The following is a 115,343-nucleotide window of genomic DNA, read 5'->3' as shown; positions in this document are numbered from 1 at the left end:
TAGCAACGAACCACCCATCAATAACAGTTGATTAGCAGGTTTAGATCACCCCCATTTCAACAAAGGGCGGAAACTTGTCATTGACCAGATTTAGCTGCGCTCCATATTCCAGATAAGCTTTGCAGCCATCCAGCACAGTGGTGAAACCGCCTGTTTGCTCAATCACAAAAGCAATTAAGTCTGAGCCTTCCAGAGAAATGTCATAATTGCGAATGCGCAGATAAGTTTCTTGTTCCGTGATTTTCTCAAAAATAAAATCTACCGTGCTCTTGGGCTCGCCCCAGATAATCTGGATCAGTTCATTATTAATCAGCTGCTCTACATAAACACTGGTTGTGACTTCATACTTTTCCCAATACCAGTCTACCGTTGAATTTTCAATCAAGTGTCCGGTAGATGAAGTAAACCAGAACTTGCTGGTAATTTCAGGCTCAACAAAGGCATTGAATACCTCTGCAACCGGTTTTCGAATTAACATTTGGGTTTCTATGACAACGCTCATTTTTATTCCCCTCAGCTTGTTGTTTTAGTGATAGCCATCGTTACTTACTTATTGAATATTATTTCGCGGAGAATAAACAGTGCTGGTTAATAAGATCACACAATAAAGCAACTACAGACAAAAACAGGGGTTTGGCTCAAATTAAAAAGCCCAACCGAAGTTGGGCTTTTGGAACATTGATTTCGATTACATTTCAACTGCATCACAAATGAAGCACAGCTTCATCTCTTGCGCTCGGGCAAAACAGTGTTTTGCTTATCCTTGCTTAGGCTTAAAGCTGTCTTTTAAGTCCAGAATACGGTTAAACACTGGTTTCGCTGCTGTGTGATCATATTGATCTGCCACGAAATAACCTTCGCGTTCAAACTGGAAACGATCTTCAGGCTTCGCTTCAGCCAGTGCAGGTTCAATCACCGCTTGAACTGTTTGTAATGAGTCAGGATTCAAGTTGGCAAGGAAGTCATCACCCACTTCTGGATCAGATTCAGTAAACAGACGGTCATAAACTCGAACTTCAGCAGGAACACCCTTAGTTGCAGAAACCCAATGTACTACGCCTTTTACTTTACGGCCTTCAGGGTTCTTGCCTAAAGTTTCAGGGTCAATTGAACATTTCAGTTCAACCACTTCGCCGTTGGCATCTTTAATCACTTCATCACATTTAATCACGTAGGCATGACGTAAACGCACTTCACCTTGTGGAATTAAACGTTTAAAGCCTTTAGGTGGTACTTCTTCAAAGTCTTTACGGTCAATGTAGATTTCAGACGTTAATGGAATAATACGGTCGCCCATGTCAACATTTGGATGACGTGCATGAGTCAAGTCCATATCTGCAGGCAAGTTGGTTAAAGTCACTTTCAGTGGATTTAACACCGCCATACCACGTGCAGCAGTATTTTCCAAAGACTGACGGATGCAGTATTCCAGCATTGCCACATCAACAATACCATCAGACTTAGACACACCCACACGTTTACAGAAATCACGCAGGCCTTCAGGCGTGAAACCACGACGGCGCATACCCACTACTGTTGGCATACGTGGGTCATCCCAGCCTTGTACAAAGCCACCTTCTACCAGTTTTCGTAATTTACGTTTAGAGGTAATGGTGTAGTCCACATTTAAACGGCTTGATTCGTACTGATGCGGAACTGCAGGAGATTTCACTTTCTCCACAATCCAGTCATAGAATGGGCGGTGATCCTGGAATTCCAGGGTACATAAAGAGTGAGTCACACCTTCAATGGCATCGGATAATGGATGCGCATAGTCATACATCGGGTACATTTTCCATTTATCACCCGTCTGATGATGTTCAGAGTGCAATACCCGGTACATGATTGGATCACGCATATGTACGTTTGGAGATGCCATATCAATTTTGGCACGCAGTACTGCCTGACCTTCGCCCAGCTCGCCATTACGCATTTGTTCAAAACGCGCCAGGTTTTCTTCTACAGTCGCGTCACGGAATGGAGAATTTTTGCCCGGTTCTACAAATGAACCGCGGTTTAACTTGATTTCTTCCGGTGTTTGCAAATCTACATAGGCATCGCCCTGTTCAATCAGTTGCACTGCCCATGTGTACAGTTGATCGAAATAGCTTGATGCATAGCGAGGTTCACCATTCCAGTTAAAACCGAGCCATTTTACGTCGTTGGCAATACCATCCACATATTCTTGTTCTTCTGCGTCCGGGTTGGTATCGTCAAAACGCAAGTTACATAAACCGTCAAATTCTTGCGCAATACCGAAGTTCAAACAAATCGCTTTCACATGACCAATATGCAGATAACCATTCGGTTCCGGCGGGAAACGCGTGATCACTTGCTGGGTACGGCCTGCTGCCAAATCATCAGTAATGACCTGGCGTACAAAATCTAAGCCAGGCTGTTGTTCTTGCTGCGCAGCATCGACAGGTTGAGTACTTGTTGTCGGGTTATTTGGCAGGGATGAAACAACATCATTCGGCTTCATAGTTGATAAATCACTTCTATAAGATAAAATAGGATAATTAAAACGCTTTTCTCCATTTTTAACAAAGAAAATAACGTTTTTGCTTGCCTTGTAGTTTACAGTTTGCTTATGCTTCTCTCAACCAAAAACCCATGGCTTTTTTGTCCATGATCAGGAGATTATAGAATGAGTTTTCCTCAAGTCGAATTAAACACCAATAAAGGACGTATTGTTCTTGAACTTAACTCAGAAAAAGCACCTAAAACTGTTGCTAACTTTTTGGAATATGTTCGTGATGGTTTTTATGATGGCGTAATTTTCCACCGTGTTATTGACGGTTTCATGATCCAGGGCGGTGGCATGGATGAAAATTTCAAAGAAAAAGCAACGCGTGATTCAATTGAAAACGAAGCAGACAACGGTCTAAGCAATGACGAAGGTACAATCGCTATGGCGCGTACCCAAGCTCCTCACTCTGCTTCTGCGCAGTTCTTCATTAACGTGAAAAACAACGCTTTCCTTAACCACACGGGTAAAACAGCTCAAGGTTGGGGTTATGCCGTATTTGGTAAAGTGGTTGAAGGTATGGATGTCGTGAATGAAATCAAAAGCGTTCGCACAGGTAACCGTGGTTACCACGCTGACGTTCCTCTAGAGAACGTTGTGATTGAATCTGCAAAAATCATTGCTGAATAAAATCTCCCTAAATCCCTCTTTATAAAAGAGGGACTTTTTACCCTAAAAAGTTGGAATAAAACCTAATTTTTGAAATGGGTACTCCTCCCTTTTGTAAAGGGACTTGCGGAACGTTGTTCCTCAGGAGGGATTCTATAAAAAGGAAAATAAGTGACCTATCTGTTTATCTCTGATTTACATTTGTCACCTGAACACCCTCGACTCGTTCGGGGGTTTTTGGATTTATTGGACAGTTATAAAGATAAAAATACCCAGCTCTATATTTTGGGTGACTGGTTTAATGCCTGGATTGGCGATGACTACACTGCGCCCTGGCTGGATGACATTGTCCATGCCCTGCAAAAGTTTCATCAGGCCGGCAATCAGGTATATTTTCAGGCTGGCAACCGTGATTTTGCTTTAGGCAAAAAATTCTTAAAACAATTCCATGGCAGATTGCTGTCTGAGCCCGCCATTTTAAAAATATCCGACACCACATACCGTTTAGAACATGGCGACCTGCTCTGCACCGATGATGTGTCTTACCAAAAATTCCGCAAGATCATTCGCAATCCATTGCTGTTAGGTTTTTTAAAACGTATGCCTTTAAGTTTTCGGCAAAAACTGGCCAATGGTTTCCGTAAAAAAAGTGCTGAAACCAAGCAAGTCAAATCTTATGACATTATGGATGTAAATCAGTTCGCGGTGAACGTTGCCTTAGAGCATGTTGACGTATTAATTCATGGTCATACACATCGTCCTGCAATACATGATATTCATGGTAAAAAACGGATTGTGCTGGGAGACTGGCATGAACATTCAACACAGATTTTAGAGATCAATCCTGAACAAAAAAATGTAAAATTAGAATTAAAGACTTGGGCTTATTAGATATAAATTTCCATTATCAGCTTTTATCCCTCGACTATGTCATTCACAATCTGTCGGGAACTACGCTGTGATGTTTCTGCGATGAAAAAATTTAGCTGACCAAAAGTAAAACCGGTTTTGTGAATGACAAATGCCTTGGGTCTCAAAAGGCAATACTTTTCAAGGCAAAACCAAAAAAGCACCCAGAGAACTCCTGACCTTACAATTACCGCTGATAGGAGTCCCTCAGGTACAATTTAGAAGCCGATATAAAATATTAAAAATTAATAGCCACCTTCAGATTTAACCACTTCAGTACCATCTTTGTATTTGGCTAAAAGTTCACGCAGAGAGTTCATCAAGACACTGGTATCTACACCCACCGCAACAAACTCGGTACCCAAATCAATATATTTTTGCGTCACTTCATGCGCAGTCGATAGAATTCCCGCTGCTTTACCTGATGCCCGAATGCATTGAATGGCATCTATTACGGCTTTTTGTACTTCCGGATGATTCGGATTACCCTGATATCCCATGGTCGCAGACAAATCTACAGCGCCAATAAACACGCCATCAATGCCATCCACTTTTAAAATATCATCCAGATTTTCTAAGCCTGTTACCGATTCAATCTGAATCAGCAGGCAAATATTTTCATGTGCTTTGGCATAATAGTCAGGAATGCTGTTCCAGCGCGTCGCACGTGCCAGTGCCGCTCCCACGCCACGAATTCCTTCTGGCGGATAACGTACCGCTTTGACCATCAGTTCAGCCTGCTCAACCGTTTCCACCATAGGAATGAGTAAGGTCTGCGCACCGATATCCAAAAGCTGCTTAATCAGCTGTACGCTGCCAATGGGTGGACGCACCACGGCTTGTGAAGAATAAGCCGCAATACTTTGCAATTGAGAGAGTGTGGTTCTTAAATCGCTCGGTGCATGTTCACCGTCAATCAGCAACCAGTCATAGCCCGCATTGGCCGCAATTTCAGTTCCATAAGCATCTGCCAAACCCACCCATAAGCCAATCTGCTGTTGGGTTTTTAATCTTCTTTTAAAATGGTTTGTATCATCTATCATTGTCTGACTCGGTCTACAGGCGATGTAATTATTCGATTAAACGTGATTTAACAAAAAGTACCAATATAGATTTCGTATTTTATCATTGTATATAGCTATTAATAATTCATTTTATTAAGTTTTTATTCTATGTCACCATCAATACCGGCATTCTTTATCTTAGGATACTTTATCTCAGGATATAAATTATCTAAAAATTCTTCCAAGCCATTTCAGCCAGGAATCAGGTAAAATCATTAAAAATTTAATAGTGGAAATGTCACTCATGGATTTATTAAACATTTCAAAAACACGTTACACCACCAAAGCATATGATGCTTCCAAAAAAATTCCACAGGAACAATTTGAACGTTTACTGGAAATTCTGCGTCTCACGCCATCCTCCATCAATATTCAACCCTGGCATTTTTTTATTGCCGATCATCAAGCTGCCAAAGAGCGCATTGCCAAGGCTTTAGTGGGTAAATATGCTTATAATGCACCTAAAGTCTTAGATTCTTCTCACACCATTCTGTTCTGTACCAAAGCAGATATCAGTGAACAGCATTTAGATACCCTGCTTACTCAGGATGATGTCAGTGGCCGTTTTAAAGATGAAAAAGCCAAACAGGGACAAAAAGACAGCCGCAGCGGATATGTGGATTATTACCGTAATGAAAAAGGTGATATTCAGCGCTGGGCAGAGAATCAGACCTTTATTGCGCTAGGTCAACTACTGCTGGCCGCAGGTATTGAAGGGGTTGATGCCACGCCTATTGGCGGATTTGATGAACAGATCATCCGCCAGGAATTGGAATTAGATGAAAAAGGTTTAATTCCGTCGGTGATTATGACCCTGGGTTACCGTAGCGAAAATGATTTCAACGCTCAATTACCCAAGTCACGTCTGAGCCGTGAAGAAATTTTCACCAAGCTGTGATTAAAAAAAATTACAATAAAAGGGGCTTATAAGCCCCTTCCATGTCATTTCGGGACTTATTTTTGCAACAGGACTCAGGTATATTGGCAAAAAAATAAACGGTAGTCCCTACTATGCTTCCAGCTATCAAAATGCCGATAAAATTTGAATGTCCCTCTTGCCAAACGGTTTACATGCAGAAATACAGCCCAAATGCCATTTTGACCTCTTATCCTAAATGCCCGCATTGTCAGCAACCCGGTCAACTTCAGGGCACAATTGAAATGCAAGATCTATTCAAACATCCTGTTGTTCTGGCCAACTACTATTGGAAAGATACCTTACAGCGCTTTCAACACTCGTGATTGATTCGATGTCCTTATTTTATAAATATTAAAACCCTGAAAATACAGCGCATTGAAATGTGCTGTATATTTTGATTTTCATTTTTTTGCTGACGATTTTATGGTCTGCTTTTTGCTTTAAACCTATTTATAACGATTAAAATTTTTAAGAGGTTCCGCATGTCTTTATTTATCTCCATGCCAATGAAATTTGAGTGTCCTCATTGCCAGCAATATTATCTTCAGCTTTATCAGCAAGAAAATCATCACTATCCTGCCTGCCCTGTCTGTCATCAAAATGGCTTATTATTGGGTCTGGCAGAAAAGCAAGATTTTCTGCAGCATCCTTTCATTTTTGTATCGAGTTATATCAGACAGACATGGCATAAGCTAAGCAAATAACACTTACCAAACCTAAAGCCAGACCGAATGCTGTTGCAAGTTTCAATTTTTCTTTAAATAGCATTAAGCCACTGAAAGCACCCAAGATCACTACCAGAATATTCATGCCTGCAAACACAATTGCAGGCGTGTCTTTTAATAACATGTGTGCCTTGACATACAGGGCTATATTGGCAAAATTTAAGATTCCCAGCCCCAATCCAGCCAGAATATTTTGACTACTGCCTGCTGTTTTCGTGGTCATGGCAATATAAGCCAATGACAGAATAAAGGCACAGATAAACATCAAGTTTAGTGCCACGGCAAACTGCACCCCCAGACCCGTGGTGTACTTGAGCAGCACATCAATCAGTGCATAACCACACCAGACCAAGGTCAGATAGAGCAAGCCTTGCTTTGAAAATGGCTGCCCTTGCGCTGCCGTTTGATGTGAAAATAAAATACTGAGTACGGCCGAAACTCCCAATCCGATCCCGAGGATTTTCAAGCCATTAAACTGTTCCTGAAAAATAAAGAATGCTGCCAGCAGGGATAACACCACCGATAAACGCTGGGCAATTTCCGTTTTGATAATACCGGCATATTGCAGTGATTTCGCCAAGCACAGGAAAATACTCGGCAATAGCATACCCAGCACCACAATCAGCCACCACGGCGTATCAATGACTGATATATGCTGTAAATCGGGCTTAAACCATAAAAAACAGAGTACACTTGCGGACGCATAGTTCCAGACAATCATCTGCAAGACATCAAAACCTTTGGCCTTGCATAATTTCAACAAAATTGAGATGACCACACTACAGCATGCTGCAGCCAATATAAGTTCCATCTTTTGCCTTATTTCCCCTATTTATCATGCTTTAGCAATTAGATACAGAAAAGCCCACAATTGATGTGGGCTTTTGATTATAGATAATCTTTATGGATTATTTATAACGACTGACCATTTTCTCTAAAGAAATTGGACGAATCTTGTCTGCATGACCTGCAGTACCAAACGCTGTATAACGATCTACACAGATTTGTTTCATTGCAACAATAGTTTCTGCAAAGAATTTACGTGGATCGAATTCGCTTGGTTTTTCAGCCATCATACGGCGCATTGCACCAGTCGATGCCAAACGCAAGTCCGTATCGATATTGATTTTACGAACACCGTGTTTGATTGCTTCAACCAGTTGTTCAACAGGCACACCATAAGTTTCTTTGATGTCGCCGCCAAATTCATTGATTACAGCCAACCATTCTTGTGGCACAGAGCTTGAACCGTGCATGACAAGGTGGGTATTTGGTAATGCCGCATGAATTTCTTTAATACGGTCAATCGCCAGGATGTCGCCTGTAGGTGGACGCGTGAATTTGTAAGCACCGTGTGAAGTACCTACCGCAATCGCCAAGGCATCTACATCGGTATCGGCAACAAAAGAACGTGCTTCTTCTACAGAAGTCAGCAGTTGAGAATGGTCAAGTACGCCTTCTGCGCCTACGCCATCTTCTTCACCCGCCATACCGGTTTCAAGGCTACCCAGGCAGCCAATTTCACCTTCAACCGAAACGCCACAGGCATGTGCCATTTGAACAGTACGGCGAGTCACGTCTACGTTGTATTCGTATGAAGTTGGGGTTTTGCCATCTTCACCCAAAGAACCGTCCATCATGACAGATGAGAAGCCCAATTGGATAGAACGTTGACATACGTCAGGACTTGTACCGTGGTCTTGATGCATTACCACTGGAATGTGTGGCCATTCTTCAATCGCAGCTAAAATCAGGTGACGTAAGAATGGAGCACCTGCATATTTACGGGCACCCGCGGATGCCTGCACAATGACAGGTGAATTTGTTTCGTCTGCGGCCAACATAATTGCACGCATTTGTTCTAAATTGTTTACGTTGAACGCTGGTACGCCGTAGTTGTGTTCTGCAGCGTGATCCAAGAGCTGGCGCATTGAGATTAGAGCCATAATATCCTCCCAGGTAATGCGCCATATTCTACATGGACTCAGGTTTCAATTCAGCAACTAAACACACTATTTCAAAAAAAATCCCTGCTTATGCAGGGACTTTTAGATCAAAAAACACAAACTTACTGTGCAGTTGCTGTAGAAGCAGCTTCATCGGTAGCGGCAGTCGCTTCATCTGCTGGTGCATTTGCCACTTCAGCAGGTACATCGGTATTTTTTTCATCCAGGACAGGCTTATCCAGTGCATCAATCGCTTTTTGCTGTTCTGGTGTGATTTGCTCATCCGCTGCTGCAGAAGCGGCAGTTTCAGTTTTAGGTGCTTCATCTTTTTTGGCACAGGCAGTCAAAGCCAAAGGTAAAATCACAAGTGCTGCAAGTGTTAATTTTAAATTCATCAGATTTTCCTACCACAGGAGATTTAATGAAAGGAATTTTATTGCAGTTATATTGCATTTTTATGACTAAAAAATGAATCACTGAAGTGAAAGAGGAATGAAAAAAGGCTGACCGAAGCCAACCTTTTCTATTTTTAAAAGAATGTATTAAGCACGTTCTAAAAGCACAGCAACCGCCGGAAGTGTTTTACCTTCAACAAATTCAAGGAATGCACCACCACCAGTAGAGATATAGCCAATCTGGTCTGCAACGTTGTATTTATCGATCGCCGCTAAAGTATCGCCACCACCTGCAATTGAGAAACCGTCAGATTCTGCAATTGCTGAAGAGAGTGCCTTAGTGCCTTCACCAAACTGATCTACTTCAAATACGCCAACAGGACCATTCCAGAGAATCGTTTTAGAGGTTTTCAGAATTTCAGCAAATGCTTTTGCAGTTTCCGGACCCACGTCTAAAATCATGTCGTTGTCTGCAACATCTTCAACTTTTTTCACAACGGCTTTAGCCGCAGCCAATGAACCCAGGAAGTCGTCGAAGTTGATTTCAGAAGCATCTGCAACCACAACGTCAGTTGGAAGCGGTACAGAAACTTTTGCTGCAATGGCTTTTGCAGTATCAATCAAATCATTTTCGCACAGTGATTTACCCACGTTATAACCAGCCGCAGCCAGGAAAGTATTGGCAATACCGCCACCTACGATAATTTGATCGCAAATGTCTGAAAGTGAAGTGAGTACGTCAAGCTTAGTTGACACTTTAGAACCCGCAACAATAGCAACCATTGGTTTTTCAGGGGTTTTAAGTGCACGGCCTAAAGCATCCAGTTCTGCTGCAAGTAAAGGACCCGCTGCTGCGACTTTTGCAAAACGTGCCACGCCTTCAGTTGAAGCTTCTGCACGGTGTGCAGTACCGAACGCATCCATCACAAATACATCGCAAAGTGCTGCATATTTTTGTGCAAGTTCAGGGTTGTTTTTCTTTTCACCTACATTGAAACGGCAGTTTTCAAGCAATACCACTTGACCTGCTGCAACTTCAACACCATCTAAATAATCAGTGAAAAGTTTGACTTCCTGGCCCAAAGCTTCAGTTAAGTACGCTGCAACTGGCGCCAAAGACTGTTCAGGTTTTGGTTCACCTTCAACTGGACGACCAAGGTGTGAATAAACCATCACTGCTGCACCTTTTTCCACAGCCGCTTTAATGGTTGGTAATGCTGCGCGTAAACGTGCATCACTGGTAATTACACCGTTTTTAACAGGAACGTTTAAATCTTCACGAATTAGTACACGCTTACCTGCCAAATCCAGGTCAGTCATACGCTGAAAGTTCATGTATAGCTCACTTTATAGATATAAAAAACGCCCCGATTTTAAATGATTATGTAGAAAAAGGTTAGCATCTTTTGCAGAAAAGCTGTCGAAAGACAAAGTTTTGATTATCATAGTCAAAAGCCACATAATGATTTAGAACTTATGTCTATTCACCCAGATCCAAATATCAATCGCTTGAACGTGTTAGGCGAACCCTTGGCAAGCTGTTGCTACTCTCCTATTACCGGCTATTTTCGTAACGGCTTTTGTCATACGTCCACCACAGATCTCGGTCAGCATACAATGTGTGCACAAATGACCGCTGAGTTTCTGAATTTTTCGCAAAAAGTAGGTAATGACCTGATCACACCTCTTCCGGAGGTTGATTTTCCAGGTCTAGAACCGGGGGATTTCTGGTGCATTTGTGTGACCCGTTGGGTTGAAGCGTATCAGGCTGGTATTGCTCCGCCTATTAAAATACAAGCTTGCCATCAGGCTGTGCTCTCATATGTTCCGCTTGATGTGCTTATGGAATATGCAGTGTAATGAGTACTCCCAAAATTATTTTGGCTTCAAGCAGTCAAACCCGTAAAGATCTGATGAATCGTCTTCGTATTGATTATCAATGTATGGTGCCAGATATCGATGAATCCCCTCGTGGTGAAGACCATGCAGATGAACTGGCCAAACGACTGGCTTTTGAAAAGGCCAACATTATTGCCGAACAATATCCCGATGCTATTGTGATTGGTTCCGATCAGGTGGCCTGGCGTGAAGGTGCACCCGATATCTTTATTGGCAAACCGTTGACCGTAGAAAAAGCGATCAAGCAGTTACAGGCCAATTCGGACAAAATCGTTTATTTCAGTACCGCATTAAGTGTGCAACAGCAGTCCACTGGCTTTGAAAAAACGCTGGTTGAACACTACAAGGTCAAGTTCCGTAAACTCGGTCATGCTGAAATTGAGCGTTATATTGAAGTCGATCAACCTTTAATGTGTGCAGGCAGTTTTAAGTGTGAAAGCCTCGGCATTAGTCTGTTCGAACAAATGACCGGACAAGATCAAACCACTTTGATGGGTATGCCGATGATTCAGCTTTGTCATATCCTGCGTCAGTTGAATGTGCTGGTGCCTTAACCCTAATTCTGCTTAGGCCAATCTTTCCATGACTTGAAAGGTTGGCTTATTTGAGGGTTCCACCCTCCTTGTTCAAACTTTTCCTGTCCAGGATTCATAGCTAGCATTGCGCTATTATCAACAAAAACTTCTCCCATGATTTCACTCCCGTAACACAGTACAAGAAGTCTTGCCAACTGATTTACAACTTGCTCTCACCTGCAACTCCATAGACAATAAGCATAAATTTATAGGTGCTTTTATCTTATGTCCCAGCCTCTAGATGTACTCGGCGGCATCACTGCCGAACAATTCCTTGCCGAATATTGGCAAAAAAAACCTCTCCTTGTTCGTAACGCACTTCCTGAAATTGAAAATATTTTAGTCCCTGATGATGTCATGGAACTGGCGTTAGATGAAAACATTACCGCACGCCTCATCAAGCAAAAAGATAAAGATCCAAACCAATGGTCAGTCAAATCTTCACCTTTGATTAAGGCAGACTTCCAGAAGATGCCAAAACTCTGGACCCTACTGGTTCAGGCGGTAGATCATTATTCATTTGATCTGGCAGAACTGTGGAAGAAATTTCCTTTTATCCCGCAGTGGCGTCGCGATGACATCATGGTGTCATATGCACAAAAAGGAGGTTCTGTCGGTAAACACTTCGATTTTTATGATGTGTTCCTTGTACAGGGTTACGGCCACCGTCGTTGGCAACTGGGACAAATGTGTGATGCCGAAACTGAATTCGTTGAAGGGCAACCTTTAAAGTTACTCCCGGACATGGACGTCAATTTTGATGAGGTGCTTGCCCCGGGTGATTTGCTATACGTACCACCGGGTTTATCGCACTACGGCGTAGCGGAAGATGACTGCCTGACCTTCTCTTTCGGTTTCCGCATGCCGAACGTGGCAGAAATGATGGATCGTGTCAGTGATAAATTTGCTGCTGATCAATTGCTCAAGAACCCGTTAAAAGACATTCTGCGTGACAAAATCAGCCCGATTGGTCAAATCACACAGAATGAACTTGAGTACTTAAAAACTGAACTTTTGGCGCAATTGCAAAATCCGGCCGTGCTTGAAGATGCCCTGATGAGCCTGATGTCAGAACCAAAATATCCTGAAAATATTCCAGAGGCGGAAGCCATTGGTACAGGTGACCTGGAAGAAGCGTTGGATCAGGGCTATTCACTCATGCTCGAGCCGGCATCTCGCCTGCTCTATACTGAAGCTGAAGGTGAACTGCTGTTCTGGGCCAATGGTGAAGGCATTTGTATTTCTGAAGCTTTTTCCCCAATTTTAAAACAGTTGGCGGATGGCGGTTCAGTATTGCTGGATGAAAATCTGTATGATCCAGACATGCTGGAAGACATTGTGAATTTGCTCAATGAATCCATTCTGATGCTGTTACCTGCCGCAGAAGAAGAGTAAACAGCACATAAGGGGGGAAATTCATTTCCCCCCTTATTTTATATTGCAGCATTTCAGATATACAGATTAAAATTTCTCACCGTTCCCAAAAGAAAAATCATTATTCATATTCCCGTTTTTTAATTTAATTTGGGAAAAATCAAAAGTAAAAGCGCTGAAAAAATTCTAATTTTTTGCCGATTTTATAAAATGATGGCATAGCGAATGCTATCTAAAAATCAAGGAAAATTGAATTGCTTATTTCAGCTGAACAATCGCCTGAATGATGGTGCAACCCGGCTCAGAAGATAACTTCAATTCCGCCCCTATGCGCTCCAAACGCATTTTCATACTGCGCATGCCAATACTTAATCCCTGTTGCGCTACACTATCCGCATCAAAACCGACACCGTCATCTTCTATACTCAAAATAAACTGGTTTTCCCGAATATAGACCATCACTATTTTTACCTGCTTGGCCTGACTATGTTTAATAATATTGGTCAGGCTTTCTTCCAGTACCCGTATTAAAGTGAGACACTGCAAAGCACTCGGCACGGCTTGCCATTCATGCGGGAAAATCCATTTAGAACGGATATCCAGCTCATCCATAAGCTGACTAAAACGATGCCTAACGGGTGCCACCCACAATACCGGACTGACTGGAATTTTATTATCCGCAGATGAACCACTATCGATAATTTGTCGGAGATCATCCCTTAATAATTTAAGCATCGATAAAAATTGCTTGTTAGAAATATTATGCGTACTTTGATCCACTAAAATCATCGAGCGAACCAATGATGCACCCAAACCATCATGCAAATCATGGGATAAATTGATTCTTTCTTGCAGCTTGACATTTTTAAGCTCTAATTGATGTTTTTCATTTAAACTGGAGCTTAAATCATTACTGACCTGCTGAACTTTCATTTCCAACTGGGCATTAAAAGTTTCAATTTTTTTAACATTACGGGCCAATCTTGAACCTAATATAATCACCATAAAAAAGGTAATCACCGGTCCAGTATAGGGAGATAATGGTCGAATATCCGTTACAATCTCACCGGATAATAATAAAAGGTCAAAAATCATAAAAATGACAATAGCGCTTAGGCAAATGGCCAAAAAGATATAATCTGTTCTTTTCGATTGAATGGCTTGGTAACAGACATATAAATAACCACTCAGAAGTACGCCAACATAGATTAAAAATATCAGTCCAAAAACCCAGGAAACGGACTGCTGTGGGGTGAGGAAAATACCTGCAATAATCAGTCCCGTCATTCCCCCAAAAAACGTCTCAACTTTAATAAAGCACTTCTGGATAAACCTGAATAAATAAATACAGAAACTTAAGACATAAAGAACAAAAAAAGCCAAATTGGCCTGTGCTGCAATTAATACATTGGGATAGGGAAATGTTTCTGTGCTTAGTATATTGGAAATAAAGAGCACCCATAAAAAGGAACTTAAGGCAAACCACCCAAAAGTGCTCTCTTTTCGACGCAAGAGCCAAATCACAAAACAGATCACGCCAAAGGTAATGGATAAAATGAGATTAATTAAAAATAAAGTTCGACGATTCCATACCTGACTTTGATATGACTCGTAAATGTTTTGTACATTATTAAAAGAAATCTGGCCAATACCCGGAGACTGGAAAGCCAAGCCATTCACATAAATTAAAATTTCATTTTCGCCGCTGTTTAATCCTGCTATCGGTAAAACCCAGTAACGCGGCATATTCCAGCTTTTTGACAGCGGCTCCTGTAAATGCTTATCTTTCCAGAGTAAATCACCGTTTAAATAAACTGCACCCGCAGAATTAATATAATGAATGAGAAAAGCAATCGGATCGGCAAGTCTGGCCTGATTCTGACATGACCAGCTCCATTGAATCTTATACCAGACTCCGCCATTATAATTTGGCCACCGCTTATTCCATTGATCGGGTAAATCCACAGACTCCCAGCCTTGCTTGGGTAAAATGCTGACAGAACTGGTTTTAACGGTATCAATAGAATGAATGTGCACTGCACATTGTGCATTGATATTTTCAGTTCTTTCCGCATGACTGACTTGACTCAGCAGGCTAAGAACAAAAATTAAAAAATAATGCACAATCAATCGTTTCATAAAATCCCTAAGGATCGTGCTGCACTGACGGCTTTTGTTCTTTTGCTCACCGACAATTTCCGGTAAATATGCTTGATATGACTTTCAACCGTATATTTAGAAACAAAGAGCTGTTCGGCAATTTCCCGGTTACTCATACCTAGAGCCACCAGATTCAAAATCTCCGTTTCCCGGCCGGTTAACAGTTCCATATCGGCATCTATGATTTTCTGATCTTCCGCTGGGGGTATGATCGCAGCCGATATCTGTTTTAAAATTTCTTGGGCAATAAAAGGGTCAATTGGTGCACCGCCGCGTAAGATACTGCGAATAGACAACAGTACTTCTGCATCATCACGTTCTTTCAGGACATAACCTGTCGCACCTGCCTTGATTGCTGAAAATAAGCTTTCCTGAGTACTCCAGGCCGATATCACCAAGATCATGGCATTGCTATCCAGTGCACGCAGCTTTTCAATCAGCTCTATGCCATTGCCGTCAGGAAGCCCCAGATCTACCAAAGCCAGGGAAACAGGTTGCTGCTCTATTTCGGTAAACGCCTGCTGCAAGTTTTTGGCAAAAATGAGCATCTCTTTGCTATAGCCCAGTTCTGTCAATATATTTTTTAACCGTTCTTGAATCAGTCCTTCATCTTCAACAATTAAAACTGGAACGGGTAAAATCGTTTCTAATTCTGACACACACCACCCCCCTGTTATAACCGCTGACTATAACGAAAAAAACAATCTCAACGATATCCCTAAAACTAGGTAATTTAATGACTTTTATATTAATAATTCATCAATTTTATTTACAATGCTACTGTCTAGCGGTTTAAATAAACACCATAAAATAAAAACTTTAAAGTTTCAATCAATGATTGATCCATCATTGATTCATTCAATATTCTGACTATGTTACAGGGTATAACTTACTTTAAATTTAGCTTAACTTAATCAGCTGTAGGGCAAAAATAAACCGCTGCTTGAGCGGTTTATTATTTCGGGCTGGATTAGTGACCATATTGCTGGTTTAAGTATTTCACAATTTGTGCCGACTCAAACATTTTCACCCCGGTATTCGGATCAATCAAATAAGGAACCTGAATATCTCGCCCCATAATTTCAACAGTCTTTTCACGTTTACCACCGGCTAAGGGTTGATATTTTCCGGGTTTTAAACGCAGTACTGCCGGTCCCATATCCTGCCAGCGCTCTTTAGCCACATTATGGTAAACATACGGCAGCTCGAGCTCGGTTAATACCGCTCGTACCACACGGGTAAAAGGACTGGCTTCAAAGCCCCATAACTCCAACAATTGCTCAGGTGCTGCACGATCTTTAATTTTCCGGTTAATCCAGACGCCGCGTGCACCATTAATAATGGTTCCAGCTAAAGCTACGACAGGAATTTTAGGATAATGGGCAAATTTTTTCGGTGTGGTTCCCGTTCGGCCATAATGCTTAAACAGATAATGGATAATGTCCTGAGATTCATACATCTGAACCCCGGTATTTTCATCGATAAAAAATGGAAACCGGTTTTTTCCACCTTTTTCTTTGACAATTTTCCGGTATTTCTGTCCACCCTTCGGGCAAGGATAAACCTCATAATCCAGATTTAACAAAGTTAAAACTTCACGCACACGACGGCAAAATGGCGAACCTTCAAACTCATAAAGTTTCAGCGATTTTTCTGGCTGCTTGGGAAAAGCAGTACCGCTCACGCCACGTCCACCTTCAGTCAAAGATGAAGCTAAAGCCTGTATCACTTTCATTTGATGATTCACCATTTTTTATCCTTGTATCTCTATCTTTATAAATCGACTAATTTTTCTTTTGCCACCACAATGCCATTGTTGTCAGCATAGATGTAATCGCCAGAACTGATGCTTACACCACCAAAATACAAAGTTAAATCCACTTCGCCTATGCCTTTGCGATTGCTTTTTTGTGGAATTGCAGCCAATGCATGCACACCCAGATCCAGTTCGGCAATGGCATCCACATCCCGTACACAGCCATAGATCACCACCCCATTCCAGTGATTCTTAACCGCTGATTCAGCAATCATATCGCCCATCAAGGCACAGCGCATGGATGCTCCACCGTCTACCACAAGCACTTTACCGGTACCATCGGTTGCGAGGAGTTCTTTGACACGTGAATTATCTTCAAAACATTTTACGGTGACTGCCTGACCACCAAAGCTTTTACGTGCGCCATAACTTTTAAAGAATTTTCCATCCATTGATGGGGCGACTACCTGAATTTCTTTTTCTGGATTGTCATCAAGTAAATCACAGGTTACGAATGCTGGATTAGACACTTTTTATTTCCCTCGTTTGGAATTTTGTATGCATAAATTATCATAAATTTCAAACTTTTCAGTTTGAGTTTGTGCAGCCTCGACCATAGTATGAGCCACTTGCGCTGCTGTCACTGGCTTATATTTAAATGTATCAGGAACCCAATGCGAGAGTTTTTGATACAACTTTTGCGTCATATCTTCCAATAGGCGTCGTTCTGGTCGTTCACCCAGTAATAATGACGGGCGCAGAATGGACACATATTCCAGATTTAAGCCCTGGATATGCTGTTCCAGCTCACCTTTGACTTTATTGTAAAAAATTCTGGATTTTGCATTTGCGCCTAGCGCACTAATCAATAAATAGTGGGTCTGGGCCGATTCAAATAAATCGGCAAAATGTGCATTGATTTCATAATCAATAATATAAAAATTCTGTTTTGAACCGGCCTTTTTTAGTGTCGTGCCTAAACAACTGAAGGCATGGCTATAGCCATTTACATCTTCATCGTTCAGTAACAGAAAATCTTCCAGTATAAACTGCTGTACTTTTTTCAGGCTGTTAAGCTTTGGATCTTCATGCCGAACCACAGCGGTAATTTTTTCACAGTCTTGTATCTGGTTAAGCTGCTGCAAAAGTTCCCGTCCCACCAAACCTGTTGCACCAATCACAATTGCACTTTTAATCGATTTAGTCATTTTTTAAGCAATCTCTTTAGGTTATTACTAATGTAACGGTTTCTTTATACTTTTTATGCATCTAAAATGTTGCCGAATCAAGTCAAGACTTGACTTAACGCCATAGTTTAATCACAATATGGCACTTGTTTACGGGCTGGTGATAATTCTTCTGATGAAGGTTTTCAGTTGCAATTTCAGCCCGCCCAGACCAATCTAATTCAAGGAGTGCACGAGTGGCAAACTCTGCTCAAGCTAAAAAACGTGCTCGTCAAAACGTTAAAGCACGTAAACACAACGCAAGCTTACGTTCTATGGTTCGTACTTATCTTAAACGCACAGTAGCTGCAATCGCTGCTGGTGATTATGCTGCTGCTACAGAAGCGTACAAAACTGCGGTTCCTGTAATTGACCGTATGGCTGATAAAGGTATCATCCATAAAAACAAAGCTGCTCGTCATAAGAGCCGTTTGAATGCACAAGTTAAAGCTTTAGCTAACTAAGTTGTTGCATTGAAAAAAGCCCGTTTAGGGCTTTTTTTACGCCCATAAAAAGTTATTCAGTCTAAAAATAGCGCATTATAAAAATATAAAGTGCTTCAAAACTCTTATTAAAAACTGTTTTTTTAAGGTTACTTTTTCAGGAAGAGAATCCAGATGGCATTTCTTTAAAGCCAATGCTGTTTTATTTTATTTTTTCCAGGTTCTGGAACTCCCGAATCGACAGCTCATTCACTTGGCCACGCCAAATCCATTTCAGTTTGGATTCTAGAAATACATCACCTTCAAACCAGACAAACAGGCCTTCCATCATTTTTGGCCAGTCTTCCCGGCTAACAGTATTACGACCGGAAATCACCGCAATAATGGCTGCCAAAATAGTATCGTGACTCACGGCCAGACTTAAACCAAAATGATCTTGCGGATGGGTGTTATAAATCAGCTCCAACACATCGACCACACCGGTAATCGGATGTTTCATTCCAGGCAATGCATTATTGACAAAACTGTTAATAAAGCCCAAAGCACCCTGTTTCTGAAAATAAGGCCCCGCCTGTTTAATATCCAGCACAAAACTTCCCGGCTCGACCAGCAAGCCTTGCTGGACAATTTCAATATGATGGGTATTTTGTGCCAGCGTACTCGTATCGGCACCCTGAATCATTAAGGCAGCAGTATCGACACAGCGCTGGATCGGACTTGAAATGCAGTGCTGGATGCTACGGTCCGTATTATCAATTAAATAGCTTCCCCACGCCTGTGCCAAGTCACGGCCTTGTTCGGTTAACTGCAAATCATAGCCAGCCAGACCCTGCCCTGTAACGACCTCACGAATAGAATGACGGGTAAACAGGGTAACAGGGGTTTTGGCATCAGGCAGCAAATCGAGTGCCTTCAGCATACTTGTAGGGAGTAGATTTAACGCCATGAAGCAGCCAAAATTAAACATGGGTACATAGCACACTATAGCATGTTAATGCATCAGCTCAATGTATGTTCGCCATAAGTCCTAGGGTCTGGAATGCCAATTTTTTCATCTCGACATTACGAAATGCGATAAAACCACCGTTCAGCAAACTTTCCCGTTGATTATATACAAAGGGTCTGCCCTTAAAATCGACCAGACCGCCCCCGATACGCTCAATCAGACATTGCCCTGCACTGGTATCCCACTCGCTGGTCGGATGGAAACGCGGATACATATCGACTTTCCCCTCCAGCATCATGCAAAACTTATAGGCGCTTCCCGCCCTGAACTCTACAATATCGACCTGCTGTTTCAGGATGTCCAGATATTCGGCATATCTGGGCTTGTTCTGGCTACTTTGACTCAAACCCACCTGAACAGTTTTAGATGGCAAATCATCGACATAGTGCAGCCATTGCCGGGTTTGGATTTCAAATTTTAAAGGTACGCCCTGTTTGGGACAAAAATATATGCTTTGCTCACCCGGTATAGCCAATAGCGCAAAGGTGGTATTGGCACCTTCTACCAGGCTCAGGTTGATGGTAAATTCAGGACGTTTATGCAGAAATTCTTTGGTGCCATCCAGGGGATCGAGCAACCAGAAGTTTTGCCATTGCTTGCGCTGACTATTGTCGCCTTCTTCCGACAATAAAGGGATGAGCGGAAAAGTCTGTTTTAATGCACGGGTGATAAATTCATTGACCCGATAATCCGCCTGGGTGACTGGCGACTGGTCCTGCTTATGCTCCACATCAAAATTTTTACCCGCACAATAGGCCTGATATTCTGCTCGCAAAATTTCACATGCCTGTGTCACAATGGGAACCAACTGTAAAATCAAGGCATCTTGCGGTGCCGTGGTCGCTTTAAACATAGATTACCTTCATATGCCGAATTATTCAGAAAAACCCACCATCATCTTTGATATGGATGGTACCCTTCTTGATCTTGCTTACGATGATTTTATCTGGAATCATCAGCTTCCTATTCGCTATGCAGAACAGCATAACTGTACACTCGAACAGAGTACCCAAGCGTTATTTCAGTTTTACCAGCAACACAATCATACCTTAAATTGGTATTCCACACGCTTCTGGAGTGCAAAGGTAGGGGTGGATACATTGGCCCTGCAACAGGAATTTAAGCACAAGGTGGCTTTACGTCCAGGTTGCATTGAACTGCTGGAATATCTTAAAGCCCACGGCTATGCCTGCTGGATAGCGACCAATGCCGATTGTGAAGGTTTAAAATTTAAACTCGAACAGACCCAAATCGCGCATTATTTCGATGTCATTATCAGCAGTGAAACCATCGGTTATGCCAAAGAGTGCGTCGAGTTCTGGCAAAAACTCCATTCACTGCACCCCTTTCAGGTCGAACACGCCTATTTTATTGATGACACTGAAAAAGTGCTCAAAGGTGCAGAAAAATTTGGTATCCAGCATTTAATTACCATTGCCCAGCCCTCATCTCAAAAAGAAATAAGGACTGAAAGTTCCTATCCCATTTTACAAGAGCTGACCGATTTAATGGTGATCTTAAAACAAGCTGAGGATCTGAAAAAATATGCCTAATTCTTCTCAACAGAACCATGTTGAAAGTATGCGTGTTGACAAATGGCTATGGGCAGCACGTTTTTTTAAAACACGTTCAATATCCAAAGCTGCCATTGAAGGCGGCAAGGTGCATCATAATGGCGAACGGGTTAAAGTCTCCAAAGATGTACGTGTTGGAATGGAGCTCACCATTCAGCAGGGTTTTGACCGTAAAACCGTCGTCATCAAGGCCTTATCCGCTGTTCGTGGTGCCGCACCGATTGCCCAGCAGCTTTACGAAGAAACCGAAGTGAGCGTTGCAAGACGAGAGTTGATTGCCACCCAAAGAAAGTTGCATAATCTAGCGCGACCTGAACATCGGCCGAGCAAAAAAGATCGAAGACAAATCAGTAAATTCAAACAAGATAATGATCAGCAGTTCGATCAGCACTGGTCATATCATGATTAGAAGCTGTTGATATTTAAGCGTCACATTCTGTCGCATTCGACTGAATTGATATAGTACATAAGGAATGAATCTGTCACTATACTTGGGTGGAACACGTTTGAAAGCAACACATCCACTTAAGTGAATATTTTGGTGACATCGTTTTGAGGTTGTGAGATGGATGATAATAAAAGCAAGGCGCTGAATGCTGCCCTAAGCCAGATTGAAAAACAGTTTGGTAAAAATACAGTAATGCGCCTTGGTGACAATACTGTACAAGCCGTTGAAGCGGTCTCTACAGGTTCTTTAACCCTGGATATCGCACTGGGTATTGGCGGTCTACCTAAAGGCCGTATCGTTGAGATCTACGGTCCTGAATCTTCAGGTAAAACTACCATGACGTTACAGGCGATTGCAGAATGTCAAAAAGCGGGCGGTACATGTGCCTTCATCGATGCCGAACATGCGCTTGATCCGCAATATGCCCGCAAGTTAGGGGTAGATATCGACAATCTGTTGGTATCACAGCCTGACAATGGTGAACAGGCACTGGAAATTGCCGACATGCTGGTACGCTCTGGCGCGATTGACCTGATTGTGGTCGACTCCGTTGCAGCCTTAACGCCACGCGCGGAAATTGAAGGTGAAATGGGTGACTCGCACATGGGTCTGCAAGCCCGTTTAATGAGCCAGGCACTGCGTAAAATCACCGGTAATGCAAAACGTTCTAACTGCATGGTAATCTTCATTAACCAGATCCGTATGAAGATTGGCGTGATGTTTGGTAGCCCTGAAACCACTACGGGTGGTAATGCGCTTAAATTCTACGCTTCTGTACGTCTGGATATCCGCCGTATTGGCCAGGTGAAAGAAGGTGATGAAATCATCGGTTCCGAAACCCGCGTAAAAGTCGTGAAGAACAAGATGGCTCCTCCATTTAAAGAAGCCGTGTTCCAGATTTTGTATGGTAAAGGCGTGAACCATTTAGGCGAATTGATCGACCTGGCTGTACAGCAAGAGATCATCCAGAAAGCGGGTGCATGGTATTCTTATCAGGGCGATAAAATCGGCCAAGGTAAAAACAACGTCATTCGCCATCTGGAAGAAAATCCACAAATTGCAGTGGAAGTTGAAAAACTGATCCGTGAACAGCTCCTCACTACCGGTACAGCACCGGCAGAAGACCATGACGAAGCTGAACCAGACTTTTTAGATGCTTAATTTCCAGCACAATAAAAGTTAAACTGTAAAACGCCCTACGGGGCGTTTTATATTTGATGCGATAGACCACCTTATGAGCAATCCCAAATTTCCCAACATGCTGGATTACGCAGCACTCAAGCAACAATTTGATGAGTCGCCTGGCGAATTGCCCGTCTGTTCGAATCCATCTCAAGACTCAGATGCTTTGCACTTTGAAACTGAAACCCAGCCCAAACCTCAAGGCCTGACGGGCACACGCTTACGCTCCTACGCTTTTGCCGTATTGACCCGTAAGGAATACTCAAAGGCAGATTTGATCGAGAAACTTGCACTTTATGCCCTGGATCGCGGTGAAGTGCTAAAACTGGTGGATGAACTGGCAAAAGAAAATTACCAGAGTGACCAACGTGTCGCTGAAACGCTGCTGTCGAGCCAGAAACGTAAAGGTAAAGGTCCAAACCGCATCAAGATGGCGTTAAAATCAAAAAAAATTGATAGCAGTCTGATTCAGGATGAATTGAAAGAAACCGACTGGAATGAACAGGCCTATCAACTGAAAGTGAAAAAATTCGGTCTGGAGGTTGAAAAAGAGCCAAAACTGAAAGCCAAGCAAATACGCTTTTTGATGTATCGCGGGTTTGAAATGGATGCGATTATGCAAGCGATTAGCCGCAAAGCTGAGGATTAATCCTCTGCATTCGTAAAATTCGAAATTTGGGTCAATCCCGCTCACGAGATGAATAGTTCGTTAGAAAATAACGACGAAGCTCATCATATTACTCCAAATATTCATAAAGTCTGATTTTAGGACTGTTTTGTCTTTTTAAATAAAGATTGATGTGACTAAATCCATTTACTATGCGTTCATCAATTGCCTCGATTTGCGCTGAGTCAATGATTATCGTTTTTAAACCACGAATCGTTAAATGTTGATCATCTCAAAGAATTCTATAACCCCATAAATGAATGATATAAAAGCAGGATAAAAAGCAAATAGTAGTGCTAAACAATGAAAATCTTAATCCAAAGGGTTTGCAATCGAATAAGTAACAGCGCAATCAAAATAGAAATAAGCATCACTATCACATAGAAAATTCGATGTGTAATTTTAAAATATAGAATAATAGATCAGACAAAAGGAAGGCAGGTTAAATTATTTTTTAATTATAAATATGGTGGCAACCCTACCAGCAAAGCTTCGGCACATTATAGTTCTACTACCGTTGCTACCTTCCGGTCCTGGCGGGGTTCGTAGAGTACAATTGCGAAGTAACCGGCAGGGCTACCATTGCAAGAACAGAGTATAGAGATTTTTAGTTAACTTGCAAGTACTCCAAGCTGTTTTCCAGCAACATTGCTTTTATTTGATTATTAAAAAAACAATATTGATTAAAAACAGCATTTTTAGATGTTTTTTATCTGCACAATCAATTACTTTAAAACTATGACAAGATTGTAAACACATATTGCATTTCATGGGCCGGACGTTTTTAATGTCGTCATGTCTTTTAAATGGTCACGCTCTAAAATCTTGCGTTTAGAAAGTACCGAAAAATACAAAATGGATGTTTTTATGATGCTCAAACAGCATGCTTTATGTGTACTCACCCTGTTGGGTTCCGCTTCACTTTATGCCAATGTCCCGATTGAATCACGCGGCTTGAGTCAAAACAACAGCATTGACCTCAGCGCCAATAATGTCGCCATCAATTCAGGTGCAGCAGTTGCCAATGTACCCACCAATCTGAATTGGCAACTCATGCAGAAAAACCAGCAATTAGAAAATGACCTTCGCACATTGCGAGGAAAAATTGAAGAACAGGACAACGAAATTGAACAGCTGAAACACGAGCTGACCAATCGCTATACCGATCTGGATCAGCGGCTCGAGCTGCTGCAACAAAAAGTGGATCCAGAAAGTGCAGCTCCAGAGGAGGATAACCAACAGGATACTTCTCCCAGCAGCACAAACAGCCCAGCCCCAGTAGCCTCGAATACCACCGCCAAGCAAGCGGCTTCTGTCCCAGCAAAACAGGCCTCTCCTGCCAGTGCTCAACCCTCTTCAGCTGAACTGGATAAAGCAGCCTATACTGTAGCGCTGGATGCTTATAAACAAGGCGGTGCCAAAAAAGCCATTGCTCCAATGCAAAACTTTATCAAGAATAATCCTAATAGTGTCTACATCAGTAATGCTTATTTCTGGCTCGCTGAATTTAATCTGGCCATTGAACCGACCAATTATGCAGAAGCGAAAAAGAACTACAATATTGTGGTCAATCAATATCCCAATTCTGCAAAGGCATCACGCTCTTTATATCAACTCTACAATATAGCCAAAGATGTCGATCACAATACAACGCTTGCCAACCAGCTTAAAACCAAACTGCAAAAAAATTATCCCAAATCTGAAGAAGTGGGATATTTAAAACAATAAAAAAAAGACACCTTAACAGGTGTCTTTTTTATAACAATAGATTCGATTAACGAACAATACCGCGTTTGGATTGCTCTAAAGAATCAATCAATAGCTGTGCTTCTGGCGCTTCTGGCAAAATATCTTCACGAATCTGCTGAATTGCCTGTTCAGTGGTTAAACCTTCTTTATAAATCAATTTAAAGGCTTGACGTAATGCCTGGATGACATTTTTAGACCAGCCTTTACGACGCATGCCTTCAACATTCATTGCAAAAGCATGCGCTGGATTACCAGATACCATGACATAAGCAGGCACATCTTTTAAAATTAACGAAGCACCACCAATCATGCTATAAGAATCGATTTTGCAGAATTGATGAATACCCGAGTTTCCACCAACAACCACATAATCGCCAATATGTACATGCCCAGCAATACCGACATTATTGGCAAAAATATTATGATCGCCCACCACACAGTCATGTGCAATGTGAGTATTGACCATCAATAAATTATGGCTACCAATTTTGGTAAGTCCTTGATCTTGAACAGTACCACGATGCAAGCTGCTATGCTCGCGAATTGAGTTATGATCGCCGATTTCAAGCCAGGTTTCTTCGCCAGCATATTTTAAATCCTGACAAACTTCACCCACACTCGCAAACTGGAATATTTCGTTGTTCTTCCCAATACGAGTATAGCCACCAACCACTACATGTGAATGCAGCTTGGTGCCCTCACCAATGGTGACCTGTGGCCCAATAATACAATAAGGACCAATTTGTACATCTGCAGCAATGACTGCAGATGAGTCAATAATGGCGGTTGGGTGAATTAAATCGTTTTTACTCATGCCTGCTCTATTTTCTGATGCGAAACCATAATTTCCGCGGTTGTTGCTACAACGCCATCCACTGTGGCTATACAATTATATTTGTAAATGCCACGTTTGTGCATAACCAATTCTGCTTTTAATACCAATTGGTCACCAGCAACGACCTGTTTTTTAAAACGGACTTTTTCAGCGCCCGCAAAAAGAAACAATGAACCTGGACCCGGTTTTTCATTATTCATGATAAAGCCAAGTATACCAGAGACTTGAGCTAATGCTTCAACAATCAAAACACCTGGCATAATCGGATAATCCGGAAAATGTCCCTGTAAAAACTCTTCGTTGATTGAAACATTCTTATAGCCCACAATGCCATTATCAGTCACTTCAACAATACGGTCGACCAATAAGAAAGGATAGCGGTGAGGTAAATATTCACGAATTTGTTGAATATACATTGGCAATTCAGGCTTCGTAAATGCAGCAGTATTCGACTCAGTCATCATAATCTATTTACGCTTAAAAGTTGATTCAAGGGACTCGATTTGAGCCTGTATATGATCAAGCCGTTTGAGTAATTGGGTCAATGGCACATCTGCTAATTGTTTAAAGCGTACCGCAGCCCGTTTCCAGTGCAAACTTTCCAGCATTGGTGTACCTGAAGAATAGCTTCCCGCCTCAGAAATACTTTTTGTGACCATTGACATCCCGGTAATCGTCACGTTATCGGCGATATTAATATGGCCTACTACCCCAACTGCCCCAGCCAATACACAGTTTTTGCCAATTGTGGTACTTCCGGCAATACCACATTTTGCAGCCAGGGCTGTATTTGCACCAATTTTTACGTTGTGGGCAATTTGCACAAGATTATCAATAATAACCCCATCTTCCAGAATAGTGTCATCGAGTGCACCGCGGTCTATGCTGCAATTTGACCCAATTCGGACATCATTACCGATTTTAACTGAACCCAATTGTGCAATACGATGCCATTTACCTTGGTAAGGCGCAAAACCGAAGCCTTCTCCGCCAATCACGGTATTGGCATGAATACGGACACGGTCACCGATTTTTGTCTCACCGGTTAAAGTGACATGTGAATCAATAAAGCAGTGCTGACCAATTTCAACATCATCATCAATTTTAACGTGTGACTGAATAATGGTATGATCACCCACTACGCAATGCTCACCAATAACAACATAATGCCCGATATAGGCACTATCGGCGATCATGGCTGAAGGATGAATTTGTGCTGTACTTTCTATTCCCTGATGCTGATTTTTCTTTTCAAATACATGGGTCAGGATGGCAAAAGCAAGATAAGGATTATCCACTACAATAAAATTATTGTGCGTATCTAACTGATTTTTTAGAGTTGAAGTAACAATCAAGGCACCTGCTTTTGAAGCACGTGCCTGATCCAGATATTTATCAGCGTTTACAAATGCAATATGTTTCGCTTGAGCCGCATCTAAGCTGGCCAATCCTTCCAAGATTAAATCAGATTGACCTACGTGCTCGCCTTGTACTAAACGGGCGAGATCTTCTAAGCGAAATTGTTTAGGATTCATTGATTACTTAATAACGTTAACCTTTTGAATCATTTTATCAGTTAAATCATATTTAGGGTCATAAGCAAGCGCGGAATTTTTATTCAAAACAATATCCAAGTTGTTTTCTTTACGCAATTGTTCTGCTACTTGCTTGACTCGATCCCCTAAAGTCTTGTTCATCAGCTGAATCGTAGATTGAACGGTTGTCTGTACGCTTTGTTGCAGCGTATTAAACTCTTTTAGCTGCGCCTGAAATTGTGCAGACATTTTCTGCTTTTCAGCATCGGATAAATTAGGCGTTTGCTGAGCACGTTGCTGTAGAGCTTCCAGCTCTTTAGCCAACTGTTCCAGCTTGGTGGTTTGCGGCTTGACCTTTTGCTGTAAAGAAACGTTCTGCTGTTTTAAATACATGCTGTTTTCGACCACTCTTTCCAGATCAACCACGCCATAACCCGCAGCATGTACCACTGAGGTACTCGCCAAACCAGCAAAAACCAGGCTCATTAATATTTTTTTCATGCAAATATCCTTTTTTAAACCCATTGAAGGTCGCACTTAGAAAGTACGACCAATCTCAAACTGGATATTTTTAGTATTATCGCCGTCTTTTTCATTTAACGGATAAGCATAGCTGAGAGATAATGGCCCAATCATGGTAATCCAGGTAAAACCTGCACCTACGCTATAACGCATATTGCCTGCATCAAAGCCGAAGTTATCTTCACAATACTGTTTCGCATTGACTTGAGTATTACTCGAATTCAGGTATAAGTTTCCTTTTGGAATATCACACTGAGTATCAAATACCTGTGCACCTTCAGCAAACAGCACTGGACGAACCTGACGTGTCCAATCCCCTTTAAATGGTAAAGGTAATGCAAGCTCGGCACCAAATTGAACTAGAGCATTACCACCCACTTCTTCAGGATCATAATCTTGGGTTTGAGTTTCATTAAAGGTCACGCCAGGATATTTAGGACCTAATGTACTGTTGTCATAACCACGAACCGAGCCAAAACCACCAGCATAGAAGTTTTTATAGAATGGCAGGTCATTACCATAGCCCAGCTTACCATAACCACGCAGTACAAAGCCCTTACCTAAAGGCTGGAAGGCTTGGGCATCATAAGTGATTTTTTGATATTCCACATCACTGCCTGGCAATGCAATTTCACCATTCACACGATGTGACATACCTGATGTCGGGAAGACAGGTCGGTTTAAAGTATTGTAAGACCAACCTAAATTGAGATTATAGGTTAAGAAATCACCATTAAACTTATTGTCAAATGGAAGTTCTGATCCTGCAGGACAAGAAAATAGCCCTGTTGCCGGATCTTGAACTAGAGCAACACTGCATCCAGTACCTGTACCAGTCGCTTTACCGCCATTCGCTAACAAATAATCGCGAACGTAAGTCGAAACGTATGGACCAGTCGTTACTTCTGTCTGGTCGATATTTAAACCTGCACTGACACTCTGGTTTTCATCAATTGGATAACCAAAGTTGATACCGCCACCAAAACTGTCCGTCACATAGTTATTGACGTTATAGTCATTATCCAGCTTGGTTTTACGGTAGTACATGTTATAACCGCGACGCACCCCATCAATGGTGAAGTACGGATCGGTTACACTTAAATTATAATAATCTTGTGTTTCTGAACGGGATAAATCAATCGAAACGCTATTACCCGTACCCAGGAAGTTGGTTTGACTTAAGCCCGCCTGGAAGGTTACACCACCACTTTGCGAGAAACCGACTGCCAGTGTACTGGTACCTGAATGCTGCTCTTCAACATTGACGTTCAGATCTACCTGATCAGGAACATTCGGAATACGTGCCGGTTTAATATCAACCGTTTTAAAGAAACCTGTACGCTCCAGACGGACTTTAGACAAATCAATTTTTTCATTGCTCGCCAATGCACCTTCCATCTGGCGCATTTCACGACGCAATACTTCATCGGCAGTTTTGGTATTACCGGTAAAATTGATACGACGCACCGTAACTTGTTGACCCGGATTAATATAATAATTCAAATCAACCAGTTTGGTTTCTTTATTAATTTCAGGAACAATATTGACTTCAGCATAGTAATAACCGGCATTACCATACTTGCGCAGTAACAGCTGTTTGACTGCATTGACTTTTTCTTGCGAATAAATCTCGCCATCTTTATAGATTTGCAGCGTTTTTAATTCTTCAGGCTGGTAAAGAGCATCACCCAAGAACTTGCTTTGGCCAAATTTGAATTGCTCGCCTTCATCTACAGACACTTCGACAAAGATATTCTTTTTATCTTCACTCAAGTTCAAACTTGAGTTGGTGATATTGAAATTGATATAACCCTTGTTTAAATACAAGGCACGCAAAGCTTCAAGGCTGGCTGCCATCTTTTCACGCGCATAACGGTCATTTCGGGTAACAATTGAACTCCAGCCGCTTTCTTTAACCGCAAAAGCCTGCTTGATTTCGCTTTCTTTAAAAACAGTATTGCCAATAATGTTGATATCAACAACTTTGGCTGCCTTACCTTCAACAAAATCAATGGTTAAATCAACACGGTTATTCGGTCTGGCAGTCGTGATTACCTTAACATCGGCATCGTAACGACCTTGCTGCATATACTGCTGTTCAAGTTCAGTTTCGATGGTTTGCAAAGCAGATTTTTTCAAAACCTCGCCTTCTGCAATCCCCATCTTTTTAAGCCCTTCTTCCAGGGCTTCTTTAGGAATAAGTTTATTTCCCTTAAACTCGACCTTGGAAATAACCGGACGTTCTACCACGGTAAAAACAAGCGTATCTGCTTGTTGTGATGCCTTGATATCATCAAACAGGCCTGTGGCATACAAAGCACGAATGGCATTTGCAATGGTCGCATCATTGACACGATCGCCAGCATTGACAGGCAACATCCCATAAACATTTTCTGGCGTTAAGCGAACAAGTCCGTCAATTTTGATATCGCGGACAATGAATTCATCTGCTGCATATACTTGTTGTACTGCTGCCATTGCACTAACGAGTGCCAAAGGCATAAATAAATGTGTGTGCTGCATGCCAGTCTTTTCCGATGTTAATTTATTACATATCTACGTTGTTATAAACGCATGAAGTCATTGAATAATGCAAGGAGCATCATGCTACCGAGCAGTACCATACCAATTTTTAAACCAACCAATTGTATTTGTTCAGAAACAGGTTTACCACGAATTAACTCAATCACATAGTAAACCAAATGTCCACCATCCAGCATTGGTATAGGCAATAAATTTAAAATACCCAAACTCACGCTCATTAAAGCCATAAATGAGATAAAGGTTTGCCAACCCATTTCCGCACTTTGCCCTGCGACTTTAGCAATAGTGATTGGTCCAGATAAATTGTCCAGCCCAATTAAACCACGTACCATTTTGACGATCGAATTCAAGATCATACCTGAAATTTGACCCGTTTTATCAACAGCCATCACCAGTGCTTCAGTCGGGCTGTATTGAATGGTTTGCTTATATTCTTCCGGAATGGTTATTTTTCCAGGGGCATTTTGTACACCAAGCATACCTGAAACATTACCCATGCTGTCACGTTTGGCTTGTGGCATCACCTGTAAATGTACCAGTTGATTTTGACGTAATACATCTATTTTTAATAATTTTTCTGGGGAAGCCTGGACAATATTCACCACATCGAACCAGTCATTCATTTTCACGCCATCAATGGCCACAATTTTATCACCTTCTTTCATTCCTTGACGAATGGCCGCACCATCTTCACTTAACTTACTGACCACGGGAGCAATATGTGGACGGTATGGCAAAAAGCCCAAACTGTCTAATGCAGACTGGTTCTGATTTTTGAGGAAGTTCTGGATAGGCAAGTGAAAGGTTTGCAACTGACCGTGACGGTCTGCCTGAATTTCAATTGAACCGGTTTCACCAACACGGTCCACCAAGGCAAAATTTAACTTTTCCCAGGTTGTGACTGGCGTTCCGTCAACTGTTGTAATTTTGTCACCAACCTGCATTTGAACTGTCGCAGCTGGTGTATCTGGTAACACTTTACCTACACGGGTGTTCAATTGTTCTTGCGATGGAATAAACAAAACCCAGAACAACAACACTGCAAAAACCAGATTGATTAACGGCCCTGCAGCAACAATCGCAATCCGTTTCCAGGGATGCTGACGGTTAAATGCTTTAGGTAAATCTTCCTCGGCAACCTGACCTTCCCGTTCATCCAGCATTTTTACATAGCCACCTAATGGCAAGGCTGAAAGCTGATATTGAATGCCCGATTTTTTTGAGGTCCACTTGAGTAATGTGGGACCAAAGCCAATCGAATAAACTAAAACTTTAACACCCAGTTTACGGGCAACAATATAATGTCCAAACTCGTGAATCGCAATGAGCGGTCCCAGGAGTAAAATTGCTGCCACAATAATAAACAAGGCACTCATATTTTAGCTTCCTTTATTGATGACAATTTGCTGGGCAGCAGAACGGGCCATTTGATCGACCTGTAAAATACGTTCAATCGATTCTGCAGCACCACCTTCAACCTGATTTAGAGTCTGTTCCACCACTTGAGAAATTTCTGTAAAGCCAATATCGTTTTTCAAGAAGGCAGCCACAGCAATCTCATTGGCAGCATTTAGAATTGCAGGAGCCAAGCCACCCGTTTGCATGGCTTGACGCGCAAGCTTTAATGCCGGAAAACGCAGTGTATCAGGCTCCTGAAAATCCAGTTGCTGATTGGCAAACAGGTTGAGTGCAGGCACATGGGTTTGAATACGCTCTGGCCATGCAAGTGCATGCGCAATTGGCGTACACATATCAGGATTGCCCATTTGTGCCAAAGTCGACCCATCCACATATTGAACCATAGAATGAATGATACTCTGTGGATGTACCACCACTGTTACAAACTGTTCTGAAATTGCAAAAAGATGACAGGCTTCAATCAGCTCCAAGCCTTTATTCATTAAAGTTGCTGAATCAACAGAAATTTTCTGCCCCATAGACCAGTTCGGATGCTTGCAGGCCTGTGCAGGCGTTACGCTTTGCAGTTGCTCCAGACTATGGTTTAAAAATGGCCCGCCAGATGCAGTCAACAGAATGCGCGACACACCCTGTTTCGGCTGTCCATTGCGCTCTGCCTGAAAATAACCCGCAGGCAAGCACTGGAAAATAGCATTGTGTTCAGAATCAACAGGTAACAATTCAGCCTGATAATCGTGTGCTGCCTGCATCATGATGTCACCCGACATTACCAGGGCTTCTTTATTGGCCAGCAAGACACGCTTACCGGCTTTAACCGCAGCCAAGGTCGGCAATAAGCCCGCAGCACCGACGATTGCCGCCATCACTACATCCACATCTGCATGTTCGGCAACAGCAATCAAGCCTGCTTCATCAGTTAAAATTTCAATATCAGTTAAGCACTGATCATGAAAATATTGCTGTAATTCCTTAACCCGACTGGAAGGAACAACCACGACTTTTGGTCGGTACTGTTTGCATATTTCAACAAGCTCTAAAATTCGGCTATGCGCCGTGACTGCAAAAACAGAATACTTTTCAGGATGCTGTTGCAGAACTTTTAAGGTACTTTGACCAATTGAACCCGTTACACCTAATATACAAACAGATTGTGACATCTATAGATCTACACCAATAAATTTTAAAATATACATGCCTGCGGCAAAAATTGGAGCAGCAGCAAGCAATGAATCAATACGGTCAAGCACCCCGCCATGCCCTGGCAGAATACGACCTGAATCTTTAATTCCAGCACGACGTTTGATCATGGATTCAAACAGGTCGCCCAGAACCGAACTGAATACCGTAACCACAGATAAAATTAAAAATAAAATATGTTGTGCCAGGGTTAAATCCAAATATAGGATTTCTACTGCCACAACAATCAGCATGGCGGTAAAAATACCCCCGTACAAACCTTCTACCGATTTATTGGGACTGACATCCGGAGCAAGTTTTTTCCTGCCTAGTTTACGTCCAACAAAATAGGCACCGCTGTCTGCCCCCCATACCAGTAAAAACAGGTACATGAGCCACCATGGCGAGCTATGCCATACAGAGAAAATTGCAGTGACTGCAGCAGAAACCAGAATAAATCCAATAATCTTTAAGCTGGGATTGTACCACCCATCATAGTCTGGATATGATTTAACCCAAAAGATACTGCAGATCCAGCAAAGAATGGAAGCAGCCCAAAGCAGCAGAGCGATATCATTAAAATACAATGCTAAAGTTGCTAAAGCAGCAGTGGCAAGTCCATAAACCCACGCTAGCGGTTTAACAAGATTTTTATTTTTTCTTGGCATAAGCTTAAACCACTCATACCCTGCAACCCCTGCTGCAACAATCATCAGCATAAACATTGGATACTGAGACTGTGTAGCAAACATACAACTCAGTACGACTGCTACCAATACCAATGCGGTTATAATCCGCTCTAACATTTATTAATTCTCAAGTTTCTCTTGTTGGATTTGCTCTGAAGTTTTACCAAAACGACGTTCACGCCCAGCAAAGACCGCGAATGCATCATCTAATTCTTCTACGGTAAATTCAGGCCACAAGGTTGGGGTAAAATATAGTTCAGCATATGCCGCTTGCCACAGCAAGAAATTCGACAAGCGATAATCACCCCCTGTACGGATCAGTAAATCCACAGCAGGTAAATCGGCCATGCAGACATGCTGCCCAAACAGTTCAGCATCAATATCTTCAAGCGCAATTTTTTTCGCCAACACGTCTGCCGCAATCTGTTTTGCAGCCTGAGCCATATCCCACATACCACCATAACTGATGGCAATGGTTAAAGTCATGCTGTCGAACTTAGCAGTCCTTTGTTCAGCTTGCAACATTAACTCGCGTAAACGATCAGACAAACGTGAACGGTCGCCAATAAAACGTAAGGCGATATTGAATTTTTCCATCCGTGGCAATTGCTCATGTATGGTTTCTTCCAACAATGCCATGAGTAAATCGACCTCAAACTGAGGACGATTCCAGTTTTCACTGGAAAATGCAAAAACGGTTAATGCTTGAATGTGATTTTTTCTACAGTGCTCAACAATCGGATCCAGGACATTCTTCCCTTCACGATGGCCTGCACCTTTTTGCATTTGCTTTTTTTTTGCAAAACGATTGTTGCCATCCATGATGATGGCAACATGTTTTGGAAGAAGCATACTGTCTTCTGATACGGTCATTAAATCTTAGACCTTCATCAATTCAGCTTCTTTAGCAGCCAAGCGCTTTTCAACTTCAGCAACAAATTTATCGGTGATTTTTTGGATGTCATCACCTGCACGGCGCTCATCATCTTCAGAAATTTCTTTTTCTTTCAACAATGCCTTGATGTCACCCAATACGTCACGACGAATGTTACGGATAGCGACTTTGGCATTTTCCGCTTCATTACGTGCCACTTTCTGCATATCACGACGTGTTTCTTCAGTCAGTGCCGCCATTGGTACACGAATCGCGTCAGCCGTAATCGGGTTAAGACCCAAGTCCGATTCACGAATCGCTTTATCAATTGCAGAGACCATTGAACGCTCAAATGGCTGAACAAGCAATGTACGCGAGTCTTCAACACCCACGTTCGCCACCTGGTTTAATGGCACATCCGAGCCATAGTAAGGAACCATAACACCGTTTAAGATTGATGGATGCGCGCGTCCTGTACGAACCTTGGCAAAACCATGCTCCAAAGACTCAAGCGTCTTGTTCATACGGTCTTCAGCGTCTTTTTTAAGATCGTTAATCATGTGATCTTCCTTACTTAATTCTAAGAGATGTAATAACTAAATAGCGTGTAGTATAAAGAGCTTTCAGGCTCACGTACATTAATTCGTAACGTGAGTCCCTTCTTTTTCACCCATAACGACTGAAAGCAATGAACCTGCTTTGTTCATGTCGAAAACTTGAAGTGGCACATTATGGTCACGGCACAGGCAGATTGCAGTCAAGTCCATCACACCCAATTTTTCATCAAGTACCTGATCGAAAGTCAGGGTTTCATATTTCACCGCATCATCGTATTTGCTTGGGTCTTTATTATAAACACCATCCACTTTGGTTGCTTTCAAGATCAGGTTGGCTTCAATTTCAATACCACGCAAGCAGGCTGCTGTATCTGTAGTAAAGAACGGATTACCTGTACCAGCAACAAATACGCAGACTTCACCTTGAGTCAGATGACGAATCGCATCACGGCTAGAATAAGACTCAACCACAGCACCAATTGGAAGTGCTGACATTAAACGGGTTTTAATGTTACGGCGCACCAAGGCATCACGTAATGCCAGACCATTCATTACCGTAGCCAGCATACCCATTTGGTCACCGGTTACACGGCCAACCAGACCATCTTTTTGCAATTGGCTACCGCGGTACAGGTTACCGCCACCTACCACAATACCCACCTGAACACCCAAACCGACCAAGTGCGCAATCGCTAGGGACATTTGATCAAGCACGGTTGCATCAATGCCCATATCTTTATTTCCAGCCAGTGCTTCACCAGAAAGTTTCAATAAAATACGTGCATAGCGGGGCTTTTTTGAGTCCAACATCAGGAAATCTCCGAATCTTTCAATATCTAAAATTTTATTCGTGTTGTTAAATTAAAAATCAGGCTGATTTAATCCGAATTAACTTTGCATATAAATCATATTCATCTGCATCGGTAATTTCGACTTCAAGCAAATCACCTGCTTTAATCTGACTTTTATCAATATCTTCAACAAAGACATTGCCATCAATTTCAGGCGCATCGGCATAAGAACGTGCAACGGCTACCGGGAATTCTTCTTCCAGATCATCCACCAGTACAGTCATGGTTTGGCCAATGCGTTTTTGCAGTTTGGCTGCAGAAATTTCCTGCTGAACCTGCATGAAACGTTCATAGCGGTCTTGCTTGATTTCTTCCGGCACATGATCCGGCAAGTCATTTGCTGTCGCGCCCTCAACTGGTGAATAAGTAAAGCATCCGACGCGATCAAGCTGGGCTTCTTTGAGCCACTCCAACAAAATTTGGAAATCTTCTTCGGTTTCCCCCGGAAAACCCACCACGAAGGTTGAACGAATCACCAGATCCGGACATTTTTCACGCCACAATTTTAAACGCTCCAGTGTATTTTCACTGTGCGCCGGACGTTTCATCAGTTTCAAAATTTTAGGGCTGGCATGCTGGAATGGAATATCCAGATAAGGCAAGATTTTACCTTGTGCCATCAAATCAATGACGGCATCCACATGCGGATATGGATAGACATAGTGCAGACGCACCCAGATGCCTAACTGACCCAATGCTTCACACATGTCATAGAATTTGGTTTTTACCGGCTGGCCGTTCCAGAAATCCAACTTGTATTTTGTATCTACACCATAAGCGGAAGTATCCTGAGAAATAACCAGGACTTCTTTCACACCTGCACGCTTGAGCGCTGCTGCTTCTTCAAGTACAGAACCGACTGGACGTGATACCAGGTCACCGCGCATGCTTGGAATAATACAGAAAGTACAACGATGGTTGCAGCCTTCGGATATTTTCAGATAAGCATAATGTTTTGGCGTCAGGCGGATGCCTTGTTCTGGAACCAGATCAATAAACGGATTATGTTTTGGTGGTTCAGGCACGTACTGGTGTACGGCTTCCATCACTTCCTGATATGCCGCAGCACCTGTCACTTTGAGGACATTCGGGTGCATCTGGCGAATTTTGTCTTCATCTTTACCCAAACAGCCAGTCACAATCACACGACCGTTTGCGCTCATGGCTTCGCCAATCGCATCTAAAGATTCTTGTACTGCAGATTCAATAAAACCACAGGTATTCACAACAACTAAATCGGCACCGTCATAATCCGATGCCACATCATAACCTTCAGTCTTTAACTGAGTTAAAATTCGTTCGGAATCTACCAATGCCTTAGGACAACCTAAAGAAACAAAACCGACTTTGGGGGATTTCATGAATCTGCGCTCCACTATAATGCGCGTATTGTATGTCTTTTCGAATCATAAAAACAGGTGGAATCCGGACTCTTTACATTGCGCACCAAAATACGGCTATATTTTTAGCAAATAATTCAAACGCACCATTTTGGTTCACTAATAATTCCATTTCTATTACTATGGAATTGAAATTCTGTTATCAAAAACAAAAAAGCACACTTTTATAGCGACAGAATTTATATTTTTACCCATGCTCAAAGTTGGCGTGCATTTTGCTTTATTTCGACCACGTTTAACTCGTTGAATGTCCCATAACAGGGAGAAATGACAAGAAGTGCAGATGCCATTGCGCTATTTTAACACAGGATGCTTTCGCAAATGGATCAACCCGTCGCTATCGACTACCGCCTTTTAGTGGATAATTTAACCACTGCGATTTTATTGGTCGACAGTCATCTGAACATTTTTTATTTGAATTCTTCTTGTGAATCCTTGTTCGACATCAGTTTACTGCGTGCGGCGGGGCAGCCGGTGTTAAATTTGCTGCATATGCCAGATGATGAGTTCAATACTGAAGAAGCCTTGCTCAATACCTTTAAAACCGGACAACCTTATACGCGTCGTGAAGCCACCATTAGTGTCAATTTTAAAGATATTCATGTTGATTACACCGTATCTCTGATTAATTCGCAGAAACCCTATCATCCGCTGCTCTTGATTGAATTGAACCAGATTGACCGGATGCTGAAAATATCCAAAGAAGAAAACCTGATTCAGCAGCATCAGGTGGCCAGACAGCTGATTCGTGGCGTCGCCCATGAAATTAAAAACCCTTTAGGCGGCATCCGCGGCGCCACCCAGCTCTTGGCACGCAGCCTGAATGATCCGCAATATGAAGAATTTACCGACATTATTATTAGTGAAGTAGACCGTTTACGTAATCTGGCCGATACCATGTTGGGTTCCCGCCAGCTACCAAGTTATGAACTGGTCAATGTGCATGAACCTTTAGAACGTGTGCGTTCACTGATTACCAATCAAACCAAAAAGAAAATCAAAATTACCCGGGATTATGATCTGTCCTTGCCCGAAGTCCTGGCGGATCGTGACCAGCTCATTCAAGTCATGCTCAATATCAGTGTCAATGCCGTACAAGCCATGATGGAAAATAAGGAATTCTTTGTTGATCATCAGCCGGAACTGATTTTAAGAACCCGGATTCAGCGCCTTGTCACCATTAATGGGGTGTTAAAGCGTTCGGCAGTTCGTATTGATATTGAAGACAATGGTCCGGGTGTGCCTGAAGAAATCCTGGAATCGGTATTTTATCCATTAGTCACAGGACGTGCTAAAGGCACCGGGCTCGGTTTGAGCATTGCACAAAACATCATGCACCAACATAGCGGAATGATTGAATGCCAATCCGTTCCAGGAAAAACAGTATTTAGCTTATATTTACCTTGGGAGTCTAACCATGTCGCGAAATAAAATATGGGTCATTGATGATGATCGTGCCATGCGCTGGGTTTTGGAAAAAACCTTCAAAGAAGAAGGCTTTGACGTAACCAGCTTTGAAGAGGCACAGTCTGCACTGGATCAGCTCAGCATAGATGCCCCCGATGTGATTCTCACCGACATTCGCATGCCAGGCATCGATGGCCTGACTTTCCTGGGCAAAGTCAAAGGCACTCATCCTGATTTGCCGGTCATTATCATGACTGCGCATTCAGATCTGGAATCTGCTGTTTCCAGCTACCAAACCGGTGCTTTTGAATATTTACCTAAACCGTTTGATATTGATGAAGCCCTGGCACTGGTCAACCGCGCCATTCTGCATATTGCCAAATTGCAGCAGCAGGAATCTGCCAAAGCCCCCCCTGCCATTCAGTCGACTGAAATTATTGGCGAATCTCCTGCCATGCAGGAAGTATTCCGTGCCATTGGGCGTTTATCCCAGTCGCACATTACGGTACTGATCAACGGTGAATCTGGCACAGGTAAAGAGCTGGTGGCACATGCGCTACACCGTCATTCGCCACGCAGCAGCAAACCTTTTATTGCCCTGAATATGGCAGCCATTCCGAAAGACCTGATTGAAACCGAACTTTTCGGTCATGAAAAAGGTGCATTCACCGGTGCCAACTCGCAGCGTCAAGGCCGTTTTGAACAGGCCAATGGCGGTACATTATTTCTAGATGAAATTGGTGACATGCCCTTTGAAACCCAGACCCGTTTACTGCGTGTTCTGGCAGATGGCGAGTTTTACCGTGTCGGTGGACATATCCCGGTTAAGGTCGATGTGCGTATTGTCGCGGCAACGCATCAGGATCTGGAAAAACTGGTGCATGACGGACGCTTCCGCGAAGACTTGTATCATCGCCTGAATGTGATCCGTATCCATATTCCTAAACTGGCCCATCGCAGTGAAGACATCCCTATGCTGGCGCAGCACTTTCTGGCCCGTGCGGGTAAAGAACTGGGCGTAAATCCTAAAATCTTGCGTCCAGAAACCCAGGAATACATGCAACAGCTACCGTGGCAAGGCAACGTGCGTCAGCTCGAAAATACCTGTCGCTGGCTTACGGTGATGATTACCGGCCGTGAAGTTTATCCTGAAGATTTGCCTTCGGAACTAAAACAGATTCCAATTCAGCGTTCAGGTGAAGATGCACAGTCACACAATACCTTTGACCGCATTTCACTGCATCACTGGGATGAGTTATTGGGTCAATGGGCCATCCAGAAACTGAAAAATGGTGAGATGAAGATTTTGGACATTGCCACACCAATGTTCGAACGCACTTTAATTACCGCAGCTTTACAGCAAACCCGTGGTCGCAAGCGCCATGCTGCGGAATTGCTCGGCTGGGGACGCAACACCCTGACGCGCAAACTGAAAGAACTAGGCATGGATACTGCCGATGATGATGTAGAAGAAGAAATAGAAAGCTAAACTTTTCTGTCCATAAAAAAGCGCCTCAGGGCGCTTTTTCATTATTGGGTTTTCAAGGGGTCAATATACTTATGCGGTAAAACCCACATAGCGGAAATATCCCTCAATCCCCAGATCAGATTTAAAAATCAAATAATCAGGATAAGTGGATTTGACAATTTCGGCAAACATATTTACCTGATCATCATGAGCATGCAAATCATCCACAGAACGTGGCATAGTCTGCTCAAATTCATCAGTCATATATTCAAAGCCAATATCCATAGCAATAAACAATACATGCTCGCAGGGTTGTATATATTGTTCTTCTGCCCAATTGATCACGTGCTGCTGACAGTGTGGACATTGGATATTATCTGTGGCTTGAATATCGAGTTCGATCAGTTGATAGCTCATAACATTATAAATTCAGTCTTCTATCCGACTATATTAACAAACTCAAAAGTGAATCCTTAAAAATAATCAACAAAAAAGGGAATCCTCAAGATTCCCCCTTTTTTAAAGCGTTATGCTTTTATTTATGTGCGGCTTTATAACGCGAGAGTGCAGTTACTGCTACTGCCGAGATAGCCACGGCAGGTAAACTTGCCATTAAAATCCCCGTGGTTCCCAAACCGATGGCCAAGATTTTTCCTGTCAATAATGGTCCTGTCATTGCACCTAATCGGCCCAAAGAAATCGCACTGCCTACGCCTGTGACTTTACCTGTACCCGAATAGAAAATTGGGGAAATGCCATATAGAATTGATTGTCCGCCTGTCGAGAAAATCCCGCCCATAAACCCTGCCAGAATAAGTACTGGAATAGAGGTAGAGGTAAATAACAATACAAGGGCAATAAATAAACCAGTATAGATAATTGCCGCCATCTGCCACAATTTTAAACGGTCCAGCAAATAACCCAAAGCCAGCGTACCAATGACAGCGCCTACCTGGAATACCAGCATCACCATGAAAGCCTGTGGCTTTTCCAAGCCTTGTTCCATCAGCAGATTAGGTAACCAGCTAATCAGAATATAATTGATCATCAGGGTAAAGAAGAAACCCACCCAAAGCGGCATCGTATATTTATATTGCTGATGCTTAAATAATACCTGCACCATAGATGGAACAGCTTCAGTTGCAACTTGCTCAACAGCGATTTTCTTAGGCTTGTCTTTAAGAATAATCGCCATAAATGGCAACAGAACCAAAGGGGTTAAACCACCAATTAAAAACAAGGTATGCCAAGAAATATCTTTAAATAAGATGGCCAAGCCTGCAACAAAGATAGCCCCTACCGGTAATCCGCAATACATCAAGCTGTTCAGCTTGCCGCGGTTGGCTTCTGTCGCCTCATCTCCCACCACGGAAATCATGGTTGGCATTGCCGCCCCCAAACCCAGACCAGTAAAGAAGCGCGCTGCATATAAAATTTCAACACTCGGTGCGATTGCGGTAAGCGACATAAATAGACCGAAAATTGCAATTGAAAGCATTAAAACTTTCTTCTGTCCCAAATAGTCGGCAACACGTCCCCCAAAGAACGCACCAAACAACATCCCAAAAACACCCAAACTAAATACATAGCCCATTTGCACCTGGTCAAGAGCAAATGTTTCAGCAATTCCTTTTGCTGCAATACCCGGGGCTTGAAGATCAAAACCCTCAAAAAATGCAACCCAAAAACACAAGAACACCGTTAAGAATTTTTGCATTTTACCTGTTTGTATTTGTGCCATGATTGAACTCCGTCCATAGTAAGCAAATTAGCCTGCAGCAATTTGCTTCGCTATTTTCAGATCAATCTGTTGAAATAAATACCACTACAATGGTCGGGTTTATTGAGCATCAGCCTAGCAAACAGCGATTGAATTAGACGTAAAAGATTATATAAATAGACTTTTTAAATCTTAATACTATAAATTCAATAATATTTTCAAATACTTATATTTTCGGTAGTTATTTATGATCAAACCATAGCCAAAAGCAATGGTTTAAAACTAAACAATAAAAAGCCCGCATTTAGCGGGCTTTTTACCAACTTAACTCACATTGTATTAAGCAGATTTTTTCGCCTGATTATTCTTACGAATGGTAATCATCACCAGTTGAACTGCCGCTGGTGTCACACCCGGAATACGGCTTGCCTGAGCAAGCGTTTCAGGACGAACATCTTTCAGTTTAAGTGTAATTTCACGCGATAAACCAGAAACCACATCATAATCAAAGTCTGCAGGAATACGGGTTTCTTCCAGACGCTTCATTTGCGCCACGTCTTCTTGCTGACGGTTGATATAACCTTCGTATTTCACCGCAATTTCAATTTGTTCACCAACAAATGCAGAAACTTCTGAACCCGTAAGTTCAGCAATTTGCGCGAAGCTGATGTTAGGACGTTTGAGCAAATCAATAGCAGAACATTCTTTAGACAGATCTGCACCGGTCATTTCAACGAATTTTTTGCCCATTGGATTGTTTGGCGCAGCCCAGAGGTGTTGCAAGCGGCCTTTCTCAGTTTCTACCGCTTCCATTTTTTCACAGTAAGATGCCCAGCGCGCATCATCCACCAGACCCATTTCACGGCCAATTGGAGTTAAACGCTGATCCGCATTGTCTTCACGCAGCATCAAGCGGTATTCGGCACGTGAAGTAAACATGCGGTACGGTTCTTTGGTTCCCAGGGTAATCAGGTCATCCACCAATACACCCATGTACGCTTCATCGCGTTTCGGTGTCCATTGCTCCTGATCCCATGCACGGCGGGCAGCATTCAAGCCCGCCAATAAACCTTGTGCACCTGCTTCTTCATAACCGGTTGTACCGTTAATCTGACCTGCAAAGTACAGGTTATTAATAGCCTTGGTTTCTAAAGAGAATTTCAACGCCTGTGGGTTGAAATAGTCGTATTCAATGGCATAACCCGGACGAAGAATGTGTGCATTCTCCATACCACGGATTGAGCGAACCAGCTCAAACTGCACATCGAAAGGCAATGAAGTCGAAATACCGTTTGGATAAAGCTCATGCGTATCCAGACCTTCTGGCTCAAGGAATACCTGGTGCGAATCTTTATCGGCAAATTTGTGAATTTTATCTTCAATTGACGGGCAGTAACGTGGACCCACACCTTCAATCACACCAGTATACATTGGTGAACGGTCGAGTCCGCCACGGATAATGTCGTGAGTTTTTTCATTGGTATGCGTGATATAGCAGTTGATCTGTTCCGGATGCATGGATGCATCACCCATGAATGACATGGTCGGAGACGGGAAATCACCGGGCTGCGGAGTCATGACAGAAAAATCTACTGAACGTGCATCAATACGCGGCGGTGTACCTGTTTTTAAACGGCCTACAGGAAGTTTCAGTTCACGAAGGCGCGCAGCCAGTGAAATTGAAGGCGGATCACCGGCACGACCACCAGAGGCATTATTCAAGCCAATGTGAATCACACCGCCCAAGAAGGTACCGGTCGTCAACACGACAGTTTTCGCATCAAAGCGGATGCCCATCTGGGTGACTACACCTTTAACCGTATCGCCTTCAACAATCAGGTCGTCTGCCGCCTGCTGGAAAATATCCAGATTCGCCTGGTTTTCCAGGGTATGACGAATTGCTGCCTTAAAGCGTACACGGTCAGCCTGGGCACGTGTTGCACGTACCGCCGCACCTTTACGTGAATTCAGGATACGGAACTGGATACCGCCCTTATCGGCAGCCAATGCCATTGCACCACCCAGGGCATCAATTTCACGGACCAGATGTGATTTCCCAATACCACCAATCGCCGGGTTACAGCTCATCTGCCCTAAAGTCTCAATGTTGTGAGTCAAGAGCAGAGTCTGTCGACCCATACGCGCTGCAGCAAGGGCTGCTTCGGTACCTGCGTGACCGCCACCGATAACAATGACATCGTAAACTTTAGGATAATGCATAATGGTTTGAGAGATAAAAAATGATGACGGAGCATTATATCAAAATTAAGCAAAATAAGTTGACAAAATGAGTCGAATTTCATGAGGAAGATTGAAACGATTTTCAACGTTTTAATGTTGCAATGTAATCCGACTTTTCAGACTCGCTATAGAAATTAAACATTTAAGTAAATTTTTTTACTTGATTAGCATTGTTTAAATTTGATTACTTTTTAAGCTATAGGTTGGGTACATTACGAACAAAGGTATAAAAGATGAATAAGAATATTTTCCTCTCATCCATGCTCTGCGGTTTATGTTTCGCACCATTTGCAGCTTCCGCAAATGATAAGGTCGAAAAAGTATATGATTCTCAAAGGTACCAAAAGGTGTGTAAAGGTAAAAGTCAGGGTGCACCGGTCAGTTTTGCCTATCGAGGCATTATCTGGAATGGTACCTGCGAACCTCAATTCTTTCCTTCAGCAAAAAACTCATCCATTGCCGGAGATGAACCCGAGTTAACCAGTGCATGCAGTGGAGATACTGGCGCGACATCTGTAAACATCAACGGGACTGAAGTTAAAGGTAAATGTGCTTTAGGTTTTATGGCTCCTCGTCCTTCTCAATCACAAATGCAACAATCCCAACCACAAATGCAACCACAAAATCAAATGCAACCACAACATCAAATGCACATGCAGCAGTCTCAACCGGAAATGCAAACCCAGCCTCAAATGCAGCCCCAACCTGAGATGCAGCCACAACAATCTCCATAAAAAGTTAATTTTATTCAAATAATTAACGGGTAAAATACTTGGTTTTTACCCGTTTCATATATTGCTTATTTAAAAATCTTGTTTAAACTCTAAGAATATCAAAGGATAAAAACAATAAAGGATATTCCATGGATTCAGGACTCTTTACCCTTTTTTTACCTCTTATACTTGCTTTTATGATGATTGGTTTAGGGCTTGAACTTACAGTTAAAGATTTTCTTCGTATCCGTCATCATCCTAAAGCCATTTTTTTAGCTTTATTTTCACAACAAGTCATTTTGGTGGGTGTCGCATTTTTTATTTGCATTTTATTTAAGCCTTCTCCACTTTTAGCGGTTGGCTTAATGTTGCTTGCCGCTTCTCCTGGTGGCCCTACAGCAAATTTGATTAGCTATATTTTTAAGGGAGATGTGGTCTTAAACCTTACCCTTACAGCCCTTAATTCTATTATTTGCACTTTTACCCTGCCTTTTATTGTCAATTTATCCATGCTTTATTTTTTAGGCGAGTCGCAAAGCATTACCATGCCTGTTGAAAAAATCATTCAGGTGTTTTTAATTATTTTGGTTCCGGTGGGTTTAGGGATGCTGATTCGTTCGATTGTCCCACAAATAGCATTGCAGCTGAACAGACCTATGCGGTTATTTTCTGTGATTTTTTTAGTTGCGCTTTTCTCGTACGCCCTCTATAGAGAACGATTTAATGTTACCGAATACTTTGCCGAGATTGGCGTTGCCATAGCACTGTTTTGCTTCATCAGTTTTTTAGTGGGTTATCTGGTTCCACATTTATCTGGAATTTCCGATCGGCAGGCTCGTGCATGCACATTTGAAGTCGGCATTCACAATACAGGCATTGCACTGACTATTGCGCTTTCCGTGTTATCGAATACCACAATTGCCATTCCCGCAGGAATTTATACTATTTTTATGTATATTTTTGCCTTTGCATTTGGTTATATCCTGAACAAAAATCCACAACTGCTCCATAAAGACAAGGTACGCACGCTAAATGGCTAAGATACAACTGCCCTGTTGAGAACATACTTATACAAAAACAGGTATATAAAAAGCAGTTATACAAAAAAAATCTCATGCATAAGTCACAAAGTGATCATTAAGTGTCAATAAACTTGGGATTAAAAGCTCCTTCTCTCTTTGAAAGAAGAAAAGGATAAAGGGATTTTCACGATTGATTCACTGTTTAAAAAATGACTGCTGAAAAAAGTCTATTCATACATCTATATTGCCAGTAAAGTTGCATAGAAAAAATCACTAAAAACTCAGCTCAACAAGAATAAATATAGGAGACTTGAAATGAATTCAGGAATCATTACCATTTTACTGCCTTCGGCACTTGCTATTATTATGGTGGGCCTGGGTCTGGAGTTAACCCCCAAAGATTTTGCCAGAGTCACCAAACACCCTAAAGCCGTTTTAATTGCGTTATTTTGCCAATTGGTACTTTTAGTAGGGATTGCATTTATTCTATCTAAGGTTTTAGCCTTATCTCCCTTATTAGCCGTTGGTTTAATGTTACTTGCGGCTTCTCCGGGTGGCAGTACAGCCAACCTGTTTAGCTATCTGTTTAAGGGTGATATTGCACTGAATATCACCCTAACCGCAATTAATTCTGTCATTGCTGCTTTTACGCTACCTTTAATTGCCAACTTTGCCATCCAGCATTTTATCAATGACGGACAACAGATTAGCTTACAGTTCAGTAAGATATTACAAGTCTTTGCCATTATTATTATCCCGGTCTGCATAGGCATGCTGATTCGACACTATGCCCCACAGTTCACAGAAAAGTTAAATAAACCGCTACATATATTCGCGGTTATATTTTTAATACTGATTATTATTGGCGCAATTGTGAGTGAACGTCAGAATATTGCCGAGTACTTGACTCAAGTGGGAGCAGCTACAGCACTGTTCTGTATGTTTAGCCTGTGTATCGGCTATTTCGTGCCTCGGCTACTCGGTATTCCTAGTGCCCAGGCGCGTGCCTGTGCTTTTGAAATTGGCATCCACAACAGCACCTTGGCCATGACCATTGCACTTACCGTGATGGCGAACTCCACCATCGCCATGCCAGCTGCGGTATATTCTATTTTTATGTATATCTTTGCCGCGCTATTTGGCATGCTTTTAAATAAATTCGCCGCTCACCCAGCAGCCATAGCCACCTGATACAGCTTAAATAAATAGAGGACGGGGCTGCACGTCCTTTTTCAAGATAGTTTTTATCAATATGTAGTGGTTTCCACCTGAGTTCCGTTACAATGGCGTTTTTATAAAACAAATTTAGGTTATCTCCGTGAAGTGGTTACAAATTCATATTACTGTCGAGCAGGCTCAAGTCGATTTTACTGAAACACTCTTAAATTCATTAGGTGCAGTGAGCGTAACTTTAGATGATGCTGAAAATCAGGACTTGCTTGAACCACTTCCAGGTGAAACTCCGCTGTGGAATAAAGTCATTGTGACAGGTATCTATGCGCAGGAAGATGAAGAAGAAATTGATGTAGATGCGTTAATTACCTTTATTACTGCACAAATGCCTGAAGCACCATTACGTTATGAATTTCTTGAAGACCAGGAATGGGAACGCACCTGGATGGATGCCTACGAGCCCATTCAAATTGCTGAAAAATATTGGATTGTCCCTGAATGGATGGAGGCTCCCGAAGCCGATGCGGTCAATATCAAGCTTGATCCAGGCCTAGCTTTTGGTACCGGCAACCATGCTTCAACTTTCCTTTGCCTGCAATGGCTCGGCAAAACCGATCTCAAAGATAAAATTGTGATCGACTACGGTTGTGGTTCAGGCATTTTAGGGGTTGCCGCTTTATTGCTGGGCGCAAAAAAAGTTTATGCCACGGATATCGATCCGCAAGCTGTGTTGGCGACCCAACAAAATGCTGAACTGAATGGTGTGCTTGAAAATCTGTACGTAGGTCTACCAGATGAGTTCAATGAAGAGCTGAAAAACCAGAAAGCCGATGTATTTGTCGCAAACATTCTGGCAGGCCCTTTAATGGCACTTGCGCCGGAATTCGCAACTTTGGTCAAATCTGAGGGTGAGTTCGCACTTGCTGGTATTTTAGAAGAGCAAGTTGCTGATGTTTCTAGTGTTTATTCTGAATTTTTTGATATACTGCAAATCGAAAAACGTGACGAACATTGGTGTCGAATTTCGGGTAAACGCCAAACTACCCCCTAAAAATCTTGAATAGACTATGAGCGAAAAACAAACCTACTGCCCTAACTGTTTGACCAAGTACAAAGTCTCTGTGGCTCAACTTACAGTTGCTCGCGGTATGGTTTGTTGTGCAAAATGCTCAACCAATTTTAATGCATTGACCCATCTGGTCGCAGAGAAAGAAGAAACTTTCTCTCCCGCTCAAACAGCTTCTTCTTCAGATCCATCCCAGCAAACTTTTGTATCCAATGCACTGGTTAAAGAGCAGTTGATTACGGAACAGAAACCGGTACAACATTTATTGGAGATTTTCGATCGTAAAGTTGAAAACTCGAATATCGATTTAAAGACCTATCTCAATAACCTGAATTATTTTAGTACAGAACCCATTGGCAACTACCCTGCACTGAACTGGTCAGAAAAAGCTGAACAAGAGAAAACATATGGTACGCGGCATTATGTTTTATGGGGAACCATTAACTTATGTCTGGCCAGCTTGCTGATTTTGCAATTTTTTTGGTTTAACCCGAAAATCTTAAATAACAGTCCGGTATTTAGTGCTTTATTTAATACAGCCTGTCAGGCTTTTAATTGTTCGGTGATGGAAGAAAATTATCGCCTGATCTCCACCAACAAGTTAAAGGTTAAACAGATTTCCAGACAAGAAACCCAGTTTACTGGAGAACTGATTAACTATCATACCGAAAGCCTGGCTCTTCCAATGATCAAGGTAAATCTGAAAGCAAATGGGGAAACCGTATCAACTTATTTATTTAAACCTTCTGAATATTTGATTACCAGTCTCCAAGGAATTCAAAGAATTCCCCAAAATAGTCCTTTTAAATTCAAATTTAGCATTCCTATGCCACGCAAAAGCTTTGACACTTATAGTTTAGAAATAATTCGCCCGTAATATTGAAAAAAACTATTAAAAAATACAAAAAAATGTAAAAAAAATGCAGTTTTCTTGCTCACTTTTTCTTAGACAATGCTATGATACGCGCCACGAAAGCTTAGTGCTGCAAACTCCTCGAAAATTTTTACAACAAAATCGTCTAACTGAAATGCGCTTTATTAAATATAGCGTATAGAGTAGATTTTTTTGTTTTGATTTTGGGTAGTAACAAATATTAATCTATTGTTACGCTTAAATTTCGATCAGAAACGTCGAGTTGTGGCAAGCTAAATGATCAAGTTTTAGAACTTCCGTTTTAGGATCTAAAACGGGGTTCATTGAATTTCTATAGACCACTTTTATATATCTCTTTACCCAAGTGATATTTGATTTTTCGGATTAATTCGCATGAATAGCAAGTCTCCTATTTTTACTGCACAATCTGATGTCGCTCTTCGTATTCACGTAGATCGCGCAGTTCGCCACTACTTTGCACAATTGCAAGGCGAGCAACCCTCTCAGGTGTATGACATGGTGCTGGCAGAAATGGAGAAACCTCTTTTATCTGTTGTTTTAGAATACACTCGTGGCAACCAGACCCGCGCTGCTGAAATTCTAGGCCTTAACCGCGGTACTTTGCGCAAAAAGTTAAAAGCTCACGGTTTAATGAGTGAATAAGTGATAAAATGCTTGCGGTTTCCGCAGGCATTTTTTTTGGCCTGCTATTTAGCTTTTTGATTTAATTCTTGATAACTGTGACGACATCATGACTATTAAACGCGCTTTAATCTCTGTTTCTGACAAAACTGGCATTGTCGAATTTGCACAAGACCTTGCTGCTCTTGGGGTAGAAATTTTATCTACTGGTGGTACTTACAAGTTGTTAAAAGACAACAATATCGCTGTAGTTGAAGTTTCAGAGCACACCGGTTTCCCAGAGATGATGGACGGACGTGTAAAAACACTTCACCCGAAAATCCATGGTGGTATCCTGGCTCGTCGTGGTCTAGACGAAGCTGTCATGGCTGAACACAACATCGATGCAATCGATCTGGTTGTGGTTAACCTTTACCCATTTGCTGCTACTGTTGCAAAACCGAACTGTTCACTTGCTGATGCAATTGAAAATATTGACATTGGTGGTCCGACAATGGTTCGTGCTGCGGCGAAAAACCATGCGTCTGTAGGTATCGTTGTGAATGCTTCTGATTATGCCACTGTAATTGCCGAGCTTAAAGCTGAAGGCGGCTTGTCTTATGCAACACGTTTTGACCTGGCGGTTAAAGCATTTGAACACACTGCACAATACGACGGCATGATCGCATCTTATTTAGGCGCTCGCGTAGGTAAGGAAGAAGGCCAAGCAGACAAATTTGCACGTACCTTCAATACGCAATTGAACAAAGCGCAAGACCTTCGTTACGGTGAAAATCCGCATCAATCTGCTGCATTCTATGTAGAAGCTGATGCAACCGAAGCATCTGTTTCAACTGCTAAACAGCTTCAAGGTAAAGAGCTTTCTTATAACAATATCGCAGATACTGATGCAGCACTTGAATGTGTGAAATCATTTGCGAAGCCTGCTTGTGTCATCGTAAAACATGCCAACCCTTGTGGCGTTGCAGTATCTTTAGACGGCATTAAAGCTGCTTATGACCTTGCTTATGCAACTGACCCTGAATCTGCGTTCGGTGGCATCATTGCATTCAACCGTGAATTGGACGTTGCAACTGCACAAGCGATTGTTGACCGTCAGTTCGTTGAAGTAATCATTGCACCAAGCGTTGCTGAAGGCGTGCTTGAAGTGACTGGCGCGAAGAAAAACGTTCGTGTTCTTGTATGTGGCGAATTGCCAGCAATTGATGAGCGTAAAGCACAGCTTGACTACAAACGTGTAAACGGCGGTTTACTGGTTCAAGATCAAGACTTGGGCATGATCACTAAAGATGACCTTAAAGTTGTGACTAAACGCGCTCCAACTGAACAGGAAATCGACGACATGATCTTTGCCTGGAAAGTTGCGAAATATGTGAAGTCAAATGCGATTGTTTATGCGAAAAACCGTCAAACCATTGGTGTGGGTGCTGGCCAAATGAGCCGTGTAAACTCTGCTCGTATTGCTGTGATCAAAGCTGAACATGCAGGTTTAGTGGTTGAAGGTGCAGTCATGGCATCTGACGCATTCTTCCCATTCCGTGACGGTATTGATAACGCTGCGAAAGCGGGTATCAAGTGCATTATCCAGCCGGGCGGTTCTATGCGCGACGAAGAAACCATTGCTGCTGCTGATGAAGCCGGTATTGCAATGGTGTTCACTGGCATGCGTCACTTCCGTCACTAAGTGATTGGATATTAATGTAATGACAAAGTCATCTACATTTAGACAAATAGATTTCTAATCTTGCATAAAGTCCTCTCCTATTTTTAGGCTGAGGACTTTATGTCATTTTCGATTCATGGAGTATGAACCGATGAATATTTTAGTTTTGGGTAATGGCGGTCGTGAACATGCACTTGCATGGAAAATCGCACAAGATGACAAAGTCGCAAAAGTATTTGTAGCACCGGGTAATGCAGGTACTGCAACAGAAAATAAATGCGAAAATGTTGCCTTAAATATTTTAGACAATGCGGCAATTATCGAGTTTGCAAAAAACAATGCAGTTGACTTGATCGTGGTGGGTCCTGAAGCACCACTGGTTAATGGTGTGGTTGATGCTTGTCGCGCGGCTGATCTTAAAATCTGGGGTCCAACCCAATTTGCTGCACAGCTTGAAGGCTCTAAAGCATTTGCCAAGCACTTCTTGAAACGCCATAACATTCCAACAGCTTTCTATGACGTATTTACTGAAGTCGATGCAGCCAAAGCTTTTGTTGAGAAAAACGGCGCACCGATCGTCATTAAGGCCGATGGTCTTGCTGCAGGTAAAGGCGTTATTGTTGCCATGACCAATCAAGAAGCTTTCGATGCCATTGATGACATGCTTGCAGGCAACAAATTTGGTGATGCCGGTTCTCGCGTGGTGATTGAAGAATTCTTGGCAGGTGAAGAAGCATCATTCATTTGTATGATTGATGGCAACAACATTCTACCAATGGCAACTTCACAAGATCATAAACGTATCTTTGAAGGTGACCAAGGCCCGAATACTGGCGGTATGGGTGCCTACTCTCCTGCTCCAGTGGTAACTGCCGATGTCTTTGACAAAGTCATGAAAGAAGTGATGCGTCCTACCGTTGACGGCATGAAAGCGGATGGTCATGTCTATACAGGTTTCTTGTATGCAGGCCTTATGATTGATGAACAAGGTCAACCTAAAGTGATCGAATTCAACTGCCGTTTTGGTGACCCTGAAACCCAGCCGATCATGATGCGTTTAAAATCATCACTGGTTGATTTAGTTGAAGCGGGTATTGCGGGTAACTTGCCTGCGGAAGCTGAATGGGATGAGCGTAAGACTGTAGGCATCGTGCTTGCTTCACGTGGTTACCCTGAAACGTCTAGCAATGGTGATGTAATTTCTGGCCTAGACACTGAAATGACAGATACCAAAGTATTCCATGCAGGCACAAAAGCCAATGAAAATGGCGAGATTGTGACTGCTGGCGGTCGTGTACTTTGTGTGACTGCACTCGGCAATACCATTGGTGAAGCACAAACCAAAGCTTTGGAACTTTGCCAGAAAGTGACATTCGACGGCGTTCAATACCGTAAGGATATTGGTTACCGCGCGATTGCACGCGAAAATGCTTGATTGATTTAATTCAGCAAAAAACCCGACGAGTGCGTAATGCCAGTCAGTTAAGAAATTGACTGGCATTTTCTTTTTTAAATTCATGCCTGTATTTGATATGTGGGAAAGTCATCCGCAACTGTTTGAGGCCGGACTCCATTAAAAAATGATTGTTTCTGCGATAAATTTGCTAGTTGATAGTGGCTGACGAGTTTTGCGGTGAGGAGCATTGCTCCGCAAGATGCCTTTGGTTACTTTGGGCGAAACCAAAGTAACAAATGAGCTACAAGAGTTTGATTTAAAACGGTAAGCCTCCGCCATGAATCACTAAAAAATTAAGGAGTTTATTTCTAAACTCCTTAACTGATCAGCATTACGCCGAGTGCGGTTTTTTTGCTTGCTATAGGATGCTTGTTTACCAACATTTTTACAGCATATAGAAATAAACGAACGCGCCCACGGAGAAATCAATAAACACCATAAAATGCAAATACGCGAATTTATGCTAATTAATGAACTTTATCTTTTAGAGAATGAATCAATACCAAACAATGAGTATTTTTATCAATATCCCTTTTTCAGCTTTGTATTTTAAAAAAATTTATATAGAAACAAAATTCTTTTAATTATCCGTTTTATTCATTTCAATAAATTTAATCTATTGTTTTATGAGTTAATTTATAAAAACAGCTCACTTTCTTATGCAAAATTAAGCTAAATATCAGATTTATAATCACTATTATGTATAAAAAAAAATTGTTATGATGTGTCCAATTTTTAGGAATAAGTCATCATGAAAATTGTTTGATTACAGTAATTTGCCTTATTCAAACATAAAACATCTTCATGATGCTACCGATCTCTAATTGCATTGATGAGCGGGACATTTTAAAGTCATCTGCATCAATCAGTTGATCTGATTCACACTTGATTTAATCTCTCCAATGACATATTCGTAAATTTATCGCCAAATTAGATTTACTAGGACATATACATGAAAAAGCTCCTTGGTCTTGTTTTAGGTCTTTCAGTTGGCTTGTCTGGCTGTGGTAAACAAGAAGCGCCTGCAAATGATGCAGCTCAAACGAAAGACGCAAACGGTCTTCAGACTGTCACTATGGCCTCAACAGGTTCGGATGCCGAAGTCTGGCGTTATATTGCCACGCTTCCAGAAACCAAAGCTGCCGGCATTAAACTTGAAGTGAAAAACTTCACCGATTATGTGTCCATGAACACAGCGGTAGCGAATAAAGAAATTGATGTGAATGCATTCCAGTCTTATGCCTATCTGGTTGCTTTCAATGAATCCAATAAAGATAAGATTGCTCCGCTTTCTACCACTTACCTGGAACCCATGGGCATTTACTCAAGTAAAGTGAAGAAACTGGATGAGTTCAAAACCGGTGCGACCATTGCCATTCCTAATGATGGCGCAAATGAATCACGTGCGTTATTGCTGCTTCAATCTGCCGGTCTGCTCAAATTAAAACCTAATTTTGACAACGTAAAAGGCACCCCTGCCGATGTTGTTGAAAACAACAAAAAAATTGTAATCAAACCGATTCAGATGGCCACTGCTGTACGTGTTAAAGACGAAGTTGATGCGATTGTCCTAGGCAATACCCTGGCAATGGAAGGCGGCTTGAATGTGCTTAAAGATTCTATTTATTATGAGCCAATCGACCAAAGCACCAAAATGAATGTCAACATTCTAGCAGTTGCCGAGGGTCGCCAAAATGACCCAGTGTTGAAAAAAGTCGGCGCGCTGTACCACACTGAAGCCGTGAACAAATTTGTTCAGGAAAAATTTGGTGGTACTAAAGTTGACGTAAATAAACCGATTAGCTATCTCACTGAAGCAAAATAGTAATATAATTGGTTCATCTAAACAGGCAAAGTCTCTTTGCCTGTTTTTCTTTTTATAGATAGTTTTTGACCATATGATTGAATTTAAAAATATTTCAAAACACTATCAGCTTAAAGGTCAAACAATTCGTGCCCTGGATCAGATTAATTTACAGATTCCGGATGGCAGTATTTTTGGCATTATTGGCTATAGTGGTGCAGGTAAAAGTACCTTAATCCGCCTGATTAATCTGCTCGAACGGCCAAATGATGGTCAAGTCATCATTCATCAAAAAGATTTTACTGCATTGGATGCGCGCTCGTTACGTCAGGAACGTGCCAACATCGGGATGATCTTTCAGCATTTTAATTTGTTGCAGAGCAAAACTGTCGCAGCCAATATCGAAATGCCAATGAAATTATTGGGCTGGAGCAAAGCCGAGCGGGAAAAACGTTTGGCGGAATTGCTCGAGTTTATTGATCTTAAGCATAAAAAAGACGCTTTTCCGGATGAACTGTCTGGTGGGCAAAAACAGCGTGTGGGGATTGCCCGTGCCCTCGCCAATCATCCTAAAATTTTACTCTGTGATGAAGCGACCTCGGCACTGGATCCGCAAACCACCAAGTCTGTGTTAGATTTGCTTAAAAAGATTAATAAAGAACAAGGCATTACCATTGTCATGGTGACCCATGAAATGGACGTGATTGAATCTGTGTGTGATTATGTTGCGGTAATGGAACAGGGTAAAGTGATCGAAACCGGTTCGACGCTGGAAATTTTCAGTCAGCCCCAGCATCCTACCACCAAAAGCTTTATTCAAACCGTGCTGCAACAACAGTTACCGGTGAATATTTTAAATAGCCTGGAAAACAAAAATCATAACAGCATTTATAGTCTGCAATTCCTGGGTACTTCTGCACAAGAGACTGTGGTACAGGCGGCCATTAAGCAGTTTGATATCAGCCTGAATATTCTGTTTGCCAATATGACTGAAATTAATGGCTCTGTGATTGGACAAATGTTTGTCCAGCTTCTCGGTGACCCTGCAGTGATTGAGCAAACCGTTGCGTTTTTCAAGCAAAACGGCGTCAAAGTTGAACAGTCTGGAGTCAGTGCATGAGAGATTTAATTGTTCAGTGGCTAACAGAAATCACCGCACCTTACTGGAAAAGCTCCCTGTCGATTGACCAGTTTGTTACCGCGCTGCAAGAAACCTTCCACATGGTGTTTTTTGCCCTGCTGTTCGGTTGTATCTGGGGCTTTATCCAGGCCATCATTTTATTGGTGACCCGTCCTGAGGGCATTCTGCCAAACCGGGTGATTTATCATGGCTTAAACCCGATTGTAAATGCGCTGCGTTCATTGCCGTTTATTATCTTGCTGATTGCCTTTATTCCCCTGACAAAATTGCTTGTAGGGACATCGATTGGGACATGGGCGGCAATTGTGCCACTAACCATTTATATTGGTCCGTATATGGGCCGATTGATTGAGACTTCATTGCTTGAAGTGAATGAAGGCATTATTGAATCAGCACAAGCGATGGGTGCTTCGCCCATGCAAATCATTTTCAGGTTTATTTTGCCTGAAGCACGCAGTTCTCTCATTTTAAACCTGACCACTGCCACCATTAGCCTGATTGGTGCAACGGCGATGGCGGGTGCAGTGGGTGCAGGCGGTATTGGTGACCTCGCCATTTCTTATGGTTATCAGCGTTTTGACACCAGTGTAGTCATTTTGACCGTGATTGTGCTGTTATTGCTGGTGCAATTTGTTCAGACCTTTGGCGAATGGCTGTCACGATTAAGATAAAATACACTTAAACCCTCTTCGGAGGGTTTTATTTTAGTGAATAAAGAAAAGATTCGAAATTTACGGATTTTTCCAGAAAGCTTCCCATAGAATCCATCTTGTCATGCGCTATACAGAATGACACCTGGATGTCATCCGTTGGCTTGTCTTGCCTTCAGCTGTAACGCTGTGCCTAAAATTTTTTCAGGATCTATCATCAAGCCAATAAAAGATTTTTGTTCCCTTGCACAGCAGTACGGCTCATCTTTTAAAAGTAAAAGACCCTGTCTCCTAACTTATAGCCAAATGATCAGTCCAAAAAATCAAATCCAGAGTTGACCTAAAAGTTAGCCATTTCCCCTCAATTTCAAACTGAAACAATAAATCCCGTGCTAAACTATCCAGTGGTTTTTGCAGGGACTCATTTATGCACTTTGTTCATCTTGGTATACATACAGAATTTTCAATTACAGAATCTATCGTACGTGTATCTGATCTTATTAAAGCTGCTGCAAATGACGAAATGCCAGCATTGGCCATTACCGACTTGTCCAACCTGCATGCTGCGGTAAAATTTTATAAAAAATGTCTGGATAAAGGCATTAAACCGATTTTTGGTTCTACCCTGCGTCTGAATGATGCAGAGCACAAAGTCACTTTGCTTGCCATGAGCAAAAAGGGATGGCGCAGCTTAACCGAACTGGTTTCTGAAGGCTATATCAGCGGGCAACAGCTGGATATTCCCTGTGTGCAAAAAGAATGGATTTTAAATCAGCAGGAAGATTTAATCGTTCTACTCGGCCAGCACAGTGATGTCGGCAAAATGTTGCTGACTTCCAATCCGCAAAAAGCAGAACCGCTATTGCAGGAGTGGATTGAGAAATTCGGCAACCGTGTTTATTTGGCCTTAACCCGTACCAACCGCCCAGGTGAAGAAGATTTCATTCAGGAAGCGGTCAAACTTGCGAAAAAATACAATATAGGCGTGGTGGCGCATAACGACGTGCACTTCATTACACGGGATGATTTTGAAGCGCATGAAGCCCGGGTCTGTATTGCCGATGGTTATGTATTAGGCGATGACCGTCGCCCGAAAAATTACAGTCCTGAACAGTACTTTAAAACTGCCGCGGAAATGACGGAACTATTTTCAGACATTCCGACCGCCATTGAAAATACCTACCATATTGCCAAACGCTGCAACGTCAGCCTGCGTTTAGGCTTTAATGACTTGCCGGACTACCCGATTCCGGAAGGTCATACCATTGATACCTACTTTGCGCATTTGTCCGAACAAGGTCTGGAAGAACGACTCAACTTCCTGTATCCGCCCGAAAAGCGCGGTGAAGACTGGCCTGAAATTCGCAAACCCTATGACGAGCGTTTAGCCTTCGAAGTGAAGATTATTCTCGACATGGGCTTCCCGGGTTACTTCCTGATCGTGATGGACTTTATTCAGTGGTCCAAAGGCAACGGTGTCCCGGTCGGTCCGGGCCGTGGTTCAGGTGCCGGCTCACTGGTGGCGTATAGCTTGAAGATTACCGATCTGGATCCCCTGCGTTACGACCTGCTATTCGAACGTTTCTTGAACCCGGAACGTGTGTCGATGCCCGACTTTGACGTCGATTTCTGTATTGCCGGCCGTGACCGCGTAATTGACTATGTGGCACGGACTTATGGCCGGGATGCGGTATCGCAGATTGCCACTTTCGGGACCATGGCGGCCAAAGGTGCAATTCGGGACGTGGCACGTGTTTTAGGCAAATCTTATGGTCTGGCGGACCGTATTTCCAAAATGATTCCAACCAAGCCCTTGGGTTTGAGCCTGGAAGAATCGCTGGAAGCTGAGCCACAGCTCAAGGATATTGTCACCAATCCGTCCAACCCGGACAATGACGATGCCGCTGAAATCTGGGAAATGGCACTCAAACTTGAAGGCATTACCCGAAATACCGGTAAGCATGCCGGTGGTGTGGTGATTGCACCGACCAAGCTGACCGACTACTCAGCCGTGATGTGTGATGCCGACGGAACGAACCGTGTTGCCCAGTTCGATAAGGACGATGTCGAAGCGGCCGGTCTGGTCAAGTTCGACTTCCTGGGTCTGCGTAACCTGACCGTAATTGAAGATGCAATTAAGCATATCAACGCACGTGCGGATGTGACAGAACCGGTCAATATTTCCTATATTCCGCTGGACGATAAACCAGCCTACGAAATCTTTGCCAACGCCAACACCACTGCGGTATTCCAGTTTGAATCCGTCGGCATGAAAAAGATGCTGAAAGAGGCACGTCCAAGCAAGTTTGAAGAAATTATTGCCTTCGTGTCCCTGTACCGTCCGGGTCCAATGGACCTGATTCCTGACTTTATTCATCGTATGCATGGCGGTGAGTTTGAATACCTGCATCCCTTACTGGAAAAAGTTCTGGAACCGACCTACGGGATTATGGTGTACCAGGAACAGGTGATGCAGGCGGCACAGTTCTGTGCCGGTTATAGTCTGGGCGGTGCGGATTTGCTGCGCCGTGCCATGGGCAAGAAAAAACCTGAGGAAATGGTCAAACAGCGCCAGATCTTTATTAAAGGTGCTGCTGAAAAAGATATTGATGAAGCGACCGCCAACCATATCTTCGACTATATGGAAAAATTTGCCGGTTATGGTTTCAACAAATCGCATGCTGCCGCCTACGCCCTGGTTGCTTATCAGACCGCATGGCTAAAAGCGCATTATCCTGCAGAGTTTATGTCCGCGGTGATGACCTCGGAAATGCAGAACACCGACAATATCGTGTTCCTGATTGATGACTGCCGTATCAATGGTCTGGAAGTTCTTCCCCCATCCATCAATATGTCCTTGTATAACTTCCATGCCAGCAGTCCAAATACGATTGTCTATGGTTTAGGCGCAATTAAAGGCGTAGGTGAAGCAGCAATGCAGTCGGTAATTGATTCACGCATGCAGGATGGTCCTTATAAAGACTTGTTTGATTTCTGCCACCGCGTAGACTTGAAAAAAATCAATAAACGCACCCTTGAAGCACTCATCCGTGCAGGTGCGATGGACTGTTTGGGCATTGAACGTGCCAGCCTAATGGCACAACTGCCTGAAGCGGTTCAAGCCGCAGAACAGGCCCGTTCTAACCGTGAAACCGGCATGATGGACCTGTTTGGTGAAGTTGAGGAAGTTCAGCGCAAACCCGCCAAACCGGTCAAACCGTGGTCAGATGAAGTTCGCCTCAAAGGTGAAAAAGACACCTTGGGACTGTATTTAACCGGACATCCGATTGATGTGTATCGCCCGGAACTCAAGTCTTTTATTCCTGCACGGATTAATGAACTCACGCCTACACGCCGTGGCGTGACTACCGTATTCGCCGGTCTGGTGGTGGATGTCGCCAACTTCCCGAACCGCATGATGGTGACTCTGGATGACGGCACCGCACGTATAGAAGTATCGGCCAATCACGAGCGTTTCCAGCGTTTTAAAGACATCATTCAAAATGAAAAAGTGGTGGTGATTGAAGGGGAAATTTACGAACGTGAAGGTTTTGACCGCCCTATGGGACGACTGACCAAAGCCTTTAGCCTGAATGAAATACGTCAGAAACGTGCCAACAGCATTCAAATCAAGCTGAACGCGGAACACCTGAATGCTTCACTCAGTCAGGATTTACGCAAAATCTTAACGCCATTCTGCAATGTCGATATGTGCAATCATATCCCGATGCAATTACACATCGATTATCCTTATGCCTCTGCCGATATCAACCTGGGCTTAAACTGGAACGTGGCTCCACTGGATGAATTACTGGCGAAATTACGTGACTATTTTGGTAAAGACGTGATTCACATTGAATATCAGGTCAAATCCAAAGCAGCCAAGGCCGTCAGTTACGAGCAGGCCATGCCTGCGAATGTCCCGCCGCCGCCAGCCAATGTGAGCATGGATGAAGCAATGGACCTGTACCAGGCTGAAGCCACCCAATATTCCTAATTTTTAAATATTTAAATTCAAATCGGACACCTTATGAGTCAAGTTGACAATGCTGTGGTTTCCGCACATCTCTCTCATGTGCGTATTGTCATGGTCAATACTACCTTGCCTGCCAATATCGGCAGTGCATTACGCGCGATGAAAACCATGGGCCTATCCAGGCTGGTACTGGTGCAGCCTAAAACCTATCCGCATCCCGATATTGATGCCCTGGCTGCAGGTGCAACCGATCTGATTGAACAGATTGAAATTGTACCGACGTTGCAAGAAGCGATTAAGGATTGCCATCTGGTGTTTGGCACCAGTGCGCGTAGCCGCACCATTCCCTGGCCTTTACTGGATGCCCGTCCGGCTGCGGAAAAATCATTGCAGGCTGTGGTACAAAACCAGCAGGAAGTTGCGGTGATTTTTGGCCGTGAAGATCGTGGCCTGACCAATGAAGAACTGGCAATGGCCAACTATCATGTGACCATTCCGGTCAATAGCGATTATGGCGTACTGAATGTCGCCCAAGCCATTCAGGTGATTTGCTATGAAATGCGCATGGCTGCCATGGCATTGACTGAACAGAAGAAAGATCCGGAAGCCGCCATGCATGTCACCGATGAAATTGACATGCAGTGGGATGAACCTTTGGTCACCCATGAACAGATGGAACAGTTTTACCCGCATATTGAAAAAATGCTGGCCGAAATTGAATTTATGGACCCGAAAAACCCACGTTTATTGCCTTTACGCTTGCGTCGTTTATTTGGACGTATACAATTAGATCGTATGGAATATCATTTACTGCGTGGCATCTTTAGCCGTGTACAAGCATTGAACAATGGTACATGGAAAAAATCTACAGACAAAACAACCGGTTCCTCAGAGGATCAATCTAATGCTTAAACAGCTCAAAGAAGACATCCAAGCTGTATTCGCGCGCGATCCTGCAGCACGAAACACTTTAGAAGTTCTCACCACCTATCCCGGCATTCATGCGCTGATCATGCACCGTATTGCCCATGAACTTTGGCAAAAAGAGTGTAAAGGCTCTGCCCGCCTGCTGTCTTCTTTTAGCCGTTTTGCCACCGGCATTGAAATCCATCCGGGTGCCAAAATCGGTCGCCGTTTCTTTATCGATCATGGCATGGGTGTGGTGATTGGCGAAACGGCTGAAATCGGAGACGATGTTACGCTTTATCACGGCGTCACCCTGGGCGGTACCACCTGGAACAAGGGCAAACGTCATCCTACCCTGGAAGATGGCGTGGTGGTGGGTGCAGGTGCCAAAATTCTGGGTCCTTTTACTGTCGGTAAAAATGCCAAAGTCGGTTCCAATGCTGTTGTCACCAAAGCAGTGCCTCCAAATACAACTGCTGTAGGAAACCCGGCCCGCTTCATTACCAAAGACCAGCCGAAAGATGCTGAAGAAGCCCGCCGTCGTGATTATGCAGAAAGTATTGGCTTCCAGCCGTATGCTGCAACACAGGACCAGTCAGACCCGATTCTGGATGGCATGCGTGTGCTGCTTGACCGGATTCAGCTCAATGAAAAACGCATGAACACCTTATGTCAGCGTTTATCCCTGCTCGATCCGACCTTTAAAAAACAGCAGCAAAAAGAACAGCCTTATAGTGTTGAAGAACTTAAAATTATTGAAGATGTGCGCCGTGAATGCGAAGCGCAAAGCAGTCAATCCAAAGCATAATTGGCTGTTCTGAATATTAACAAGCCCTTACTTGTATGTTCCTGAGAGTTTTTTTAGACTGAGGAACATACCTATTTCCCAATTTTAAAATTAAATGAACGGATGATCTCTATGACCCTTAAGCCTTTGGCATGTACATTGATTGCTGTTGCTTTACTCTCAGCGTGTAGTTCGACACCGACAAAAGATAAAAAATCGAATGCACCGATCGTTTTCACTGAACCTGAATTGACTGCTCCATTTTATGCACTGAATCCATTTAACTATGATGCTCCGCCTCCATTTGAAATTGCATTAAAGCAAGCGGCGGCACAGCCTGTAACCAAAATCGAAGTCACACTTCCGGGTGACCCATCTAAAAAAGTGACCCTGGATGTCAACAAGCTGATTATCCCTACCGTCAACAGCAAGCAGCGTAATGTAAAATATGCAGTCATGGCGGGTGAAAATGAATTTGATGTCACCGAAATTGACGATTTCTTGCAGCTGGTCGAAGGCAAGGCACGCCATTACCCGCCTCGTTTTACTGAACGTCAGGAACGTAAAGGCTTTGAAGCCAAGCTTAAACAAGTGACTCAGCAGCTTGACACCCTGGCTGCTAGAGACAATGCCTCTTTTGATGTATTGATTCGCGCATTTAAAGCCAGTGTTATGGCGCGTAACCTGGACTTGGGTTCAGTCTATACCACCAAGTCTTTAACTTACGCACAGCGCATTTTAAAAATTAACAAAGAAGATGCCGAGGCAAACTTCTGGTTCGGTTTTGGCCTGTCTGAAGGTGGTGGTCAACGTGAAGCCATTCCTTATTTAGACAAAGCCATGAAGGCAGGTGTGCAGGAAGCGTATTTATCTGCGGCAAACAATTACATTGCCATGGAGCAGAAGAAAAATGCGATTCAAGTCTTGAAAAATTACAAGGTGAAATATCCGCAGGAAGCTGAAGTTGCTGACCGTTTAATTGCTGAAATTGAAAAGCAAGGTCGCTGGAATGTATGGCAGGTGCTTAATCCCGCTAAAGCACCTTAATTTTTGCTTTTTTAATGAGCCTTTTAAATAGACCGTTCAGAACGGTCTATTTTTTATGCACGAATTGAAAATTAAAACAAATATCGTATGATGAAGAAAAACTCAAACAAATACTCACGTAGACCATCTTTATGCCAAAACAAATATATAAAGTTTTATTTGCCTCGCTGCTGAGTAGTTACCTGCTCACTGGGTGCCAAATTGTGAGCGTCAAAAGCCAAGGCATTAATGTCACGATTGCCAATGAACGTGAAAGTATTCTTACCCGCAATAAATTGAGTGAAGCCAGTTTAAATGTACTGTCCATGACCGGTCGTGAAGCTAAAATCTGTTCCGACCAACCCGACCAGTGTATTCAGGAACTGCAACAGATTCCGCAAATTCAGGACGAACAGCTGCTCTCTACCTCCAGCGAAATCTACCTGGCCAAAGCCTTGGAATTTGAAAATTCTTCTGAGTGTAAAACCGGTACCTTAACCAGCACCCGATCCGAAGAAAAACAGAAACAGCAACAACTGACCTATGATAAATGTCTGGATCAGCAACTGTATATGCTGGATAAAAGCATCCGCTACAGCTATGCCTACATGTTTAAAACCAAACGTCAGCCCAAAGACCGGATTTTTGACAACCGGCAGGTGCAAATACGTGATTTTTATAATCTGGCACTGGCCAAACTGGTAACTGCTTATGCCTTGCGGCATAAACCTACTGTAGTTGAGCCGCAGGTCAAGGTCGGCAAAAGTATTTATCAGATCAACTTTGATTACTATCCACAGCTCAAAAATCAGAAAATCGAGCAGCTGCTTTCCAGTTATAACCTGAATTTTTCAGGTTTACGCTCCATTAACCGTCGTGATGGTTTTGGTTCAGAATTTGTCCTGGTTCTACCGCAGGTCAAGGATGATATCGGCGAAGGGAAAAATAAATATATTATCGACCCGATGAATTTCAGCTACAAAAACGGCGTCAATCCGAATATTCATCAGGCCCGCTATTTGGCTGCAACCCTGACCGCACAGCCCAAAGCGGCCAGCAGCGTAGAAGACATTTTAAATAATGCAGAATTTGAAATAAAAGCCTTTGATCCGTACAAATATGATCAGGTCAATATGGCCGGCAAGACCTATCCTCTGGCTGGAAACTTTTCTACGCCTTATGGCTTATGGCTGGCACAGAACAATCTCGGTCGGGCAGCCTATTTAACCCTGATTGATCGAGATGACCATCTCACCATGCCGCATTTATACATGCTGGAGCCGTATAATCCGAATAAAAAAGTGATTGTCTTAATCCACGGTCTGGCCAGTAGTCCCGAAGCATGGATTCGTCTGACGAACGACATTATGGGTGACACGGTACTGCGGGAAAATTTTCAGGTCTGGCAGGTGTTCTATTCAACCAATATGCCGATTATGGAAAGCCGCTTCCAGATTTATGCCCTATTGACCCAAGCCTTTGCGCAGGTCGATGCCAATGCCCCGGCCAAAAAAGATGCAGTGCTGGTTGGACATAGCATGGGCGGCATTATTGCCCGGCTTTTGGTCAGTGATGCAGACGTGACCAAAAAAGCGTTATCGATGATGAATAATCGTCAGTTAAACAAGTTTCAGAAATTACCGATTATTTCGCAGCGTCTGGTCATCAAGGACATTCCTAATTTCTCCCGTGCGATTTTTCTGGCCACTCCGCATCGGGGAACCGATTATGCCGATCGCTGGTTTACCAAGGCAGCACGTAAAATCATCCGTATTCCCGGTGCTTTCCTCTCTGCGATTAGCGATAGCATACAAACTCAGGACCTGGACCTCAAAGAACTGTTACAGCAGATCGATCATGGCCTGATTCAAAATGGGCCGAGTGATTTAAGTTATCAGTCCAAGTTTATTGAACTGAGCAAAGACATTAGCCCGCGTCAAGGATTGGCCTTTCATTCCATTATTGGCAATATCACCGATAGTCGCGATATCAATGTGATCACGGATGACGTGGTACGTTATAAGAGTGCCCATCTGGAGGGTGCCGTTTCGGAAAAAATTATTAAGGGGGGGCATTCCATTCAGGAAACACCGGAAGCCGTTTTAGAATTGCGTCGTATCTTGCGTCTGCATCTGACCAAGCTTGGCCTGCATCAGCCTTAATGTCCGCTTGAGTTTTCCAGCCACATCGACCGGCAGCCTCATTTTCATTGCCGGTCGATGCCCCTGCTATGCCCGCATAACACTGTTCTTCTAATTTTTATCCATTTACTGCAAAGCATTTTTCGCAATTCATGCAAATTTGGTAAGATGTCTGAGCGACTGAAACGCCGTTTTTTCATAGCTCGGGTGGGCTTGAAAATAACAATAACACTCAAGCCAGCGTCGAGGATTTTACGATGAGCGTTTCATGCATAAATTTAAAATTGGTGAGACAGCCAAGTTTTTTAACGATTCGATGTATTTAAATATTTAAGGATTTTACCTCAATGAGTTACCCGGAAATCATGGCTGATCTTTCCACTTTAACCCCGATGATGCAGCAGTACATGAGCGTCAAAATGCAGCATCCGCACTCCCTGATGTTCTATCGTATGGGTGACTTTTATGAACTGTTTTTTGACGATGCCCATAAAGCCGCCAAATTATTGGGGATTACCTTAACCCACCGCGGAAAGGCCAATGGTGAACCGATTCCCATGGCAGGCGTTCCCTATCATGCCGCTGAAGGCTATTTGGCCCGCCTGGTGAAAAAAGGCGAAACCGTGGTCATTTGCGAGCAGCTGGGCGAAGTGACCGGTGGTAAAGGTCCGGTTGAACGCGGTGTGGTACGTATCATCACTCCGGGCACCCTGACCGATGATGCATTATTGAACAGTCATCAGTCTTCCAATCTGGTTGCACTGTGCTTACATCAGGGGCAGATTGGTATCGCACTGCTGGATTTGAGTGCCGGTATTTTCAAAGTACAGCAACAGGAGTTTCAACAGGAGCAACTCGCAATTGAGCTTTCACGCTTAATGCCTAGTGAAATTGTGGTAGATGAAGATATTGTCGATCCGAATATTATCGAGCAAATAAAAAAGCAACTCGACTGCCCTGTGACGCGCCGCCCCAATGTCGATTTCAACCTGAACAATGCACAAAAAACCTTATGTGATCAGTTTGCAGTAGCGACCCTTTCCGGTTTTGGAATTGATCATTTACCGCTGGCCAAAGCAGCGGCAGCGGCACTGATCCATTATGCCAAAGAAACCCAGAAGACTGCACTGCCACATATTCGCTCCATTCAGTTGGAACAAAGCAGTGACTTTATTGCTTTAGATCCGGTCACGCGTCGCAATCTGGAACTAGTGGAACCGTTATTCGAACATGGAACCTCCCTGTTCCAACTCATTAATGACTGCCAGACTGCCATGGGCGCTCGACTGCTGAGCCGTACCCTGATGCAGCCCTTGCGTGATACCAAAATACTGGATGCCCGTCTGGATGCCATTGCCGCCATGTTGGGTGGTTATCATGAAGCACCGATTCGCCTAGTCCTTAAAGAGATCAGTGATATTGAACGCGTGCTGAGTCGTGTCGCTTTAGGCAGTGCACGTCCACGTGATCTGGTACAGTTACGTCAGGCCTGTGCGCAAATTCCTTTCTTGCGTCATGCCCTTCAGCCAATGGTACAAGCCAAGCAATCCGGTCTGATTCAGCAACTGACGGATGAACTGGGGGATTTTCATGGCCTGCATCAACGCCTGATGTCTGCGATTGTCGAAAATCCACCAGTATTACTCCGTGATGGCAATGTCATTGCAGAAGGCTTTGACAGTGAACTGGATGAGCTGCGTAAAATCCGCGATCATGCGGGCCAGTTCCTGATTGATCTGGAAGCTCAAGAGCGTGCCAACACCGGCATTTCAACCCTGAAAATTGGCTATAATCGGGTCAGTGGCTACTATATTGAACTGACCCGCGCCCAAGCCGAGCAGGCACCGGATCATTACATCCGTCGTCAGACCTTGAAAAATGCCGAACGCTATATCACGCCCGAACTGAAATCTTTTGAAGATAAAGTCTTGTCGAGTGAATCACGTGCCCTTGCGCGTGAAAAAATGCTGTTTGAAATGCTGCTGGATGAATTACGTCAGGACATCGGCAATTTACAAATGATGAGCAGCGCGATTGCACAGATAGACATGCTGGCCAATTTTGCCCATCAGGCGCGTTTACGCAACTGGTCCCGTCCAGAATTCAGCCCTGAAATTGGGGTCAAAATTGTGGCAGGCCGGCACCCGGTGGTGGAAGCCTTAAGCAAAACCGCCTTTACTCCGAATGACACCAGCTTAGATTACAATCACCGTATGGCCATTGTAACCGGGCCGAATATGGGTGGTAAATCGACCTTTATGCGCCAAACCGCGCTGATCAGTTTACTGGCCTATTGCGGTTCCTATGTACCTGCCAAGTCCGCAGTATTAGGCCCGATTGATCGGGTGTTTACCCGTATCGGTTCAGCAGATGACTTATCCACCGGTAAATCGACCTTTATGGTGGAAATGACCGAAACTTCGCAAATTCTGCATCATGCCACCAATCAGTCTTTGGTGCTAATGGATGAGGTCGGACGCGGAACCAGTACTTACGATGGCCTGTCGTTGGCCTGGGCCTGTGTAATTGACCTGAGCAAACGGATTAAATGCCTGTGCTTGTTTGCCACGCATTATTTTGAACTCACTGAACTGGGCAAGGAATCGGGAATTGATAACTATCATGTCACGGCCAAGGAACTGAACGGTAATTTAATCCTGCTGCACAAGGTTCAGCATGGCCCTGCCAGTCAAAGTCATGGCTTACAGGTGGCAAAACTGGCCGGTATTCCTGCCAGCGTAATCAAAGAGGCGCAAAACCGCTTGAAGATTCTGGAAAAGCAGCAGCAGCAACAGGTCAATAAAGTGATACAGAATGATCTGTTTAGCGCAATCGATGAACCAGCTGTAGAAGTTATTGAACGTGTAGTGGAAATTGAAAAAGATGTGCCTGCACTGAATCTGTTAAGGTCGCTGGATGTGGATAATCTTTCTCCTCGCGAAGCCTTGCAACAGATTTATGCCTTAAAAGATGCCCTGGAAAGCTAATTTAAATCTGTGCCAGAAAAAGACTTCTAAATAGAAGTCTTTTTCATTTACTACATATATTTAAATAAATATTCAATTTTTATTAAAATTAACAGCCTTATATATAATAAATATCAATAAAAGCAATTGTTACTTAGCCGCATTTTTGCCTAAAATACAGCAAGAGTAACTAGAACCATATTTTTTAGGTAGCTGTCGCCATGACCTTTGTTGTCACTGAAAATTGTATTAAATGTAAATACCAAGACTGCGTAGAAGTTTGTCCGGTAGATTGTTTCTACGAAGGTCCAAATTTCCTCGTGATTAATCCAGATGAATGTATTGACTGTGCATTATGCGAACCTGAATGCCCGGCAAATGCTATTTTCTCGGAAGATGAGTTACCTGAAGGTCAGGAAGTCTTTATTGAACTGAATGCTGAACTGTCGCAAAAATGGCCAAATATCACTCAAATTGGTGACCAGCCTGCCGATCGTGAAGAATGGAACGGTAAAACAGACAAGTTACAGTATCTGGAAAAATAAGACTGTTCCTGGACTTGCAAAAAAAGATCAGCAAATGCTGATCTTTTTTTATACTTAAAAAAACATTTGATTGCAATATTTTCAAATTTTATCCTTCAAATTGGATTAAAATAGCTCGTATTTATAAATATTTGATTTCTATAATGAAGCATGTTTTAAAGGGCTTACTGGGCTTAAGCCTAGTCCCACTTGTCATGATTGGATGTAGCACATCTCCTCATAAACAAGGGCAAATACCCGATGGAAAACGGATCTTCATTCCTCAAGAACGCATTAGCCTTGAGCGCCCAATTCCACCTAAAACAGTACCTTATGTTTATAATTCATGGATTGCCATCGGCGATAATTTACATCGTGTCCGTGAATATGAAAGTTTTCTGGAACGCAATGGGGTCGGCAATATTATTCCGAGTTTTGAATTGTTGCGTTCTGCGCGTGACTGGCAAAAATGTGGCCGTGCCCAATACATGATTCCAAATCGTGAATTGTGGAACAATCAAATTGCAACCTTACGCGTCTTTAAATATCTGGTTGCCGCCAAAGTACTTACCGACTTTGAAGTGACCTCCGTTTATCGGGATTTGCCGCTTAACCAGTGTGCCGGTGGAGCAAATTCATCACGTCACTTATTCAATTCGGCAATCGATTTTCGCATTGGGCCTGCAGTTCCCCAAGCTGAAGATTTTGCTTTTATTGAAAACACCAAATTTAAATTATGCCAGTTTTGGGCCCAGTACGGACAAAGCCTGAATATGGGGCTGGGCTTGTATGCTTCTGGTCAAATCCATATTGATACCCAAGGTTACCGTACCTGGGGACCAGACCTGTCACGCCACAGCTCGATGTGTAATTTTTAAAACCGTGTATTGCGGTAAAAAAGAGATCATATAGATCTCTTTTTTATTGTCCTCATTTCAATAAATCAAAACGATAAATTGCACTCTGAATGGAAAGGTTTAAAATGCATGCATCGCAACACAGGTGACCAGACTATGCAACAAATGTGGACAGAGATTGATGCTTACATCGATGCACATTTAATTCCAGAAGACCCCATTCTGCTACAGACATTAAAAAACACTGAAGATAAAGGTTTTCCAGATCACCTCGCCGTCGCGCCCAATCAGGGCATGCTGCTGCAAATGCTGATTCAGATGAACAAATGCAAGCGCGTGCTTGAACTGGGTACTTTTGCTGCCTACAGCACCATGTGGCTGGCTCGTGCCCTGCCAGAAGATGGCTACATCCTGACCATTGAAGGTCGTGATACCCATGCAGCTTTGGGTCAGGAAAACATTGATCGTGCCAAACTTCCGCAGACCATTGATCTTAAAGTCGGTCGTGCTGCAGACGTATTAAAGGCATTACCTGCCGATTTTGAGCCCTTTGACTTTGTGTTTATTGATGCCGACAAACAAAGCTATGCAGAGTATCTAGAACTCAGCTTAAACCTGTCCCATTCAGGGACCATTATTGTGCTGGATAATGTGATTCGCGCTGGTGAGATCATTAATCCTGACAATCACAAACCAAGTATTGAGGGCATTCGCGATATGTTTGCAGCCTTGCAAGACCATCCTCGAATTCTCTCCTGTACCGCATTACAAACCGTTGGCAGCAAAGGCCATGATGGATTTGCCCTGGCCATAGTGAAATAATATGACACAAAGGTTAAAAAACAGTCTTTTTGTTTTTCTATTTTTTTATTAATAACTTACAAATACTGTCCATATAGTTATCCACAAGTTATGCGGATAACTATGTATAATTATTCATCACACCGATCAAGTGCGGATGAACTTATTTCACCACCAGTAAGGGTACGGTTGAATTTCGGAAGATACTGGTTGCCACGCTTCCCAAAAAGAACTGGCGAATTTTACTGTGACTAAATGCACCGAGCAATATCAGTTGTATGCCGTGTTCGCTTTGGTATTCCAGTATATTTTCCGAGACATCGCCATAACGGTATTCAGTCACCACATCCATTCCGGCATCACGTAAATACTGTGAAGGCTCATTCAATATTTCCGGATGATCACCTACATATAGCAGGTGACATTGCAATAATCTGAGTAAATCACTTTGCGCGACACGTTTCATCAGATTGACGCAGGTCGGTGAATATTCATAGGCAAAAATGAATCGTGTGGGTGGCTTAAACTGTTCCCCGACAGTCATGATGGTACATTTTGCGCCACGGATAAAATTTTCCACATTACTGCCTATCGGTTTGTTACGTTCCGCAGAACGCTCTCCGACCCGGCCAATAATGGCAATGTCATCTTCTTTAAGCACATGAAAACTTTGTTCCAGGAAATCCCCTTTTTCCTGAAGATGCGAGGCGCTGATCTGATATTTCTGCTGAATCATGTCAGAAATATGGTTTAAAAGATTATTGCTGTAATCCAGTGCCAGTTCACTTTGTTTCTGTTCAAGTTCTGCCAGTTCTTTCAGTAACATTGCATTACTTTCAAAACCAATCACCCCACTGATTTCACCCAAATGATAACTTGCTGGGTAATAGTCTAAAACCTGTAATAATACCAATTCACGTTGTGTCTGCTTTGCGACCCATGCTGCAGCTTCGGCAACTGCATTTACGCATGGAGAAGAATCAATACAAGCGATTACACGTTTCATTTTCGCCTCGCTTTTCGCCTATACAGGCTTTAAGTCTAATTGTTATTTTTAACTTAGCATAACTCTTCACCACTGTGCATGCTTTTATGTAATTAAACTTACTGGCTGATTCATCTTCATTTTATTGGATTTTTTAATCCCGATGACGAATAAACTTCGCCGGATTCCCGGCAACAATAGTCGCCTTTTCAACATTTTTTGTGACCATGCTATTCATGCCCACAATGGCATGAGCATCAATTTTTACTCCATCTTTGACACCGACATGCGCGCCCAGCCACACATCCTGCCCAATCTCGATACCCTGAGAACGTACCGGTTGCTGGTAAATGGGCTGTGCAAGCTCCATGCCGTGGTCAAAGGCATATAAATGACAGTATGCCGCCATACGCACCTGGTCATGCAGCTTGATGCCCATACGTCCACCATCCAGAATGCAGTGATGGTTGATGGCCACTTCATTGCCAATTTCTAAAGGGCCATGCAAGGTACAGTCTGCGGCAATAAAGGTATTATCGCCAATCGTTATTTTCCGGCCCGGCTCGGCAAAAATATGGGCCAGCGGTGAAATAAAACAATTTTCACCAATTTCGACAGTTTCCATTTCCATCAAATAAGCTTGATATTCTTTTTGCCACTGTTCTGCCCAGCCGCGATTTTTCGGTTTTAATGACCAGTACAGCCAAGGCATGTAATTCAAACGGTGCTTATGCTGTTCACGATATTTTAAAAGCGGGTCTTGCTCAGTCATGTTCAGGCTCTTCTATAATTTTGAGTTGTTCGCGCCCGCGGGTCACATCCTGTATTTTCAGTGCCAAAGGCTGAATCTGGTGGACTTGTAATAGGGCTTCGACCTGTACGCCTGTGGCTGTATATTGTTCCTGAAATTCAATGTGTTGCTGGTTCAGCTCATATTGAAAAATAGCCCACTCATTAAACTGGCAGGCAAAACTGATTTTTTTCTTTTCAATCAGCTCAATTTTTTCCGCCAGTAACAGGCACTGCCCGGCACAACCGCCATAGGCGCGAACCAGACCGCCAGTTCCCAGTTTAATACCACCATACCAGCGGTTGACCAGAACAATGACATTGGTCAATTCATTGCCTTCAATCGTGGCCAGAATCGGTCGGCCTGCTGTGCCGGACGGCTCTCCAGCATCATTAAAACGGACATTGTGGCCAATTTTCCATGCCCAGCACTGATGTGTGGTGGTGATATCTTTATGCAGTTCTAAAAAATCTTTTACTGCCTGTTCATTTTCTACAGGAGCAGCAATCGCCTGAAAGCGACTTTTCTTAATGTCTTCTTCAAAAGTAACGGATGAGGCAATGGTAAATGGCATAAATCTGGAATAAATAACAACACAACGGCAGTATAGCCTGTTTTGAATGGATTGCAGATACAAAAAAACCTTCTATAAAAGAAGGTTTTTAAATTAAAAAAGTATTGTAAGTTAAATGATACTGTAATTTATAAGATTAGATCATTCTGATTAAACTTTAATTAAACGGTAAAGTCTTCACCCAAATAGACTTTACGCACAGTATCATTTGCAAGCACTTCTTGCGGTGTACCCTCTGCAATTACCGCACCTTCACTAACAATATAGGCATGCTCACAAATCGCCAAAGTTTCACGGACGTTATGATCGGTAATCAGCACCCCAATTCCACGGTCTTTAAGATTACGAATAATATCTTTGATGTCCCCGACAGAAATAGGATCGACCCCGGCGAAAGGTTCATCCAGCAGCATAAACTTAGGATCGGCAGCCAAAGCACGGGCAATTTCTGCACGGCGGCGTTCACCACCGGACACACTCATCCCCAGTGAATCTTTAATATGACTGATTTTAAAGTCAGCCAGCAATTCATTTAAACGCTGTTGACGCTGCTGTTTGTTCAAATCCTTACGGGTTTCAAGAATCGCCATAATATTTTCAGAAATCGTCAGTTTTCTAAAAATGGAAGCTTCTTGCGGCAAGTAACCAATACCCTTACGCGCACGCTCATGCATGGCCAAGTCAGACAAATCAAGATCATCCAAGTGAATCTCGCCCTTGTCCATTCGAACCAAACCCACCACCATATAGAAACTTGTGGTTTTACCTGCACCATTTGGACCAAGCAGGCCTACAATCTGCCCACTCTGCATCTGGAAAGAAACATCCTTGACCACCCATCTTTTACTATAGTTTTTTGCCAGATGTTTAATACACAAGGTTTGGGGTTGATTTAGCGATTGATCCATTAATCACGTGCTCCCGGGAATGATTTTGAGCTAGATGGCGGAATAACAATTTGTACGCGACCTGAAGATGAACCGGTACTGTTTGGTGTGCCCGTTGCCTCAACATCGCCCTTATTCATGCTGTATTTCAAAATATTACCGCGGATACTTGCCCCATCCTGCTGTAAAAATGCATTGCCAGACAAGGTGATAATGCCAGTTTGGGCATTATAAACAATTTTCTGCGCCTGACCTTTTGCCAAGCCTTTATTGACATCAATTTGTTGTTGAAAACGTGCCGGACCGCCTGTCGCCGTAATGCTACTGATCTGTTTTTGACTGTTCAGATTGGCAACAATAGAGTTGGCTTGCAATCTCATGGTGCCCTGTTCGATGATGACATTCCCGCTATAGGTCGTCACCCCGGATTTTTCATTATAGGTAGCACGGTCAGCAACCAGTGAAATAGGCTGATTTCGGTCAGATGGAATGGCAAACGCCGCTGCCGACGAGAATACAACCAAACCGGCTAAAGCTGCCTGTTTAAGCAAAGTTTTAGACAATGTAAGCTTAAGATTGTGGTTCATATTTTCCTCGAATATTAAAAAATTCGTATTGACCGTCATTTAGATTGGCTTTCAGACCCTGGCTTACAAATTCAGCTTGCGGAGATTGCACATTGACCTGTTTATCTGTCTCAATTTCCCGGGTTTCGGGATATCCGGTTAATTCCTGGGTCTGAAACTGCATTTTGCCCTGTGGCATCAACTTGGTCGCCACGACATTTCCCGACAGAACCACCCGTTGATTGTCATCATAACTGTTCGCCACTTTGGCATAAAAAGTGGCATCAACTGCGCCATTTTTATACAGCGAGGCATTCAGGTTTTCCAGTTTGGCCGTTTCCTTTTGCATGTCCTGTTCCATGCGGTCGACCTGAGCACGGGCATACAAATTACCGTTGTCATCGGTTTGAGTCAGATTAATTTTTTCAGCGGAATAGGTCATGCTTCTGGCTGAATCAACCTCAAGCTTGTTGCCCTTACCACTGTAATAGTAGTAACCACCACTTATAGCTGCAATTGCTATAGCAGTCAGGTATAAAACTTTTGTATCCATAAGTGTGGCACTTAACTCAAATTCAATGAATTGTTTAACAATTAATGTGGGGCAGCGGTATAGGTTTCAAGCAGCTGTTCATAAGCCCCTTTGGCCGTCAGAATCATGTCGCAGATTTCACGCACTGCACCACGGCCACCCATAGCCTGAGTGACAAGGTCAGCACGGCGTCGAACTTCGACATGACCATTCGGAACAGTCACTTTCATACCGGCAATGGCAAATGCCGAAAGATCAGGCCAGTCATCACCCATATATAAACAGTCTTCTGGCGCAACATTCAATTGGGCACAGGCTTCTCGTAATGCGGTGCCTTTATCTTCACGGCCCTGAAAAACCAGGTCTACACCCAAGTCAGACATGCGCTTTTCCACAATATTGCTTTTACGTCCAGTAATAATAATGACTTTTACACCGGCTTTCTGTACGAGTTTCATACCTAAGCCATCACGGATATCAAAAGACTTGATTTCATCCCCGGTATTGGTCAGGGTGACAAAACCATCACTCAGAATTCCATCGACATCAAGAACCAAAGCTTCAACATGGCGCGCCTGTTCCAATAAAATATAAGATGCCATTTATTAATTTACCCCGGCTTGAATCAGGTCATGCATGCTAATCACGCCAATGACTTTGTTTGCACTATCTACTACAACAAATTGATTAATTTTCTTTTCGTTCATGCGCTCTAGGGCTTCAACGGCACGTGCCGCTTGCGAAATGGTCAATGGATTTTTAGTCATGACCTCAGAAACCGGCAAGTTCACATCAAAGCCTTGTTGTTTATCAATTAAACGACGTAAATCGCCATCAGTAAAAATACCCAATAGAACGTCATTTTGATCGACAATTGTGGTTAAACCTAGGCGTTTGTTTGAAATTTCGTATAAAACCTGATTCATTGGTGTATCTGGAGAGACTTTTGGCAATTCTGTACCTGTGTGCATGAGGTGTTCGACATGTAACAACAAGCGTTTACCTAATGCACCGGCTGGATGAGACAGCGCAAAATCATCAGCAGTAAAACCACGTGCATCCAGCAAGGCAACCGCCAAGGCATCGCCTAAAGCCAGAGTTGCCGTGGTGCTTGAGGTCGGTGCCAGACCCAGTGGACAGGCTTCCTGAATATTCCCCAAAGTTAAGGCCACATCGGCATTTTGCGGCATAGGGCCTTTGTTGTCGCCACTAATGGTAATTAGAGGAATTTCCAGACGCTTGATTAATGGCATAAGCATCATGATTTCATCACTCTTGCCCGAGTTAGAAATGGCAATCAGCACATCGCCAGGAACCAGCATGCCTAAATCGCCATGTCCCGCTTCACCTGGATGCATAAAGAATGACGGTGTACCTGTAGAAGCAAAGGTTGCTGCCATTTTACGGCCGATATGCCCTGACTTCCCCATACCGGTAATGACTAAACGCCCTCGACACTTCAAGATGATTTCACAGGCACGACTAAAACGATCATCAATTTGTGTTGCCAATATTTCCAGTGCTTGTTCTTCTATACGCAAAGTTTCTAATGCAACTTTTTGAAAGTCTATTTGATTTGGCATATTTGGTGGGTTCAAAATAGGTTTACCTTTACTCTATACAGAGTTGATTCAATCAAGCAAAAAATAATTTTCGCAATTTTATCATATCTATGCAAATGTCACGTTTCTAAATTACAAGATTTCAATAATTGTGCAGAAATTATGGTGAGTGAACCTAGGTTTATTGCGAACTTCATCCTTACTCTCTTCAGGTCATGTGTCATGAATCATTCTGCATTTATGTAAAGCTGAGTGTATATTATTAGACTTGGTTGATTATTTAATTCTCATATGAAAAATACGCTTTCTGATCACAAGCAAATTGGTGTGGTTGCCACTTTTCCTGAACTGGTCAATTCCAAGTTTCAAGGAAATATAAATGCCATGTGCTGGTATAGAAATCTGGCTGGTGATTTTAAAGAAATCGTGACTAAACTTGAATTAAAAGAGAATATTACAGAAGTTTCTGTGGAAGATCTTTTAGCGCTGCAACTTTCAGAACAAGGTCATCTGGCTCGGGAAGTGATCTTAAAAGATATCCAGCTATTAACCGATTTCGGAGCCTCCCCATCTCTTAATTTACTTAAAAGTTATGAACGGGATGAAGAGCTGGATTTCATTGCAACAGATGTGTATTCCTATCACGTGGACCGCTCACCCATAGAAACCGATACTTTTTTATGTACTTATGCTGGTTGTGCCAGTGATATTTTGCCAAATGATCAGGTTGAGCAAAAGATTTTGATTCCCGAAATAAGAGCAAAGCTGAAAGACTTACATGATGGTCCAGAAGCCGAGTTCGAAAATTTCCTGGAAGAATATTTCTTTGATTTGCATTATGCACCCAAAGCGGATGCAACACCGATCAATTTAGGCCAGGGACATCTTTGGCGTTTGGCTGTGGTTCATCCAACGCAGCCCGTTTTGCCTTGTGTGCATAGAGCGCCTGCTGAAGCGGGTGAATATAGACTTCTCTTGATCTGTTAAATATTGATGAGATAGAGAGCTCACTTGAGCTATAAAATCTGGATGTCCCATCTGTCTGTTTATTCAATGCTCTGCTCTTGAATGCTCTAAGAAACGGGACAGATCGGTACGTATGAACTCACATTCCCGCTATACAACCGTTTTGATTGCTCAATTGTTATTTTCAGGTGTCGCTGATTATTTTCATGAGCAGTGAGCTTTCTTAAGCCATAAGTAATGACATTAAATTTTCATATCGAGTTTTATATTCCCTAAAAAACTTCTGCATTTTTTCGTTTTAACTTTATGAAAAAAAATGCTTAGGTTAAGATGAGCCATCTTTTGTAAAAGCATCTTAGAAGACCTATGCAGCCATTTGTTCTATATAACTCAGAGCAACGTAAAAAAGTAGAATTCGTACCTCGTAAAGAAGGTCATATCGACATGTACGTCTGCGGTATGACCGTATATGACTACTGTCATATTGGGCATGCTCGAGTGATGGTTGCATTTGACTACATTATCCGTTTCCTGCGCAGTCAGGGCTGGAATGTAAAATACGTACGTAACATTACCGATATTGACGACAAAATTATTAAACGTGCCAATGAAAATGGGGAAAGCATTACAGCTTTAACGGATCGTTTCATTCAAGCGATGAATGAAGATGCTGAAAACTTGGGTTGCCTACATCCAGATGAAGCTCCACGTGCGACAGATTACATTGACCAGATGCAAAGCATGATTGGTAACCTAGTCAATAAAGGCACTGCTTATCCATCATCAAATGGTGATGTGTATTTTGAAGTGGAAAAATTTGCCAAATATGGCCGTCTTTCAGGCCGTAAACTGGAAGATATGCAGGCCGGTGCATCTGAACGCGTTGATGTTGAAGTAGAGAAAAAACATCCATTTGACTTTGTGCTGTGGAAACATGCCAAAGAAAATGAACCGTCTTGGGCTTCACCTTGGGGCAATGGCCGTCCGGGCTGGCATATCGAATGTTCGGCAATGTCAACTTGCTGCCTAGGCAATCATTTTGACATTCACGGTGGCGGTTCAGACTTAATGTTCCCGCACCATGAAAATGAAATTGCACAGTCTGAAGCATCCACAGATGAACAGTATGTGAATTACTGGATGCATGTCGGTTTCATTAATGTTGATGGCGAAAAAATGTCGAAGTCACTTGGCAATTTCTTTACCATCCGTGATGTGATGGAAAAATTCCACCCAGAAGTGATCCGTTACTTTATTGTCTCATCACATTACCGTAGTCCGGTGAACTTCTCGGATGTGGCATTAAAAGAAGCCAAAACAGCCCTTTCTCGTTTCTATCATTCATTTAAGGCTTATCAGCAGGTCTACGGTGAAAAAACCGTAGAAACTCTGGATGATGCATTGGTTGAACGTTTTAATACTGCTATGCGTGATGACTTCAATACAGCAGAAGCCATTGCTGTACTGTTTGAAATCAACAAAGAACTCAACCGTGCAGTGAAAGACGAAAACCAGGAGCAGGCAGCGGTTTATTATTCAACTTTACGTCACCTTACCAATATTCTGGGTCTGGTTCAGCACAATGTTGATGACTTCTTGAAGTCTGATATTGGTCAGGAAGCATTAGGTTTATCTGAAGAACAGATTGAAGATTTGATTCAGCAGCGTAAAGATGCGAAAAAGGCCAAAGAATTTGCCAAGGCTGATGAAATTCGCCAGTCTTTACTGGACCAAGGCGTGGTTCTGGAAGATACACGTCAAGGCACTATTTGGCGTCGTGCTGATTAATTAATCATTTGGAAGCATAAAGAGTTGACAGTTAAAAGAAACTCTCTATAATTCACTTCCATATTGCGGGAATAGCTCAGTTGGTAGAGCATAACCTTGCCAAGGTTGGGGTCGGGAGTTCGAGTCTCCTTTCCCGCTCCAGAATACGAAAAGCCCAGATCAATTGATCTGGGCTTTTTTATTTATTAATCTCATTAAGTTTTAAGCTGAATATACTCCAAACCTATAATGATAGTTCCACTTAAACTTCTTAGTAAAATACACAAGATCGTTTGCCATCGCATAGATGGTTTAGAAAATTAATTAAAATAATTTACAGGCTCGATAATAAATCATAAAGATACATTTTTATCCTTTTTCCTTTCCACATTCCGGCTATGTTAAGCTTTGAACAAATAATAATATTGAAACAAGAGGACAGCATCATGGAGTATTACCAGCACATTCTAGTTTCTGTCGATGACTCGCCCATTGCCGTAGCCGCAGCTGATCAGGCCATGGTGTTAGCCAAAGCTTTTGGCAGTAAAGTGACCATTGTGAGCGTAGTGATTATTGATCCTTTAACCAGTGTCAGTTTTTATAAAAATGTTCCCGGCGTCACTGATTATTTTATGGAAGCTCAAGCTCATGCTAAAAATATATTGGCCGAGCTAGGTGCCAGATTTTCCGAAGCAGGTATTCCAGCAGAAACCAAGCTTTTGGCCAAGCAATCTCCCAGTGAGGCCATTGCTGAACTTGCCGATGAACTAAAGGCCGATTTGATTGTGGTTGGATCGCATGGCCGAACTGGTTTGAAAAAAACCTTCATTGGCAGTATTGCCCAAGATATTCTAACCGCCAGTCATGTTCCTGTACTTGTGGTTAAACATACCCAATAACCCTTTTACTCTGCCTTGTTCTTATGCCATTAACCTATCACTTCTGAGTTAATGGCTTTCACGCAATTGGACTTAAAAACTGTCTTTTAAGGATTTGTGTTCTGCTCAGCTGACCTTATTGCTGTACTCTTTTTTAAACACTTAGATTAGCATTTAAAAACATAGACATGAGCCAAGAAATCATCTTGCAGATCCTATAAAAAACATCAAACTACGACCATAAACCTATACGCATAAACGTGATTAAGACATAAACTTTGTTCACAATTTTTTATAGACATTCAAAGAGCAAAACATGTCACAACAAGATTTTGAAAATGGTTTAAAAGTTCGCACCGAAGTCATGGGCGAAGCTTTCGTAAAACGTGCGCAGGACAATACGGTACCCTTTACCCAGCCTTTACAGGACTGGATTAATGAACATGCCTGGGGTTCAACCTGGCAACGCGAAGGCGTTCTTCCACGTAAATATCGTTCACTGATCACCATTGCTTTTTTAACCGCACAAAAAAGCCCCACAGAACTTAAGGGACATGTTCGTGGTGCACTCAATAACGGTGCAACAGTAGAAGAAATTCAGGAAGTGTTATTACACAGTTTGCCCTACTGTGGCGCTCCTGCCACCCAGGAAGCCTTTCGTGCTGCACTTGAAGTCATCAATGAATATCAAAAAACTGAATAATTTATTTTGATATTTATAGAAATGGTTTAAGCAGTTTAGCATTTAAATTGCTTAGGCTATTTTTTATTGTTGACGCTATGATTCAACCGCAATCAATTGAATTGCGCTGTAATTGGCCTTGACTTAACTGCAAAGTTTCCGCTTCCAGGTATTCCAGTTCTTCGGGATGATGCGTGACATAAATCATTGGCAAATCCAGCTCCTCTTTTATCCGTTTAAAAAACGGTAAAATTTGCTGTTTTAAGCTCCGGTCCAGTCCTGTTAAGGGTTCATCCAGAAGCAATAAATGGGGTGAAGATAACAGTGCCCGCCCAATCGAGACCCGCTGTGCTTCCCCACCAGAAAGCTGATGGGCCTTACGTTGTATCAAGTCAGTCAAATCCAGCAATTCGACAATGTCATCAAACTGGAACTTTCGTTCTGACTTATCTATTAATTTCTCTGCATAGCGTAGATTCTGCTGCACATTCATATGTGGAAACAGCAAGGCATGCTGAAAAATTAAAGCGATTTTGCGCTGATACATCGGGATATAAATATTCTGCCGGGTATCCATTAACAGCTGTTCATTCAACTGGATATAGCCTTGTTGTGGCTTGAGCAAACCCACAATATTTTTTAGCAAGGTACTCTTGCCACTCCCTGATGCTCCGACAATGCCTAACAGTTGCTGCTGCATCTCCAGTTCAACGTTCAGGCTGAAATCACCATGCTGATAGAGAAAATCACATTTCAACATATCAGGCTCCCAATTTCCGTTGATATTTTTGCAAAATAAAATAGTTCACAATCAGGGCTGAAAATGCCAGAAATAAAGATAAGACCACCAGCCGCATGGCAAATTCTTCGCCATTGGGTTGTTGCAGCAAGGAATAAATCGCGATTGGAATGGTGCGAGTTTCATCTGGAATATTACCGACAAAGGTAATGGTGGCACCAAACTCTCCCAGACTTCGGCTAAAACACAGGATGCTCCCGATCAGCATGCCCGGCAGTGCCAAAGGCAGGCTAATACTGCAAAACACCCTGAACGGGCTTGCCCCCAACGAGCCGGCCACCTGTTCTAATTGCCGGTTAATCAATTGAAAAGACAGGCGAATCGGCTGCACCATCAAGGGAAATGCCACAATCATTGATGCCAGTACCGCCCCTTTCCAGTTAAAGGCCAGTTCAATCCCGAGCGCATTCAGATATTGTCCAATCCAGCCTTTATTGCCAAACAGCAGCAACAGTAAATAGCCCAAGACCACAGGCGGCAGCACCATTGGTAATTGCAAACATGCTTCAAGCAAAAATTTCAGCCTGAATTCATGGCGTGCCAATGTCCAGGCCAAAGCCACTGCAAACGGTAAACAGATGACCGTTGCCCAGAAGGCGACTTTTGCCGAAAGATATAAGGCACTCAGTTCTTCGGGACTGAACATTGCGTGGCGATCTCCGTATGGTTGATTTATGGATTAATTCATGCGAAATCCGTATTTTTCAAAGATGCTTTTTGCCTGTGGACTGCTTTTCACAAATTTTTCGAACTGGGTTGCCTCTGAATTTTTCTCGCCCTGTTTGGTCAAGGCAATCGGATAAATAATGGGATGATGCGAATCTGCCGGGAAGGCTCCGATTATTTTCACTTTCTGGCTAATAAATGCATCCGTTTTATAAACAATGCCCACCTCACATTCACCACGTTCGACAAAAGCCAAGGCTGAACGCACATCATCCGTCCCCACAATGCGACCTTTGAGCTGAGCCAGCCAATTCAGCTTGGTCAAACTCTGTTTGGCATATTTACCCGCAGGTACAGACTCCATTTGTCCTGTGCATAAATGCCCTTTAAAGGCTTGGGCAAAATTAAAATTGGGCTGTGGCTTAAATGCAATATTTAAATTTTTCGGGCTAATGACCACCAGCTGATTGAACAATACGGGCTTGGCCCTGTTGTGATGAATGAATTGCTTTTTAATCAGATAATTCATCCAGTCCAGATCTGCAGAGAAAAAGAGGTCACTGCTGGCACCAGCTTCAATCTGTTTGGCCAGCGCTGAGGATGCACCAAATACCGCTACAACATCCGTTTTCGGGTGCTGCTTTGCATACATTTTTTTAATATCGTTAAGGGCATTACTCAGACTGGCTGCTGCGTAGATTTTTACCGTGCCTGCATAGGTAGAGGAAAATGTAACTGACAAACACGCTGCTAAAAACAGGGATTTTTTCATCGGCATTTTCCTTATCAGTGAATAAACAGACCTTGCACGATTTGCCCTTTAGATAAAGCAGCTCCCGCAGGAATCCTGACCAAACAATTGGCCTGCATTAAATTGCTCAGCATATGTGACTGCTGTTTGGACAAGCTCCGGACTTTGAGCAGTCCCTGATCAAAACTGGCCGACATTCTTAAAAAACGTTCTCGGCTATCCATTTTTAGCTCATGGGTCAACACGGCGCTAAACCAGTCCGGTTGCTGTTTCTGTCCTTGCAAAGCCCTTAACAGGGTTGAAGTATAAATTTGCATGCCTACATAAACTGCTGCCGGATTGCCCGGCAGTCCAAGCAGATAACAACGTGTGCGATCAGGGCGTGTTAATTCTGCAAATAACATCGGCTTGCCCGGCTTTTGTTTCACTTTCCAGAACAGCTGTTCAAAACCCAAATCGAGGGCTACCGGTCGAATAAAATCATAATCGCCAACAGATACGCCACCGGTGGTTAAAATCACCTCATGGCTTTCCGATAATTCCTGGATTAAGGCTTTCACGGCATCTTCTGTATCAGCCACATGGAAAATTTCAACCTGCTGTCCTGCATTTTGAAACCAGGCCTGAATCAGGGGAGCATTGGCATCAAAAATTTTTCCTGCTGCAAAATCCTCGATACTGCTCGCGACTTCATCTCCCGTAATGACCACTGCAACTTGGGGATAGCGAAAAACTTCAACCTTTTGAATGCCTGCCATACTTAAGGATGCAATTGCGCCGACTGAAAGGAACTGCCCTTTGTGGGCCAATAATTGTCCAACCGAAATTTCTTCACCCACATTGCGAATATCGGCATGAGCATGCAGGTTTTCGACTATTGCGATTTTGCCTGAATCGATGAGCTTGACGATTTCCTGACGTGCCACCGTGGTGGTTCCATAGGGAATTTTGGCGCCAGTAAAAATCCGTACGGCTTGCCCTGCCTTAAGTTGTAATTCGGACGAATGTCCGGCTTGAACTTCACCGATCAGTTTAAATTCGCTATGCGGCTCAATGGCAGATTGGGCGCAAATTGCATAGCCATCTACAGCGCTTTGCGAAAATAAGGGCAGATTAATAGCAGAATAAACCTCTTGCGCCAAATAGCGGTTTAAAGCCCCATTTAACTCCAGACTTTCCGTGGCCAGTCCCTGAGTATGCTGCAAAATTAAATCCAGGGCCTGATCTACCGTAATCAGGCCATGCTCTGCTCCACATCCAGACATGATGCTATTCATTGGTACCCCCCTGGATGAGGAATATTTTTCTGCACATCAAATAAATGTACCAATGCCGGCAAGACTGCAATCAAAGATTCTTTCGCCCCCTGACGGCTACCCGGCAAAGTCATTACCAGACTGTTATCAATATAACCGGCTACACCGCGACTTAAAGCTGCATAAGGCGTTCGTTTTTGGCCAAAACTGCGCGAGGCTTCCATCAGTCCGGGAATTTCACGTTTTAATAAAGGCTGCAGGGTTTCCACGGTTAAATCTTTTGGTCCCAGACCCGTTCCCCCAACGGTTAAAATTAGCGGATAATCATTTTTTTGCTGTTCAATCAAGGCCAGTAATTGTTCCGGACTGTCAGGAATGACATGGTAAGCAATATCGCTAAAATTGGCTTCCTGCAAAATTTCCCGCACATTCTGTCCGGCCGTATCCGGTTTCTTTCCTGCAGCCACGGTATCGGACAGCACAATGATTGACGCAGGCAGTGCTTCTTTTAATACACGGGTAAAATGGGATTTGCCGCCTTTTTTCTTTTGTAACTTGACCTGATCCAGGCATAAATCTTCCGGTTCACAGTGCGGTTTCAACATGTCATACAAGGTTAAACCGGCCAGACTGACTGCGGTTAAGGCCTCCATTTCCACCCCGGTCGGACCGATGGTTTCTACGGTTGCAATAATCTCGACATGAGCATTAAACAGCTCATATTCCACATCGGCACGGTAAATCGGCAGCGGATGACACAGTGGAATCAGCTCATCGGTGCGTTTCGCAGCTAAAATGCCTGCTATCCGTGCAGTCTTCAAGGCATCGCCTTTTTCAGTATTGCCTTGACGTAATAATTCAATGCAATGTGGCGGCGCATACAGAATCCCTGTGGCTACTGCAGTCCGGTAACTTTCTGCTTTCATCCCGACATTTTTCATTGCATATTTCCTGAATTCATTTTTACTTTAAATATTGCTGTTGACTGACATCTACCTGGGTTCACTCAGTAGATGAAACTGTTTTTAATGATGGCAATGGGCATGATCACCGTGTGCAGGTTGTTTATCTGTATATTGTTTATCTGTATATTGTTTATCTGCATGATGATGGACATTCACCTGCTCCGCTGTATCTTTACGGATACAGCAGCCTTCTACATATTGACTGCTGCCATCCAGATAAAATTCCTCTTTCCATACCGGCACTTCATGTTTGACCCGTTCCACCGCTTCCTCACAGGCAGCAAAGGCTTCGCGTCGATGGGCCGCATAGGCCATGGCAATAATGGCTTTTTCACCAATAGCCAAAGCCCCAATTCGGTGAATCACCCGAACATAGGACACCGCATATTTGGCCTGAATCTCCTGTTCGATCTGACGGATCATTTTTTCCGCCACGGGTGCATAGGAGGTATATTTTAGCGCTTTAACCGCTTTACCTTCATGATGATTACGCACGGTTCCGATGAACACGCCAATTCCCCCACACTCGGGAAAGTGTTCAATCGGGTCAAAACTGTCCAAGCTTAAGGCAGTATCCTGAATTCTGCAAAATGTTTTCAATAATGTCATTTCAGCCTCCTGCCACTGGCGATAACAGCACTAGCCTGCTGTCGATGCTTAATTGCGTCTGGCGTGAAATAATGTCTTCACCGATGGCACAGGCACAGCGTTCAATCATGGCAAACGCTGCCGGATAATCTTGCCCTACTTGAGCCAATACCTGAGCAACCGTGCTGTATGGACTGCACATCATTTCCAGATTTTCCGGTAACTGGCGTTCTACCGCACCAAAGGCCTCAATTTTAATTTTGATCTGTGGCATCTTAACCTCCAAGCATGTGCATGCTGATTTTTCGGCTGCTTTTATTCATGCGCTGATTTTCCAAACGTTGTGCGATGGCGTGATAACCTGATTCTTTGTTCCAGATATATTTGGATAACACGGCATGCAAGCTCAGCTCACTCAAAGGCTCAGAACAACTCAGGGCTTTAATTTCAGTTTTTAGATTCAGGCCTTGAGGAGCAAACAGGCAGTTATAAAATTCACCTTGTGCGGTTAAACGGACGCGATCGCAAGTTCCACAAAATGAATTGGTAATGGTGGATATGATTCCAAGCGGATGGCCATCCATAAAATACTGTCGTGCCGGCTCTGAACTGGAGCGTGACGAGTCACCTGGCTGTTGAATTACAGTAAATTCCGTACTCAGGCTATCTAAAATCTGCTGTTCGCTGACCACATGTTCTGATGACCATTTACGGTCACCATCCAGGGGCATAAATTCGATAAAACGCAGCATAATTTTTTGCTGAACCGACCAGCGTGCCAAAGGCAGAATTTGATTGTCATTGATCCCGTTCATCAATACACAATTGATCTTGATTGGCAGACCTACCGCTTGGGCCGCATGAATTCCTTCAAGTACGGGAGATAACTCTTTTTGTGTCAGCTGTTTAAATTGATGCGTATCCAGACTGTCCAGACTGATATTCAGATCATCTAGTCCGGCTTGTTTTAACGCGGCAGCATACTGTTTTAAATAATGGGCATTGCTGGTCATGGAAATGCGTTTTAGCCCAAGCTTTTTTAAGTTTTGCAGTTGAGCAATAAAGTGCACCACCCCTTGACGCATTAAAGGCTCTCCGCCGGTAATGCGAATAGATTCAATGCCACGACGCACCATAAAATCACAAAATTGATAGAGCTGCTCAAAACTCAGCAAATCATGTTTTTTCATCCATTCAGGATGTTCCGGCATGCAATAGACACACTTGAAATTGCAGCGGTCGGTCACTGAAATTCGCAATTTGCGCTTGCTGCGACCAAACTGATCGACAAATCGCGCATCTGTTTCAAGCTCTGTCATCATATTCATGTTGAACATCCATCTTCAGACATCTGGTGGTAACTGCACACCTATTGTGCGCAAGATTTAAGGTGCCCAATCTTGTGATAATTAGATTTGCAATAAGTGTTCCAACTTTGTGCCAAAGGCGAAATATTCAGGTTTAGTGCAGAAATTTGAGTTGCTGATACTGTTGCAGTTCATCGAGCGAGTTAATACTGTGAAAAAACAGGGCATGATTTTTAAAACGCGCCACTTGAGCGTGCAAATGGCTAAAACAGTGCTTTAAACTGCGCTGTTTTTGTTCAAGCTGGGCAGTCAGGGTCAGCACACTGCTCCGTTTCACCAGACAAAATGGATACAGGGCGACCCCATTCATTTCCACATACGCGACTTCTGACAAACTATTTTTGGCTAGGGCCTGATGCAACTTGAGTAGAACTTTCGAAGGAATATAGGTCACATCACAGGGAACAAACAGCACATAGTCTGCCTCTACATGTGACCAGGCACTTTTCATGCCCATCAGTGGACCTAAAAAGCCACTTTCATCATCCTGATAGCAATGAATACTGGGAATGATTTTCTGATAAATCGAATAATCACGATGGCTGTTGATCCAGACCTGTGCAACATCGGATTTCAGTTGCTGATGTATTTTGATCAGTTGAATCTGGTCATCAAATTGCTGCAACAGTTTATTGATGCCATTCATGCGTCTGGCCTGACCACCGGCCAGAATCACCAGATCAGTGTCGGGATAAGCTGAAAGTTCCAGTTTCTTTCTCATTCCACCGCCTCCATTTGACAGGTTTTGATCAAGCCACGAATTTCAGGCAGACATGAACCGCAATTCCCTCCTGCTTTCAGGCATGCAGTGACCTGTTTTTCATCGGTGATATTTTTTTCTTTAATGGTGTCAATAATCCGGTTTTTACCCACCTTAAAGCAGCTACACACCAGTGGACCTTCATTATTGGCCATCGACATCGGTTGTCCGGCAAGCAGTGCCTTGCGGTGCATGGCACTCAGACGTTCACGTTTAAACAGGCTGGCGACCCAGTCGCGGTCCGGCAGCAAGGCCTTGGGGGCAATATATAAACTGGCAATTAAATGCCCCTCTTTCAGCACCACACTGTGACTGATATGGGCGGTCTGATCTTCAAGATTCAGCCATTCAAAACTCTCATCCTGAAACGGCAGCAGCTCTTTCAACTGCTCAGTGGTCTGGGTAAATGTTTTACGGTCGGCCAGTTCATAGCGCACCGCTTTGGCGGTGGTGATTTTCGTCCACCACACCGTATTTTCAATGGAGGATTGCACGATCTTTTCAAAGCCATGACGTACATAAAACACGCCCTGCCACTGGCTGTAAAAGGGATGGATCATCACCGGCGTATGCTTGAACTCAGGTTCACCGGAAATGGCATCCACCACGGGATTGACCACTTTGCCAATACGGGCATCCGATGCCACCTGGTCATTCCAGTGAATCGGTGCAAAAACCTGCCCACGACGGATATCATCACAGACCGTGGCACGTAAAACGCAGTTACCCCATCGCGATTTGACCTCTACCAGCTCGCCATCTTTGATCCCGTATTTCAGGGCATCATGCGGATGGATTTCACAATACGGTTCTGCGCGGTGGCTTCCTAAATTGGCAGAGAGTCCGGTACGGGTCATGGTATGCCACTGGTCACGAATCCGGCCGGTATTCAGCACAAACGGAAATTCGCTACAGATTTGATTGACCGGATTTACCGCCGTGATGGCCATGAATTTGGCTTTGCGATCTGCATGGCTAAACTGCCCTCGGACATAGATTCGTGCCACAGCACCCTCTTGCTGATCTTTAGTCCAGACCGGCCACTGTAGCGGTTCTAGTTGATCATATTCAGTGGCATTTAAATCGCTCAATGCTTTTAGATTGAAATAGCGGAAATAAGGCGTTTCAGCGCGATGCTCCTGATCTGAATTTTGTTCAGCCGATAACCGGGCATGTTCCACAAAAATGTCATGACTGCTGTTAAAGTCAAAACCGCTAAAACCTAACTTTTTAGCGACCTGGCTGATGGCCCACCAATCGGCTTTGGCCTGTTCTGGCTCATCTAAAAAGGCGCGCTGCCTGGAAATACGGCGTTCAGAATTGGTGACGGTGCCGTCTTTTTCACCCCAGCCCAGTGCAGGTAACAGCACATCGGCATATTGCGTGGTATCGGTATCTAAACAAATATCGGACACCACCACGAACTCACATTTTTCCAGGGCACGTTTGACCTGATCGGCATCGGGCAAACTCACCACAGGATTAGTCGCCATAATCCAGATGGCTTTAATCTTGCCGCTTTCGACTGCATGGAATAGATCGACGGCCTTAAAACCTACCTGCTTGGCGATATAGGGACTTTGCCAGAAGTTCTGCACCAGCTGCTGATGGCTTTCGTTTTCCAGTTCCAGATGGGCTGCCAGCATATTGGCCAATCCCCCCACCTCACGACCGCCCATGGCATTCGGCTGACCGGTCATGGAAAATGGCGCAGCACCTAGTTTGCCAATTTTTCCAGTGAATAAATGGCAGTTGGTTATGCTGTTGGCTTTATTCACCCCTTGCGAAGACTGATTCACCCCCATGGAAAACAGGGTCATCACTTTTTCAGTTTGGGCAAATTTTTCATAAAAAGTTTGCAGTTTTTCAAGTGAAATACCGGTACGTACCGCCACATCTTCAATGGACGATTCAGTTTGGCTGTGTGTTAAAGCTTGCTCTAAGCCTTGGGTATATGCAGCAATAAAATCTTGATCTGCATGACCATTTTGCGCCAGATATTGCAAAAGGCCATTGAATAATACGACATCTTGCCCCGGTAAAATTGGCAAATGCAGGTCTGCCGCTTCACAGGTACTGGTAAAACGCGGGTCAATCACCACCACAAACAGGTCGCGCTGCGCTTTGGCTTTCATGATGCGTTGATATAAAACCGGATGACACCATGCCGTATTGGAACCGACCAGGACCACCATGTCGCTATGTTCAAAATCTGCATAGCTCGCGGGAACAATATCTTCACCGAAAGCACGTTTATGGGCTGCTACAGCTGAAGACATACAGAGTCGTGAATTGGTATCAATATTGGCCGTGCCCAAATAGCCCTTCACGAATTTATTCACCACATAATAGTCTTCCGTCAGCAATTGCCCGGACACATAAAAGGCAATACTGTCACGCCCGTATTGGTCAATACATTGCTGAAACTTATGGGCAATTAAATCAGTCGCGCTATTCCAGTCGGTCTTTTCCCGCTGTTGCTTACGGCCCAGCATGGGATGAAGGACACGGGTTTCAAGTCCCAGGGTATCGGCCAGATTGCTGCCTTTAATGCAGAGTTTTCCGTAGTTGGAGGGATGGTTAACATCCCCTGCAACCGACACTTTTCGACCCAAAGCTGTGTCCTGTATAGTCGCAGTGACACCGCATCCCACCCCACAATAGGGACAGGTGGTATTGGTGATTTTCGTATTTATTTCTGTGGAGCTATGCAGTTCCATCACAGGGATACTATTCATGGATGCTCCTTTCTATCGAATAAATTCACTTGAATAATTTCTTCTATTTTCCAAGCTATCTAAATCTTTAGAGTTCACGTAAGCATATATTCTGTCGAGGTGGCATGGATGCCACCGTTTCCCATCATTACAGGACGTAATGTATGGGAAACAAAGATTTTTGTTACTTTTGATCTTTCAAAAGTAAGATCATGCCTACGCAATTACTCTTTACTCATTAAGACAAAATGTGGCTGTGCAAATATTTAAAATTGAACAAATACCACTTATGTGATTAACCTGCTTTCTTTAATGCAAAATCTTTACCAAACAGCAATTTATTACGAATATTACTGATTGGCGTTTGGTCTGAAATCAGTTCTGCATACCACGCACCATCTTCCGTATCGCCAAACAGCACTGCACCAATGACTTTATCTTTTTGAATAATAATGCGTTTATAGATCTGACGCTTTTCATCATTCAAGATAATGTCTTCGTAATCGTCCTGCGGTTCAAAGTTGCCAGCTGAAAATACATCACAGCCACTGACCTTGAGCTGGGTTGGAACCGTCGGTGCTTTAAAGGTCAGGCTACCATGCTCTGCCAGATGTGAGGCACAAATGAAAGCCTGGCCCCAAAGTGGTTCAACCAGACCGAAGGTTTGGCTACGGTGTTCAATACATTCACCGACCGCATAAATACTCGGGTCAAAGGTCTGCATGGTGTCATTCACCAGCACGCCGCGGTTACAGCGTAAACCTGCACTCTGTGCCAGAGCCATATTCGGACGAATGCCCACAGCAAAAACCACCAGGTCAGCATCTAAAACAGTGCCATCTTTCAGCTGGATTTGCTTCACATGACCGTCTTCGCCAATCAGTTGTTCGGTATTGGCCTGAGTCATGATATTGATACCCTTTGCTTCAATACTCTGCCTTAACAAGCTGCTGGCACGACTGTCCAATTGACGTTCCATAATCCGGTCCATCAGATGCAACACCGTTACATTCATGCCACGTTGTTTCAGGCCATATGCAGCCTCCAAACCTAGCAGACCGCCGCCAATCACCACGGCATTCTGTTTAGACTTGCAATAATCCAGCATGGTATTGACATCGTAAATGTCACGGAAACTGAGCACACCTTTTAAGTCACTTCCCGGAATCGGTGGAACGAAAGGTTTGGAACCGGTCGCCAGAATCAGGCGGTCATAATCTACAATTTCGCCTTTTTCGGTATAAACCTGCTTGCGTGGACGGTCGATTTTCACCGCGGCATCGCCGGCAATAAAGCGGATATTTTTATCGCTATACCAGGCATGCGGGTGCAGCATGATGTCATCAATGGTTTTATCGCCCGACAACACCGGTGAAAGCATGATGCGATTGTAGTTCCCCCAAGGCTCTTCACCGATCACGGTAATTTCATAGCGATCCGGTGCCATATCCAGTAAATCTTCCAGGCAACGCATCCCCGCCAATCCATTGCCGATCAAGACCAGTTTCATCTTTTCCTGAGAGCTGCCGTTATTGGTGATATAGGTTTTTTGCGGTGTTGGACTGATCCAGACTTTGCCGTTTTCAATCTTGCTTGGGAATACCAGCAGTTTCTGGTCTTTATCTTCCAGACAGCGGCCCGTTGCCAGACTGAAATGCTGTTTATAGATTGGAGAGGCCACGACACGCTCGCCTTGCAGATCGCCAATGATGCCGCGCGACATCACAAAAGCCTGACTAAACGGATCCTGGTTACTTAAGGCATAGACCCGTTTTTCATTACCGACACGGAAAATGGCAATTTGCTGATTGTCAATTAATGCACCCACACCGGTATTTGGGGTAATGTCATCCAATGCACAAATTTCCAGCCATTCCAGCTCATGGGTTTTATTCATCTCTTTAAATATTGTCATCTTCTTTCTCCTTTATTCTTTTAAGCTTCAACAACAGGAATACGTGTCACATCACGCTCAGCTTCAGTTTTTGGACGAATTTGCCCGCGAACTTCTGCAAATTGAATGTGCGGATCGTTTTGCTGCTCAACTTTTGCATTGATAAAGGTTTTAAAGCGTTTACGGACTTCAGGGTCTTGCACCGCGGTACGCCATTCATCCTGATAGGTGCCCACCACATGGTTCATACGGCGTTCCAGTTCTGCCGCCAGACCCAGCGAGTCATTCACCACCACATCTTTTAAATAATCCAGGCCGCCTTCCAGGTTGTCACGCCATACCGAAGTACGTTGCAAACGGTCTGCTGTCTGGATATAGAACATGAAGAAACGGTCGATATATTTGATTAAAGTCTGGGTATCCAGATCCGATGCCAGCAGTTCTGCATGACGTGGTTTCATGCCGCCATTACCGCATACATACAGGTTCCAGCCTTTTTCTGTGGCAATCACACCGACATCTTTACTTTGCGCTTCGGCACATTCACGGGTACAGCCAGACACTGCCATTTTCAGCTTGTGTGGAGAGCGCAGACCTTTGTAGCGGTTTTCCAGGAAGATGGCCAAGCCGACCGAATCATCCACCCCGTAACGGCACCAGGTACTCCCCACGCAGGATTTCACGGTACGTAAGGATTTACCATAAGCATGCCCGGACTCGAATCCCGCATTGATCAGTTTTTCCCAGATTTCAGGCAGTTGATGCACTTGTGCACCAAACATGTCGACACGCTGCCCACCCGTGAGTTTGGTATATAAACCATATTCTTTGGCAATCTGACCAATTGCGATCAGACCTTCAGGCGTGACTTCACCACCCGCCATACGTGGCACGACTGAATAAGAACCGTCTTTTTGAATATTGCCCAGATAGTAGTCATTACTGTCTTGCAGTCCTGCATGGCTTGGCTTCAATACAAAGTCATTCCAGCAAGATGCCAGGATATTTGCCGCAGTCGGCTTGCAGATATCGCAACCGAGACCATGACCGTGTTGCTGAATCAGGTCATCGAAGGTCTTGATTTCATTGACCCGTACCAGGTGATACAGCTCCTGGCGTGAATAGGCAAAGTGTTCACAAAGATGGTTATTCACCGTTACGCCTTGGCGTTGCAACTCCGACTTCAATACCTGAGTGACTAAAGGTGCACATCCGCCACACGCTGTTGCGGCTTTGGTACATTTTTTCAGGGCACCCAGCGAAGTTGAACCTTCGGCTATCGCAGAACAGATATCGGCTTTTGAGACGTTATTACATGAACAGATGGTGGCGCTATCTGGAAGCAGATCCACACCGCTACCACCCGCTTTGGCGGTAGATTGCGCATAGCCTGGCATGATCAGGCTTTCAGGATTTTCCGGAATTTCCAGTCCATTCAGCATCATTTGCAGCAGGTCGTTATATTCCTTGGCACAACCCACCAGCACAGCTCCGAGCAGCTTGGTTTTTTCGCTATTTACCACAATCTTTTTATAGATCATGGCATCTTCATCGGCATAGAAATAGCTGAGCGCATTTGGCGTCATGGCATGCGCATCGCCTACAGAGGCTACATCAACACCCATCAGTTTCAGCTTGGTGCTCATGTCTGCACCGGCAAATGAATTACAGGCCTGATCCATGACATGTTTTGCTGCAATACGCGCCATGTCATAGCCTGGTGCCACCAGACCAAAAATCTTGTTTTGCCATAGGGCACATTCACCAATGGCGTAAATGTCCACATCTGAAGTCTGGCAGTAATCATTAATCACAATACCGCCACGCTCACCAATTGCCAGGCCACTTTGACGTGCCAGCTCATCACGCGGGCGAATACCCGCAGAGAACAGAATAATATCGGTTTCCAGCTCTGAACCATCACCAAACTTCATCACATGCTTGGCATTCACGCCGTCTTCAATTGCAGAAGTGGCTTTTTGGGTATGAACTTTCACGCCCAGGTTTTCGATTTTGGAACGTAAAACCTTACCGCCCAGGTCATCAATTTGCACCGCCATCAAGCGTGGGGCAAATTCCACCACATGGGTTTCCAGGTCCAGGTCACGAAGGGCTTTGGCCGCTTCCAGCCCCAGCAAACCACCACCGATCACCACACCGGTCCTGGCATTTAAACTCGCGGCACGAATCGCATCCAGATCTTCAATGGTACGGTAAACAAAACAGTTCTCGCGGTCATTACCTGGAATAGGAGGAACAAAAGCATATGAACCGGTTGCAAGCACCAATTTGTCATAAGTAATCACATCACCATGGCTGGTCGTGACTGTTTTATTTAAACGATCAATGGCAGTTGCCTTGGTATTTAAGCGCAGATCTATTCCATAGGCATCAGCAAAATCTGCACGGCAAAGCGTTAAGTCCTTGGCTGATTTACCAGTGAAATATTCGGTTAAATGTACACGGTCATAGGCTAAACGCGGTTCTTCTGCCAAGATGGTGATTTCAACCTCATCCCCTGCATGTTCAAGCACGGATTCAATAAATTTGTGTCCAACCATGCCATGGCCAATCATTACCAGTTTCATATTGTTTCTCCTATTCTTTTAATCTATTTAAGCCATGTTGTTGCGTTCAAGTACTGCCTGTTCAAACAATTTTTGTTCCTTCTCTTTATGTTCAACCGAGAAACGGATCATCAGAACAAAACTTGCTGCAATCACAACCAGGCCACCCAGCACCATTAACGTGGTTTGAATATCCAGCATGCCTTTGAGCAAGAAACCTGCTGCCACGGCACCAACATTGCCGCCTGCACCAATAATGCCGGCCACACCGCCTAGAGCATCACGGTCAATGAAAGGAACCAGCGCATAGGTGGCGCCACAGGCCATATGAGTGAAGAGTGCAAATACCGTCATGACAAGAATTGCAAGAACTGCGGTATTCATTTGTGAGAACACGATCAGGAACAGGCCTTCCATCAGGATCATGGCAAATAGCACTTTGGTACGGCCATCCAGGCCTTTTTTGGTGGCTACCTTGTCTGAAACGATGCCACCCAAAGCACGGGCAAACAGGGCCAGTAAACCAAAGATCCCCGCCGCCATACCGGCTTCTTTTAAGCCAAAGCTGAAATGTTCAACGTAGTACATCGCCACAATGTTATGAATGAAGATTTCAATACCGAAGCACGCCGCATAAGCACCAAACAGAATCCAGACGCGGTAGTTACGTGCAGCATGCATGAGAATTGCTATGCCACCTTTTTTCTCACTTCCGACTTGAATGCCTTGCGCACGAAGTTCCTTAAAGTTGCCTTGCGGACAGTCTTGGGTAAATTTCCAGTACAGCGCACCGACAATCAGCATCATCAAGCCCGGAACAATCAGTGCAATTCTCCAGCCCATAGCTTGCTCAACACCGAACATCACCAAAGCAGCAAGCATTAATGGCATCAACGCCTGTGTGGCACCACCACCCGCATTCCCCCAACCTGCTGATGCCGCATTGGCCGTACCCACCACATTCGGTGCGAACATAATACTGGTGTGATATTGGGTGATGACGAAGCTGGCACCAATCGCGCCTATCAGCAAGCGGAAAAACAGGAATGATTCATAACTGTTGGCCGATGCCACGCCAAACACCGGAATACTGCCAATGACCAGCAATGCGGTATAGGTTTTGCGTGGACCATACTTGTCACACAAAGGTCCCACAATCAGCCGGACTAAAATGGTAATGGCAACGGCAGCAATATTGATATTGGCAATCTGGTCTTTGGTGAGATGAAATTCACCGGCAATTACCGGCATGAGCGGTGCACAGGCAAACCAGGCAAAGAAGCAGACAAAAAAGGCGAGCCAACTCATGTGGAAGGCTCTCATTGCTGCGCTGTTAAAACTAAAAAGACTTATTTTTGTTGCTTTTTTTTCATATAAATTTGAAGACATGGCCTTCTCCTTCCTGAACTGAACGTATTGGGTTATCTGCCATACGGATAGCTGCATAACAGATTCGATCAGAACGGACGTCGTTGGCCGTCTTACAAATTTTTTTAGAGTCGTCTTTGACTCACCAGAGAATAAGCAATGACTGTGCCAACAATAAAATAAAACGACCAACTTATTATTTTTAATCATTTTTTATTTAATTTTTATCATTATTCAAACTGGTGAAATTCTTCGTCTTCCCTTTTGAATATCCAATTGGCTCGTCTTAGCAACTGCACTTGTGCTTCCTCATGGCGCATTTTTGCATCAAGACGGGGCAGCACCAGATAACATTCAACTTTTATGTCTGATTTTTATATAAAAAAAGAAATTTATTAATTTTGGCATTTAAATTGCTTTCATTTAGGGAGAAATTTTTCTGGCTCTGCTTGATGGTATTTAGCTCAATATGCCAAAACTGAAAATTGCACTGATTGATGACGATCAAGAACGTGCCAACTATATAAAAGCGTCCCTGATCGAACATCATTTCGAGGTGGTGGCTTGCCTGACCATCGACCATTTAAGCCTGTTCCGTTTAGAACAGTTACATGCCGATGTGATTTTGCTGGATATGGATCATCCCCATCGTGACATTATTGAAAGTTGTGTCAGCCAGTTCGATTTACCCACCGTGCTGTTTACTAAAAACAGTCATAAAGACACCATTAAAAGCGCCATTGATGCCGGAGTCACGGCGTATATCGTGGATGGCATTGATCCGGCAAAACTGCAAAACATTCTGGAAATTTCGATTGCACAGTATAAAAAGCATAAAAAATTACTGGATGATCTGGAAGAGACCAAAAATAAACTGGCCGACCGTAAAGTGGTCGATCAAGCCAAAGTGCTGATGATGCAATTGCATTCCCTGACGGAAGAACAGGCATTTCAATTACTCAGAAAAAATGCCATGAGCCACCGTATGACCATTGGCGAAATGGCACGGCGCTTACTGGATGCCCAACAACTGTTACAAAACCAATTCAAGGAATAAGCCATGACAGATTTAGAAAAAACCCAAATCCAGATTGGCTACATTCCTTTGCTTGACTGTGTCGCCGTGCTTTGGGCCAAACAGCGTGGCTTCTTTGCAGAGCGTGGCCTGGAAATAACGCTCGTCAAGGAAGCCTCATGGGCAAGTTTAAGAGACCGGCTGGCCTTTGGCTTTCTGGATGCAGCCCATTGCCTGTCTGCCATGCTTCCTGCCGCAGCACTAGGCGAAGACCAGCTGGGTATTCCCTTGCAAACGGCATTGGTCCTCAGCCATAACCGTGCCTTTATCAGTCTGAGTCAGAAATTGTGTTTTGATCTGCAGATTTCAGAACAAGATCATGCCCGGCAATCGGCCGAGAAAGTTGTTTCAGCCATACAAGCACAGCAACCGATTCAGCTGGCGCATGTATTTAAGCAGTCGATTCATCATTATTGCTTAAGAGAGTGGTTAGCCCTTGCCAATCTTGAAATTGCAGAAAAAATCAAGCTCACGACCCTTCCGCCTCCTTATATGGTCGAAGCCTTGAGGAGTCATGTGATTGACGGTTTCTGTGTCGGAGAACCGTGGAACACACAAGGAGAACTGTTGGGACTCAGCCAGATTGTGGCCAGCAGTCAGGAGATTATTCCCAAGGTGGCCGATAAGGTGCTGGCAGTCACTGCCGACTGGGCAGCACAACATCCGCATACGCATCGTGCTTTAGTGGCGGCGATTGAAAAAGCACAGCAGGAATTACAGGTGCTTGACGACTATACCGAGGTCTGGAAAATGCTGATGGATTTCAATATTGTGCAATTTCAATGCTCTGACAGCATCCATGTAAAAAAATTCCACTCCATTCAGACAATTATCCGTAACTTTGTGAATGAATCATCAGCACCCAAACTGGAAGATTTTCACTGGCTGATTCAGCAAATGCTGAAATGGGACCAGATTCGCCTGAGTGACCAGAGTATTGACCAGATCAGCCAGAACTGTATTTTATCTTTCGATCCTTAAAAAACCATTTCTATTGGACCAATGCCCCCGCTTACTCACCTGAACAGGCAGCTGGGGCTAAATGATTCATTTTGGTTAGATTTCAGTTGAATCCACGTTTGATCTTTTATTTTTATTTGCGCGATTTTCCACAATTTTTCTCCACATTTTTACGTTATCTTACGCGCCAAACGACATCTGGAACATTGAATAATGAAACGCATACAGCCGCGTTGGAAATTAAGTGCATTAAGCTGTGCCTTGTTTGCTTTTATGTCCCCCACTTGGGCTGCCGATAGCACCGCAGATACAACTACAACAGACAGCAGTGCCCCCCAGGCCGCTCCGGTACAAACCCTGGCGACTTTAAAATTTGAAGCTGCACCCGCCCAGGCCAAAGACCCGGATATCAGTGCGGTGGCGAAAACCATTGTCACTCGGGAAGAAATGCTGCAATTTGGCGATCAGTCGGTAAATGATGCCCTACGTCGTGCAGCCGGTTTTCAGATGCCCGTGCCAGGACAAGGTCCGCGTGGAGGTGGCGGTGCTTCAGGTATGCGTTTTCGGGGTGGCGGTGCCCCGGTATTTTTAATCAACGGCGAACCTGTTCAAGGCGGCCCGCGTGGAGGCATGTCGGTGGTGGACAGCATCACCCCGGACATGATTGAACGGATTGAAATTACTAAACAGCCAAGTGTCGCTCAGGCCTCTGTGGCATCTTCCGCCGTCATCAATATTATTCTGAAACAACCCTTGGATGATGCCCGCATCAGCGGAACGATCCGTGCCGGCTATGGTTTGGCGAAATCAGATCAAAAAGAAGAACAACGTAAAAATATCAGTGTTCAGGCCGATGGTCGTGATAATGCCTGGCTATACAGCATGTCTGCCAACCAGATGTGGAATGACACCACTTCGATCACCCAGACTCAAACCAGTAATGAAACACGTGAACAAAAACGCGTTACTGAACGCAAATCACAAATGCTGACACCGCGTGTTGAATATGAACTGGATGACCAGCAAAAACTGGTTGCCGAACTGTTCTATCGCAACAATGAAAGTGACGGTAGCCGCGGTGATCAGATGCAAAACGACAAGAATGACAGCATCCGTTTAAATACCCGTTATGAACGCAAGGACAAGGGCAACTCGGACAAGATTCGTCTTTCTGTAGAACAGCAGAATGAAACCGAATCGACCCGATCGCCACTATTCAGCAGCTATACGGATGAAACCGTGAATGAATATGGGGCGGCTTATGATGGGGTGCGTAAGTTTGATGAAAACAGACAACTGAAGTTTGGTATGGATCTTCGTTCCAGTGAGCTTGAAAGCAATATTGCCGATACACTCGATGAACAGCGTTATGCACTCTATACCGAAGGCAGCTGGAAATTTACCGACCGGCAAACCCTCACCCTGGGGGCACGTCAGGAATGGATCAATCGTTCCGGACTGGTGGATTATAGTGACCAGCACTTCAGCCCTGTTTTGGCTCATCGCTTCGATTTTGATGATCACTGGTCACTGCAAACCAATATCAGCCAGGCATTCCGCAGTCCAAAAACCGACCAGCTGCTGCCTACGGTTTCAATTTCTACCGACAGCGATGCCGGCAGCCTGAATAACCCGGACCGGGGCGGCAATCCAAATTTACGTCCGGAAAAAATTACTGCCTTTGAATCGACCCTGGGTTATAACACCCCGGCAGGCGGTATCAACATCACAGCCTATCAACGTGAAATTGACGACTATATTGAGAAAGTGATTCGTCAGGAAAACGGCCGTTTTGTTGAAAGACCGATTAACCAGGACAATGCCACCACCTACGGGGTTGAAGTTGCTGCTCGCTATGCATTGAAACAAACGGAAAATGGGCATTCATTGATGTTGAATGGTCAACTGTCGACGGTACGCGCAAAAATTGAAGATGCCAATCATCAGGAACGTTTAGCCAGTGATGTGGCCCCTTATACAGCAAGTGCCGGTTTGTCTTATAACTATCAGCCTTGGCGTGTTTCCAGCAGTATCAATCTGAACTATGTTCCTGAATTTACCCGTGCCCTGGATAACCAGCCCTATGACCGTACCAGCAATGAGCGCGTCAATATGGATATCAGTGTGACAAAACGCTTTGATGATGGTTGGGCAACGACCCTGAGTGCACGCAATATCTTGAGTACAGATTATAAAGAGCGTTTAAATAATCAATCTGATGGCAGCCTGTATGAATCACGGGTGAATCAGGCCATTCCCAGTGTACTACTCAGTGTAGAAAAGAAATTCTAAACTGAAAGATAAAAACCGGTGCCAGACATTAATGCCAGTCAGTTAAGAAATTGACTGGCATTTTTCTTTTTTAAATTCATGATTATATTTGATATGTAGGAAAGTCATCCGCAACTGTTTGAGGCCGGACTATAATAAAAAATGATTGTTTCTGCGACAAATTTTCTAGTTGATAGTAGTTGACGAGTTTTGCGGAGGACAAATGCCTTTGGTTACTTTGGGCGAAACCAAAGTAACAAATGAGCTGCAAGGGTTTGATTGAAAATGGTAAGACTCCGCCATGACTTACTAAAAAATTAAAGAGTTTATTTCTAAACTCCTTAACTGATCAGCATTAGTTCCAGACACCGGTTTTTATCACAAGCTATTCGTTGTATTTACGCCTGTTGTGGATGAAGTTGATCGCCCTTTTGCTATGGGCTACTCAATTGTCTCATTCATTTGAGCTTTAAACCGACAGTCCCTTAAGCAAACTCGCTATTCTTAAAGTATGTTGCTTATTTCCTTTTTGCTCTATGACCTTATGTTCAATACGCCAGAGATAGTCAAAAATTTCAGACTCGCTTGCATTTTCATTCAGCATATTAAAAATTTTGGGTAAATAATCCTCATATTCATCCCGCATGGAAGGGTTACAGCAAATCCCCAAGGGATCCCATTCCTGCAGTAAAATTTTATGTATGGCATGTAATAATTTGACATCTTTATTTTGTGTGGCTTCCATACATCCCCCTACACTTCATCATAATATTCATATAAATAAAATATTTTTTTCAATGAAAGATAATCTATTCATAAAAGAAAAATATCTGTATCGCACTTTCAGATTTGTCCTTAACTTTTTCTTGTTCCTAAAAAATGATTTTTAAAATTATCTTTCACTCTAAAAGTTTTATCATTCATTCAAGCTAATTCCAACCCCCTTCCACATTTTAATTTTCTACAATTCCTGCATCAAAAATATCTAAAATTTAAATGGTAGGTTTTTGGTAGGTGGGATTTTTTTACGCTTCATTGAATACTCAAATCACGGTGAGGGTCACCGATAATACAACGAATGGTAGAAGGAATCGCACCATGGCTTTTAAAAATATTGCAGATCAAACCAACGGTTTTTATATTCCCTGTGTTTCACTTTTCGGTCCAGGCTGTGCCAAAGAAATTGGCGCAAAGGCACAAAGTTTAGGCGCAAAAAAAGCCTTAATTGTAACTGATGCCGGTCTGTTCAAATTTGGTGTGGCAGATACCATTGCCGCCTACTTAAAAGATGCTGGTGTAGACAGTCACATTTTCCCGGGCGCAGAGCCTAACCCAACCGATATCAACGTGCATAACGGCGTACAGGCCTATAACGAGCATGCCTGTGATTTTATTGTGTCCTTGGGTGGCGGTTCATCGCATGACTGTGCCAAAGGCATTGGCCTGGTGACAGCGGGTGGCGGTCATATTCGTGACTACGAAGGGATCGATAAAAGTACAGTTCCAATGACGCCGCTGATTGCGATTAACACTACAGCCGGTACGGCATCTGAAATGACGCGTTTCTGTATTATTACCAATACCGAAACCCATGTAAAAATGGCGATTGTGGACTGGCGCTGCACCCCATTGATTGCGATTGATGATCCTAAACTGATGGTGGCAAAACCTGCGGCCTTAACTGCAGCAACCGGTATGGATGCCTTGACGCATGCCGTTGAAGCTTATGTCTCTACAGCTGCCACTCCCATTACCGATGCCTGCGCAGAAAAAGCGATTAGCATGATTAGCGAATGGCTCAGCCCTGCCGTTGCCAATGGTGAAAACCTGGAAGCGCGTGATGCCATGAGCTATGCACAATATCTTGCAGGCATGGCTTTTAACAATGCATCGCTCGGTTATGTGCATGCCATGGCGCATCAGCTCGGCGGTTTCTATAACTTGCCGCACGGTGTATGTAATGCCATTTTGCTGCCGCATGTCTGCGAGTTTAACCTGATTGCCTGCCCTGACCGTTATGCCAAAATTGCCCAGCTCATGGGGGTAAATACAGAGGGCTTAACCATAACTGAAGCGGCATATGAAGCCATCCAGGCAATTCGCCAGCTTTCAGCCTCAATCGGTATTCCATCAGGTTTAGCCGAACTGGGGGTAAAAGAAGCTGATTTAGGCATCATGTCTGAAAATGCACAGAAAGATGCCTGCATGCTGACTAACCCGCGTAAAGCCACACATGCACAAGTGGTCGATATCTTTAAGGCAGCTTTGAAATCCAATGCATCGGTAGTCGATTTTAAAGCAGCCGTATAGACCTCCATGTAAGTCTTCTCTCCTATCTTTTGACTTACATTTTTGGCAACCCACATTCCCGTTCCAGTCTGGAGCGGCTGAGGAAATCGTCTTGAACCGGCTGTTTCCTCAACTGATCCCTTGGACCCTGTATAACACGGGGTCAGGAATGGGGTTGCTTTTTTTTATTAAAATAATTCAATTTGACAAATTACTGCCCATCATGAAGGATAAGAAAAACCGATGTTTCCAAATGAGTATAACAATGACAAATGGTACAATCACAAATGGCACCCTTGAACCGCTTTACCAGCTGGATGTATTAGGTCCAGGCTATGAACAGGCCACGCTGGACTTTCCCGATGATTATGAAGGTCAAGCCACTGCAACTTTAATTCGAAAAAAAGCAGCGCAAACCACCCCTAAAGCTGTTTTATATATTCATGGTTTTATTGATTATTTTTTTCAAACCGAAATGGCAGAACGGTTTAACCAGCATGGTTTTGACTTTTATGCGCTAGATTTACGCAAATATGGCCGCTCACATTTGCCCCATCAAAAATATTATAACGTCCGCGAAATGTCGGAATATGATGCCGAGATTAGCCAAGCCTTAGACATTATAGGTGCAGAAGGACATGATGCGGTGCTGCTCTGTGGACATTCGACTGGCGGCTTGACCACCACACTTTATGCCGCCCATCATCCCGATCATCCATTAATTAAAGCACTTTGGGTCAATAGTCCCTTTTACGACTTTAATATGAACCCGATCAAGAAAAAATTGGGGCTGCCTAATTTAAGTCGCGTCGGCAAAATCTGCCCGGATTTAAAGTTCCCCAGCGAACTGAATAAATGGTATGTGACCAGTCTGCACCACAGCTTGAAGGGAGAATGGGACTTTAATCTGGAATGGAAACAAGTCACTTATCCTATGGTTCGCCTGAGTTTTGTCCGGGCCATTTTTGAAGCACAAAAGGAAATTCATCAAGGCGTGAGCTTAAATGTCCCGACTTTGGTGATGCATTCCCATCAAACCAAAAATCCGAAAAAATGGCATAAATATGCTCAAACCAGTGATGTAATTCTAGATGTCAAGCACATAAAAAAATATGCCCAAAAAATAAAAGGAGATGTCACCATCAGCGAAATAAAAGATGGCTTACATGACTTGGTACTGTCAGAAAAATCGGTGCGCGAAACTGTCTATCAACAACTGTTTGAATGGTTAAAGCAGAAAGGCTTATAAAGACAATTATCCGATATCAGCATTAATTGTCTTTATATTTCAGCAAGGTTTGATGCACGGGGTGAGTTTTTGGCATCAGTTCAATCAAGCGCTCCACCGCATCAATCGCTTCTGGAAAATGTGCCACGTGTTTAAGCAAAACATCGGTTTCATTGGCTTTAAAAATGGCATGACTTAAACGCGATTCCAGACAATCACGCCAGGCACATAAAAATGGGCTTTCCGTTTTTGCCAGAAAAACACCGGTACACAGTTTTAAGGCAGAATCGATATATCCGGCATCAAGAGACTGTTCGGTCAGTAAAAAGTCAGCTTCGACATGTGCCAATAAACGATAAGGCCTGGAACCCAGCATACCGCCTAGAATATCGCGCAACTGTGACATTTCTGCCTTTAAGGTGCCGATGCTGACTTTGCGTTCACCGTATAAGGCCTGATGTAAACTGTCCAGGCTTAAACCTTGCGGACACAAAGCCAGAATGGTCAAAATTTCGATTTGTCTTGGCGTGAGCACCAGGACCTTGCCATTAAACAACACTTGCGGCACGGAAAAAGCCCGGATAAACAGGCGCTGTTTTTGATATTCAAGTAATGCCGACTGAATAATCGAGGCACAGCGTTCAGCTGCAAGCAGGCCCAGACTATTATGCTTTTGCCAGGTGGTCGACAGGTCAATCACCCCTAAAACCTGTTTGGAATAGGGATCAACAATCGGTGCTGCATAACAGACCCAATCATGAATGGAAGACATGTAATGCTCATTGGAAAACACACAGCTCGACTGCTGGGTTTTAAGTGATAAAGCCAAGGCATTGGTTCCGACCAGTTCCTCGCGCCACTGCCCGCCTTCGATAAAATGCACGCTTTCGGCTGCACGCTGCATTTGTGGGCTCGACGCTGTCCAGATGATGGTACTGCCGATATCTCCAACCGCCAGCACCATGGAAGATTGTTCAGCAATATGTTTTAAATCCTGCATACAATGTTGCAGGGCTTGTGCCAGGCCCGAAGGATAGGTTTCTTTTTGTAAATGAACCAAGGGCGCAGCTGCACGATCTTTTGGGATTTCAGCAGAAGTTGAGCGTTGCCAGGAACTGACAATGCTTTGGCCCAATTGTTCCGCGTGCAAGGGAGAAAGACTGCTACTTTGTCTAAATTGCTCAATTTTCTGTCTTTTTTGCATCAAACTTTGCTTATTCATCATTCCTTATTCTCACAACAATTCATGACTTACATCCACTGTAATCTTTATTTTTTAAGACTGTTTGGAAAGATTGTAAACCTTCTTGTCTCCAACCTTTCTCCAACCTTATTCCCTGTATGCTAATCAAATAATGTACAAAAGTACCTTATACCAAAGCTGTAGATACAGCTTCTCCACACGAGAATAAGCAAAGGAAAATACATATGCGTTACGTCGATCCTAATCAACCCGGTTCAAAAGTTCAGTTTAAGGCCCAGTATGAAAACTTCATTGGTGGACAATGGGTCGCTCCTGTAAAAGGAGAATACTTTGACAATATTTCTCCTGTAGATGGCAAAGCCTTCACCAAAGTTCCGCGCTCAAGCGTTGAAGATATCGAACTGGCACTCGATGCAGCGCATAAAGCCAAAGCACAATGGAACAAGTCCTCTCCGACTACCCGTTCCAATATCCTGTTAAAAATTGCCGACCGTTTAGAAGCCAATCTGGAACTGTTGGCGGTTGCAGAAACCTGGGATAATGGTAAGCCGATTCGTGAAACCCTGGCGGCAGACATTCCTTTGGCGATTGACCATTTCCGTTATTTTGCCGGCTGTATCCGTGCACAGGAAGGCGGCATTTCAGAAATCGACGAAGATACCATTGCCTACCATTTCCATGAGCCTTTAGGTGTGGTCGGACAGATCATTCCGTGGAACTTCCCGATTTTAATGGCGACCTGGAAACTGGCACCGGCTCTGGCTGCGGGTAACTGTATTGTTTTAAAACCTGCTGAGCAAACTCCGGCAAGTATTTTGGTCCTGGTTGAACTGATTCAGGACCTGCTACCGGCAGGCGTACTAAACGTTGTGAACGGTTATGGCATTGAAGTGGGCCGCCCACTGGCTACCAACCCGCGTATTGCCAAAATTGCATTTACCGGCTCAACAGCTGTGGGTCAGCAGATCATGCAATATGCAACCGAAAATATTATTCCAGTCACACTAGAGTTGGGCGGTAAATCACCAAACATTTTCTTTGAAGATATCATGGCTCAGCAAGATGACTACCTGGAAAAAGCGCTGGAAGGCTTTACCATGTTTGCGCTGAACCAGGGGGAAATCTGTACCTGTCCATCACGTGCGTTAATTCAGGAAAGTATTGCTGACCAGTTCCTGGAGATGGCAGTAGAGCGGGTAAAACGCATTAAAACCGGTCATCCGCTGGATACCGACACCATGATTGGTGCTCAGGCATCGCAAGAGCAGCAGGATAAAATCTTGGGCTGTATTGCCACAGGCCGTGAAGAAGGTGCTGAATTGCTGACTGGTGGCGGTGAACGCCGTGAAGTGGGCCAAGGCTTCTACATTGAGCCGACCATTTTCAAAGGTACCAATGACATGCGTACATTCCAGGAAGAAATTTTTGGACCGGTACTGGCAGTGACCACCTTTAAAGATTTTGATGATGCCATCCGAATTGCCAATGACACCATTTATGGTTTGGGTGCGGGTGTCTGGTCACGTTCTGCGCATACCTCTTACCGTGCGGGCCGTGCAATTGAAGCTGGTCGTGTATGGACCAACTGTTATCACATCTACCCTGCGCATGCCGCTTTCGGTGGTTATAAAAAATCAGGGATCGGACGTGAAAACCACAAGATGATGCTAGATCATTATCAGCAAACCAAAAACTTGTTGGTCAGCTATGCCACCAAGCCAATGGGCTTCTTCTAACATAACCTTGTATAAAGGATATCAAAAGCGAACTTCGGTTCGCTTTTTTTGCTTTAAATTGCAAACAATCCAAGAGAAATCTTCATTTTTCTGGCTATTCAGGCTAAATTGCACTTATTCCTGCCCTCTTAGAAAAATAGTATATGACTACAGCATCTCCAGACTTTCCCGACACCATTTATGCCATTCAGCATCTTGCTTTTGAAGATCTGGGTGCATTGGAAGATATATTTTATCAACTGGGCTTTCGGGTACGTTATTTTGAAGCCGGCGTAGATGACTTAAGTAAAGCATTTCAGCATAAAGGCTTAACTATTATTTTAGGTGGACCGATTGGGGTTTATGAAACAGAGGACTATCCATTCTTACAACAAGAAATAGACTTACTTAAAGTTCGCTTAAAAGAAAATTTGCCAACTTTAGGCATTTGTCTGGGTGCCCAACTGATTGCGCATGCCTTGGGAGCCAAAGTCTATGCAGGCCATCAAAAGGAAATTGGCTGGAGTCCCTTAAGCCTGTCCAATACTGAACATAACCTGCTTGCCCCCTTAATGGATACCCCGGTATTACACTGGCATGGCGATACTTTCGATTTACCTGAACAGGCTGAATTATTGGCCAGTTCAGCAATTTATCCCAATCAGGCCTTTGCGATGGGTAAAAACATTCTGGCCTTGCAATTCCATATTGAAGTTGAAGCAGACAGTCTGGAAAAATGGCTCATTGGCCATACCTGCGAATTGCGCAAAGCCAATATTTCCATTCCTGCTTTGCGGGCAGACAATCAACGCTATGCCCATGCCTTAGAAGTGCAGGCACAGGCTGTATTGCACACATATCTCCAACAGATTTCAGCAATTTAAAATAAAATTTCAATAAAAAAAAGCACCATCTTAATGGTGCTTTTTTATGAGCCACTTCGAACTTATTTTTTCGCAGGAACAGAGGCTTCAGTGGTAATGTTTACCGTGATTTTATCGCCCACATTTGGAACATAAGCGCCTACGCCAAATGCTGAACGGTTAAAAGAAGTCGTTGCATTGAAACCAATAGACTCTGCTTTAGTCATTGGGTGTACGCCCTGTTTGTTTAAGACTGCATCTAAAACCACCGGTTTGGTTACATCTTTTACGGTCAGGTTACCCGTGATTTTGTATTTGTTTTTACCTAAAGCTTGAACCTTGGTACTTTTAAAAGTGATGTTTGGATATTTGGCTGCATCAAAAAAATCTGCTGTTTTTAAATGCTCATCCAATGCTTTTACGTTGGTATTTAAACTCGATAAAGGAATAGTCACATTCACAGATGAATTTGCAGGTTTTGCATTATCGACGTTAATGGTACCTCGAATGTCGCTAAAGTTTGCAGATGGAGTAGAAAAACCAAAATGGTTCCAGCTAAATACAGTTGCTGTATGGGTTGGATCAATCTGATAGGCAACCGGTTTTGCCAAAGACAATGTTGCTACCGATGCTACCGCCAAACCTAAAGTTATTGCTTTGAAATTCATGTGTCATTATCTCGCTTTGGAATGGTTATTAGTCTATACCTTTCTTATCTTAATTCACCGATATAGATAAAACGATATGTTGCAAGAATAGAACAATTACCGGTTATCTAGCCCTATAAATGAAATGATGCAATCACATAACATTAATATATTGATAATCAATCATAAATTGTTTTAAACCCTGATCCACAAGTTTATTGGTTTTGTCGCTTCTGTCTGTTTTTATTAAGAATTTCATACAAAAATATACAGTTTATAAAAATCATGATGAAGTCATCAAAATTGAGCTATGCCTAACTGATGATTTTTAAATGTCCAAAATAATCAAAGCCCCGACTGGGGCTTTTTAAAGGTCTTTCATCTTTACAACTTTTCAACCAGAATACGGTCGATTTGCTTCAAGCCGGTATGCTTTTCATGATTCTTACGGCGAATCTTAATTACCTTGTCTTCCTGCAAGTCTTGCAGCATCAATTCAACCGCAACCATGGCATCAAGTTCAAGGTCTGCACCAATCCATTTCTGTTCACCAGCATCCATCAGGACAATTTCATCATTAATCTGATCATAAAGGCTCATATTTTCCTCACTTGGGGCAATCATGCACCCCGGGCTGAATACTGTATGAATGAATTAATTTTAAACCTGTAGCTTTAAATCATTCGTTACAAATCGTTATTTTGCAATAAAAAACGCCCCTTCTACTGGGGCGTCTTTTAACCGGCTAATCGAATTGATTAAGCGGTAATTTCTTTCACAGCTGCAACCACTGCTTCAGTGGTAATACCGAAGTATTGGAACAAATCTTTTGCAGGCGCAGATTCACCGTAAGTGGTCATCCCGATCACGCGACCATCCAGACCCACGAATTTCCACCAGTAATCCACATGCGCAGCTTCAACGGCTACACGCGCACGAATATGAGATGGAAGAACCGCTTCACGGTAAGCAGCATCCTGTTTCACAAACTCTTCAGCACATGGCATAGACACTACACGCACACCTTCAAGCTGCGCATAAGCTTCCATTGCCAATGAAACTTCAGAACCTGTGGCAATAATGATGGCTTTTAATTCACCTTTTTCTTCAGCCAGAACATAACCACCTTTAGCAACGTTCTCAATTTGCGCTTGAGTACGGGTCTGGAATGGCAAGTTTTGACGAGAGAAAATTAACGCGGTAGGACCTTCACTACGTAACAATGCAGATTTCCATGAAATAGAAGCTTCTACAGTGTCACATGGACGCCAGGTATTTAAGTTTGGCGTGCCACGTAAAGAGGCGATCTGTTCTACCGGTTGATGCGTAGGACCATCTTCACCCAGACCGATTGAGTCATGGGTATAAACGTGGATGACACGCTGTTTCATTAATGCAGACATACGTACTGCATTACGCGCATATTCCATGAACATCAGGAATGTTGCAACGTAAGGGATGAAACCGCCATGCAGTGCTACACCGTTGGCAATTGCAGTCATACCAAATTCACGTACGCCGTAGTGAACATAGTTACCCGCCGGATTGTCTTGTACGCCTTGCGCACCTTTCCAAAGCGTCAGGTTAGAACCTGCCAGGTCAGCAGAACCGCCCAGAACCTCTGGCAATAATGGTACAAGTGCCTGAAGTGCATTCTGGCTGGCTTTACGGGTTGCAATGGTTTCTGCTTTTGCATTCACTTCAGCAATATAAGCATCTGCTTTAGCGACGAAGTCAGCCGGTAATTCACCGCTTAAACGGCGTTTAAGTTCAGCTGCTTCAGTTGGGTATTTTGCGGCATATGCTGCAAAAGTTTCATTCCATGCAGATTCAGATTGAGCACCCTTGTCTTTGGCATCCCAAGCTGCATAAACGTCAGCAGGAATCACAAATGCTTCTTCTTTCCAGCCCAACGCTTCGCGAGTCAATGCGATTTCGTCGTTACCCAGTGGCGCACCGTGGCAATCTTCTTTACCTTGTTTGTTTGGTGAACCCAGACCAATAATCGTTTTACAGATAATGATGGTTGGCTTAGCCGTTTCAGCTTTTGCTTCTACAGTTGCCTGACGGATCGCATCGCTATCGTGGCCATCCACTTTAATCACTTGCCAGCCATAAGATAAGAAACGTTGTTCTGTATCGTCAGAGAACCAGCCTTCAACTTCACCGTCAATAGAAATGCCGTTGTCGTCATAGTAAGCAATTAACTTACCTAGACCCAAAGTACCCGCCAGTGAACATGCTTCATGTGAAACACCTTCCATCAAGCAGCCATCACCCAGGAAACAGTAAGTGAAATGGTCTACAACCTGGATGTCATCTTTGTTGAATTGAGCAGCCAAGGTTTTTTCAGCTAAAGCAAAACCAACCGCATTGGCAATACCCTGACCCAATGGACCAGTGGTGGTTTCAATCCCTGGTGCATAACCTAATTCTGGGTGACCCGGAGTTTTAGAATGTAACTGGCGGAAAGATTTTAAATCTTCGATAGAAAGATCATAACCGGTCAAATGCAATAGCGCATATTGCAACATAGAACCATGGCCATTAGACAATACAAAACGGTCACGATTTGCCCATTGCGGGTTTTGCGGGTTGTGATTTAAAAATTCACGCCAAACCACGTCAGCGATGTCTGCCATCCCCATCGGAGCACCTGGATGTCCTGAATTTGCTTTTTGCACAGCATCCATTGCCAATACACGAATTGCGTTTGCAATACGACGTTCGTTAAGCGGGGTTGTCATAGGTCAGAGTCCAACTAAATCGTTTAAAGAAGATGATGAATAGGAAAATTCAAAGCTGGCTATATTGTCTTAAAAAAACAGTAAGGGGTAAAGCCTAATAGCCAACATTTCGGCATTTATTCACCTCGGGACATATTTTAATGCAGGCAAAACTCAATTTCACATCATTTGCAGGGACTTGGCACATAGGTAAATGCCTTGACCTATTGAGTTTAAAACTTATATATGACATTTGAACGAACAGTCCGCTGCCTTTTAGCAAGTGGATATATCATTCAAGACCTCTATCATTCATAAAATCATTTTCATTTGCTAATGATTTGATAGATTTCCAATACAGAATCAAAGCAGCTCAATTTTAGTTTCGCGAGAATGATGAATAAATATGCAAAAACCCAAAAAACTGAATTAAATTCAGCTCAAATAAAACTGACTGAAAAATTTAACCCCTGTTCATGGTTTCTTTTTACTGGATGGCTTTTATTCAAACTCTTCCCAGCAAGCTGGATCAAGTCTAAATCCCAGCCAAGGAAATAAATATAAACAACTAATATTTATCATCTTTTTAAATAATAAAGCTCTTTTATTATTCTCCATGAGAGTTTTTCAATTCAAAACAGTCTCACATTTGAATTCCTGATTAAATATTTGCTCAACAAAATTCATGAAGGTTAAATGCCAATTTTCAAACTCAATTTCACTGGCTTATCAGTTTTTTAGATGCCCATATCAATTAAAAAGTCATTGAATTGAAATAAATTCATCCATTTTTATCGTCTAGAACTGGTCCAAAAGTCCAACTCGATGTAACATATTGCGTCTTTTGAATTATTAACTGTGATAGGACTTATGCGCGAGTACGCTGTATTTACCTCGGAATCTGTAAGCGAAGGCCATCCGGATAAAATGGCTGACCAAATCAGTGACGCTATTTTGGATGCAATCTTAAAAGAAGACCCATATGCACGGGTTGCTTGTGAAACGCTTGTAAAAACGGGTGCGGTAGTACTTGCCGGTGAAATCACAACAACAGCGAATGTTGACTTCGAAGCGATTGTACGTCAAACCGTAAATGGCATTGGTTACCACCATTCTGACCTCGGTTTCGATGGTTCAACCTGTGCGGTAATCAACATGATTGGTAAGCAGTCTCCTGAAATTGCTCAGGGTGTAGACCGCCAAAAACCTGAAGATCAGGGTGCCGGCGACCAGGGCTTGATGTTCGGTTATGCCAGCCGTGAAACTGACGTGTTAATGCCAGCTCCAATTTCATATGCACACCGCTTGATGGAAAAACAAGCTGAGTTACGTCGCAATGGTTCTCTACCATGGTTACGTCCGGATGCGAAAAGTCAGGTGACTTTTGCCTATGAAAATGGCCTGCCAGTTCGTCTGGATGCCGTGGTACTTTCTACCCAACATGATCCTGAAATTTCACAAGCCAATCTTAAAGAAGCTGTGATTGAAGAAATCGTGAAAAAAATCATTCCTGCAGAAATGTTCCATGCAGACACCAAATTCCATATAAACCCGACCGGGATGTTTGTGATTGGCGGTCCTGTGGGTGACTGTGGTTTAACTGGCCGTAAAATCATTGTCGATACTTACGGCGGTATGGCTCGTCACGGCGGCGGTGCGTTCTCTGGTAAAGATCCATCAAAAGTTGACCGTTCAGCAGCTTATGCAGGTCGTTATGTAGCAAAAAACATCGTTGCTGCTGGACTTGCTGATAAATGTGAAATCCAGGTGTCTTATGCAATCGGTGTTGCTGAGCCAACTTCTATTTCAATCAATACATTTAATACTGCAAAAGTGCCTGAAGAATTCATTATTCAATTGGTTCGTGAGCACTTTGACTTGCGCCCATATGGCATTACCCGCATGTTGAACCTGATTCAACCGATGTACAAGCAAACTGCTGCTTATGGTCACTTTGGCCGTCAAGGTTCAGACACTGCATTTACCTGGGAAAAAACTGATAAAGTGGAAGCGCTTAAAGCCTCTGCCGGACTGTAATTTTTCCATCAAAAAGCCCACATTTTTGTGGGCTTTTTTATTTCTGCTTTAAAATAATATACAAAAGCTTAAAATGTTATGATCAATCATCTTTTTATGGCATAGGGTAAAAACATGGCCGTTATTCTTCAAGTTGACTTCCCTTCTCAAGGTCCATTTGGGGCAGAAATGAGTCAAGCCTATCAGCAACTTGCCGAAAGTATTAATCAGGAAGATGGCTTGCTATGGAAAATATGGACAGAAAATAGTGCCAATCAGGAAGCAGGCGGCATCTATTTCTTTGACAGCCAAGCCAATGCAGAAAAATACTTACACATGCACACTGCACGTCTGCAAAGTTTTGGCATCGAACATATTCGTGGAAAAATCTTTGAAGTGAACCAGGCTCTATCTGCCATCAATCACGCAGACTTTTTAAATATCTAAAAATTGATCCTCACAAAAATCCTGATCGTCAACAATCAGGATTTTTTTCAATGCTTCAAACCGAAGTCTATGATTGTCTGGAACTAATCACTTCGAGTACTGAGGGTTGCACCGGAACGTCTTGATGATCCTGTAAATAAACATGGACAATCTTAAAAAGAATTACGGCTGCCAGGCAGGTTAAAATACAAAAAATCCAGAAACCATAAGGACTTTTAATATTGTGTGAACCGCAATTTGTGCATTCTTTTTCGGTTGATTCCACAACCTTGTTACAACAAGCACAATGATATTGATATAACATAGGTATGCTCCTATCACTTTCTACTGTTTTTGTTTTTATTTTTTCCACTCTTGGCACTGATGGACTGGAGTCTCAATAAAATATTAAGCCAGTCTTTTGGGTAATACAAGCCTATTGAGTCACATGTAAAGCCCTCTAAGCAAAAACATCATCAAAATCAAAATAAATTATTAATTTTTATATAAAATTTTAAAAATTCAAAATAAAGAGTGATGATTTATCATACTCATACATCACCTTTTAATCTTGATATTTTTATCTCCACATGCTGGCTCATATTTTTAGTAAAATAGCAGTAAATGACTAGGAGGATAGTATGGTTCAACTGATTAAAAAAGGCGGCTTACGCGAACGTGCCAACCGTAGTCGTAGTTATAAAGGTTCAGAAAATACAGAAACAACCTTAAAACCTAACCGTTATGTACAGCCACAAAAACATGAGCAAGCCATATCCCCTGCTCCCTCATCTATTCCTGCGACTGAAGATATCAGTACAGAGCATTAAAGCATGGTCAATGCGTCATACCATAACCAGATGGCAAAAATCAGGAATAATCCGCCCGAGATCACATCAATATAACTGCCCGAACGCTGATAGGCCATTTTAATTTTTGGCATGGATAAAATTAGCATGAGCAGAGCAAAGACCAAAAAGGTTTGTAGGGGAATAATGATGGCCAGCTGTGTTTTTAAATGGTTTGAAGCGGAAGAACTTAAGGCCAGAGAAAAGACACTACTAAAATAAATCAGCGTTTTGGGATTGGAGAGATTGGTCCATAATCCCGATAAAAAATAATTTTGCGTATCTGCTGTCGCAACCTGTTGACCATCCGTCTCTATACTGGTTTGCTGTTTCAAGGTTTTTAAACCGCCATTCAACATGGCCCAGCCCATCCGCGCCAAAAACAGCCCACCAACCAGCATCAAAATCTGTTGTATCCATGGAAACTGTTCAACCAGTACAGTGAAACCCAGTAAAGTCAGCACCACCCAAACCAGAATACCCGCAGAAATACCCAGAATAATCTTTAATGTATTTGCTCTTGAGGTCGATGCCGAACTTCTGGCAATCAATAGAACATCCGGTCCCGGGCTAAGCTGCGCAACAAAATGCAGTGCACAAATGGTTAAA

The 115,343-nt window shown here is 43.3% G+C and carries 105 protein-coding genes, 1 tRNA gene, 1 other RNA gene and 1 pseudogene (1 of these 108 only partly in view); 50 read left to right on the top strand and 58 right to left on the bottom strand.

The annotated features are described in order from the left end of the window. Positions 1–40: 40 nt before the first annotated feature. Positions 41–502 (bottom strand): SRPBCC domain-containing protein, encoded by a 462-nt coding sequence (locus tag H4I94_RS00645; protein WP_261180961.1) that lies wholly within the window; start codon positions 500–502, stop codon positions 41–43. A gap of 255 nt (positions 503–757) precedes the next feature. Further along, entirely contained in the window at positions 758–2,482 is a 1,725-nt protein-coding gene (locus H4I94_RS00640) for a glutamine--tRNA ligase/YqeY domain fusion protein (protein ID WP_261180960.1), read from the bottom strand. Between the two features lie 165 nt (positions 2,483–2,647). On the opposite strand from H4I94_RS00640, the gene H4I94_RS00635 reads away from it, so the two are divergent. Next, on the top strand, positions 2,648–3,157 hold the full coding sequence (locus H4I94_RS00635) for a peptidylprolyl isomerase (RefSeq protein ID WP_261180959.1): 510 nt from the start codon (positions 2,648–2,650) through the stop codon (positions 3,155–3,157). A 150-nt stretch (positions 3,158–3,307) separates the two neighbouring features. Beyond that, positions 3,308–4,027: a UDP-2,3-diacylglucosamine diphosphatase gene (locus H4I94_RS00630; protein ID WP_261180958.1), complete on the top strand. Its 720-nt coding sequence runs from the start codon at positions 3,308–3,310 to the stop codon at positions 4,025–4,027. Positions 4,028–4,290: 263 nt separating this feature from the next. Here the strand turns inward: H4I94_RS00630 and hpaI are convergent, their stop codons facing one another. Continuing rightward, positions 4,291–5,088: a 4-hydroxy-2-oxoheptanedioate aldolase gene (hpaI, locus tag H4I94_RS00625; RefSeq protein ID WP_261180957.1), complete on the bottom strand. Its 798-nt coding sequence runs from the start codon at positions 5,086–5,088 to the stop codon at positions 4,291–4,293. 265 nt (positions 5,089–5,353) lie between these two features. On the opposite strand from hpaI, the gene nfsB reads away from it, so the two are divergent. Both nfsB and H4I94_RS00615 read left to right on the top strand, forming a co-directional pair. Then, entirely contained in the window at positions 5,354–6,007 is a 654-nt protein-coding gene (nfsB, locus tag H4I94_RS00620) for an oxygen-insensitive NAD(P)H nitroreductase (RefSeq protein ID WP_131274015.1), read from the top strand. Between the two features lie 173 nt (positions 6,008–6,180). Further along, positions 6,181–6,351, top strand: a complete 171-nt coding sequence (locus H4I94_RS00615; protein ID WP_261180956.1) for a hypothetical protein — start codon at positions 6,181–6,183, stop codon at positions 6,349–6,351. Positions 6,352–6,700: 349 nt separating this feature from the next. Here H4I94_RS00615 and H4I94_RS00605 read toward each other — a convergent pair whose 3' ends face one another. The 4 genes from H4I94_RS00605 to H4I94_RS00590 form a co-directional block, all read right to left on the bottom strand. After that, on the bottom strand, positions 6,701–7,564 hold the full coding sequence (locus H4I94_RS00605) for a DMT family transporter (RefSeq protein ID WP_261180955.1): 864 nt from the start codon (positions 7,562–7,564) through the stop codon (positions 6,701–6,703). 97 nt (positions 7,565–7,661) lie between these two features. Continuing rightward, positions 7,662–8,699, bottom strand: a complete 1,038-nt coding sequence (gene fba / locus H4I94_RS00600; protein WP_092819412.1) for a class II fructose-bisphosphate aldolase — start codon at positions 8,697–8,699, stop codon at positions 7,662–7,664. A 122-nt stretch (positions 8,700–8,821) separates the two neighbouring features. Next, positions 8,822–9,094, bottom strand: a complete 273-nt coding sequence (locus H4I94_RS00595) for a hypothetical protein (protein WP_131274020.1) — start codon at positions 9,092–9,094, stop codon at positions 8,822–8,824. 147 nt (positions 9,095–9,241) lie between these two features. Beyond that, a complete protein-coding gene (locus H4I94_RS00590; RefSeq protein ID WP_261180954.1) occupies positions 9,242–10,429 on the bottom strand; it encodes a phosphoglycerate kinase in 1,188 nt (395 codons plus the stop codon). Positions 10,430–10,570: 141 nt separating this feature from the next. Here H4I94_RS00590 and H4I94_RS00585 point away from each other — a divergent pair, with 141 nt between their 5' ends. From H4I94_RS00585 to H4I94_RS00575, 3 genes are all read left to right on the top strand, one after another. Beyond that, positions 10,571–10,954 carry a DUF2237 family protein gene (locus tag H4I94_RS00585; RefSeq protein WP_092819409.1) on the top strand — a complete coding sequence of 128 codons (384 nt, stop codon included), beginning with the start codon at positions 10,571–10,573 and terminating at the stop codon, positions 10,952–10,954. Further along, positions 10,954–11,547 carry a Maf family protein gene (locus H4I94_RS00580; protein ID WP_261180953.1) on the top strand — a complete coding sequence of 198 codons (594 nt, stop codon included), beginning with the start codon at positions 10,954–10,956 and terminating at the stop codon, positions 11,545–11,547. Before H4I94_RS00585 ends, H4I94_RS00580 begins: the two co-directional genes overlap by 1 nt. A gap of 246 nt (positions 11,548–11,793) precedes the next feature. Beyond that, positions 11,794–12,963 (top strand): cupin domain-containing protein, encoded by a 1,170-nt coding sequence (locus tag H4I94_RS00575; protein ID WP_092819407.1) that lies wholly within the window; start codon positions 11,794–11,796, stop codon positions 12,961–12,963. A gap of 237 nt (positions 12,964–13,200) precedes the next feature. Here the strand turns inward: H4I94_RS00575 and H4I94_RS00570 are convergent, their stop codons facing one another. From H4I94_RS00570 to H4I94_RS00550, 5 genes are all read right to left on the bottom strand, one after another. Continuing rightward, positions 13,201–15,081, bottom strand: a complete 1,881-nt coding sequence (locus H4I94_RS00570) for an ATP-binding protein (protein ID WP_261180952.1) — start codon at positions 15,079–15,081, stop codon at positions 13,201–13,203. Then, positions 15,078–15,761 (bottom strand): response regulator, encoded by a 684-nt coding sequence (locus H4I94_RS00565; protein WP_261180951.1) that lies wholly within the window; start codon positions 15,759–15,761, stop codon positions 15,078–15,080. The genes H4I94_RS00570 and H4I94_RS00565 overlap by 4 nt, the downstream gene beginning before the upstream one ends. 311 nt (positions 15,762–16,072) lie before the next feature. Continuing rightward, positions 16,073–16,852 carry a glutathione S-transferase N-terminal domain-containing protein gene (locus H4I94_RS00560; protein WP_092819404.1) on the bottom strand — a complete coding sequence of 260 codons (780 nt, stop codon included), beginning with the start codon at positions 16,850–16,852 and terminating at the stop codon, positions 16,073–16,075. A 23-nt stretch (positions 16,853–16,875) separates the two neighbouring features. Continuing rightward, complete coding sequence (rraA, locus tag H4I94_RS00555) at positions 16,876–17,388, bottom strand: ribonuclease E activity regulator RraA (protein ID WP_092819403.1); 513 nt, start codon at positions 17,386–17,388, stop codon at positions 16,876–16,878. Positions 17,389–17,391: 3 nt separating this feature from the next. Further along, a complete protein-coding gene (locus tag H4I94_RS00550; RefSeq protein WP_092819402.1) occupies positions 17,392–18,066 on the bottom strand; it encodes an NAD(P)H-binding protein in 675 nt (224 codons plus the stop codon). 215 nt (positions 18,067–18,281) lie between these two features. On the opposite strand from H4I94_RS00550, the gene rpsT reads away from it, so the two are divergent. Next, positions 18,282–18,548 (top strand): 30S ribosomal protein S20, encoded by a 267-nt coding sequence (rpsT, locus tag H4I94_RS00545; RefSeq protein ID WP_039622003.1) that lies wholly within the window; start codon positions 18,282–18,284, stop codon positions 18,546–18,548. A 181-nt stretch (positions 18,549–18,729) separates the two neighbouring features. Here the strand turns inward: rpsT and H4I94_RS00540 are convergent, their stop codons facing one another. Both H4I94_RS00540 and H4I94_RS00535 read right to left on the bottom strand, forming a co-directional pair. Next, on the bottom strand, positions 18,730–19,473 hold the full coding sequence (locus H4I94_RS00540) for a histidine phosphatase family protein (RefSeq protein ID WP_131274028.1): 744 nt from the start codon (positions 19,471–19,473) through the stop codon (positions 18,730–18,732). A gap of 58 nt (positions 19,474–19,531) precedes the next feature. Further along, positions 19,532–20,386 (bottom strand): 3'(2'),5'-bisphosphate nucleotidase CysQ, encoded by an 855-nt coding sequence (locus H4I94_RS00535; protein ID WP_261180947.1) that lies wholly within the window; start codon positions 20,384–20,386, stop codon positions 19,532–19,534. Positions 20,387–20,399: 13 nt separating this feature from the next. On the opposite strand from H4I94_RS00535, the gene H4I94_RS00530 reads away from it, so the two are divergent. From H4I94_RS00530 to H4I94_RS00515, 4 genes are all read left to right on the top strand, one after another. Further along, positions 20,400–21,086 carry an HAD-IA family hydrolase gene (locus H4I94_RS00530; protein WP_261180946.1) on the top strand — a complete coding sequence of 229 codons (687 nt, stop codon included), beginning with the start codon at positions 20,400–20,402 and terminating at the stop codon, positions 21,084–21,086. Beyond that, complete coding sequence (locus H4I94_RS00525) at positions 21,079–21,516, top strand: RNA-binding S4 domain-containing protein (protein ID WP_092819398.1); 438 nt, start codon at positions 21,079–21,081, stop codon at positions 21,514–21,516. Before H4I94_RS00530 ends, H4I94_RS00525 begins: the two co-directional genes overlap by 8 nt. A 156-nt stretch (positions 21,517–21,672) precedes the next feature. Continuing rightward, positions 21,673–22,716: a recombinase RecA gene (recA, locus tag H4I94_RS00520; RefSeq protein WP_092819397.1), complete on the top strand. Its 1,044-nt coding sequence runs from the start codon at positions 21,673–21,675 to the stop codon at positions 22,714–22,716. A 73-nt stretch (positions 22,717–22,789) separates the two neighbouring features. Next, positions 22,790–23,386 (top strand): regulatory protein RecX, encoded by a 597-nt coding sequence (locus H4I94_RS00515; protein WP_261180945.1) that lies wholly within the window; start codon positions 22,790–22,792, stop codon positions 23,384–23,386. Between the two features lie 494 nt (positions 23,387–23,880). Here the strand turns inward: H4I94_RS00515 and ffs are convergent. Then, positions 23,881–23,977, bottom strand: an RNA gene (ffs, locus tag H4I94_RS00510) — signal recognition particle sRNA small type. A gap of 294 nt (positions 23,978–24,271) precedes the next feature. Between ffs and H4I94_RS00505 the strand changes: the two genes are divergently transcribed. After that, entirely contained in the window at positions 24,272–25,132 is an 861-nt protein-coding gene (locus H4I94_RS00505) for a YbgF trimerization domain-containing protein (RefSeq protein ID WP_261181329.1), read from the top strand. Between the two features lie 46 nt (positions 25,133–25,178). On the opposite strand, the gene lpxA is transcribed toward H4I94_RS00505, so the two are convergent. The 12 genes from lpxA to rimO all read right to left on the bottom strand — a co-directional run bounded on the left by lpxA (position 25,179) and on the right by rimO (position 37,516). Continuing rightward, entirely contained in the window at positions 25,179–25,967 is a 789-nt protein-coding gene (gene lpxA, locus H4I94_RS00500) for an acyl-ACP--UDP-N-acetylglucosamine O-acyltransferase (RefSeq protein ID WP_261180943.1), read from the bottom strand. After that, on the bottom strand, positions 25,964–26,449 hold the full coding sequence (gene fabZ, locus H4I94_RS00495; RefSeq protein WP_171259679.1) for a 3-hydroxyacyl-ACP dehydratase FabZ: 486 nt from the start codon (positions 26,447–26,449) through the stop codon (positions 25,964–25,966). Before fabZ ends, lpxA begins: the two co-directional genes overlap by 4 nt. A 6-nt stretch (positions 26,450–26,455) precedes the next feature. Beyond that, positions 26,456–27,523 carry a UDP-3-O-(3-hydroxymyristoyl)glucosamine N-acyltransferase gene (gene lpxD, locus H4I94_RS00490; protein ID WP_261180941.1) on the bottom strand — a complete coding sequence of 356 codons (1,068 nt, stop codon included), beginning with the start codon at positions 27,521–27,523 and terminating at the stop codon, positions 26,456–26,458. A 3-nt stretch (positions 27,524–27,526) separates the two neighbouring features. Then, on the bottom strand, positions 27,527–28,024 hold the full coding sequence (locus tag H4I94_RS00485; RefSeq protein ID WP_261180939.1) for an OmpH family outer membrane protein: 498 nt from the start codon (positions 28,022–28,024) through the stop codon (positions 27,527–27,529). A gap of 36 nt (positions 28,025–28,060) precedes the next feature. After that, positions 28,061–30,568, bottom strand: coding sequence for an outer membrane protein assembly factor BamA (gene bamA / locus H4I94_RS00480; protein WP_261180937.1), 2,508 nt, complete (start codon positions 30,566–30,568; stop codon positions 28,061–28,063). A gap of 41 nt (positions 30,569–30,609) precedes the next feature. Further along, positions 30,610–31,965, bottom strand: coding sequence for an RIP metalloprotease RseP (gene rseP / locus H4I94_RS00475; protein ID WP_261180936.1), 1,356 nt, complete (start codon positions 31,963–31,965; stop codon positions 30,610–30,612). Positions 31,966–31,968: 3 nt separating this feature from the next. Next, complete coding sequence (gene ispC / locus H4I94_RS00470) at positions 31,969–33,165, bottom strand: 1-deoxy-D-xylulose-5-phosphate reductoisomerase (protein ID WP_261180935.1); 1,197 nt, start codon at positions 33,163–33,165, stop codon at positions 31,969–31,971. Further along, positions 33,166–33,990 (bottom strand): phosphatidate cytidylyltransferase, encoded by an 825-nt coding sequence (locus H4I94_RS00465; protein WP_261180934.1) that lies wholly within the window; start codon positions 33,988–33,990, stop codon positions 33,166–33,168. It abuts the gene before it with no gap. A gap of 3 nt (positions 33,991–33,993) precedes the next feature. Continuing rightward, the gene (gene uppS, locus H4I94_RS00460) at positions 33,994–34,746 is read right to left on the bottom strand and encodes a polyprenyl diphosphate synthase (protein ID WP_092819387.1); all 753 of its coding nucleotides are present in this window, start codon (positions 34,744–34,746) and stop codon (positions 33,994–33,996) included. Between the two features lie 6 nt (positions 34,747–34,752). Next, entirely contained in the window at positions 34,753–35,307 is a 555-nt protein-coding gene (gene frr, locus H4I94_RS00455; protein WP_092819386.1) for a ribosome recycling factor, read from the bottom strand. Positions 35,308–35,385: 78 nt separating this feature from the next. Continuing rightward, positions 35,386–36,114: a UMP kinase gene (gene pyrH / locus H4I94_RS00450; protein WP_092819385.1), complete on the bottom strand. Its 729-nt coding sequence runs from the start codon at positions 36,112–36,114 to the stop codon at positions 35,386–35,388. Positions 36,115–36,172: 58 nt separating this feature from the next. Further along, positions 36,173–37,516, bottom strand: coding sequence for a 30S ribosomal protein S12 methylthiotransferase RimO (gene rimO / locus H4I94_RS00445; protein ID WP_261180932.1), 1,344 nt, complete (start codon positions 37,514–37,516; stop codon positions 36,173–36,175). 360 nt (positions 37,517–37,876) lie between these two features. Between rimO and glnL the strand changes: the two genes are divergently transcribed. Both glnL and glnG read left to right on the top strand, forming a co-directional pair. Continuing rightward, entirely contained in the window at positions 37,877–38,986 is a 1,110-nt protein-coding gene (glnL, locus tag H4I94_RS00440) for a nitrogen regulation protein NR(II) (RefSeq protein WP_261180930.1), read from the top strand. Next, positions 38,973–40,451, top strand: a complete 1,479-nt coding sequence (glnG, locus tag H4I94_RS00435) for a nitrogen regulation protein NR(I) (protein ID WP_261180928.1) — start codon at positions 38,973–38,975, stop codon at positions 40,449–40,451. The genes glnL and glnG overlap by 14 nt, the downstream gene beginning before the upstream one ends. Positions 40,452–40,520: 69 nt before the next feature. Here the strand turns inward: glnG and H4I94_RS00430 are convergent, their stop codons facing one another. From H4I94_RS00430 to mnmG, 3 genes are all read right to left on the bottom strand, one after another. Then, positions 40,521–40,847, bottom strand: coding sequence for a hypothetical protein (locus H4I94_RS00430; protein WP_131274044.1), 327 nt, complete (start codon positions 40,845–40,847; stop codon positions 40,521–40,523). A 118-nt stretch (positions 40,848–40,965) separates the two neighbouring features. Continuing rightward, the gene (mhpT, locus tag H4I94_RS00425) at positions 40,966–42,171 is read right to left on the bottom strand and encodes a 3-(3-hydroxy-phenyl)propionate transporter MhpT (protein ID WP_131274045.1); all 1,206 of its coding nucleotides are present in this window, start codon (positions 42,169–42,171) and stop codon (positions 40,966–40,968) included. A 318-nt stretch (positions 42,172–42,489) separates the two neighbouring features. Beyond that, positions 42,490–44,370 carry a tRNA uridine-5-carboxymethylaminomethyl(34) synthesis enzyme MnmG gene (gene mnmG / locus H4I94_RS00420; protein WP_092819378.1) on the bottom strand — a complete coding sequence of 627 codons (1,881 nt, stop codon included), beginning with the start codon at positions 44,368–44,370 and terminating at the stop codon, positions 42,490–42,492. Positions 44,371–44,624: 254 nt separating this feature from the next. Here mnmG and H4I94_RS16235 point away from each other — a divergent pair. From H4I94_RS16235 to H4I94_RS00320, 20 genes and pseudogenes are all read left to right on the top strand, one after another. Next, a pseudogene (locus H4I94_RS16235) lies at positions 44,625–44,969 on the top strand (hypothetical protein); the annotation flags it as partial. Positions 44,970–45,253: 284 nt separating this feature from the next. Further along, complete coding sequence (locus H4I94_RS00410) at positions 45,254–46,144, top strand: bile acid:sodium symporter family protein (RefSeq protein ID WP_092819376.1); 891 nt, start codon at positions 45,254–45,256, stop codon at positions 46,142–46,144. Positions 46,145–46,441: 297 nt separating this feature from the next. Next, the gene (locus H4I94_RS00405) at positions 46,442–47,317 is read left to right on the top strand and encodes a bile acid:sodium symporter family protein (protein ID WP_261180922.1); all 876 of its coding nucleotides are present in this window, start codon (positions 46,442–46,444) and stop codon (positions 47,315–47,317) included. 127 nt (positions 47,318–47,444) lie between these two features. Beyond that, the gene (gene prmA / locus H4I94_RS00400; RefSeq protein WP_092819374.1) at positions 47,445–48,350 is read left to right on the top strand and encodes a 50S ribosomal protein L11 methyltransferase; all 906 of its coding nucleotides are present in this window, start codon (positions 47,445–47,447) and stop codon (positions 48,348–48,350) included. A 16-nt stretch (positions 48,351–48,366) separates the two neighbouring features. Next, the gene (locus H4I94_RS00395; RefSeq protein ID WP_261180920.1) at positions 48,367–49,242 is read left to right on the top strand and encodes a zinc-ribbon and DUF3426 domain-containing protein; all 876 of its coding nucleotides are present in this window, start codon (positions 48,367–48,369) and stop codon (positions 49,240–49,242) included. A 390-nt stretch (positions 49,243–49,632) separates the two neighbouring features. Then, a complete protein-coding gene (fis, locus tag H4I94_RS00390; protein WP_001086304.1) occupies positions 49,633–49,902 on the top strand; it encodes a DNA-binding transcriptional regulator Fis in 270 nt (89 codons plus the stop codon). Between the two features lie 88 nt (positions 49,903–49,990). Next, positions 49,991–51,565, top strand: coding sequence for a bifunctional phosphoribosylaminoimidazolecarboxamide formyltransferase/IMP cyclohydrolase (purH, locus tag H4I94_RS00385; RefSeq protein ID WP_261180916.1), 1,575 nt, complete (start codon positions 49,991–49,993; stop codon positions 51,563–51,565). 130 nt (positions 51,566–51,695) lie between these two features. After that, positions 51,696–52,979 carry a phosphoribosylamine--glycine ligase gene (purD, locus tag H4I94_RS00380; RefSeq protein ID WP_261180915.1) on the top strand — a complete coding sequence of 428 codons (1,284 nt, stop codon included), beginning with the start codon at positions 51,696–51,698 and terminating at the stop codon, positions 52,977–52,979. Positions 52,980–53,952: 973 nt separating this feature from the next. Beyond that, the gene (locus H4I94_RS00375) at positions 53,953–54,825 is read left to right on the top strand and encodes a MetQ/NlpA family ABC transporter substrate-binding protein (protein ID WP_092819370.1); all 873 of its coding nucleotides are present in this window, start codon (positions 53,953–53,955) and stop codon (positions 54,823–54,825) included. A 73-nt stretch (positions 54,826–54,898) separates the two neighbouring features. Continuing rightward, complete coding sequence (locus tag H4I94_RS00370) at positions 54,899–55,924, top strand: methionine ABC transporter ATP-binding protein (RefSeq protein ID WP_092819369.1); 1,026 nt, start codon at positions 54,899–54,901, stop codon at positions 55,922–55,924. Beyond that, positions 55,921–56,616: a methionine ABC transporter permease gene (locus H4I94_RS00365; protein ID WP_131274054.1), complete on the top strand. Its 696-nt coding sequence runs from the start codon at positions 55,921–55,923 to the stop codon at positions 56,614–56,616. Before H4I94_RS00370 ends, H4I94_RS00365 begins: the two co-directional genes overlap by 4 nt. Positions 56,617–57,022: 406 nt before the next feature. Beyond that, a complete protein-coding gene (gene dnaE, locus H4I94_RS00360) occupies positions 57,023–60,592 on the top strand; it encodes a DNA polymerase III subunit alpha (RefSeq protein WP_261180914.1) in 3,570 nt (1,189 codons plus the stop codon). A 33-nt stretch (positions 60,593–60,625) separates the two neighbouring features. Beyond that, positions 60,626–61,483 (top strand): RNA methyltransferase, encoded by an 858-nt coding sequence (locus tag H4I94_RS00355; RefSeq protein ID WP_092819366.1) that lies wholly within the window; start codon positions 60,626–60,628, stop codon positions 61,481–61,483. Further along, positions 61,476–62,285 carry a serine O-acetyltransferase gene (cysE, locus tag H4I94_RS00350; RefSeq protein ID WP_092819365.1) on the top strand — a complete coding sequence of 270 codons (810 nt, stop codon included), beginning with the start codon at positions 61,476–61,478 and terminating at the stop codon, positions 62,283–62,285. Before H4I94_RS00355 ends, cysE begins: the two co-directional genes overlap by 8 nt. A 111-nt stretch (positions 62,286–62,396) precedes the next feature. Next, on the top strand, positions 62,397–63,311 hold the full coding sequence (locus H4I94_RS00345) for an ABUW_2363 family tetratricopeptide repeat lipoprotein (protein WP_261180913.1): 915 nt from the start codon (positions 62,397–62,399) through the stop codon (positions 63,309–63,311). A 131-nt stretch (positions 63,312–63,442) separates the two neighbouring features. Next, a complete protein-coding gene (locus H4I94_RS00340) occupies positions 63,443–65,452 on the top strand; it encodes an esterase/lipase family protein (protein WP_261180912.1) in 2,010 nt (669 codons plus the stop codon). A gap of 326 nt (positions 65,453–65,778) precedes the next feature. Next, the gene (gene mutS / locus H4I94_RS00335) at positions 65,779–68,418 is read left to right on the top strand and encodes a DNA mismatch repair protein MutS (protein ID WP_261180911.1); all 2,640 of its coding nucleotides are present in this window, start codon (positions 65,779–65,781) and stop codon (positions 68,416–68,418) included. Between the two features lie 200 nt (positions 68,419–68,618). Continuing rightward, on the top strand, positions 68,619–68,942 hold the full coding sequence (gene fdxA, locus H4I94_RS00330) for a ferredoxin FdxA (RefSeq protein WP_067729501.1): 324 nt from the start codon (positions 68,619–68,621) through the stop codon (positions 68,940–68,942). Between the two features lie 143 nt (positions 68,943–69,085). Beyond that, the gene (locus H4I94_RS00325) at positions 69,086–69,799 is read left to right on the top strand and encodes a D-Ala-D-Ala carboxypeptidase family metallohydrolase (RefSeq protein ID WP_092819361.1); all 714 of its coding nucleotides are present in this window, start codon (positions 69,086–69,088) and stop codon (positions 69,797–69,799) included. A gap of 135 nt (positions 69,800–69,934) precedes the next feature. Further along, positions 69,935–70,600 (top strand): O-methyltransferase, encoded by a 666-nt coding sequence (locus tag H4I94_RS00320; protein WP_131274073.1) that lies wholly within the window; start codon positions 69,935–69,937, stop codon positions 70,598–70,600. Positions 70,601–70,742: 142 nt separating this feature from the next. Here H4I94_RS00320 and H4I94_RS00315 read toward each other — a convergent pair whose 3' ends face one another. The 8 genes from H4I94_RS00315 to H4I94_RS00280 form a co-directional block, all read right to left on the bottom strand. After that, on the bottom strand, positions 70,743–71,585 hold the full coding sequence (locus H4I94_RS00315) for a universal stress protein (RefSeq protein ID WP_092819360.1): 843 nt from the start codon (positions 71,583–71,585) through the stop codon (positions 70,743–70,745). 133 nt (positions 71,586–71,718) lie between these two features. Then, complete coding sequence (locus H4I94_RS00310) at positions 71,719–72,336, bottom strand: acyltransferase (protein WP_131274060.1); 618 nt, start codon at positions 72,334–72,336, stop codon at positions 71,719–71,721. Continuing rightward, on the bottom strand, positions 72,329–72,928 hold the full coding sequence (locus tag H4I94_RS00305) for an IMPACT family protein (RefSeq protein WP_131274061.1): 600 nt from the start codon (positions 72,926–72,928) through the stop codon (positions 72,329–72,331). The genes H4I94_RS00310 and H4I94_RS00305 overlap by 8 nt, the downstream gene beginning before the upstream one ends. Before the next feature lie 161 nt (positions 72,929–73,089). Next, positions 73,090–73,836: an LPS export ABC transporter ATP-binding protein gene (gene lptB, locus H4I94_RS00300; protein WP_131274062.1), complete on the bottom strand. Its 747-nt coding sequence runs from the start codon at positions 73,834–73,836 to the stop codon at positions 73,090–73,092. Beyond that, positions 73,836–74,402 (bottom strand): lipopolysaccharide transport periplasmic protein LptA, encoded by a 567-nt coding sequence (lptA, locus tag H4I94_RS00295; RefSeq protein WP_261180909.1) that lies wholly within the window; start codon positions 74,400–74,402, stop codon positions 73,836–73,838. The genes lptB and lptA overlap by 1 nt, the downstream gene beginning before the upstream one ends. Beyond that, positions 74,386–74,934, bottom strand: a complete 549-nt coding sequence (gene lptC, locus H4I94_RS00290; RefSeq protein WP_092819355.1) for an LPS export ABC transporter periplasmic protein LptC — start codon at positions 74,932–74,934, stop codon at positions 74,386–74,388. The genes lptA and lptC overlap by 17 nt, the downstream gene beginning before the upstream one ends. Positions 74,935–74,975: 41 nt before the next feature. Then, on the bottom strand, positions 74,976–75,515 hold the full coding sequence (locus H4I94_RS00285; RefSeq protein ID WP_092819354.1) for a KdsC family phosphatase: 540 nt from the start codon (positions 75,513–75,515) through the stop codon (positions 74,976–74,978). Positions 75,516–75,518: 3 nt separating this feature from the next. Continuing rightward, on the bottom strand, positions 75,519–76,496 hold the full coding sequence (locus H4I94_RS00280) for a KpsF/GutQ family sugar-phosphate isomerase (RefSeq protein ID WP_261180908.1): 978 nt from the start codon (positions 76,494–76,496) through the stop codon (positions 75,519–75,521). Between the two features lie 270 nt (positions 76,497–76,766). Between H4I94_RS00280 and H4I94_RS00275 the strand changes: the two genes are divergently transcribed. The 5 genes from H4I94_RS00275 (at position 76,767) to H4I94_RS00255 (ending at position 80,789) form a co-directional block, all read left to right on the top strand. Further along, positions 76,767–77,462, top strand: a complete 696-nt coding sequence (locus tag H4I94_RS00275; RefSeq protein WP_261180907.1) for a DUF1826 domain-containing protein — start codon at positions 76,767–76,769, stop codon at positions 77,460–77,462. Between the two features lie 345 nt (positions 77,463–77,807). Further along, positions 77,808–79,229: a cysteine--tRNA ligase gene (gene cysS / locus H4I94_RS00270; protein WP_261180906.1), complete on the top strand. Its 1,422-nt coding sequence runs from the start codon at positions 77,808–77,810 to the stop codon at positions 79,227–79,229. Positions 79,230–79,294: 65 nt separating this feature from the next. Then, a tRNA-Gly gene (locus H4I94_RS00265) sits at positions 79,295–79,370 on the top strand. A 284-nt stretch (positions 79,371–79,654) separates the two neighbouring features. Next, on the top strand, positions 79,655–80,107 hold the full coding sequence (locus tag H4I94_RS00260) for a universal stress protein (RefSeq protein WP_131274254.1): 453 nt from the start codon (positions 79,655–79,657) through the stop codon (positions 80,105–80,107). 295 nt (positions 80,108–80,402) lie between these two features. Beyond that, complete coding sequence (locus H4I94_RS00255; protein ID WP_092819349.1) at positions 80,403–80,789, top strand: carboxymuconolactone decarboxylase family protein; 387 nt, start codon at positions 80,403–80,405, stop codon at positions 80,787–80,789. An 82-nt stretch (positions 80,790–80,871) separates the two neighbouring features. Here H4I94_RS00255 and H4I94_RS00250 read toward each other — a convergent pair whose 3' ends face one another. The 13 genes from H4I94_RS00250 to H4I94_RS00190 form a co-directional block, all read right to left on the bottom strand. After that, positions 80,872–81,528, bottom strand: coding sequence for an ATP-binding cassette domain-containing protein (locus tag H4I94_RS00250; protein WP_261180904.1), 657 nt, complete (start codon positions 81,526–81,528; stop codon positions 80,872–80,874). A gap of 1 nt (position 81,529) precedes the next feature. Beyond that, positions 81,530–82,213, bottom strand: coding sequence for a molybdate ABC transporter permease subunit (modB, locus tag H4I94_RS00245; RefSeq protein WP_131274257.1), 684 nt, complete (start codon positions 82,211–82,213; stop codon positions 81,530–81,532). A gap of 33 nt (positions 82,214–82,246) precedes the next feature. After that, complete coding sequence (modA, locus tag H4I94_RS00240) at positions 82,247–83,005, bottom strand: molybdate ABC transporter substrate-binding protein (protein ID WP_261180902.1); 759 nt, start codon at positions 83,003–83,005, stop codon at positions 82,247–82,249. A gap of 14 nt (positions 83,006–83,019) precedes the next feature. Then, positions 83,020–84,261, bottom strand: a complete 1,242-nt coding sequence (locus tag H4I94_RS00235; RefSeq protein ID WP_261180901.1) for a molybdopterin molybdotransferase MoeA — start codon at positions 84,259–84,261, stop codon at positions 83,020–83,022. Beyond that, complete coding sequence (gene moaCB, locus H4I94_RS00230) at positions 84,258–85,181, bottom strand: bifunctional molybdenum cofactor biosynthesis protein MoaC/MoaB (RefSeq protein WP_261180899.1); 924 nt, start codon at positions 85,179–85,181, stop codon at positions 84,258–84,260. Before moaCB ends, H4I94_RS00235 begins: the two co-directional genes overlap by 4 nt. 84 nt (positions 85,182–85,265) lie before the next feature. Further along, positions 85,266–85,814 (bottom strand): molybdenum cofactor biosynthesis protein MoaE, encoded by a 549-nt coding sequence (locus H4I94_RS00225; RefSeq protein ID WP_261180898.1) that lies wholly within the window; start codon positions 85,812–85,814, stop codon positions 85,266–85,268. A gap of 1 nt (position 85,815) precedes the next feature. Beyond that, complete coding sequence (locus H4I94_RS00220; protein ID WP_131274261.1) at positions 85,816–86,067, bottom strand: MoaD/ThiS family protein; 252 nt, start codon at positions 86,065–86,067, stop codon at positions 85,816–85,818. 1 nt (position 86,068) lies between these two features. Continuing rightward, positions 86,069–87,121: a GTP 3',8-cyclase MoaA gene (gene moaA / locus H4I94_RS00215; protein ID WP_131274262.1), complete on the bottom strand. Its 1,053-nt coding sequence runs from the start codon at positions 87,119–87,121 to the stop codon at positions 86,069–86,071. Positions 87,122–87,254: 133 nt separating this feature from the next. Then, a complete protein-coding gene (locus tag H4I94_RS00210; RefSeq protein WP_261180897.1) occupies positions 87,255–87,881 on the bottom strand; it encodes a molybdenum cofactor guanylyltransferase in 627 nt (208 codons plus the stop codon). Beyond that, positions 87,878–90,658, bottom strand: a complete 2,781-nt coding sequence (locus H4I94_RS00205; RefSeq protein ID WP_261180896.1) for a nitrate reductase — start codon at positions 90,656–90,658, stop codon at positions 87,878–87,880. Before H4I94_RS00205 ends, H4I94_RS00210 begins: the two co-directional genes overlap by 4 nt. Before the next feature lie 274 nt (positions 90,659–90,932). Next, positions 90,933–92,552 (bottom strand): nitrite reductase small subunit NirD, encoded by a 1,620-nt coding sequence (nirD, locus tag H4I94_RS00200; RefSeq protein WP_261180895.1) that lies wholly within the window; start codon positions 92,550–92,552, stop codon positions 90,933–90,935. Positions 92,553–92,572: 20 nt separating this feature from the next. Next, entirely contained in the window at positions 92,573–95,119 is a 2,547-nt protein-coding gene (gene nirB / locus H4I94_RS00195; protein WP_131274266.1) for a nitrite reductase large subunit NirB, read from the bottom strand. A gap of 27 nt (positions 95,120–95,146) precedes the next feature. Continuing rightward, positions 95,147–96,487 carry an MFS transporter gene (locus H4I94_RS00190; RefSeq protein ID WP_261180894.1) on the bottom strand — a complete coding sequence of 447 codons (1,341 nt, stop codon included), beginning with the start codon at positions 96,485–96,487 and terminating at the stop codon, positions 95,147–95,149. Positions 96,488–96,935: 448 nt separating this feature from the next. On the opposite strand from H4I94_RS00190, the gene H4I94_RS00185 reads away from it, so the two are divergent. The 3 genes from H4I94_RS00185 (at position 96,936) to H4I94_RS00175 (ending at position 100,793) form a co-directional block, all read left to right on the top strand. Then, entirely contained in the window at positions 96,936–97,523 is a 588-nt protein-coding gene (locus H4I94_RS00185; protein WP_092819337.1) for an ANTAR domain-containing response regulator, read from the top strand. A 3-nt stretch (positions 97,524–97,526) separates the two neighbouring features. Then, a complete protein-coding gene (locus tag H4I94_RS00180; RefSeq protein ID WP_261180893.1) occupies positions 97,527–98,522 on the top strand; it encodes an ABC transporter substrate-binding protein in 996 nt (331 codons plus the stop codon). A 192-nt stretch (positions 98,523–98,714) separates the two neighbouring features. Beyond that, positions 98,715–100,793 (top strand): TonB-dependent receptor plug domain-containing protein, encoded by a 2,079-nt coding sequence (locus H4I94_RS00175; RefSeq protein WP_261180891.1) that lies wholly within the window; start codon positions 98,715–98,717, stop codon positions 100,791–100,793. Positions 100,794–101,241: 448 nt separating this feature from the next. Here the strand turns inward: H4I94_RS00175 and H4I94_RS00170 are convergent, their stop codons facing one another. Next, positions 101,242–101,517, bottom strand: a complete 276-nt coding sequence (locus tag H4I94_RS00170; protein ID WP_092819334.1) for a hypothetical protein — start codon at positions 101,515–101,517, stop codon at positions 101,242–101,244. A 353-nt stretch (positions 101,518–101,870) separates the two neighbouring features. Between H4I94_RS00170 and H4I94_RS00165 the strand changes: the two genes are divergently transcribed. Further along, positions 101,871–103,082 carry an iron-containing alcohol dehydrogenase gene (locus H4I94_RS00165; protein WP_261180890.1) on the top strand — a complete coding sequence of 404 codons (1,212 nt, stop codon included), beginning with the start codon at positions 101,871–101,873 and terminating at the stop codon, positions 103,080–103,082. Positions 103,083–103,326: 244 nt separating this feature from the next. Next, positions 103,327–104,310 carry an alpha/beta hydrolase gene (locus H4I94_RS00160; protein WP_261180888.1) on the top strand — a complete coding sequence of 328 codons (984 nt, stop codon included), beginning with the start codon at positions 103,327–103,329 and terminating at the stop codon, positions 104,308–104,310. 22 nt (positions 104,311–104,332) lie between these two features. Here H4I94_RS00160 and H4I94_RS00155 read toward each other — a convergent pair whose 3' ends face one another. Beyond that, positions 104,333–105,514: a helix-turn-helix domain-containing protein gene (locus tag H4I94_RS00155; protein WP_261180887.1), complete on the bottom strand. Its 1,182-nt coding sequence runs from the start codon at positions 105,512–105,514 to the stop codon at positions 104,333–104,335. 203 nt (positions 105,515–105,717) lie between these two features. On the opposite strand from H4I94_RS00155, the gene H4I94_RS00150 reads away from it, so the two are divergent. Both H4I94_RS00150 and H4I94_RS00145 read left to right on the top strand, forming a co-directional pair. Then, a complete protein-coding gene (locus H4I94_RS00150) occupies positions 105,718–107,229 on the top strand; it encodes an aldehyde dehydrogenase family protein (RefSeq protein ID WP_261180886.1) in 1,512 nt (503 codons plus the stop codon). A gap of 143 nt (positions 107,230–107,372) precedes the next feature. Then, a complete protein-coding gene (locus H4I94_RS00145) occupies positions 107,373–108,092 on the top strand; it encodes a glutamine amidotransferase (RefSeq protein ID WP_261180885.1) in 720 nt (239 codons plus the stop codon). A gap of 62 nt (positions 108,093–108,154) precedes the next feature. On the opposite strand, the gene H4I94_RS00140 is transcribed toward H4I94_RS00145, so the two are convergent. From H4I94_RS00140 to tkt, 3 genes are all read right to left on the bottom strand, one after another. Beyond that, entirely contained in the window at positions 108,155–108,739 is a 585-nt protein-coding gene (locus H4I94_RS00140; RefSeq protein ID WP_261180884.1) for a YceI family protein, read from the bottom strand. A gap of 363 nt (positions 108,740–109,102) precedes the next feature. After that, a complete protein-coding gene (locus H4I94_RS00135; protein ID WP_086195075.1) occupies positions 109,103–109,318 on the bottom strand; it encodes a hypothetical protein in 216 nt (71 codons plus the stop codon). Between the two features lie 158 nt (positions 109,319–109,476). Beyond that, complete coding sequence (gene tkt, locus H4I94_RS00130; RefSeq protein WP_261180882.1) at positions 109,477–111,465, bottom strand: transketolase; 1,989 nt, start codon at positions 111,463–111,465, stop codon at positions 109,477–109,479. Positions 111,466–112,314: 849 nt separating this feature from the next. Between tkt and metK the strand changes: the two genes are divergently transcribed. Both metK and H4I94_RS00120 read left to right on the top strand, forming a co-directional pair. Next, on the top strand, positions 112,315–113,481 hold the full coding sequence (metK, locus tag H4I94_RS00125) for a methionine adenosyltransferase (RefSeq protein ID WP_092819326.1): 1,167 nt from the start codon (positions 112,315–112,317) through the stop codon (positions 113,479–113,481). Positions 113,482–113,595: 114 nt separating this feature from the next. After that, positions 113,596–113,907 (top strand): monooxygenase, encoded by a 312-nt coding sequence (locus tag H4I94_RS00120; protein ID WP_261180880.1) that lies wholly within the window; start codon positions 113,596–113,598, stop codon positions 113,905–113,907. A gap of 67 nt (positions 113,908–113,974) precedes the next feature. Here H4I94_RS00120 and H4I94_RS00115 read toward each other — a convergent pair whose 3' ends face one another. Further along, positions 113,975–114,211, bottom strand: coding sequence for a hypothetical protein (locus H4I94_RS00115; protein ID WP_261180879.1), 237 nt, complete (start codon positions 114,209–114,211; stop codon positions 113,975–113,977). 316 nt (positions 114,212–114,527) lie between these two features. Here H4I94_RS00115 and H4I94_RS00110 point away from each other — a divergent pair, with 316 nt between their 5' ends. Beyond that, positions 114,528–114,716, top strand: a complete 189-nt coding sequence (locus tag H4I94_RS00110; protein ID WP_261180878.1) for a hypothetical protein — start codon at positions 114,528–114,530, stop codon at positions 114,714–114,716. On the opposite strand, the gene H4I94_RS00105 is transcribed toward H4I94_RS00110, so the two are convergent. Next, positions 114,713–115,343: the 3' portion of a LysE family transporter gene (locus H4I94_RS00105; RefSeq protein ID WP_261180877.1), read on the bottom strand. Its footprint extends 11 nt past the window's final position; 631 of the gene's 642 nt are visible here — the last part of the coding sequence; the start codon falls outside the window, past its right edge; its stop codon occupies positions 114,713–114,715. The two genes, H4I94_RS00110 and H4I94_RS00105, sit on opposite strands and share 4 nt — an antisense overlap.

Source organism: Acinetobacter sp. T_3_1, assembly GCF_025377055.1.
GTDB classification, from domain to species: Bacteria; Pseudomonadota; Gammaproteobacteria; order Pseudomonadales; family Moraxellaceae; genus Acinetobacter; species Acinetobacter kookii.
The sequence above is the reverse complement of the archived record's forward strand: the minus strand, read 5'-3'. Positions and strand labels throughout refer to the sequence as shown.

Coding starts and splice junctions, on each gene's coding strand:
- cysS (WP_261180906.1), top strand. CDS start 77,808: ATGCAGCCATTTGTTCTATATAACTCAGAGCAACGTAAAAAAGTAGAA.
- H4I94_RS00550 (WP_092819402.1), bottom strand. CDS start 18,066: ATGACTAAATCGATTAAAAGTGCAATTGTGATTGGTGCAACAGGTTTG.
- H4I94_RS00155 (WP_261180887.1), bottom strand. CDS start 105,514: ATGATGAATAAGCAAAGTTTGATGCAAAAAAGACAGAAAATTGAGCAA.
- H4I94_RS00320 (WP_131274073.1), top strand. CDS start 69,935: ATGCAACAAATGTGGACAGAGATTGATGCTTACATCGATGCACATTTA.
- H4I94_RS00170 (WP_092819334.1), bottom strand. CDS start 101,517: ATGGAAGCCACACAAAATAAAGATGTCAAATTATTACATGCCATACAT.
- nfsB (WP_131274015.1), top strand. CDS start 5,354: ATGGATTTATTAAACATTTCAAAAACACGTTACACCACCAAAGCATAT.
- H4I94_RS00430 (WP_131274044.1), bottom strand. CDS start 40,847: ATGAGCTATCAACTGATCGAACTCGATATTCAAGCCACAGATAATATC.
- H4I94_RS00185 (WP_092819337.1), top strand. CDS start 96,936: ATGCCAAAACTGAAAATTGCACTGATTGATGACGATCAAGAACGTGCC.
- glnG (WP_261180928.1), top strand. CDS start 38,973: ATGTCGCGAAATAAAATATGGGTCATTGATGATGATCGTGCCATGCGC.
- H4I94_RS00255 (WP_092819349.1), top strand. CDS start 80,403: ATGTCACAACAAGATTTTGAAAATGGTTTAAAAGTTCGCACCGAAGTC.
- fabZ (WP_171259679.1), bottom strand. CDS start 26,449: ATGACTGAGTCGAATACTGCTGCATTTACGAAGCCTGAATTGCCAATG.
- nirD (WP_261180895.1), bottom strand. CDS start 92,552: ATGACAATATTTAAAGAGATGAATAAAACCCATGAGCTGGAATGGCTG.
- pyrH (WP_092819385.1), bottom strand. CDS start 36,114: ATGTTGGACTCAAAAAAGCCCCGCTATGCACGTATTTTATTGAAACTT.
- glnL (WP_261180930.1), top strand. CDS start 37,877: ATGGATCAACCCGTCGCTATCGACTACCGCCTTTTAGTGGATAATTTA.
- H4I94_RS00395 (WP_261180920.1), top strand. CDS start 48,367: ATGAGCGAAAAACAAACCTACTGCCCTAACTGTTTGACCAAGTACAAA.
- purD (WP_261180915.1), top strand. CDS start 51,696: ATGAATATTTTAGTTTTGGGTAATGGCGGTCGTGAACATGCACTTGCA.
- H4I94_RS00340 (WP_261180912.1), top strand. CDS start 63,443: ATGCCAAAACAAATATATAAAGTTTTATTTGCCTCGCTGCTGAGTAGT.
- dnaE (WP_261180914.1), top strand. CDS start 57,023: ATGCACTTTGTTCATCTTGGTATACATACAGAATTTTCAATTACAGAA.
- H4I94_RS00525 (WP_092819398.1), top strand. CDS start 21,079: ATGCCTAATTCTTCTCAACAGAACCATGTTGAAAGTATGCGTGTTGAC.
- mhpT (WP_131274045.1), bottom strand. CDS start 42,171: ATGGCACAAATACAAACAGGTAAAATGCAAAAATTCTTAACGGTGTTC.
- H4I94_RS00580 (WP_261180953.1), top strand. CDS start 10,954: ATGAGTACTCCCAAAATTATTTTGGCTTCAAGCAGTCAAACCCGTAAA.
- fdxA (WP_067729501.1), top strand. CDS start 68,619: ATGACCTTTGTTGTCACTGAAAATTGTATTAAATGTAAATACCAAGAC.
- H4I94_RS00595 (WP_131274020.1), bottom strand. CDS start 9,094: ATGAATTTAAAATTAACACTTGCAGCACTTGTGATTTTACCTTTGGCT.
- H4I94_RS00575 (WP_092819407.1), top strand. CDS start 11,794: ATGTCCCAGCCTCTAGATGTACTCGGCGGCATCACTGCCGAACAATTC.
- mnmG (WP_092819378.1), bottom strand. CDS start 44,370: ATGCATTATCCTAAAGTTTACGATGTCATTGTTATCGGTGGCGGTCAC.
- H4I94_RS00355 (WP_092819366.1), top strand. CDS start 60,626: ATGAGTCAAGTTGACAATGCTGTGGTTTCCGCACATCTCTCTCATGTG.
- hpaI (WP_261180957.1), bottom strand. CDS start 5,088: ATGATAGATGATACAAACCATTTTAAAAGAAGATTAAAAACCCAACAG.
- H4I94_RS00225 (WP_261180898.1), bottom strand. CDS start 85,814: ATGACATTATTGAAAACATTTTGCAGAATTCAGGATACTGCCTTAAGC.
- H4I94_RS00285 (WP_092819354.1), bottom strand. CDS start 75,515: ATGGCATCTTATATTTTATTGGAACAGGCGCGCCATGTTGAAGCTTTG.
- H4I94_RS00190 (WP_261180894.1), bottom strand. CDS start 96,487: ATGTCTTCAAATTTATATGAAAAAAAAGCAACAAAAATAAGTCTTTTT.
- H4I94_RS00465 (WP_261180934.1), bottom strand. CDS start 33,990: ATGTTAGAGCGGATTATAACCGCATTGGTATTGGTAGCAGTCGTACTG.
- H4I94_RS00220 (WP_131274261.1), bottom strand. CDS start 86,067: ATGCCACAGATCAAAATTAAAATTGAGGCCTTTGGTGCGGTAGAACGC.
- lpxD (WP_261180941.1), bottom strand. CDS start 27,523: ATGAATCCTAAACAATTTCGCTTAGAAGATCTCGCCCGTTTAGTACAA.
- H4I94_RS00135 (WP_086195075.1), bottom strand. CDS start 109,318: ATGAGCCTTTATGATCAGATTAATGATGAAATTGTCCTGATGGATGCT.
- moaCB (WP_261180899.1), bottom strand. CDS start 85,181: ATGAAAAATGTCGGGATGAAAGCAGAAAGTTACCGGACTGCAGTAGCC.
- recA (WP_092819397.1), top strand. CDS start 21,673: ATGGATGATAATAAAAGCAAGGCGCTGAATGCTGCCCTAAGCCAGATT.
- H4I94_RS00260 (WP_131274254.1), top strand. CDS start 79,655: ATGGAGTATTACCAGCACATTCTAGTTTCTGTCGATGACTCGCCCATT.
- H4I94_RS00210 (WP_261180897.1), bottom strand. CDS start 87,881: ATGAGAAAGAAACTGGAACTTTCAGCTTATCCCGACACTGATCTGGTG.
- lptC (WP_092819355.1), bottom strand. CDS start 74,934: ATGGATACAAAAGTTTTATACCTGACTGCTATAGCAATTGCAGCTATA.
- H4I94_RS00365 (WP_131274054.1), top strand. CDS start 55,921: ATGAGAGATTTAATTGTTCAGTGGCTAACAGAAATCACCGCACCTTAC.
- H4I94_RS00165 (WP_261180890.1), top strand. CDS start 101,871: ATGGCTTTTAAAAATATTGCAGATCAAACCAACGGTTTTTATATTCCC.
- H4I94_RS00615 (WP_261180956.1), top strand. CDS start 6,181: ATGCAGAAATACAGCCCAAATGCCATTTTGACCTCTTATCCTAAATGC.
- ispC (WP_261180935.1), bottom strand. CDS start 33,165: ATGTCACAATCTGTTTGTATATTAGGTGTAACGGGTTCAATTGGTCAA.
- H4I94_RS00635 (WP_261180959.1), top strand. CDS start 2,648: ATGAGTTTTCCTCAAGTCGAATTAAACACCAATAAAGGACGTATTGTT.
- H4I94_RS00160 (WP_261180888.1), top strand. CDS start 103,327: ATGACAAATGGTACAATCACAAATGGCACCCTTGAACCGCTTTACCAG.
- H4I94_RS00310 (WP_131274060.1), bottom strand. CDS start 72,336: ATGACTGAGCAAGACCCGCTTTTAAAATATCGTGAACAGCATAAGCAC.
- rimO (WP_261180932.1), bottom strand. CDS start 37,516: ATGAAATCCCCCAAAGTCGGTTTTGTTTCTTTAGGTTGTCCTAAGGCA.
- H4I94_RS00560 (WP_092819404.1), bottom strand. CDS start 16,852: ATGGTGAATCATCAAATGAAAGTGATACAGGCTTTAGCTTCATCTTTG.
- H4I94_RS00585 (WP_092819409.1), top strand. CDS start 10,571: ATGTCTATTCACCCAGATCCAAATATCAATCGCTTGAACGTGTTAGGC.
- lpxA (WP_261180943.1), bottom strand. CDS start 25,967: ATGAGTAAAAACGATTTAATTCACCCAACCGCCATTATTGACTCATCT.
- H4I94_RS00515 (WP_261180945.1), top strand. CDS start 22,790: ATGAGCAATCCCAAATTTCCCAACATGCTGGATTACGCAGCACTCAAG.
- mutS (WP_261180911.1), top strand. CDS start 65,779: ATGAGTTACCCGGAAATCATGGCTGATCTTTCCACTTTAACCCCGATG.
- rseP (WP_261180936.1), bottom strand. CDS start 31,965: ATGAGTGCCTTGTTTATTATTGTGGCAGCAATTTTACTCCTGGGACCG.
- H4I94_RS00145 (WP_261180885.1), top strand. CDS start 107,373: ATGACTACAGCATCTCCAGACTTTCCCGACACCATTTATGCCATTCAG.
- H4I94_RS00115 (WP_261180879.1), bottom strand. CDS start 114,211: ATGTTATATCAATATCATTGTGCTTGTTGTAACAAGGTTGTGGAATCA.
- H4I94_RS00540 (WP_131274028.1), bottom strand. CDS start 19,473: ATGGCGTTAAATCTACTCCCTACAAGTATGCTGAAGGCACTCGATTTG.
- lptB (WP_131274062.1), bottom strand. CDS start 73,836: ATGGATCAATCGCTAAATCAACCCCAAACCTTGTGTATTAAACATCTG.
- H4I94_RS00175 (WP_261180891.1), top strand. CDS start 98,715: ATGAAACGCATACAGCCGCGTTGGAAATTAAGTGCATTAAGCTGTGCC.
- lptA (WP_261180909.1), bottom strand. CDS start 74,402: ATGAACCACAATCTTAAGCTTACATTGTCTAAAACTTTGCTTAAACAG.
- H4I94_RS00640 (WP_261180960.1), bottom strand. CDS start 2,482: ATGAAGCCGAATGATGTTGTTTCATCCCTGCCAAATAACCCGACAACA.
- H4I94_RS00250 (WP_261180904.1), bottom strand. CDS start 81,528: ATGTTGAAATGTGATTTTCTCTATCAGCATGGTGATTTCAGCCTGAAC.
- H4I94_RS00235 (WP_261180901.1), bottom strand. CDS start 84,261: ATGAATAGCATCATGTCTGGATGTGGAGCAGAGCATGGCCTGATTACG.
- tkt (WP_261180882.1), bottom strand. CDS start 111,465: ATGACAACCCCGCTTAACGAACGTCGTATTGCAAACGCAATTCGTGTA.
- moaA (WP_131274262.1), bottom strand. CDS start 87,121: ATGAATATGATGACAGAGCTTGAAACAGATGCGCGATTTGTCGATCAG.
- bamA (WP_261180937.1), bottom strand. CDS start 30,568: ATGCAGCACACACATTTATTTATGCCTTTGGCACTCGTTAGTGCAATG.
- H4I94_RS00370 (WP_092819369.1), top strand. CDS start 54,899: ATGATTGAATTTAAAAATATTTCAAAACACTATCAGCTTAAAGGTCAA.
- frr (WP_092819386.1), bottom strand. CDS start 35,307: ATGATTAACGATCTTAAAAAAGACGCTGAAGACCGTATGAACAAGACG.
- uppS (WP_092819387.1), bottom strand. CDS start 34,746: ATGACCGTATCAGAAGACAGTATGCTTCTTCCAAAACATGTTGCCATC.
- H4I94_RS00570 (WP_261180952.1), bottom strand. CDS start 15,081: ATGAAACGATTGATTGTGCATTATTTTTTAATTTTTGTTCTTAGCCTG.
- H4I94_RS00530 (WP_261180946.1), top strand. CDS start 20,400: ATGCCGAATTATTCAGAAAAACCCACCATCATCTTTGATATGGATGGT.
- modA (WP_261180902.1), bottom strand. CDS start 83,005: ATGAAAAAATCCCTGTTTTTAGCAGCGTGTTTGTCAGTTACATTTTCC.
- H4I94_RS00405 (WP_261180922.1), top strand. CDS start 46,442: ATGAATTCAGGAATCATTACCATTTTACTGCCTTCGGCACTTGCTATT.
- H4I94_RS00280 (WP_261180908.1), bottom strand. CDS start 76,496: ATGCCAAATCAAATAGACTTTCAAAAAGTTGCATTAGAAACTTTGCGT.
- H4I94_RS00140 (WP_261180884.1), bottom strand. CDS start 108,739: ATGAATTTCAAAGCAATAACTTTAGGTTTGGCGGTAGCATCGGTAGCA.
- H4I94_RS00325 (WP_092819361.1), top strand. CDS start 69,086: ATGAAGCATGTTTTAAAGGGCTTACTGGGCTTAAGCCTAGTCCCACTT.
- H4I94_RS00645 (WP_261180961.1), bottom strand. CDS start 502: ATGAGCGTTGTCATAGAAACCCAAATGTTAATTCGAAAACCGGTTGCA.
- metK (WP_092819326.1), top strand. CDS start 112,315: ATGCGCGAGTACGCTGTATTTACCTCGGAATCTGTAAGCGAAGGCCAT.
- H4I94_RS00305 (WP_131274061.1), bottom strand. CDS start 72,928: ATGCCATTTACCATTGCCTCATCCGTTACTTTTGAAGAAGACATTAAG.
- H4I94_RS00505 (WP_261181329.1), top strand. CDS start 24,272: ATGATGCTCAAACAGCATGCTTTATGTGTACTCACCCTGTTGGGTTCC.
- fba (WP_092819412.1), bottom strand. CDS start 8,699: ATGGCTCTAATCTCAATGCGCCAGCTCTTGGATCACGCTGCAGAACAC.
- H4I94_RS00410 (WP_092819376.1), top strand. CDS start 45,254: ATGGATTCAGGACTCTTTACCCTTTTTTTACCTCTTATACTTGCTTTT.
- H4I94_RS00375 (WP_092819370.1), top strand. CDS start 53,953: ATGAAAAAGCTCCTTGGTCTTGTTTTAGGTCTTTCAGTTGGCTTGTCT.
- cysE (WP_092819365.1), top strand. CDS start 61,476: ATGCTTAAACAGCTCAAAGAAGACATCCAAGCTGTATTCGCGCGCGAT.
- H4I94_RS00485 (WP_261180939.1), bottom strand. CDS start 28,024: ATGAAAAAAATATTAATGAGCCTGGTTTTTGCTGGTTTGGCGAGTACC.
- purH (WP_261180916.1), top strand. CDS start 49,991: ATGACTATTAAACGCGCTTTAATCTCTGTTTCTGACAAAACTGGCATT.
- H4I94_RS00180 (WP_261180893.1), top strand. CDS start 97,527: ATGACAGATTTAGAAAAAACCCAAATCCAGATTGGCTACATTCCTTTG.
- H4I94_RS00345 (WP_261180913.1), top strand. CDS start 62,397: ATGACCCTTAAGCCTTTGGCATGTACATTGATTGCTGTTGCTTTACTC.
- H4I94_RS00275 (WP_261180907.1), top strand. CDS start 76,767: ATGAAAAATACGCTTTCTGATCACAAGCAAATTGGTGTGGTTGCCACT.
- H4I94_RS00535 (WP_261180947.1), bottom strand. CDS start 20,386: ATGTTTAAAGCGACCACGGCACCGCAAGATGCCTTGATTTTACAGTTG.
- fis (WP_001086304.1), top strand. CDS start 49,633: ATGAATAGCAAGTCTCCTATTTTTACTGCACAATCTGATGTCGCTCTT.
- modB (WP_131274257.1), bottom strand. CDS start 82,213: ATGTTCAGTCCCGAAGAACTGAGTGCCTTATATCTTTCGGCAAAAGTC.
- nirB (WP_131274266.1), bottom strand. CDS start 95,119: ATGAAACTGGTAATGATTGGCCATGGCATGGTTGGACACAAATTTATT.
- H4I94_RS00110 (WP_261180878.1), top strand. CDS start 114,528: ATGGTTCAACTGATTAAAAAAGGCGGCTTACGCGAACGTGCCAACCGT.
- H4I94_RS00590 (WP_261180954.1), bottom strand. CDS start 10,429: ATGAACTTTCAGCGTATGACTGACCTGGATTTGGCAGGTAAGCGTGTA.
- H4I94_RS00150 (WP_261180886.1), top strand. CDS start 105,718: ATGCGTTACGTCGATCCTAATCAACCCGGTTCAAAAGTTCAGTTTAAG.
- H4I94_RS00205 (WP_261180896.1), bottom strand. CDS start 90,658: ATGAATAGTATCCCTGTGATGGAACTGCATAGCTCCACAGAAATAAAT.
- H4I94_RS00605 (WP_261180955.1), bottom strand. CDS start 7,564: ATGGAACTTATATTGGCTGCAGCATGCTGTAGTGTGGTCATCTCAATT.
- H4I94_RS00120 (WP_261180880.1), top strand. CDS start 113,596: ATGGCCGTTATTCTTCAAGTTGACTTCCCTTCTCAAGGTCCATTTGGG.
- H4I94_RS00315 (WP_092819360.1), bottom strand. CDS start 71,585: ATGAAACGTGTAATCGCTTGTATTGATTCTTCTCCATGCGTAAATGCA.